Origin of the sequence: Oerskovia gallyi, from assembly GCF_014836745.1 — a bacterium.
GTDB lineage: Bacteria > Actinomycetota > Actinomycetes > Actinomycetales > Cellulomonadaceae > Oerskovia > Oerskovia paurometabola.
Genome location: NZ_JACSQE010000007.1, coordinates 95,714 through 209,224 on the forward strand (window position 1 = coordinate 95,714; position 113,511 = coordinate 209,224).

The 113,511-nt window shown below is 73.1% G+C and carries 98 protein-coding genes; 68 read left to right on the forward strand and 30 right to left on the reverse strand.

The window, feature by feature from the left end:
- Positions 1–81: 81 nt before the first annotated feature.
- Complete coding sequence (locus tag H9640_RS10175) at positions 82–1,080, reverse strand: DUF4439 domain-containing protein (protein ID WP_191790601.1); 999 nt, start codon at positions 1,078–1,080, stop codon at positions 82–84.
- Positions 1,081–1,302: 222 nt separating this feature from the next.
- On the opposite strand from H9640_RS10175, the gene H9640_RS10180 reads away from it, so the two are divergent.
- The 5 genes from H9640_RS10180 (at position 1,303) to rbfA (ending at position 7,115) form a co-directional block, all read left to right on the forward strand.
- Complete coding sequence (locus tag H9640_RS10180) at positions 1,303–1,851, forward strand: ribosome maturation factor RimP (RefSeq protein ID WP_191790602.1); 549 nt, start codon at positions 1,303–1,305, stop codon at positions 1,849–1,851.
- 3 nt (positions 1,852–1,854) lie between these two features.
- On the forward strand, positions 1,855–2,961 hold the full coding sequence (nusA, locus tag H9640_RS10185; RefSeq protein WP_191790603.1) for a transcription termination factor NusA: 1,107 nt from the start codon (positions 1,855–1,857) through the stop codon (positions 2,959–2,961).
- Positions 2,962–3,108: 147 nt separating this feature from the next.
- Complete coding sequence (locus tag H9640_RS19630) at positions 3,109–3,306, forward strand: YlxR family protein (RefSeq protein ID WP_307824288.1); 198 nt, start codon at positions 3,109–3,111, stop codon at positions 3,304–3,306.
- A 221-nt stretch (positions 3,307–3,527) separates the two neighbouring features.
- Positions 3,528–6,452: a translation initiation factor IF-2 gene (gene infB / locus H9640_RS10195; protein WP_191790605.1), complete on the forward strand. Its 2,925-nt coding sequence runs from the start codon at positions 3,528–3,530 to the stop codon at positions 6,450–6,452.
- A gap of 192 nt (positions 6,453–6,644) precedes the next feature.
- Positions 6,645–7,115, forward strand: coding sequence for a 30S ribosome-binding factor RbfA (gene rbfA, locus H9640_RS10200; protein WP_191790606.1), 471 nt, complete (start codon positions 6,645–6,647; stop codon positions 7,113–7,115).
- A 109-nt stretch (positions 7,116–7,224) separates the two neighbouring features.
- Here rbfA and H9640_RS10205 read toward each other — a convergent pair whose 3' ends face one another.
- Positions 7,225–8,679: an MFS transporter gene (locus H9640_RS10205; RefSeq protein ID WP_191790607.1), complete on the reverse strand. Its 1,455-nt coding sequence runs from the start codon at positions 8,677–8,679 to the stop codon at positions 7,225–7,227.
- Between the two features lie 78 nt (positions 8,680–8,757).
- On the opposite strand from H9640_RS10205, the gene H9640_RS10210 reads away from it, so the two are divergent.
- From H9640_RS10210 to H9640_RS10235, 6 genes are all read left to right on the forward strand, one after another.
- Positions 8,758–9,426 carry a TetR/AcrR family transcriptional regulator gene (locus tag H9640_RS10210; protein ID WP_225226998.1) on the forward strand — a complete coding sequence of 223 codons (669 nt, stop codon included), beginning with the start codon at positions 8,758–8,760 and terminating at the stop codon, positions 9,424–9,426.
- A gap of 56 nt (positions 9,427–9,482) precedes the next feature.
- The gene (gene truB, locus H9640_RS10215; RefSeq protein WP_191790608.1) at positions 9,483–10,445 is read left to right on the forward strand and encodes a tRNA pseudouridine(55) synthase TruB; all 963 of its coding nucleotides are present in this window, start codon (positions 9,483–9,485) and stop codon (positions 10,443–10,445) included.
- A gap of 149 nt (positions 10,446–10,594) precedes the next feature.
- Positions 10,595–11,635 (forward strand): bifunctional riboflavin kinase/FAD synthetase, encoded by a 1,041-nt coding sequence (locus H9640_RS10220; RefSeq protein WP_191790609.1) that lies wholly within the window; start codon positions 10,595–10,597, stop codon positions 11,633–11,635.
- Positions 11,636–11,637: 2 nt separating this feature from the next.
- Positions 11,638–12,333 carry an ABC transporter ATP-binding protein gene (locus tag H9640_RS10225; protein WP_191790610.1) on the forward strand — a complete coding sequence of 232 codons (696 nt, stop codon included), beginning with the start codon at positions 11,638–11,640 and terminating at the stop codon, positions 12,331–12,333.
- 10 nt (positions 12,334–12,343) lie between these two features.
- Positions 12,344–14,044: a DUF6297 family protein gene (locus tag H9640_RS10230; protein WP_191790611.1), complete on the forward strand. Its 1,701-nt coding sequence runs from the start codon at positions 12,344–12,346 to the stop codon at positions 14,042–14,044.
- 141 nt (positions 14,045–14,185) lie between these two features.
- Positions 14,186–14,716: a flavodoxin family protein gene (locus H9640_RS10235; protein ID WP_191790612.1), complete on the forward strand. Its 531-nt coding sequence runs from the start codon at positions 14,186–14,188 to the stop codon at positions 14,714–14,716.
- A gap of 42 nt (positions 14,717–14,758) precedes the next feature.
- Here the strand turns inward: H9640_RS10235 and H9640_RS10240 are convergent, their stop codons facing one another.
- Entirely contained in the window at positions 14,759–15,475 is a 717-nt protein-coding gene (locus H9640_RS10240; RefSeq protein ID WP_191790613.1) for an ABC transporter ATP-binding protein, read from the reverse strand.
- 49 nt (positions 15,476–15,524) lie between these two features.
- Complete coding sequence (locus tag H9640_RS10245) at positions 15,525–16,634, reverse strand: ABC transporter permease (protein ID WP_191790614.1); 1,110 nt, start codon at positions 16,632–16,634, stop codon at positions 15,525–15,527.
- Between the two features lie 174 nt (positions 16,635–16,808).
- Here H9640_RS10245 and H9640_RS10250 point away from each other — a divergent pair, with 174 nt between their 5' ends.
- The 7 genes from H9640_RS10250 (at position 16,809) to H9640_RS10280 (ending at position 24,424) form a co-directional block, all read left to right on the forward strand.
- Positions 16,809–18,170, forward strand: a complete 1,362-nt coding sequence (locus H9640_RS10250) for a sensor histidine kinase (protein ID WP_191790615.1) — start codon at positions 16,809–16,811, stop codon at positions 18,168–18,170.
- Positions 18,167–18,811 (forward strand): response regulator transcription factor, encoded by a 645-nt coding sequence (locus H9640_RS10255; RefSeq protein ID WP_318243727.1) that lies wholly within the window; start codon positions 18,167–18,169, stop codon positions 18,809–18,811. Before H9640_RS10250 ends, H9640_RS10255 begins: the two co-directional genes overlap by 4 nt.
- A gap of 197 nt (positions 18,812–19,008) precedes the next feature.
- Entirely contained in the window at positions 19,009–19,278 is a 270-nt protein-coding gene (gene rpsO / locus H9640_RS10260; protein ID WP_030150575.1) for a 30S ribosomal protein S15, read from the forward strand.
- 224 nt (positions 19,279–19,502) lie between these two features.
- Entirely contained in the window at positions 19,503–21,734 is a 2,232-nt protein-coding gene (locus H9640_RS10265; RefSeq protein ID WP_138824779.1) for a polyribonucleotide nucleotidyltransferase, read from the forward strand.
- 1 nt (position 21,735) lies between these two features.
- Positions 21,736–23,061, forward strand: coding sequence for a M16 family metallopeptidase (locus tag H9640_RS10270; RefSeq protein WP_191790616.1), 1,326 nt, complete (start codon positions 21,736–21,738; stop codon positions 23,059–23,061).
- A 149-nt stretch (positions 23,062–23,210) separates the two neighbouring features.
- The gene (gene dapB, locus H9640_RS10275; RefSeq protein ID WP_307824289.1) at positions 23,211–23,963 is read left to right on the forward strand and encodes a 4-hydroxy-tetrahydrodipicolinate reductase; all 753 of its coding nucleotides are present in this window, start codon (positions 23,211–23,213) and stop codon (positions 23,961–23,963) included.
- Positions 23,960–24,424, forward strand: a complete 465-nt coding sequence (locus H9640_RS10280; protein ID WP_191790617.1) for a hypothetical protein — start codon at positions 23,960–23,962, stop codon at positions 24,422–24,424. Before dapB ends, H9640_RS10280 begins: the two co-directional genes overlap by 4 nt.
- Positions 24,425–24,441: 17 nt before the next feature.
- Here the strand turns inward: H9640_RS10280 and H9640_RS10285 are convergent, their stop codons facing one another.
- Genes H9640_RS10285 through H9640_RS10300 form a run of 4 tightly spaced genes read right to left on the reverse strand, consistent with a single transcriptional unit; the run spans position 24,442 to position 27,717 of the window.
- Positions 24,442–24,951, reverse strand: a complete 510-nt coding sequence (locus H9640_RS10285; RefSeq protein WP_191790618.1) for a GNAT family N-acetyltransferase — start codon at positions 24,949–24,951, stop codon at positions 24,442–24,444.
- Between the two features lie 39 nt (positions 24,952–24,990).
- Positions 24,991–25,311 carry an AzlD domain-containing protein gene (locus tag H9640_RS10290; protein ID WP_138824775.1) on the reverse strand — a complete coding sequence of 107 codons (321 nt, stop codon included), beginning with the start codon at positions 25,309–25,311 and terminating at the stop codon, positions 24,991–24,993.
- A complete protein-coding gene (locus H9640_RS10295) occupies positions 25,311–26,201 on the reverse strand; it encodes an AzlC family ABC transporter permease (protein WP_191790726.1) in 891 nt (296 codons plus the stop codon). The genes H9640_RS10290 and H9640_RS10295 overlap by 1 nt, the downstream gene beginning before the upstream one ends.
- A gap of 37 nt (positions 26,202–26,238) precedes the next feature.
- Positions 26,239–27,717: an NAD-dependent succinate-semialdehyde dehydrogenase gene (locus tag H9640_RS10300; RefSeq protein WP_191790619.1), complete on the reverse strand. Its 1,479-nt coding sequence runs from the start codon at positions 27,715–27,717 to the stop codon at positions 26,239–26,241.
- A 221-nt stretch (positions 27,718–27,938) separates the two neighbouring features.
- Here H9640_RS10300 and H9640_RS10305 point away from each other — a divergent pair, with 221 nt between their 5' ends.
- Genes H9640_RS10305 through H9640_RS10315 form a run of 3 tightly spaced genes read left to right on the forward strand, consistent with a single transcriptional unit; the run spans position 27,939 to position 31,327 of the window.
- Positions 27,939–28,667: a hypothetical protein gene (locus tag H9640_RS10305; RefSeq protein ID WP_191790620.1), complete on the forward strand. Its 729-nt coding sequence runs from the start codon at positions 27,939–27,941 to the stop codon at positions 28,665–28,667.
- Between the two features lie 9 nt (positions 28,668–28,676).
- Positions 28,677–29,621 carry a 4-hydroxy-tetrahydrodipicolinate synthase gene (dapA, locus tag H9640_RS10310; protein WP_191790621.1) on the forward strand — a complete coding sequence of 315 codons (945 nt, stop codon included), beginning with the start codon at positions 28,677–28,679 and terminating at the stop codon, positions 29,619–29,621.
- A 20-nt stretch (positions 29,622–29,641) separates the two neighbouring features.
- The gene (locus H9640_RS10315) at positions 29,642–31,327 is read left to right on the forward strand and encodes a ribonuclease J (protein ID WP_191790622.1); all 1,686 of its coding nucleotides are present in this window, start codon (positions 29,642–29,644) and stop codon (positions 31,325–31,327) included.
- Between the two features lie 59 nt (positions 31,328–31,386).
- Here H9640_RS10315 and H9640_RS10320 read toward each other — a convergent pair whose 3' ends face one another.
- Positions 31,387–31,770, reverse strand: coding sequence for a TetR-like C-terminal domain-containing protein (locus H9640_RS10320; RefSeq protein ID WP_191790727.1), 384 nt, complete (start codon positions 31,768–31,770; stop codon positions 31,387–31,389).
- 47 nt (positions 31,771–31,817) lie between these two features.
- On the opposite strand from H9640_RS10320, the gene H9640_RS10325 reads away from it, so the two are divergent.
- Entirely contained in the window at positions 31,818–32,033 is a 216-nt protein-coding gene (locus H9640_RS10325; protein WP_191790623.1) for a hypothetical protein, read from the forward strand.
- Positions 32,034–32,041: 8 nt separating this feature from the next.
- Positions 32,042–32,581, forward strand: coding sequence for a hypothetical protein (locus tag H9640_RS10330; protein ID WP_191790624.1), 540 nt, complete (start codon positions 32,042–32,044; stop codon positions 32,579–32,581).
- Here the strand turns inward: H9640_RS10330 and H9640_RS10335 are convergent.
- Entirely contained in the window at positions 32,578–33,513 is a 936-nt protein-coding gene (locus tag H9640_RS10335; RefSeq protein ID WP_191790625.1) for an MBL fold metallo-hydrolase, read from the reverse strand. The two genes, H9640_RS10330 and H9640_RS10335, sit on opposite strands and share 4 nt — an antisense overlap.
- 153 nt (positions 33,514–33,666) lie before the next feature.
- Between H9640_RS10335 and H9640_RS10340 the strand changes: the two genes are divergently transcribed.
- Positions 33,667–36,462, forward strand: coding sequence for an FtsK/SpoIIIE family DNA translocase (locus H9640_RS10340; protein ID WP_191790626.1), 2,796 nt, complete (start codon positions 33,667–33,669; stop codon positions 36,460–36,462).
- A gap of 64 nt (positions 36,463–36,526) precedes the next feature.
- Here H9640_RS10340 and H9640_RS10345 read toward each other — a convergent pair whose 3' ends face one another.
- Positions 36,527–37,834 (reverse strand): CapA family protein, encoded by a 1,308-nt coding sequence (locus H9640_RS10345; RefSeq protein WP_318243728.1) that lies wholly within the window; start codon positions 37,832–37,834, stop codon positions 36,527–36,529.
- A 137-nt stretch (positions 37,835–37,971) separates the two neighbouring features.
- Here H9640_RS10345 and pgsA point away from each other — a divergent pair, with 137 nt between their 5' ends.
- From pgsA to H9640_RS10360, 3 genes are all read left to right on the forward strand, one after another.
- Positions 37,972–38,571, forward strand: a complete 600-nt coding sequence (pgsA, locus tag H9640_RS10350; protein WP_191790628.1) for a CDP-diacylglycerol--glycerol-3-phosphate 3-phosphatidyltransferase — start codon at positions 37,972–37,974, stop codon at positions 38,569–38,571.
- Positions 38,572–38,581: 10 nt separating this feature from the next.
- Positions 38,582–39,073, forward strand: coding sequence for a CinA family protein (locus H9640_RS10355; protein ID WP_400275090.1), 492 nt, complete (start codon positions 38,582–38,584; stop codon positions 39,071–39,073).
- Positions 39,074–39,398: 325 nt separating this feature from the next.
- On the forward strand, positions 39,399–39,746 hold the full coding sequence (locus tag H9640_RS10360) for a helix-turn-helix domain-containing protein (protein ID WP_191790629.1): 348 nt from the start codon (positions 39,399–39,401) through the stop codon (positions 39,744–39,746).
- Between the two features lie 10 nt (positions 39,747–39,756).
- Here H9640_RS10360 and H9640_RS10365 read toward each other — a convergent pair whose 3' ends face one another.
- Together H9640_RS10365 and H9640_RS10370 are read right to left on the reverse strand one after the other, a co-directional pair.
- Positions 39,757–40,608 carry a DNA-formamidopyrimidine glycosylase family protein gene (locus H9640_RS10365; protein WP_191790630.1) on the reverse strand — a complete coding sequence of 284 codons (852 nt, stop codon included), beginning with the start codon at positions 40,606–40,608 and terminating at the stop codon, positions 39,757–39,759.
- 42 nt (positions 40,609–40,650) lie between these two features.
- Entirely contained in the window at positions 40,651–45,699 is a 5,049-nt protein-coding gene (locus H9640_RS10370; RefSeq protein WP_318243729.1) for an Lhr family helicase, read from the reverse strand.
- A 174-nt stretch (positions 45,700–45,873) separates the two neighbouring features.
- Here H9640_RS10370 and H9640_RS10375 point away from each other — a divergent pair, with 174 nt between their 5' ends.
- The 5 genes from H9640_RS10375 (at position 45,874) to H9640_RS10395 (ending at position 51,642) form a co-directional block, all read left to right on the forward strand.
- Entirely contained in the window at positions 45,874–46,107 is a 234-nt protein-coding gene (locus H9640_RS10375; RefSeq protein ID WP_191790632.1) for a DUF3046 domain-containing protein, read from the forward strand.
- A gap of 152 nt (positions 46,108–46,259) precedes the next feature.
- Positions 46,260–48,413 carry a phage holin family protein gene (locus H9640_RS10380; RefSeq protein WP_191790633.1) on the forward strand — a complete coding sequence of 718 codons (2,154 nt, stop codon included), beginning with the start codon at positions 46,260–46,262 and terminating at the stop codon, positions 48,411–48,413.
- The gene (locus H9640_RS10385) at positions 48,410–49,279 is read left to right on the forward strand and encodes an MBL fold metallo-hydrolase (RefSeq protein ID WP_318243730.1); all 870 of its coding nucleotides are present in this window, start codon (positions 48,410–48,412) and stop codon (positions 49,277–49,279) included. Before H9640_RS10380 ends, H9640_RS10385 begins: the two co-directional genes overlap by 4 nt.
- Positions 49,280–49,573: 294 nt before the next feature.
- On the forward strand, positions 49,574–50,671 hold the full coding sequence (gene recA / locus H9640_RS10390) for a recombinase RecA (protein WP_191790634.1): 1,098 nt from the start codon (positions 49,574–49,576) through the stop codon (positions 50,669–50,671).
- 23 nt (positions 50,672–50,694) lie between these two features.
- A complete protein-coding gene (locus H9640_RS10395) occupies positions 50,695–51,642 on the forward strand; it encodes a regulatory protein RecX (protein WP_225226999.1) in 948 nt (315 codons plus the stop codon).
- A 126-nt stretch (positions 51,643–51,768) separates the two neighbouring features.
- Here the strand turns inward: H9640_RS10395 and H9640_RS10400 are convergent, their stop codons facing one another.
- The 4 genes from H9640_RS10400 to H9640_RS10415 all read right to left on the reverse strand — a co-directional run bounded on the left by H9640_RS10400 (position 51,769) and on the right by H9640_RS10415 (position 55,448).
- Positions 51,769–52,677 carry an amino acid ABC transporter permease gene (locus H9640_RS10400; RefSeq protein ID WP_191790635.1) on the reverse strand — a complete coding sequence of 303 codons (909 nt, stop codon included), beginning with the start codon at positions 52,675–52,677 and terminating at the stop codon, positions 51,769–51,771.
- A complete protein-coding gene (locus H9640_RS10405) occupies positions 52,674–53,363 on the reverse strand; it encodes an amino acid ABC transporter permease (protein WP_030150550.1) in 690 nt (229 codons plus the stop codon). Before H9640_RS10405 ends, H9640_RS10400 begins: the two co-directional genes overlap by 4 nt.
- Positions 53,364–53,527: 164 nt before the next feature.
- Positions 53,528–54,388 carry a glutamate ABC transporter substrate-binding protein gene (locus tag H9640_RS10410; RefSeq protein WP_191790636.1) on the reverse strand — a complete coding sequence of 287 codons (861 nt, stop codon included), beginning with the start codon at positions 54,386–54,388 and terminating at the stop codon, positions 53,528–53,530.
- 226 nt (positions 54,389–54,614) lie between these two features.
- Positions 54,615–55,448, reverse strand: a complete 834-nt coding sequence (locus H9640_RS10415) for an amino acid ABC transporter ATP-binding protein (protein ID WP_191790637.1) — start codon at positions 55,446–55,448, stop codon at positions 54,615–54,617.
- Between the two features lie 278 nt (positions 55,449–55,726).
- Between H9640_RS10415 and miaB the strand changes: the two genes are divergently transcribed.
- Positions 55,727–57,295, forward strand: a complete 1,569-nt coding sequence (gene miaB, locus H9640_RS10420; RefSeq protein ID WP_225227038.1) for a tRNA (N6-isopentenyl adenosine(37)-C2)-methylthiotransferase MiaB — start codon at positions 55,727–55,729, stop codon at positions 57,293–57,295.
- A gap of 46 nt (positions 57,296–57,341) precedes the next feature.
- On the opposite strand, the gene H9640_RS10425 is transcribed toward miaB, so the two are convergent.
- Together H9640_RS10425 and H9640_RS10430 are read right to left on the reverse strand one after the other, a co-directional pair.
- A complete protein-coding gene (locus H9640_RS10425; protein ID WP_191790639.1) occupies positions 57,342–57,845 on the reverse strand; it encodes a type III secretion system chaperone family protein in 504 nt (167 codons plus the stop codon).
- A complete protein-coding gene (locus H9640_RS10430) occupies positions 57,842–58,486 on the reverse strand; it encodes a type III secretion system chaperone family protein (protein WP_225227000.1) in 645 nt (214 codons plus the stop codon). The genes H9640_RS10425 and H9640_RS10430 overlap by 4 nt, the downstream gene beginning before the upstream one ends.
- 59 nt (positions 58,487–58,545) lie before the next feature.
- Between H9640_RS10430 and H9640_RS10435 the strand changes: the two genes are divergently transcribed.
- Positions 58,546–59,214: a hypothetical protein gene (locus H9640_RS10435; protein WP_191790640.1), complete on the forward strand. Its 669-nt coding sequence runs from the start codon at positions 58,546–58,548 to the stop codon at positions 59,212–59,214.
- A gap of 142 nt (positions 59,215–59,356) precedes the next feature.
- Here the strand turns inward: H9640_RS10435 and H9640_RS19135 are convergent, their stop codons facing one another.
- Positions 59,357–63,295, reverse strand: coding sequence for an HSP90 family protein (locus tag H9640_RS19135; protein WP_318243731.1), 3,939 nt, complete (start codon positions 63,293–63,295; stop codon positions 59,357–59,359).
- Positions 63,292–63,792 carry a type III secretion system chaperone family protein gene (locus H9640_RS10450; RefSeq protein ID WP_191790642.1) on the reverse strand — a complete coding sequence of 167 codons (501 nt, stop codon included), beginning with the start codon at positions 63,790–63,792 and terminating at the stop codon, positions 63,292–63,294. Before H9640_RS10450 ends, H9640_RS19135 begins: the two co-directional genes overlap by 4 nt.
- Positions 63,793–63,985: 193 nt before the next feature.
- On the opposite strand from H9640_RS10450, the gene miaA reads away from it, so the two are divergent.
- Positions 63,986–64,939, forward strand: coding sequence for a tRNA (adenosine(37)-N6)-dimethylallyltransferase MiaA (gene miaA, locus H9640_RS10455; protein ID WP_191790643.1), 954 nt, complete (start codon positions 63,986–63,988; stop codon positions 64,937–64,939).
- The gene (gene dapF / locus H9640_RS10460) at positions 64,936–65,919 is read left to right on the forward strand and encodes a diaminopimelate epimerase (RefSeq protein WP_191790644.1); all 984 of its coding nucleotides are present in this window, start codon (positions 64,936–64,938) and stop codon (positions 65,917–65,919) included. Before miaA ends, dapF begins: the two co-directional genes overlap by 4 nt.
- A gap of 113 nt (positions 65,920–66,032) precedes the next feature.
- Here the strand turns inward: dapF and H9640_RS10465 are convergent, their stop codons facing one another.
- Positions 66,033–66,716: a class I SAM-dependent methyltransferase gene (locus H9640_RS10465; RefSeq protein WP_318243732.1), complete on the reverse strand. Its 684-nt coding sequence runs from the start codon at positions 66,714–66,716 to the stop codon at positions 66,033–66,035.
- A gap of 235 nt (positions 66,717–66,951) precedes the next feature.
- On the opposite strand from H9640_RS10465, the gene hflX reads away from it, so the two are divergent.
- The 3 genes from hflX (at position 66,952) to H9640_RS10480 (ending at position 71,662) form a co-directional block, all read left to right on the forward strand.
- Complete coding sequence (hflX, locus tag H9640_RS10470; protein ID WP_191790646.1) at positions 66,952–68,481, forward strand: GTPase HflX; 1,530 nt, start codon at positions 66,952–66,954, stop codon at positions 68,479–68,481.
- Between the two features lie 91 nt (positions 68,482–68,572).
- A complete protein-coding gene (locus H9640_RS10475; protein ID WP_307824049.1) occupies positions 68,573–70,630 on the forward strand; it encodes an ATP-dependent DNA helicase in 2,058 nt (685 codons plus the stop codon).
- 78 nt (positions 70,631–70,708) lie between these two features.
- On the forward strand, positions 70,709–71,662 hold the full coding sequence (locus H9640_RS10480) for an L-lactate dehydrogenase (RefSeq protein ID WP_318243733.1): 954 nt from the start codon (positions 70,709–70,711) through the stop codon (positions 71,660–71,662).
- Positions 71,663–71,775: 113 nt separating this feature from the next.
- Here H9640_RS10480 and lexA read toward each other — a convergent pair whose 3' ends face one another.
- Entirely contained in the window at positions 71,776–72,525 is a 750-nt protein-coding gene (lexA, locus tag H9640_RS10485) for a transcriptional repressor LexA (RefSeq protein ID WP_191790647.1), read from the reverse strand.
- 312 nt (positions 72,526–72,837) lie between these two features.
- On the opposite strand from lexA, the gene H9640_RS10490 reads away from it, so the two are divergent.
- Both H9640_RS10490 and nrdR read left to right on the forward strand, forming a co-directional pair.
- Positions 72,838–73,215: a LysM peptidoglycan-binding domain-containing protein gene (locus tag H9640_RS10490; protein ID WP_191790648.1), complete on the forward strand. Its 378-nt coding sequence runs from the start codon at positions 72,838–72,840 to the stop codon at positions 73,213–73,215.
- 431 nt (positions 73,216–73,646) lie between these two features.
- Positions 73,647–74,183, forward strand: a complete 537-nt coding sequence (gene nrdR, locus H9640_RS10495) for a transcriptional regulator NrdR (RefSeq protein WP_191790649.1) — start codon at positions 73,647–73,649, stop codon at positions 74,181–74,183.
- Between the two features lie 39 nt (positions 74,184–74,222).
- Here the strand turns inward: nrdR and H9640_RS10500 are convergent, their stop codons facing one another.
- On the reverse strand, positions 74,223–75,299 hold the full coding sequence (locus H9640_RS10500; RefSeq protein ID WP_191790650.1) for an aldo/keto reductase: 1,077 nt from the start codon (positions 75,297–75,299) through the stop codon (positions 74,223–74,225).
- A 112-nt stretch (positions 75,300–75,411) separates the two neighbouring features.
- Between H9640_RS10500 and H9640_RS10505 the strand changes: the two genes are divergently transcribed.
- Positions 75,412–75,603: a DUF5302 domain-containing protein gene (locus tag H9640_RS10505; RefSeq protein ID WP_191790651.1), complete on the forward strand. Its 192-nt coding sequence runs from the start codon at positions 75,412–75,414 to the stop codon at positions 75,601–75,603.
- 102 nt (positions 75,604–75,705) lie between these two features.
- Here the strand turns inward: H9640_RS10505 and serA are convergent, their stop codons facing one another.
- Positions 75,706–76,905, reverse strand: coding sequence for a phosphoglycerate dehydrogenase (gene serA, locus H9640_RS10510; protein ID WP_191790652.1), 1,200 nt, complete (start codon positions 76,903–76,905; stop codon positions 75,706–75,708).
- A gap of 72 nt (positions 76,906–76,977) precedes the next feature.
- A complete protein-coding gene (locus tag H9640_RS10515; protein WP_191790734.1) occupies positions 76,978–79,212 on the reverse strand; it encodes a HelD family protein in 2,235 nt (744 codons plus the stop codon).
- Between the two features lie 318 nt (positions 79,213–79,530).
- On the opposite strand from H9640_RS10515, the gene H9640_RS10520 reads away from it, so the two are divergent.
- The 5 genes from H9640_RS10520 to H9640_RS10540 all read left to right on the forward strand — a co-directional run bounded on the left by H9640_RS10520 (position 79,531) and on the right by H9640_RS10540 (position 84,757).
- Entirely contained in the window at positions 79,531–80,856 is a 1,326-nt protein-coding gene (locus H9640_RS10520) for a PP2C family protein-serine/threonine phosphatase (protein ID WP_307824051.1), read from the forward strand.
- Positions 80,853–82,550, forward strand: coding sequence for a sensor histidine kinase (locus tag H9640_RS10525; protein ID WP_318243734.1), 1,698 nt, complete (start codon positions 80,853–80,855; stop codon positions 82,548–82,550). The genes H9640_RS10520 and H9640_RS10525 overlap by 4 nt, the downstream gene beginning before the upstream one ends.
- Positions 82,551–82,674: 124 nt before the next feature.
- Positions 82,675–83,115 carry a response regulator gene (locus H9640_RS10530; protein WP_030150524.1) on the forward strand — a complete coding sequence of 147 codons (441 nt, stop codon included), beginning with the start codon at positions 82,675–82,677 and terminating at the stop codon, positions 83,113–83,115.
- 177 nt (positions 83,116–83,292) lie between these two features.
- The gene (locus H9640_RS10535) at positions 83,293–84,240 is read left to right on the forward strand and encodes a proteasome assembly chaperone family protein (RefSeq protein ID WP_191790654.1); all 948 of its coding nucleotides are present in this window, start codon (positions 83,293–83,295) and stop codon (positions 84,238–84,240) included.
- 313 nt (positions 84,241–84,553) lie between these two features.
- Entirely contained in the window at positions 84,554–84,757 is a 204-nt protein-coding gene (locus tag H9640_RS10540) for a cold-shock protein (protein ID WP_030150522.1), read from the forward strand.
- Positions 84,758–84,837: 80 nt separating this feature from the next.
- Here H9640_RS10540 and H9640_RS10545 read toward each other — a convergent pair whose 3' ends face one another.
- Positions 84,838–85,947: a spermidine synthase gene (locus tag H9640_RS10545; RefSeq protein WP_191790655.1), complete on the reverse strand. Its 1,110-nt coding sequence runs from the start codon at positions 85,945–85,947 to the stop codon at positions 84,838–84,840.
- A 123-nt stretch (positions 85,948–86,070) separates the two neighbouring features.
- Between H9640_RS10545 and H9640_RS10550 the strand changes: the two genes are divergently transcribed.
- The 3 genes from H9640_RS10550 (at position 86,071) to H9640_RS10560 (ending at position 88,242) form a co-directional block, all read left to right on the forward strand.
- On the forward strand, positions 86,071–86,517 hold the full coding sequence (locus H9640_RS10550) for an SAV_6107 family HEPN domain-containing protein (RefSeq protein ID WP_191790656.1): 447 nt from the start codon (positions 86,071–86,073) through the stop codon (positions 86,515–86,517).
- Between the two features lie 22 nt (positions 86,518–86,539).
- On the forward strand, positions 86,540–87,799 hold the full coding sequence (dinB, locus tag H9640_RS10555) for a DNA polymerase IV (RefSeq protein ID WP_191790657.1): 1,260 nt from the start codon (positions 86,540–86,542) through the stop codon (positions 87,797–87,799).
- Positions 87,800–87,876: 77 nt separating this feature from the next.
- Complete coding sequence (locus H9640_RS10560) at positions 87,877–88,242, forward strand: DUF3040 domain-containing protein (RefSeq protein WP_372440708.1); 366 nt, start codon at positions 87,877–87,879, stop codon at positions 88,240–88,242.
- Here H9640_RS10560 and H9640_RS10565 read toward each other — a convergent pair.
- The 3 genes from H9640_RS10565 to H9640_RS10575 are packed head-to-tail and all read right to left on the reverse strand — an operon-like array spanning position 88,190 to position 92,863.
- Positions 88,190–90,532, reverse strand: a complete 2,343-nt coding sequence (locus tag H9640_RS10565; RefSeq protein WP_191790659.1) for a transglutaminase family protein — start codon at positions 90,530–90,532, stop codon at positions 88,190–88,192. The two genes, H9640_RS10560 and H9640_RS10565, sit on opposite strands and share 53 nt — an antisense overlap.
- Positions 90,529–91,857: a DUF58 domain-containing protein gene (locus H9640_RS19635; RefSeq protein WP_191790660.1), complete on the reverse strand. Its 1,329-nt coding sequence runs from the start codon at positions 91,855–91,857 to the stop codon at positions 90,529–90,531. Before H9640_RS19635 ends, H9640_RS10565 begins: the two co-directional genes overlap by 4 nt.
- A gap of 1 nt (position 91,858) precedes the next feature.
- Complete coding sequence (locus H9640_RS10575; RefSeq protein WP_307824053.1) at positions 91,859–92,863, reverse strand: AAA family ATPase; 1,005 nt, start codon at positions 92,861–92,863, stop codon at positions 91,859–91,861.
- 335 nt (positions 92,864–93,198) lie between these two features.
- On the opposite strand from H9640_RS10575, the gene mraZ reads away from it, so the two are divergent.
- The 18 genes from mraZ (at position 93,199) to H9640_RS10665 (ending at position 113,424) form a co-directional block, all read left to right on the forward strand.
- Positions 93,199–93,633 carry a division/cell wall cluster transcriptional repressor MraZ gene (gene mraZ, locus H9640_RS10580; protein ID WP_191790737.1) on the forward strand — a complete coding sequence of 145 codons (435 nt, stop codon included), beginning with the start codon at positions 93,199–93,201 and terminating at the stop codon, positions 93,631–93,633.
- A gap of 242 nt (positions 93,634–93,875) precedes the next feature.
- The gene (gene rsmH / locus H9640_RS10585) at positions 93,876–94,898 is read left to right on the forward strand and encodes a 16S rRNA (cytosine(1402)-N(4))-methyltransferase RsmH (protein WP_191790661.1); all 1,023 of its coding nucleotides are present in this window, start codon (positions 93,876–93,878) and stop codon (positions 94,896–94,898) included.
- Positions 94,895–95,338 (forward strand): hypothetical protein, encoded by a 444-nt coding sequence (locus tag H9640_RS10590; protein ID WP_191790662.1) that lies wholly within the window; start codon positions 94,895–94,897, stop codon positions 95,336–95,338. The genes rsmH and H9640_RS10590 overlap by 4 nt, the downstream gene beginning before the upstream one ends.
- Positions 95,339–95,502: 164 nt before the next feature.
- Positions 95,503–97,374, forward strand: a complete 1,872-nt coding sequence (locus H9640_RS10595; protein ID WP_318243735.1) for a peptidoglycan D,D-transpeptidase FtsI family protein — start codon at positions 95,503–95,505, stop codon at positions 97,372–97,374.
- 253 nt (positions 97,375–97,627) lie between these two features.
- Positions 97,628–99,310: a UDP-N-acetylmuramoyl-L-alanyl-D-glutamate--2,6-diaminopimelate ligase gene (locus H9640_RS10600; protein WP_191790664.1), complete on the forward strand. Its 1,683-nt coding sequence runs from the start codon at positions 97,628–97,630 to the stop codon at positions 99,308–99,310.
- The gene (locus tag H9640_RS10605; RefSeq protein ID WP_191790665.1) at positions 99,307–100,710 is read left to right on the forward strand and encodes a UDP-N-acetylmuramoyl-tripeptide--D-alanyl-D-alanine ligase; all 1,404 of its coding nucleotides are present in this window, start codon (positions 99,307–99,309) and stop codon (positions 100,708–100,710) included. The genes H9640_RS10600 and H9640_RS10605 overlap by 4 nt, the downstream gene beginning before the upstream one ends.
- Entirely contained in the window at positions 100,707–101,807 is a 1,101-nt protein-coding gene (gene mraY / locus H9640_RS10610) for a phospho-N-acetylmuramoyl-pentapeptide-transferase (protein WP_191790666.1), read from the forward strand. Before H9640_RS10605 ends, mraY begins: the two co-directional genes overlap by 4 nt.
- Positions 101,807–103,270, forward strand: coding sequence for a UDP-N-acetylmuramoyl-L-alanine--D-glutamate ligase (gene murD / locus H9640_RS10615; RefSeq protein WP_318243736.1), 1,464 nt, complete (start codon positions 101,807–101,809; stop codon positions 103,268–103,270). The genes mraY and murD overlap by 1 nt, the downstream gene beginning before the upstream one ends.
- 4 nt (positions 103,271–103,274) lie before the next feature.
- Positions 103,275–104,912: an FtsW/RodA/SpoVE family cell cycle protein gene (locus H9640_RS10620; protein WP_307824056.1), complete on the forward strand. Its 1,638-nt coding sequence runs from the start codon at positions 103,275–103,277 to the stop codon at positions 104,910–104,912.
- Between the two features lie 126 nt (positions 104,913–105,038).
- Complete coding sequence (gene murG, locus H9640_RS10625) at positions 105,039–106,163, forward strand: undecaprenyldiphospho-muramoylpentapeptide beta-N-acetylglucosaminyltransferase (protein WP_191790667.1); 1,125 nt, start codon at positions 105,039–105,041, stop codon at positions 106,161–106,163.
- Positions 106,164–106,261: 98 nt separating this feature from the next.
- Positions 106,262–107,707: a UDP-N-acetylmuramate--L-alanine ligase gene (gene murC, locus H9640_RS10630; protein WP_225227052.1), complete on the forward strand. Its 1,446-nt coding sequence runs from the start codon at positions 106,262–106,264 to the stop codon at positions 107,705–107,707.
- Positions 107,707–108,759 (forward strand): cell division protein FtsQ/DivIB, encoded by a 1,053-nt coding sequence (locus H9640_RS10635; RefSeq protein ID WP_191790669.1) that lies wholly within the window; start codon positions 107,707–107,709, stop codon positions 108,757–108,759. The genes murC and H9640_RS10635 overlap by 1 nt, the downstream gene beginning before the upstream one ends.
- A 173-nt stretch (positions 108,760–108,932) precedes the next feature.
- A complete protein-coding gene (gene ftsZ / locus H9640_RS10640) occupies positions 108,933–110,258 on the forward strand; it encodes a cell division protein FtsZ (protein WP_191790670.1) in 1,326 nt (441 codons plus the stop codon).
- A 3-nt stretch (positions 110,259–110,261) separates the two neighbouring features.
- Positions 110,262–111,047: a polyphenol oxidase family protein gene (locus H9640_RS10645; RefSeq protein ID WP_318243737.1), complete on the forward strand. Its 786-nt coding sequence runs from the start codon at positions 110,262–110,264 to the stop codon at positions 111,045–111,047.
- 145 nt (positions 111,048–111,192) lie between these two features.
- The gene (locus H9640_RS10650; RefSeq protein WP_030150500.1) at positions 111,193–111,678 is read left to right on the forward strand and encodes a cell division protein SepF; all 486 of its coding nucleotides are present in this window, start codon (positions 111,193–111,195) and stop codon (positions 111,676–111,678) included.
- Between the two features lie 26 nt (positions 111,679–111,704).
- The gene (locus H9640_RS10655; RefSeq protein ID WP_191790671.1) at positions 111,705–111,989 is read left to right on the forward strand and encodes a YggT family protein; all 285 of its coding nucleotides are present in this window, start codon (positions 111,705–111,707) and stop codon (positions 111,987–111,989) included.
- A gap of 154 nt (positions 111,990–112,143) precedes the next feature.
- Entirely contained in the window at positions 112,144–112,800 is a 657-nt protein-coding gene (locus H9640_RS10660) for a DivIVA domain-containing protein (RefSeq protein ID WP_191790672.1), read from the forward strand.
- Positions 112,801–112,962: 162 nt separating this feature from the next.
- On the forward strand, positions 112,963–113,424 hold the full coding sequence (locus H9640_RS10665; RefSeq protein ID WP_191790673.1) for a TraR/DksA family transcriptional regulator: 462 nt from the start codon (positions 112,963–112,965) through the stop codon (positions 113,422–113,424).
- The last annotated feature ends 87 nt before the right edge of the window (positions 113,425–113,511 follow it).

The following is a 113,511-nucleotide window of genomic DNA, read 5'->3' on the forward strand; positions in this document are numbered from 1 at the left end:
GGCCCGGGAGCGTTCGTCGCTCCCGGGCCCGGCCCGCCTCGTGCTGTGCCGCGCGTGCCCCGGCGCTGGTGGTGCCGACCGTCAGCCGGCCGCGGGCGTCCGGCTCTCCTGCTCGGGCAGGCCGGGGAACGCGCTCACGGGGGCGCCCCACCCGATCGCGGCGAGGTTCGCCTCGACCAGCAGGTCGACGAGCGGAAGACGCGTCCCGGTGCCCGCCTCGCCCGTGAGCGCGGCGTACGACTGCGCGAGCGAGGTCTCGAGCTGCGCGGCGAGCTCCGGCGTCGGGACGTCGGGCGGGACCGTGTAGGCGACACGGCGGGGGTCCTGCGGCCCGCCCGCCGTGCCCGCGGCCTGGGCCCATGCCTCGGCCCTGGCGCGGTGCAGCACCGCGCGCCCGAGCGCGGCGTCGCGCAGCTCGCCGTCGGCGAGGGCCGCCCGGAGCTCGAACGCGTACCCCGCCGCGTCCTCGGCCTCGATGATCGTGGACAGGTCGGTCGCGCTCAGGCCCGACGGTGCGGCCTCCGGGACGAGCAGGCCCGCCGGGGTGACGAGCGAGTCGGGCAGGGCGGTGCCCGTCGTCGCCGCCACCTGTCGCGCCGAGGCGTCCTGCGACGCCGCGACCGAGGCGACCAGACGCGCGAACGCACCGTCCTCGGACTGGTCGGCCGTCCCGCGCAGCGCGGTCGCCGAGGTCGCGAGGGCGTCGACGACCTCTGCGGGGGTCGCGGTCGTGGGGCCCGTCGGTGCGTCCGTCGCGCCCGACGTCGGCGCGTCGCCGTCCTGGTCGGGCTCGGGGAGCCCCGAGTCGTAGACGCCGCCCAGCTGGGTCACGTGCTCGTCGGCGGAGGTGCTCGTGCTCGTCAGGGCGTCGAGCGCCGCCTGGTCGAGGCCCGACGACGTCGCGGCCGCCGCGTCGGCGAGGTCGCCCACGAGCAGCGCGCCCTCGACGGCGACCCGGCGCAGTGTCTCCTGGGCGTCCGGGACCGGCTCGGTCGGGGGCGGGGTCTCGAGCCGCAGGCCGCATCCGGCGACCACGAGCAGCGCGAGCGACGTGACGATCGCCACCACACCGCGGCGCACGGACGGGCGCCCCGCGGCGCTCCGCCGCGGAAAACGTGACGAAGAGGACGCTGGGGCGGTGTCCGGGGGGCTCGAGCGGCGCGGGCGCGGAGCAGGTTCGGCAGTCATCGAGGGTGATGATGTCACGTTCCAGCCGGGTGAGTCGTTAGGCTGATCCCGTACAACAACACACCGGTCGAATCCTTGCCCGGTGGGCAGTGGGAGCCGACGGGAGACCGAGAGATGAACAAGGCGAAGCACGCCGGGGCGGACAGGGTCCGCCGGGTCGTGGAACCGGTCGTACAGGCCGCAGACCTGTACCTGGAGGACGTGACCGTCACCCTGGCCGGAAGCCGCTCGGTAGTCCGCATCACGCTGGACCTCCCCGAGGACGCCCTGGGCAACCTCGACCTGGACCGCGTCGCCGAGGTCTCGCGCGACATCAACACCGCGCTCGACGCGTCGAACGCCTTCCCGGGCGCCTACACGCTCGAGATCTCGACCCCCGGCACCTCCCGCCCGCTGACCGAGCTGCGCCACTTCAAGCGCGCCCGCGGGCGCGTCGTGCGCCTCGCGCTGCAGGACGGCGGGACCGTCGAAGGCCGTCTGCGGGACGTCGAGGACGGGAACCTGCTGCTCACCGACGCCACCGTGGAGTCCGTCGCGCTCGCCGACGTGGTCCGTGGGGCGATCCAGGTCGAGCTCAAGCGCGCCCTCGAGGTGGACCTCGGCCCGGAGATGGCTGTTGACGCGAACCCCGGGGCCGACGCCCCGAACGACGAGGAGGTCTGATCGATGGACATCGACATGAGCGCGCTGCGCCTGCTGGAGCGCGAGAAGGACATCAGCCTCGACATCCTGGTGGCGGCGATCGAGCAGGCGCTGCTCTCCGCCTACCACCGGACGCCCGACGCGTACGCGCGGGCACGGGTCGAGCTCGAGCGCCGCACGGGCCACGTCACGGTCTGGGCCCGCGAGGAGCTCCCGGCCGAGGAGGACGACGAGCCCGAGCTCGACGAGGACGGCCAGCCGGTCCGGCGCTACCGGGCTCCGGTGTTCGGGCCCGAGTTCGACCACACGCCCAAGGACTTCGGCCGCATCGCGACCGCGACCGCGCGCCAGGTGATCGTGCAGCGGCTGCGCGACGCCGAGGACGACCAGATCCTCGGCACGTTCCGCGGCAAGGAGGGTGAGGTCCTGGCGGGCGTCATCCAGCAGGGCAACGACCCGCGCATGGTCCTCGTGGACGTGGGCGGCACCGAGGCGCTCCTGCCGCCGCACGAGCAGGTGCCGACCGAGGACTACGTCCACGGCGAGCGCCTGCGCGCCTACGTCCTGGACGTGGCGCGCGGCATGAAGGGCCCCCAGATCACGCTGAGCCGGACCCACCCGAACCTCGTGCGCAAGCTGTTCGAGCTCGAGGTGCCCGAGGTCGCGGACGGTTCGGTCGAGATCATGGCGATCGCCCGCGAGGCCGGCCACCGGTCCAAGGTCGCGGTGCGCTCGCGCGTCGCGGGGCTCAACGCCAAGGGCGCCTGCATCGGCCCCATGGGCGCACGCGTCCGCGCCGTCATGGCCGAGCTCCACGGCGAGAAGATCGACATCGTCGACTTCAGCGACGACCCGGCCGCGTTCGTGGCCAGCGCCCTGTCCCCGGCCCGTGTGACGTCCGTCACCGTCGTGGACGCCGAGGCTCGTGCCGCCCGCGTGGTCGTGCCGGACTTCCAGCTCTCCCTCGCGATCGGCAAGGAAGGGCAGAATGCCCGGCTCGCCGCGAAGCTCACGGGGTGGCGCATCGACATCCGCTCGGACGAGGGAGACCACGCCGGAGCGACGAGCGCCCGCGCCGTCGAGACCTCCGACGAGGGGGAGGGGCCGGGCACCGGTGGCGGAAACGGGTAACACCAGGTGAGCGGGCGCGCTAGACTGTCCTTGACTGGGCCACGAGTCCGGACACCGTCACACGACCCTTCAGGCGCTCATGCGCCCGTTCGAACGTGCGTCGGTTGCCGGGAGCGTGACCTGCGGTCTGTTCTTCTCCGCCTCGTGGTGGACCAGGCCGACGTCCCGGAGCCTCGGCTCGTCGTCGACGTCGGCCGGTCGCTCCCGGGGCGCGGCGCCTGGCTCCACGATGCTCGGCGTTGCCTCGAGCTGGCCGAGCGTCGACGAGCCTTCCCCCGGGCCCTGCGTCTCGCAGGTCCCGTGGACCTCGCCGGAGCCCGAGCCCATCTCGACAGGGAAGACTGACCCGTCGTCAGTCATCGCCAGTCATCGTCAGTCGGCGGTCCCGGCCTGCGGCACACCACGCGCCGCGACGGCCGAACCGCGCCAGTACCGCACGAACACCGCACGAATCGTCGACAAGGAAGCGGGTTAGAAGCCGATGGGCACCCGATGAGTACCCAGCGATGAGCACCCAGCACTAAAGACGGTCCTCCCTGTTTCGGGTGGGCCGAGACAGGAGAGTTGTGGCAAAGGTCCGCGTCTACGAGCTCGCTAAGGAGCTCGGGGTGGAGAGCAAGACCATCATGACCAAGCTGACGGAACTCGGTGAGTTCGTCCGCTCGGCATCCTCGACCATCGAACCGCCGGTCGTCCGCAAGCTGCGAGACACCTTCCCGGCCGGTGGCACGGAGAGCGCAAGCGCTCCCGCCAAGCCCGCGCCGGCTCGCCCGGCAGCACCCAAGCCTGCGCCCGCAGCAGAGGCCGCCCCGGCGCCTGCTGCTCCGGCACCGGCTGCCCCCGCAGCCCCGGCGCCCGCCGCACCCAAGGCTCCCGCACCGGCCCCCGCCAAGGAGGCCCCCGCGAGCCCTGCGTTCGTCGAGCCCGCTGCCGAGGCCAAGAAGCCCGCAGCGCCGGCGCCCGCGCCTGCCGCGGAGCGCAAGCCGTCGGCGTCGCCCAAGCCGGCCGGTGGCGGCAACGCCCCCGCGCCCGGCCCTCGCCCCGCAGCAGCCCGCCCCGGCGGCTCCGGCGGTGGCGCGCGTCCTGGCGCCCCGCGCCCGGGCAACAACCCGTTCGCCTCGAGCCAGGGCATGCCGCGTTCCGGCTCCCCGCGCCCGGGCAACAACCCGTTCGCCTCGAGCCAGGGCATGCCCCGGCCCGGCGCGCGTCCGGAGCGTGCCGCGGACCCCGCGGCCAACGCGAACCCCGCAGCAGGCAGCGCCGAGCGTTCCGGTGGACCCCGTCCCGGTGGTCCCCGTCCCGCGCCGCGTCCTGGTGCACCTCGCCCCAACCCGGGCATGATGCCGGGTCGCACCTCGATCGGTCGCCCCGGTGACCGTCCTGCTCCCGGCGGTCGTCCGGGCGGTGGCGGCGGTGCAGGTGGCGGTCGCGGCGGCTTCGCCGGTCGTCCCGGCGGCGCCGGTGGCGGCCCCGGCGGCGGTGGCGCTCCCGGTGGTGGCGGCGGCTTCGCCGGTCGCCCCGGTGGTGGCGGTCGTGGTGGTGCCGGTCGCGGCAGCACGCAGGGTGCGTTCGGTCGTGCCGGAGGGCGCCCCGTCCGTGGGCGCAAGTCGAAGCGGGCGAAGCGCCAGGAGTTCGAGCAGATGCAGGCCCCCTCGCTGGGTGGCGTGCAGGTTCCCCGTGGGAACGGCTCGACCGTGGTGCGCCTGCGTCACGGCTCCTCGCTCAACGACTTCGCCGACAAGATCGACGCGAACCCCGCGAGCCTCGTGACGGTGCTGTTCCACCTCGGTGAGATGGCGACCGCCACGCAGTCCCTCGACGAGGACACGTTCGGCTCGCTCGCGGCAGAGCTCGGCTACGTCATCGAGATGGTCTCGGCGGAGGAAGAGGACCGCGAGCTCCTCGGTGCCTTCGACATCGACCTCGATGCCGAGCTCGAGGGCGAGGGCGACGACGAGCTCCAGGCTCGTCCGCCCGTCGTCACCGTCATGGGTCACGTCGACCACGGTAAGACGCGACTGCTCGACGCGATCCGTCAGACCGACGTCATCTCTGGCGAGGCCGGCGGCATCACGCAGCACATCGGTGCCTACCAGGTCCGTCACGAGCACGAGGGCGTCGAGCGTCCCATCACGTTCATCGACACCCCGGGTCACGAGGCGTTCACCGCCATGCGTGCTCGTGGTGCCCAGGTCACCGACATCGCGATCCTCGTGGTCGCGGCCGACGACGGCGTCATGCCGCAGACGGTCGAGGCGCTCAACCACGCGCAGTCGGCCGGCGTGCCGATCGTCGTCGCGGTGAACAAGGTGGACAAGGAGTCGGCGAACCCGGCCAAGATCCGCCAGCAGCTCACCGAGTACAACCTGGTGGCCGAGGAGTACGGCGGCGACACCATGTTCGTCGACGTGTCCGCGAAGCAGAACATGGGCATCGACGCGCTGCTCGAGGCCGTCCTCCTCACGGCGGACGCCTCGCTCGACCTGCGCGCCAACCCGGACAAGGACGCACGAGGCGTCGCCATCGAGGCGAACCTCGACAAGGGCCGCGGCGCCGTCGCGACCGTCCTGGTCCAGTCCGGCACGCTCCACGTCGGGGACGCGATCGTCGCGGGCACCGCCCACGGCCGTGTCCGTGCCATGTTCGACGAGCACGGCAACAACGTCACCGAGGCGGGCCCCGCCCGCCCCGTCATGGTGCTCGGGCTCGCGTCCGTGCCCAGCGCCGGTGACACGTTCCTCGTGGCACCCGACGAGCGCACCGCCCGTCAGATCGCCGAGAAGCGCGAGGCCGCCGAGCGTGCAGCCCTCCTGGCCAAGCGCCGCAAGCGCGTCAGCCTCGAGGACTTCGCCCAGGCGCTCGAGCAGGGCAAGGTCGAGACCCTCAACCTGGTCCTCAAGGGCGACGTCTCGGGTGCCGTCGAGGCACTCGAGGACGCGCTGCTGCAGATCGACGTCGGCGACGAGGTCCAGCTGCGCATCATCCACCGCGGCGTCGGTGCGATCACCCAGAACGACGTCAACCTGGCGACCGTGGACAACGCGATCATCATCGGGTTCAACGTCAAGTACGGCGAGCGCGTCGAGGCACTGGCGGAGCGCGAAGGCGTCGACGTCCGGTTCTACTCGATCATCTACCAGGCGATCGACGACGTCGAAGCAGCGCTCAAGGGCATGCTCAAGCCCGAGTACGAAGAGGCGCAGCTCGGCACCGCCGAGATCCGCGAGGTCTTCCGTTCCTCCAAGTTCGGGAACATCGCCGGTTCGATCGTCCGCTCGGGCGAGATCCGACGGAACTCCAAGGCCCGTGTCCTGCGTGGGGGTGCCGTCGTCGGCGACAACCTCACGGTCGAGTCGCTCAAGCGGTTCAAGGACGACGCCACGGAGGTCCGCGAGGGCTTCGAGTGCGGTATCGGCCTCGGGTCGTTCAACGACCTGCAGATCGGCGACACGATCGAGACGTTCGAGATGCGGGAGAAGCCGCGTAGCTGACGTACCTCTCCGCTGACGCCTACCCGTGAGGTGTGGCGGGTCTACCGCGGGCCTGGCGGCCCGTGCCAGACCCACCACGACCCGCCGCACCTCACGGCCGGCGTCGGCGGAGCTGTTCGTTCACGCACGTCGCCCGAAGGGGCCCACCGCGGGCTGAAACCCCGGGGGCTCACCTGATGAAAGGACTGGACCATGGTCGACAAGCCCAGGGCTCGGAAGCTCGCTGACCGCATCAAGGTCATCGTGGCGCAGATGCTCGACACCCGGATCAAGGACCCCCGTCTCGGGTTCGTGACCATCACCGACGTGCGCGTGACCGGTGACCTGCAGAACGCCTCGGTGTTCTACACGGTCTACGGCAACGACGAGGAGCGGGCAGGGACCGCCGCGGCGCTCGAGAGCGCCAAGGGGATCATCCGCTCCGAGGTCGGCAAGCAGACCGGTATCCGGCTCACGCCGACGCTCGAGTTCCACCTCGACTCGGTGCCGGACACCGCGGCCCACCTCGACGTCGCCCTCCACGAGGCGGCACGTCGTGACGCAGAGCTGGCCGCGCTGCGCGAGAAGGCCACGTACGCCGGCGACGCCGACCCGTACAAGAAGCCTGCCGACGACGCGGCCGAGGCCGACGGGTCCACCTCCGACGAGGTCGCCCCCGCCTGACGGCGAGCACTCGCACCCTGCCGAGCGATCGGGAGGGTGCGGCACCACGAGCACAGCGGAACGGCCGGTCCCCTTCGAGGGGCCGGCCGTTCCGCTGTCCGGGGCCGCGCTATGCCGTCGGGCGGGCGGAGCGGCGGGGGAGGAACGTCGCCGCGACCGCTCCCACGGCCACGCTCGCCGCGCCGACCCAGAGTGCCGTCGGCAGGCCCTGCGTGAACAGCTCCGGGGTGAGCGCCCCGCCGGCGGCCTGGAAGACCGCGACCAGGACCGCGACGCCGAGCGCCACGCCCACCTCGCGCAGGGTCGAGTTGGTCGAGCTGGCGGTCGCGTTGTCGGACTCGTCCATGTCGACCAGGACGGCCGTCGCGCTCGGCGCGAACGTCAGGCCCATGCCGACGCCCGCGAGCACGAAGGCCGGGACGAGCTCGGCGTACGTCGCGCCAGAGGACACGAGGGCGAGCCAGGCGAGCGCGAGGGTCTGGAGGGTCAGACCCGTCACGAGCAGCGTGCGGATGCCCAGGCGCGGCGCGAGCATGCCCGCGAGCGGTGCCACGAGCATGGGGGCCGCTGTCCACGGGAGCGTGCGGACTCCTGCCTCGAGCGGTGAGAGCCCCTCGGCGATCTGGAAGTACTGGATGAGCAGGAACACCGCGCCGAACATGCCGAGCGAGAACGCGAAGCCGGACACGTTCGCTACCGCGAAGCTGCGCGAGCGGAACAGGCGCATCGGGACGAGGGGGGAGCCGCCGACGCGTGCGACGCGCTGCTCCCACCCGACGAAGGCCGCGAGCAGCAGCACGGACCCGGCCAGCAGCGAGAGCACGACGGCGGAGGTCCACCCGTCCTCGTTGCCGCGGATGATGCCCCAGACCCCTGCGAAGACCCCGGTCCCGGCGAGAGCGAGGCCCACGAGGTCGATCGGTCCGCGGCGGCCGAACGACTCGCGCAGCGCGACGAACACGAGCGGGACCGCGACGAGCGCGACGGGCAAGTTGATCCAGAAGATCGCCTCCCAGCTCATGCCTTCGACGACCGCGCCGCCCACGAGCGGGCCCAGCGCGACGCCGAGCCCCGAGACGCCGCCCCAGATCCCGATCGCGAGCGCGCGCCGGGCGCGGGGCACGGCGTCGGCGATGAGGGCGAGGGACAGCGGCATGATCGCGGCGGCGCCGGCGCCCTGGACGGCTCGCGCCGCGATGAGTGCGGAGGGGGTGTCGGCGAGCGCGCACGCGACCGACGCGAGCGTGAACACGGCGATCCCGACGACGAAGATGCGGCGACGTCCGAACCGGTCGCCGAGCGAGGCGGCGACGAGCATGAGGGTCGCGAACGCGAGCGTGTAGGCGTTGACGAACCACTGGAGCTGCTCGACGCTCGGCCGCAGCGCGCGGGCGATGACGGGCAGGGCGCCGGTCACGACGAGGTTGTCGAGCGTGGCCATGAACATGGGCAACGAGGCGGCCACCAGGACGAGTGCGAGGGGCCGACGGCGGCGCGCACCGGGGGAGCGGACGTCGACGGTCTCGACGGTGGGCGGCCGGTCGGGTGGGGCGGTCGTGGGCATGGTCACTCCTCGAGTCAGGTAAGCATCGGATGATTACTACGATTCCGACGCTAGTTATCGACTGATAACCTTGTCAACATGGAGAGCGCACCGAGTTCCGAGCGGGCCCCGTCCGTCGAGGCGGGGGAGCCGACGCGCCGCATGTCCCGGGACGAGCGCCGCGAGCAGATCCTCGACGCGGCGACCGCGGTGTTCGCCGCGGGCGGCTACGCGGGGACCAGCACCGACCAGGTCGCCCGCGCCGCAGGAGTCTCCCAGCCCTACGTCGTGCGCATGTTCGGCACCAAGCACGAGCTCTTCGCCGAGGTGTTCGACCGCATCGGTCGGCGCATCGTCGGGGCCTTCTCCGCGGTGCCCCGAGGCCCTGAGGCCGCGGCCGAGCTCGGCTCGGCCTACGTCCGCCTCCTCGCCGACCGCAACCTGCTGCTCGTCCTGATGCACGGCTTCGCAGCCGGGGCGGACCCGGTCTTCGGGGCGCGCTCGCGCGAGATCTTCGTCCAGATCTTCGAGATCTACCAGGACCGCACGGGCGGCACGCTCGAGCAGGCGCGAGACTTCCTCGCCCAGGGCATGCTGCTGAACACTCTCCTCGCGATCGGCGCCCCCGAGCACTTCGGCGACGACCCGCGCCTGGCCGAGCTCATGCTCTGTGCCTTCGGCGACGCGCTGCCCGCGGTCGACCCGGCTGCCCAGGTCGCACCGGACATGGGTCGGGCCGCCCCGCGGCCCGAGTCCTCCCGGCGCTGACGCGACCGCTCCACCTGCACACGCTCTTCTCCCGCCCCCCGAGCACGAGGACCACGATGACGCACGACCAGAAGCCGGTGCGCGAGCGCCGCCCCACCGCCCCCGACGGCCTCGTGATCGTCGACAAGCCCCAAGGGCTCACGAGCCACGACGTGGTGGCTCGCCTGCGCCGGCTCGCGGGCACCCGCAAGGTGGGCCACGCGGGCACGCTCGACCCCATGGCGACGGGGGTACTCGTCCTGGGGATCGGGCGCGCGACCAAGCTCCTGACGTACGTCGTGGGCGCGGACAAGGAGTACACCGCGACGATCCGGCTGGGCGCCGCCACGACCACGGACGACGCCGAGGGCGAGACCACCTCGCGCGTGGATGCCTCGGCTGTGACGCGCGAGGCGATCGCCGCGGGCGTCGCGCTCCTGACCGGTCCCATCGAGCAGGTGCCGAGCTCGGTGTCCGCGATCAAGGTCGACGGGCAGCGCGCGTACGCGCTCGTGCGCTCGGGCGAGCAGGTCGAGCTCACCGCCCGCCCGGTGACGATCTCGCGCTTCGACGTCCACGAGGTGCGGCCGGTCCCGGCCGTGGAGCCGGGCGACCTCCCTGCGCTCGACGTCGACGTCACGGTCGTGTGCTCCTCGGGGACGTACATCCGCGCGCTCGCCCGTGACCTGGGCGCGGGCCTCGGCGTCGGCGGGCACCTCACGGCCCTGCGCCGCACGCGCGTGGGCGGCTACACGATCGAGGGTGCCTCGACGCTCGACGAGCTCGAGGCGCAGGTGGAGCGTGACGGCGTCCTCGTGACGCTCCCGCTCGCCGACGCGGCCCGCGCGACGTTCCCTGCCCGCGACCTCACGCCCGAGGAGCGCACTGCGCTGTCCTACGGCAAGTGGGTCGACCCGTCCGCGCAGGACGTCACGACGGCAGCGATCGGCGAGGACGGGTCGCTCGTCGCGCTGCTCGAGAACGTGGTGCGCGAGGGCAAGCACAAGGCCAAGCCCGTGATCGTCTTCGCCCCGGCGTGAGCACGGACGCGGACCGCGGGTGACCGCAGGCCGGTTCGATGGGGACCACGAGGCCGACTCGTGGCAATCTTGACCAGGCGCGCCGTGGGTGCGCGCCGTCGTCGGGCCTCCTGAGCGGGCCCGCCTCACACACTTCTCGAGGAGTACGCGTGCACCTGTGGACGGACCTGGACCAGGTTCCGCCGGGATTCGGACCGTCGGTCGTGACGATCGGCAACTTCGACGGCGTCCACCGCGGCCATGCCGAGGTGCTCGGCCGCATCGTGTCCCTCGCCCGCGAGTCCGGCTCCCAGGCCGTGGCCGTGACGTTCCACCCGCACCCCGCGACGGTCCACCGGCCCGAGCAGGCGCCCGAGCTGCTGACCGGGATCGCGGACCGCATGGAGCTGCTGGAGGCCACGGGCCTCGACGCGGTGCTGCTCGTCGAGTACACGCTCGACTTCGCGCGGCAGAGCCCCGAGGAGTTCGTCCGGACCTACCTCGTCGAAGGGCTGGGTGCACGGACCGTCGTCGTGGGGCACGACGTGCGCTTCGGGCGCGACAACGCGGGCAACCTGGCGACCATGATCGAGCTCGGCCGGACGTACGGCTTCGAGGTTCGCGCGATCGACGACGTCGGGACGGTCGCGTCGGTCGCCGTGGACGCCGGCGTGCCCAGCGGCCGTTGGTCCTCGACCGAGATCCGCGGCCTGCTCACGGACGGCAAGGTCCGCGAGGCCGCCGCGCTGCTCGGACGTCACCACCGCCTGCGCGGCGTCGTGATCCACGGCGACGCGCGCGGCCGCGAGCTCGGGTTCCCCACGGCGAACCTGGGCGCGATCAGCGGCATGGTCCCGGCCGACGGCGTGTACGCGGGCTGGCTGCGTCGTCCCCAGCTCCTCGCGGCAGACCCGGGGAACTGCGACGGCGTGCTGCCCGCGGCCATCTCGATCGGCACCAACCCGACGTTCGACGGCGTCGAGCGCCGCGTCGAGGCCTACGTCCTGGACCGCACGGACCTCGACCTGTACGACGAGGAGGTCGTCCTGGAGTTCGTCGAGCACCTGCGCCCCACGTTGCGCTTCGACGGCATCGACGCGCTCGTGGAGACCATGCACGACGACGTCGCGCGCGCCCGCGCGATCCTCGCCTCCGGTGCGGGCTCCGCCGGGCCCGACCCGGACGTGGCGCAGACCGAGGTGGGGGAGTAGCCGTGTCGGTCAAGCAGCAACCCGTCCTGGAGACCCGAGCCCTGCGCGTCGGGTACGCCGAAGCGCCCGTGTGCGCGCCCGTCGACCTGGCCGTCCGCCCCGGTGAGCTGTGGGCCATCATCGGTCCCAACGGCAGCGGCAAGTCGACGCTCCTGCGCGCGCTCCTGGGGGTGCTGGCTCCGCTCTCGGGCAAGGTGCTGGCGTTCGGCCGGGACGTCGACGAGCGCGAGCGCGACTTCCGCGCCAAGGTCGTCGGGATCCTCGACGACGACGCCTACTTCCCGGGGCTCACGGCCCGTGAACACCTCGTCCTGACCGCGCGCGGCCACGGCGTGGCCGGGGCCGGCGAGGTCGTCGACCAGCTCCTCGACCGCTTCGGCCTCGCCGACCAGTCGGGGGCCATGCCGACCGAGCTGTCCTCGGGGCAGCGACGGCGCCTCCTGCTCGCGGCCGGGTTCGCCCGACCCCGCGAGGTCCTCGTGCTCGACGAGCCCGAGCAGCGGCTCGACCCCGGGATGCGTGCCGACCTCGCGCGGATCCTCGTCGAGGAGGCCGGGCGCGGGGCCGCCGTGGTGTTCGCGACGCACGACCCCGAACTCGTCGAGCGCACCGGGGCTCGTGGTCTTCTCGTCGGCGACGACGAGTGCGTGCGCCTCGGGCACCAGGCCGCGCTCGCCGCGCTCGCCCAGGTCCGTTGAGGCCCGGGCGATGAACCAGGCGCACGGCAAGGGCAGGAAGCGTCCGCACGGCGCGAGGCAGGGAGCCCGTGGGCCGGCGGGTGACGCGGCGCAGGCAGCACAGGGCGGACCCGTGGCACCCGAGCCCGTGACGCCTGAGCCCGTGGTCGAGCGCGCCCCCTTGCCGCTGCTCGTCGCGGACCCGAACGAGGAGTTCTCCGGCCGGGAGATCCGGCGGCTCACGGCCCGGGTCACCGCGTCGCGAGCAGACGCAGGGCCCGGGCAGCTCTTCGGGGACGTCGCGTACGTCGTCGTCTCGGTCGCGATCTCCGTGCTCTTCGTCATCGGTGCCGCGAACGTGCTGCGCGAGACGATCTTCGTCGAGCCCGTCGACGGCCGGGCCCCGGTCCTGACACCCGCCACGATCCAGGCACTGGCCTCGGTCGCGCTCCTGGCCCTCCTGACGGGCATGGCCGTGCGGCTGGGGCCGCTCGGGACGGGCAGCGCGGGCGTGCGGTGGTGGGTCCCCATGCCCGTCGACCGGCGCGGCCTGCTCACGCCGTCGTACTGGCGCGGGGTCGCGGTAGCGGTCGTGGTCGGGGCAGGAGGGCTCGCGGCGATCGCGCTCGCCTCCGGTGCCGATCCCGGTGTGGCCGGGCGCAGCGCGGCCCTCGGCGCCGCGGCGGGCCTGCTGCTCGTGGGGATCGCCGGACTCATCCAGCCGCGGACCCGGGTGGCCGCGACGGTCGCGCGGGTGAGCGACGTGCTGATCGCCGCGGTCCCGGTCGCGGGGGTCGTGCTCGTGGTGGCGGGCTGGTCCGACCTGCGCGAGCTCTCGGTGCCTCCGTGGGCGATCGTGGCCGTCGGAGCCGGCGCGCTGGCCCTCGCGGTCGTGTGGTGGCGCCGGCTCGAGGCGCTCGGGGCCCAGGTCCTGCGCACGCAGAGCGCGGTCGCCGACCAGGCGGGCGGAGCGATCCTGTCGCTCGACACGCGCGAGCTCGGTCGTGCGCTGAGCCGAGCGGGCTCGACCCGTGGCGGCAGGGCCCGCAGGCCCTCGCGCTTCTCGGTCGTGCGTGGGCCGGTCTCGGCTCTCGTCGCGGCCGACCTCACCCTCCTGCGGCGCAGCCCGTCGGCCCTCGCCCAGCTCGTGGGGCTCACGGCGCTCGTGATCGTCGCCCAGCAGGTGCCCGCGTTCGAGGGCGGGTTCGGGTTGTTCGTCCTGCTCGTCGTCGCGGGGTTCCGCGGGGCCCAGCTCGGCGCAGAGGGGGCACGCACCGCGGAGATGGTGCCCGCCCTCGACGCGATGATGCCCCTGTCGGCGCGCAACGCGCGACTGGCCCGGACCGCCGTGCCGGCCCTGACCGCGCTCCTCGCGCTCGTCGTGGGGGTCGTGCCGCTCGTGCTGGGCACCGGGGAGTGGCTGTGGTTCGCCCTGGTGGTCGTCGTCGCGGTCGGCATGGGCGCCGCAGCGATCCGCGGCGCCTACCGCAAGCCGCCGAACTGGTCCGGCCCGCTCATGGCGACCCCCGCGGGCGCGCTCCCGACCGGCGCGACGTCGATGATCGCCCAGGGGCCCGACGTCGCCGTGCTGAGCGCGATCCCGCTCGGCATCTGCCTCCTCGTGGGCGCGCCCACCCTGACCCTCATCGTGTTCCAGGGGATCGCGGTGTGGATCGCACTGGCCGTGGCCTCGCACGTCCGCGCCACGGGGGCCAAGCCGCTGCTGGGCTGACCGCGTCGGGCCGCGTCGGCCCGTGACTGACCGCGCGTGACGCGTCGACCCGGGTCCAAGGACCCGTGTCGTCCGGACCAAAGGTCCTGGCGGTGGGGGTGCTCCGCGAGCAGCCTGGAACTGACGACGGGAGCGGGAGCCATGGAAGCAGTCGTGATCTACGAGTCGATGTTCGGCAACACCGCCGAGATCGCGCGGGCGGTCGCCGAGGGGCTCTCCGAGCAGGTGGACGTGCGCACGGTCGAAGTCTCGGCGACGGCACCGGCCGACGACGTCCTGGGGGCCGACCTCATCGTGGTCGGCGGGCCCACGCACGCGTTCGGCATGTCGCGACTCGCCTCACGCGAGGAGGCGGCCGGTCGGCGTCCGGGGAGCCCGACCGTCGAACGGGGCATCCGCGAGTGGCTCGACGCGCTCGCCGACGACGCTTCCGGGCGGTTCGGCGCGACGTTCGACACCCGCGTGAAGGCCGTCAAGCACCTCCCGGGCAGTGCCGCCCGCGCCGCCGACCGGGTGGCGCGTCGACGTGGCCTGTCGGCCGCCGACTCGCCGCACTCCTTCTACGTCGAGGGCATGGAAGGGCCGCTGTGCCCGGGCGAGGTCGAGCGGGCACGCGAGTGGGGGCGTGAGCTCGGCCGGACGGCGCTGCTCGCCCGGCCGAGCCCTTCCTGAGGAGCCTCGACGGCGCCGAGGCGCCGCGTCCGGGGGGCCAGGTCAGGAACGCGACGCCGCGACCTCTCCCGCCCCCACGAGCCGCCCGTCCGCCAGGTGCACGCGTGCGTCGACCGTGTCGAGCGTCGCCTCGTCGTGGGTCACGACGATGGTCGCGGCGCCGGTCTCGCGGGTCAGTCGGGTGACGAGCTCGATGATCTGGACGCCGCGCGTGTGGTCGAGCGCCGAGGTGGGCTCGTCGACCAGCAGGACCTCGGGGTGGTTCATGAGGGCCCGGGCGATCGCGACGCGCTGGCGCTGACCGCCGGAGAGCTGGCCGGGTCGCTTGGCAGCCACGTCCCGGAGCCCGACGGCGTCGAGCAGCTCGAGCGCCCGGTCGCGGTGCGCGGAAGGCCGCTCGCCACGCAGGTGGCTCATGAGCTCGAGGTTCTCGAGCGCCGTGAGCGACGCGATGAGCTGCGGCTGTTGGAACACGATCCCGATCCGGTCGCGCCGCAGCCGCGCTGCGTCTGCGGACACGGCCGAACCGGCCGACGACGCCGGCGCGTTGACGACGTCGTCACCGATGCGCACCTCGCCCGCGGTCGGGGTCGTGAGGGTCGCCGCCACCGCGAGGAGCGAGGACTTGCCCGAGCCCGACGGGCCGAGCACCGCGGTCGTGGTCCCGGCGGGGACGGTCAGGGAGACGTCGTCGACCGCGGTGACGGTCGACTCGCCGTCGGGGTAGACGAGGGTGACGTGGTCGAGGGAGAGGTCCATGGTGTGCCTTTCGGGAGCAGCTTTCAGGAGCGAGGAGCGGGCGGGCGCCTCAGCGGGCCGCGAGCGCCGCGTGCGGGTCGATGCGCGTGATCCGCAGGATCGCCGCGACGGCGCCGACCGTGCCGAGGACCACGAGGATGAGCGCGGGCAGGAGGGTCGTGGCGGGGGAGACGACGACGGGCATGACCTGGGCTGCAAGCGCCCCGGCCCCGGCTGCGAGCGCGGTCCCGATGCCGACGCCGAGCACGAGCAGGACGAGCGCCTGGCCGATCGCGTCGCGCAGCAGGTAGGAGGTCGAGGCGCCGAGGGCCTTGAGCACCGCGACGTCGCCGGCCCGGTTGATGGTCCACACGGTGAAGAACGCGCCCACGACGAGGGCGGAGATCGCGAGCAGGAATCCCTGCATCATGGTGAGCGACATGTTCTCGGCCGAGAACGAGCTGACCGCGGCGCGGGCACCCATCGGGGTCAGGGTCGCGGTCCCGGTGTCGTCCGCTGCCGCGGCGAGCGCGGAGTCGCTCGGGTCGCCGGTGATGGCGACGACGGTCGCGACCTCGTCACCGGACGCGCCGCCCCCACGGGCGCCGACGGTCTGCCAGTCGGTCAGGTCCATCCAGACGACGGGTGTGTGCGAGAAGTCGGCCTGGGTGTCGAGCACGCCCGCGACGGTCAGGGTCAGCGAACCCAGGGCGACCTCGTCGCCCTTCTGGGCGCCCAGGTCGTCGGCGGCGCCGCTCGACAGGAGCACGGTCCCGGGCGCTGCCTCGGCGCCGTCGGGCACGAGTCCTGAGCCTGCGCGCGAGCCGAACGCGGTGACGGCCGCGGTGGTGCCGGCCTCGCCGTCCGCGCCCGCGGTGACCGAGGCGCGCGTCGTCGCGATGCCCAGGGGTTCGGCGGAGTCGACGCCGTCCACGGCGGCGAACGCCTCCCACTGCGTGGCGTCGACCTGGGACTCGGTGAAGGAGGGCTTGGCGTCCCCGGTGACGGTGAACGCGAGCTGGTCGACCGGGAGGTCGGTGACACCTGACGTGCTCGCGCGGGCCAGGCCCGCGGTCAGCGAGGCCAGGAAGCCCACGAGGAACGTGATGAGGACGATGACGGTGGACATGAGGACGAAGCGTCCCCGGGCGAAGCGCAGGTCGCGCAGCGCGACGAACATCAAGAGCCTCCGGTGGTTGGCGTGGAATCGATCTGCGTCCAGCCTCCCGCCGAGGGGCCTCGCGCGGATCGGGCCCGTGGACGGTCTCCGGTGGCCGCAGGGTGGGTCCGAGGATCAACCTTTCGATGGATCGCGCGCGGCACGTCGCACCCGCCGCCTCGCTAGGGTGGCGATGTGAAGCCTCGCGCCGTGATCTCCGCCGCCCTCGGGCTCCAGATCGCGCTCGACGTGCTCCTGGTGGCCCTCGTGGGGCTCGCGGTCGGCTCCCGCTGGGCGGAGGCCCTGAGCGCCGGGGGACTGGACGCCGGGGCGTGGGGGGCGCTCGCGTGCGGCCTGGGGCTCCTGCTCGTCTACGGCGTGGGGCGCTCGCGGATCAACGTGCGAGACACCGCGGTCGACGCCCCGCGCGGCGCCTGGTGGCCCACGGGAGCGTGGGTCGCGGCGCTGATCGTGGGGTGGGCGCTGCTGCTGCTCCTGACCCCGGTCGCGCTGTGGATCGCGTTCCCCCTCATGTTCCTCGAGATGCACGTGCTCGGACCCCGCCGCGGGATCGTGGCCGTGGCGGCGACGACCGCGTGCGCGATCGGTGGCGCCATCCTGGGCGGCCAGCAGCTCGTGGGCTCGATCCTGGGCCCGACGTTCGGCGGCCTCGTCGCGATCGCCGTCGTGCTCGGCTTCGAGACGATCGTGCGCGAGTCGCAGGGACGTCAGGAGCTCATCGACGACCTGGTCCGCACGCGCGCGGACCTCGCGGTCTCCGAGCGCGAGGCGGCGGTCGCGACCGAGCGCGAGCGCCTCGCGCGCGAGATCCACGACACGCTCGCGCAGGGCTTCTCGTCGATCGAGCTGCTGCTGCGGGCGGCGGACGCGGCGCTCGAGGAGGTCGAGGCGCCGGGAGCGTTCGCCCCGGGAGCCCCGGGCCCGACGGCGGCACGCACCGCGCGCGGCTACGTCACCCGGTCGCGGCTCGCCGCGCAGCAGAACCTCGCCGAGGCCCGGCGCTTCGTGCGCGACCTCGCACCCGCGGACCTCGAGTCGGCGACCCTGGTCGGTGCGCTCCAACGCGTCGCCGAGCGCACGGCGCTGGCCTCGGGCGACGACCTGCGCGTGACCGTCGAGGTGTCGGGCCGCCCGCGCCGCCCCCTGCCCGTGCCCGTCGAGACCGCGCTGCTGCGGATCGCGCAGTCGGCGCTCGCCAACGTCGTCCAGCACGCGGGAGCCTCGCGGGCCGCGGTCACGCTCAGCTTCCTCGGGGACGCCGTCGCGCTCGACGTGGTCGACGACGGTCGCGGGTTCGACCCGCTCGCGCCCCCTGCGCCGCACCCGGGAGCGGACGGGGGCTCCGCCGTCGGGCACGAGGGCCGTGACGACGGCGTGACGGGAGGGGCGACGCCTCCACCCCGCTCAGGGTTCGGCCTGACGGCGATGCGCTCGCGCGTCGCCGAGCTCGGCGGCACGTTCTCGCTCGAGACCGAGCCGGGCGCCGGGACGGCGCTCGCGGTCCACCTTCCGCTCGACCCCCAGGAGACTCGGTGACACGAGGACCGGCGACCATCCGCGTCGTGCTGACCGACGACCACCCCGTGGTCCGCGCGGGCCTGCGCGCCGTCGTCGACGCCGAGGGCGACATGGAGGTCGTCGACGAGCTGGCCACGGCCGAGGAGCTCGTCCGACGGGTCGGGGCGGGTCTCGAGGCCGACGTCGTGCTGCTCGACCTGCGCTTCGGCGAAGGCCGCATGGGCGGAGCGCAGGCCGCGCGCGAGGTCACGCGCCTGGGCGGGCCGCCCGTCCTGATCCTCACGACCTACGACTCCGACCAGGAGATCCTCGCCGCGATCGAGGCCGGCGCCACGGGCTACCTGCTCAAGGACGCGCCGACCGACGAGCTGACCGCCGCGATCCGCGCGGCGGCGGGTGGGCAGGTCGCGCTCGGGCCGAGCGTGCAGCGGCGGCTCCTCGGTCGCATGCGGGCGCCGGGCGTCTCGCTGTCGCTGCGCGAGCTCGAGGTGCTCGGGCTCGTGGCGCAGGGGTGCTCGAACGACGAGGTCGCGCGCCGGCTGTTCCTCTCGAAGGCGACCGTGAAGTCCCACCTGGTCCACGTGTACGAGAAGCTCGGGGTCGACTCGCGCACGGCTGCGGTGGCCGAGGCACGCAGGCGGGGACTGCTGGGGGACTGAGCCCCGACGGCCCGGGCAGCATCCCGGTACGCTCGTCCAGGTACCGGGCTCGCCGTCCCGCGAGGCCAGGGCCGTGCCCCGGGCAACCCTGCTAGACTATGGGCGCCGTCAGAACGGCCGCGGAGGCTGGCAAGCCTGCCGAAGAGCCCAGGGATCAAGCCCTGGCGCGCCGCGCAACGAACACCACAAGGAGAGCCGTGCCCCTCGACACTGCCACCAAGCAGCGCATCATGACCGAGTACGCCACGAGCGAGGGCGACACCGGTTCGCCCGAGGTCCAGATCGCGATGCTGACGCAGCGCATCAAGGACCTGACCGAGCACCTCAAGGAGCACAAGCACGACCACCACAGCCGTCGTGGCCTGCTGCTCCTCGTCGGCCAGCGTCGCCGTCTCCTCGGCTACCTGCAGAAGGTCGACATCAACCGCTACCGCAGCCTCATCGAGCGCCTCGGCCTGCGTCGCTGACACCCCCTGACTCAGCCCGGCCCCGTACGGGGCCGGGCTGGTCCGGTGTGAAGCACCCGTAAGAAAACCCACGCCGCCAGCCTTTCGTTCGGTCCTCGGTAGTGGCTCCCGGAACCCGCCTCGAGCGGGAAGACCGTGGGCCTCGATCGAAGACCGCCGAGCGTCGAGTGGATGCACCCTCGACAGGCACCGAAGGCGGCACTTCGAGAGTGAGGAGGGCACCCGTGGAGGGTCCCGAGATCGAATTCACCGAAGCAACGATCGACAACGGTCGCTTCGGAACCCGTACCGTCCGGTTCGAGACCGGACGCCTCGCGCGCCAGGCCGGTGGCTCCGCCGCCGCCTACCTGGACGGCGAGACCATGCTGCTGTCGACCACGACGGCCGGCAAGCACCCCAAGGACCAGTTCGACTTCTTCCCCCTGACGGTGGACGTCGAGGAGCGGCAGTACGCCGCCGGCAAGATCCCCGGTTCGTTCTTCCGTCGTGAGGGTCGCCCCTCGACCGAGGCGATCCTGGCCTGCCGCCTGATCGACCGCCCGCTGCGCCCCCTGTTCGTCAAGGGCCTGCGCAACGAGGTCCAGGTCGTCATCACCGTGCTCGCGATCCACCCGGACGACGCGTACGACACCCTGGCCATCAACGCCGCGTCGATCTCGACGCAGCTCTCCGGCCTGCCGTTCTCCGGCCCGATCGGCGCCGTCCGCGTCGCCCTGATCGACGGCCAGTGGGTCGCGTTCCCCAAGTACTCCGACAAGGAGCGCGCCGTCTTCGACATGGTCGTGGCGGGGCGTGTCGTGGGTGACGACGTCGCGATCACCATGGTCGAGGCCGAGGCCACCGAGGGTTCCTGGAACCTCATCAAGAACGAGGGCGTCGGCGCCCCGACCGAAGAGGTCGTCGCAGGCGGCCTCGAGGCCGCCAAGCCCTTCATCCGCACGCTCGTCGAGGCGCAGCAGGAGCTCGCGGCCAAGGCCGCCAAGCCCGTGCAGGACTTCCCGACGTTCCCGGACTACCAGGACGACGTCTACGCCGCGGTCGAGGCCGCTGCGACGGCCCGCCTGGGCGAGGCCCTGAGCATCGCCGACAAGCAGGACCGCGAGAACCGTCTCGACGAGATCAAGGCCGAGATCCAGGCCGAGCTCGCCGGCGACTTCGCGGGCCGCGAGAAGGAGATCTCCGCCGCGTACCGCTCGGTGCAGAAGAAGCTCATCCGCGCGCGCATCCTCACGGACGGCTTCCGCATCGACGGTCGTGGGCTCGCGGACATCCGCACCCTGTCGGCCGAGGTCGAGGTCCTGCCCCGCGTGCACGGCTCGGCGATCTTCGAGCGCGGCGAGACCCAGATCCTGGGTGTCACCACGCTCAACATGCTCCGCATGGAGCAGCAGCTCGACACGCTCTCCCCGGAGACGCGCAAGCGCTACATGCACAACTACAACTTCCCGCCCTACTCGACCGGCGAGACCGGCCGCGTGGGCAGCCCGAAGCGTCGCGAGATCGGGCACGGCGCCCTCGCCGAGCGCGCGATCGTGCCGGTGCTGCCGAGCCGCGAGGAGTTCCCCTACGCGATCCGTCAGGTCTCCGAGGCCCTCGGGTCCAACGGCTCGACCTCGATGGGCTCCGTGTGCGCCTCGACCCTCTCGCTCCTCAACGCCGGTGTGCCGCTGCGCGCAGCGGTCGCGGGCATCGCGATGGGTCTCGTCTCCGACACCGTCGACGGCGAGACGCGCTACGCGGCGCTGACCGACATCCTCGGTGCCGAGGACGCCTTCGGCGACATGGACTTCAAGGTCGCCGGTACGCGCGAGTTCATCACGGCCATCCAGCTCGACACCAAGCTCGACGGCATCCCCGCCTCGGTCCTGGCCGGCGCGCTGACCCAGGCCCGCGACGCGCGCCTGACCATCCTGGACGTCCTCAACGAGGCCATCGACGTGCCGGACGAGATGAGCCCCAACGCTCCTCGCGTCATCGCGGTCAAGGTCCCCGTGGACAAGATCGGCGAGGTCATCGGCCCGAAGGGCAAGATGATCAACCAGATCCAGGAGGAGACGGGCGCGGACATCTCCATCGAGGACGACGGCACCGTGTACATCGGTGCCACCGACGGCCCCTCCGCAGAGGCCGCCCGCGCGGCGATCAACGCGATCGCCAACCCGCACGTCCCCGAGATCGGCGAGCGCTTCGTCGGCACGGTCGTCAAGACCACGTCGTTCGGCGCCTTCGTCTCGCTGTCCCCGGGCAAGGACGGTCTGCTGCACATCAGCCAGATCCGCAAGCTCGTCGGTGGCAAGCGCGTCGAGAACGTCGAGGACGTCCTGTCGATCGGCCAGAAGGTCCAGGTCGAGATCGGCGAGATCGACCCGCGCGGCAAGCTCTCGCTGCACGCGGTCGTCGAGGGCTCGGACGACGCTCCGGCCGACGCCGAGGCACCTGCCGGGGACGACGCCTGACGTGCCCTGGAACCTTCCGCTCGTCCCCTCGGGTTCGCCCGAGGGTGAGCTGACCGCCGGGCAGGACGGGGCGACGATTCGTCGCTCGGTCCTGCCCGGCGGGGTTCGGGTCCTCACCGAGTCGATGCCGGGCCTGCGCTCGGCGACCGTCGGAGCATGGGTCGGCGTCGGCTCGCGCGACGAGACCGACGGTCACTTCGGCTCCACGCACTTCCTGGAGCACCTGCTCTTCAAGGGAACTGCCCGCCGGTCCGCGATGGACATCGCCGAGGCGTTCGACGCCGTCGGCGGTGAGGCCAACGCCGCGACCGGCAAGGAGCACACCTGCTACTACGCTCGCGTGCTCGACTCCGACCTGCCCATGGCGGTCGACGTCATCACCGACATGGTCACCTCGGCCCGTCTCGACGAGGACGAGCTCGAGACCGAGCGCGGCGTGATCCTCGAAGAGCTCGCGATGAACGACGACGACCCGTCGGACGTCGTGCACGAGGAGTTCGCGCAGGCCGTCCTGGCCGGGCACCCGCTGGGGCGCCCGATCGGCGGTACGCCGGACACCATCAACGCCGTGCCGCGCAGCGCCGTCTGGGAGCACTACCAGTGGCACTACCGTCCGGAGACGCTCGTCGTCGCCGCGGCCGGTGGGGTCGATCACGACACGCTGTGCGAGCAGGTCGCGTCCGCGCTCACGACCGGTGGCTGGGAACTCGACCCTGCGGGCACGCCTCGCGCCCGCCGCGACAACGCGGACGTGCAGGGCGTGGGGATCGAGGGCGTCGAGCTCACGATCCGCCGTACCGTCGAGCAGGCCAACGTCATCATCGGTGGCACGGGCCTGTCCGCGACGGACGACCGCCGCTTCGTGCTCTCGGTGCTCAGCGCCGTCCTCGGTGGCGGCATGAGCTCGCGGCTCTTCCAGGAGATTCGCGAGAAGCGGGGCCTGGCGTACTCGACGTACTCGTTCGCGTCGGGCCACGGCGGCATCGGGACGTTCGGCCTGTACGCGGGCTGCGCGCCCTCGAAGGTCGACCAGGTCACCGAGCTCATGACGAGCGAGCTCGAGAAGCTCGCCGAGTCGGGCATCACGCAGGCCGAGCTGGACCGGAGCATCGGTCAGCTCTCGGGCGGGCTGGTGCTGGGCCTCGAGGACTCGGGCTCGCGCATGAGCCGCCTGGGCAAGTCGGAGCTCGTGTTCGGCGAGTTGCTGAGCGTCGCCGAGTCGCTCGAACGGATCCGTTCGGTGACGTCCGACGACGTGCGCAAGCTCGCGGAGGAGCTCGCCTCCCGCCCGCGCTCGACCGTGCGCGTCGGTCCTTTCGGGGACTGAGTCTCACAGCGTGAACGAGGAGGGCCGGTGCGCGTCACGCGCACCGGCCCTCCTCGCGTTGCGGCTAGGGTTGTCGGGTGACCTCGAACGACGTGAACCCCGGCCAGAGCGCCCCCCAGCCGTCCCGCGAGCCCGCCGCCCCGACGCCGATCAAGGTCGCCGTCCTCGGCGCGGCCGGGCGCATGGGCGCCACGGTGTGCGCGGCGGTCGAGGCCGCCGGTGACATGGAGCTGGTCGCCCGGATCGACGCGGGGGACGACCTCGCGCAGGTCGCCGCCGCGGGCGCCCAGGTCGCGGTCGACTTCACGGTCCCCGCAGTCACCGAGGACAACGTGCACGCGCTCATCGACCTGGGCGTGCACGCGGTCGTGGGCACCACGGGCTGGACGGACGTGAGCCGTGGGCGCCTCGTCGCGCACCTGGGGCGCAAGGCGGCCGAGGGCACGAGCGTCGGCGTGCTGATCGCCCCGAACTTCGGCCTGTCGGCCGTGCTCGCCATGACGTTCGCGGCCAAGGCGGCGCGCTACTTCGAGTCGGCCGAGGTCATCGAGCTGCACCACCCGAACAAGGTCGACGCCCCCAGCGGCACCGCGACGCACACGGCAGGGGCCATCGCCAAGGCCCGCGCGGAGGCGGGGCTGGGCGCGAGCCCCGACGCGACCGAGTCCGGCTGGGAGGCGCGCGGCGCCGACGTCGACGGGGTCCGGGTGCACGCGGTGCGCCTGCGCGGCCTGGTCGCGCACGAGGAGATCCTCTTCGGGAACGAGGGCGAGCAGCTGATCATCCGCCAGGACTCGTTCGACCGGGTGTCGTTCATGCCCGGCGTGCTGCTCGGCATCCGCGAGGTCGTCTCGCGCCCGGGCCTCACCGTCGGGCTCGAGAACGTCATGGACCTCTCGTGAGGTCACGCAAGGGCCTGGTCGGGGCCGTCGTCGTCACGGCCCTGCTCGCGATCTACGTGTGGGCGATCCTGGGCCGCGCGCAGGCGCTCGTGGGGACGGGCGAGCCCGTGGGGATCGCGATCGGGATCGGCGTCCTGCTCATCCCGCTCCTCGTGATCGGGCTCATCGCGTGGGAGTTCTGGCTCGCGGTCACGGTCCAGAAGATGGCCGACACCCTCGCCGCCGCGGGCGAGCTGCCCGTCGACGACCTGCCGCGCTCGCCGGGCGGACGCATCGACCGCGCCGCGGCCGACGCGGCGTTCGAGGAGCACCGGGCCCACGCCGAGGAACGGCCCGACGACTGGCGGTCCTGGTACCACGTGGCGTTCGCGTACGACGCGTCGGGGGACCGCAAGCGGGCGCGCGCCATGCTGCGCAAGGCCGCGGGCATGTACCGGGCAGAGCGCAAGGCGTCCCGCTAGGACGGGACGCGCGAGCCTCAGATCGAGGCGCTCCACCGGTGCTCGACGACGTCGCGCACCCCGGTCGCGAGCGTCCGGGTCCGCTGGTCGGGGCCCAGCCCGGCACCGCCCAGGAACTGCTCGCGCGCGGTGTCGCCGTCCAGGATCCAGGCCACGACCTCCTCGGAGCCGTCCTGGCGCAGCCGGTCGACGGCCGCGGACAGCAGCCGTGAACCGTGGCCCCCGCGCTGGTGGGCGGGCAGGACCTCGAGCGCGACGAGCTGCCCGGGCGCGACGGCCGCGAAGCCCACGACGCGGTCCGCGGCGAGCGCCACGAGCACCGCGAAGCCGGGCCCCGGCGGGGAGGACACGGCCCCGGCCCACTGCTCCTGCATCCGGGGGACGTCGAGCGCGTCGAGCACGGCCGCGCCCAGCACGTCGGCGTGCGCGGTGCGCCAGGACTCGATCTGGATCGCGGTCATCGCGACCTCGTCGCCGGGGACTGCCGGACGGACGGAGACGTCCGCCGACTCGCTGAAGAGGGCCATTCGCCAGACCCTACCCGAGGCCGTGGCCCCGGCGGCCCGTCATGCGAGACCGAGCGCGCGCAGGCCCGCGGCCGTCGCGGCCGCGAGGATCACGACGACGAGGAACGGCGCCCGCAGAGCCAGCGCGACCGCCGCGACGCCGAGCGCGGGCAGGCGCGCGTCGAGCGTGATCCCCTGACCGTCCCCGACCGTCTGGACGGCCACGAGCGCGGCCAGCAGCGAGGCCGTGACGAGGGCCGCGGTGCGCGCGACGCGGTCGGACGCGAGCCAGTGCTCGGGGATCAGGTGCCCCGCGAGCTTGAGCCCGAGGCACACGAGCGAGGCCGCGATCACGGTGGCCCACAGGGCGGCGTCGGACATCAGGGCTCCTCGGTGCGGTCGGTCGTGGTGGGAGGGTCGGACGGGGTGGCCGGATCAGCGCGGCCCGCCGGATCAGCAGGGCGGGTCGGGTCGGTGGGGCCGGCCGGGCGCGCCGTGGCGGGCGGAGCCTCGGGCGAGCGAGCGGGCGAAGGGGGCGCGGCGCCGTCGGGCACGTACTCCGTGACCGTGACGGGCTGCCGCGGCTGCCGGGCGACCTGCCCGACCACGATGGCCACGGCCGCCGCCGCGAGCACGGGGACCCCGGGCGGCACGAACGGGAGCAGCGCGACCGCCACGACGACCGCGAGCGCCGCGGTGAGCTGCATGACGCGGCTCGCGAGGCGGGGCCACAGGAGCGCGAGGAACGCCGCACCCGCGGCGGCGTCGAGGCCCCACGCCTTGGGGTCGCCCATGGCGTCCCCGGCGAGCGCGCCGACGAGCGTGAGCAGGTTCCACACGACGAAGATCCCGATCCCGGTCCACCAGAACCCGGCCCGGAAGGCTGCCTTGCTGCGCTGCGCGGTCGCGACAGCCGTCGACTCGTCGATCGTGACGTGGGCCGCGAGGACGCGCCGCCAGCCGTGGAGCGCGAGCAGCGGTGAGAGCTGTGCGCCGTAGAGGGTGTTGCGCAGGCCGAGCAGGCCAGCGGTCGTGACCGCGGCGGCGGACGTCCCGCCCGACGCCACCACGCCGAGGAGCGCGAACTGCGACCCGCCCGAGAACATGAGCAGGCTCAGGACCATGGTCTGCGGCAGGTCCAGCCCGGCGACCACGGACAGCGCCCCGAACGAGATGCCGTAGAGGCCCGTGGCGATCGAGACGGACACGGCCTGCCGCACGGCGGCGCGCACCTCGGTGCGCTCGTCGGGCGCTGCGGGTACCGACGGCACGTCGGCGTCGGCCCCGGAAGAGGTCGTCACGGTGGGGTCAGAGCGCGACGTACACGGTCTCGAGGTACTCCTCGAGCCCCGCCTCGCCGCCCTCGCGCCCGAGCCCGGACTGCTTCATGCCGCCGAAGGGTGCGCTCGCGTCCGAGACCAGGCCGCGGTTGATCCCGATCATCCCGGCGTCGACCTCTTCACCCACGCGCACCGCGCGCGCGAGGTCCCGCGTGTAGGCGTAGGCCGCGAGGCCGTACTCGGTGTCGTTGGCCAGGGCGATGCCCTCGTCGTCGTCGGCGAACGCGACGATGGGAGCGACCGGGCCGAAGATCTCCTCCGTCACCACGCGCGAGCCGGCGTCGACACCGGTCAGGACCGTGGGGGAGTAGAAGTACCCGGTCGAGCGCGGTCGGTCACCGCCCGTGAGGACCTGCGCGCCCTCGTCGGACGCGACCGAGACGAGCTCGTCGACCTTGTCGACGGCCTTGGCCTCGATGAGCGGGCCCACCTGCACGCCCTCCTCGCTGCCCGGCCCGACGCGCAGCTCCCCGAACGCCCGGGCGAGACGCTGGCCGAAGTCGCGGGCGACGGCGTCGTGCACCAGGAAGCGGTTGGCCGCGACGCAGCTCTGACCCGTGTTGCGGAGCTTGGCGACGACCGCGCCCTCGACCGCGGCGTCGAGGTCGGCGTCCGCGAAGACGAGGAACGGCGCGTTGCCTCCGAGCTCCATCGAGGTCCGCAGGACCTGGTCCGCAGCCCCTTTGAGGAGAGTGCGACCCACGCCCGTGGACCCCGTGAAGGAGAGCTTGCGCAGGCGCGGGTCCGCGAGCAGGGGAGTGGTCACGTCGGCCGCCGACGACGTCGGCACGACGTTGACCACGCCCGTCGGCAGGCCGCGGTCCTCCAGGTGTCCGCGGATGATCTCGGCGACCAGTGAGGTCGTGAGCGGCGTCAGGTGCGCGGGCTTGATCACGACCGTGCAGCCCGCCGCGAGCGCCGGGCCGATCTTGCGCGTGGCCATCGCGATCGGGAAGTTCCACGGCGTGATGAGCAGCGCAGGACCCACCGGGCGGCGCGAGACGAGCTGCCGGTTGGCCCCGCCCGGGGCCGTGCGGACCAGGCCGTCCGTGCGTACCGCCTGCTCGGCGTACCAGCGCAGGAACTCGGCGCCGTACACGACCTCGGCACGCGCCTCGGCGAGCGGCTTGCCGCACTCGGCCGTGATGAGCGCGGCGATGTCGTCGGCGCGGGCGGTCAGCGTCGCGAAGACCGCGCGCAGCAGCTCGGAGCGCTCGCGCGGGGCGACAGCACGCCAGGCCGGGGCCGCGTCGTGCGCGGCCGCCAGGGCGCGGAGCCCGTCTGCGGGGCTCGCGTCCGAGACGTCGAACAGGACCTCCTCGGAGGCCGGGTCGGCGACCTCGAACGTGCGGCCGCCCTCGGCGGGGCCCCACTGGCCACCGATCAGCAGCCCGGTCGGCAGGTGCGAGACCAGGGCGGGGGACAGGGCAGGGGTGGCGGGCGACATGCTTCGAGTATCACGCGCCGGGCAGCGGATTGCATCGAGATGACGCAGGAGGTGCCGCGCAAGCGGAGTGCAGTGGCCGGACCGACGTACGGGTTCCCGGAGCCGTATCGCGTGGGGGCATCGCCAGGACTTGTCCTCAGAGCTCGCCCGACCCTATCGTCCTGCTCACCTCGGCAGGTCGTGCGCCAGCCGGGGACGTGCGTTCTAGGGAGTGGAGCCCGGTGCTGACAACGGAACAGATCGACGTTCTCCGAGGCGCTGGTGAACGGCTTCCCCTGGGGAGGACGAACGCGCTCGCCCTGGCGGCCGCTCACCGGACCCTTCCGGTCTATCAGGCGTACTCAGAAGGCCCGTTCGCCGCCACGGGGCACGGGCTCGCTCACGATGCGATGGTCCAGGCATGGCGTGTGCTTCGCGCGAGGCCCGGCGCCTCGAGGGAAGGCCTCCTGCGCACGGTCGACGACGCGGTCGACCTGGCGCAGAGGGATCTCGAGTCGATCCACCGTGCCGATGACTTCGGCCTGGTGGAAGGGCTGGTCGTCGAGTCGGTCTCGGCGGCGGTGCTGGCGCTCGGCTCGGTCGTCTCCGGAGATCGTGAATCCGCCGTCGGTGCGATGCTGGCGGCGATCGAGGTCGACCTGGTCTGGGCGGAAGGGCGGTCCGATGCCGAGGGTGGGCCCGTGGCGTTCGACGACGTGCTCCTCCACCACGGACGGCAGGTGCGCGATGTCGAACTCCTCTCTCGTCCGAGCGAGGCCGACGAGAACATCCTGTTCCGGGACCTCGCGATGCGTGCTGAACGAGAAGGGATGCCGTACCTGGTGGGGATGAGACAGCTCCTCGTGGCGAGAAGCGATGTCGCCGAGGACCCGGTCGCCGATCCGGCACCTTCCGTCCGTGACCAGCACGACCGGTGGACCGACACGCCGTTTCGGTCGCGCGCGCGGTAGTTTGTGCACATGGCACTTCCCCCCACGCAGGCCCGACCGTTCGGCGCTGTCCTGACCGCGATGGTCACCCCGATGACCCTCGCCGGCGAGATCGACCTCGACGCGGCGGTCAAGGTCGCGAAGCACCTCGTGGACAACGGGAACGACGGGATCGTCCTGAGCGGGACCACGGGGGAGTCGCCCACGACGCACGCACCGGAGAAGGCGGAGCTGGTCCGCGCGGTGGTCGACGCCGTCGGGGACCGCGCGCACGTGATCGCGGGCGCCGGCTCGAACGACACCCAGCACGCCGTCCGCATGGCCGAGCAGGCCGCGGAGGCGGGCGCCCACGGGCTCCTCGTCGTGAGCCCCTACTACTCGCGTCCCTCCCAGGAGGGGCTGTACCGCCACATCACGGCGGTCGCCGACGCCACGCCGCTGCCCGTCATGGTCTACGACGTGCCCGGCCGTGCGGGCGTCCGCATCGCCCCCTCGACGATCGAGCGCCTCGCCGCGCACGAGCGGATCGTGGCGAACAAGGACGCCTCGGGCGACGTCTACACCGCTGCCAGGCTCATCGAGTCGACCGGGCTCGCCTGGTACAGCGGCGACGACAGCATGCTGCTGTCGTTCCTCGCGCACGGCGCGGTCGGCATCGTCTCCGTGTCCGCCCACGCGGTCGGCTCGCGCTTCGCCCAGGTCGTCGCGGCGTTCGACGCCGGTGACCACGCGGGCGCGCTCGCAGCCTTCCGCACCGCGATCCCCACGATCGACGCCATCAACGGAGCGGGCTTCCAGGCCGTCATGGCCAAGGCCGCGCTCCAGCTCCTCGGAGTCACCGAGAACCGATACCTCAGGCTGCCGTACGTCGCAGCCACGGACGACGAGGTCGCCGTCGTCCGCGCCGGTCTGGAGGCCTCCGGCCTGCTGGACCCGGCGACCCCCGCGGCCACGCTGAACATGCAGAACAGCTGAACTACAGGCCAGGAGGCCCCGTGAGCCACCCTCACCCCGAACTGTCCCTTCCCCCCGCGCTCCAGGCAGGTGCCCTGCGCATCGTCGCCCTCGGCGGGCTCGGCGAGGTCGGACGCAACATGGCCGTCCTCGAGTACGACGGGCGTCTGCTCGTCATCGACTGCGGCGTCCTCTTCCCCGAGGACAACCAGCCCGGCGTGGACCTGATCCTGCCGGACTTCGACTACATCAAGGACCGTCTCGACGACATCGAGGCGATCATCCTGACGCACGGGCACGAGGACCACATCGGTGCCGTGCCGTACCTGCTGCGCCTGCGCCGCGACATCCCCCTGGTGGGCTCGCAGCTCACGCTCGCGTTCATCTCGGCCAAGCTCAAGGAGCACCGCATCGCCCCCGTGACCCGCGTGGTCAAGGAGGACGAGACGGTCGCCTTCGGCCCCTTCAGCTGTGAGTTCGTCGCGGTCAACCACTCCATCCCCGACGCGCTCGCGGTCGCGGTCACCACGGGGGCCGGCACGGTCCTGCACACGGGCGACTTCAAGATGGACCAGCTGCCGCTCGACGGCCGCGTCACGGACCTGCGCGCCTTCGCGCGCCTGGGCGAGAAGGGCGTCGACCTGTTCATGGTCGACTCGACCAACGCCGAGGTCCCGGGCTTCGTGACCCCCGAGGTCGAGATCGGCCCCGTCCTGGACTCCGTCTTCGGAGCCTCGGACAGGCGGATCATCGTCGCGTCCTTCTCCTCGCACGTGCACCGCGTCCAGCAGGTCCTCAACGCCGCGCACAACCACGGGCGCCGCGTCGCGCTCGTCGGGCGCTCGATGGTCCGGAACATGGGCATCGCGGCCGAGCTCGGCTACCTCAAGGTGCCCGACGGCGTCCTCATCGACCTCAAGAAGGTCGACTCGCTGCGCGACGACGAGATCGTGCTCATGTGCACGGGCTCGCAGGGCGAGCCCATGGCCGCCCTGTCGCGCATGGCCAACGGCGACCACAAGGTCTCCGTCAGCCACGGCGACACCGTGATCCTCGCGTCGTCGCTCATCCCGGGCAACGAGAACGCGGTCTTCCGCATCATCAACGGCCTCACGCGCCTCGGCGCGCGCGTCGTGCACGGCGGCAACGCCAAGGTGCACGTATCGGGCCACGCGAGCGCGGGCGAGCTCATCTACTGCTACAACATCCTGCGGCCCAAGAACGTCATGCCGGTGCACGGCGAGGTCCGTCACCTCGTCGCGAACGGTGCGCTCGCGGTCAAGACGGGCGTGCCCGCGGACCGTGTCGTCCTCGCCGAGGACGGCGTGGTCGTGGACCTCGTCGACGGCAAGGCCTCGGTCGTGGGTGCGGTGCCGTGCGGCTACGTGTACGTGGACGGCTCGAGCGTCGGAGAGCTCACGGACGCCGAGCTCAAGGACCGTCAGATCCTCGGCGAGGAGGGCTTCATCTCGCTGTTCGCCGTGGTCGACTCCGCGACGGGCAAGGTCATCGCCGGCCCGCACATCCTCGCGCGCGGTTTCGCAGAGGACGACGCCGTGTTCGAGGACGTCCGCCCGCAGGTCGTCCAGGCTCTCGAGGACTCGATCGCGGGAGGTGCCACGGACGTGCACCAGCTCCAGCAGGTCATGCGCCGCGTGGTCGGGCGCTGGGTCTCCAACCGTCTGCGTCGCCGCCCGATGATCGTCCCGGTCGTCGTCGAGGCGTAGCCGACGGATCGTCCGAAGGGCCCTACCTCCCGCTCTGCGGGAGGATGGGCCCTTCGGCGTCAGGGACCGGCGAGAGAGGGAGCCGCCCGCAGCAGCGGGGGCCCGACGGCGAGGATCGCCTGCTCGTAGCGTCTCGCCGAAGTCTCGGGACCGCCGGGCAGCAGCCCACCGAGCTCGAGGCTCACGAGTCCGTGGACGAGGCCCCACAGGACCAACGAGGCCTCCTCGGCGGCAGCCTGCAGCGCACGCCGGGGCAGCGGGGTGCTGCTGCCCTCTCGTGAGGCGGCCTCGAGCACCCGCGCCACCGCCTGCCGCAGGACGTCGAACGTCGGCTCGGCGACGGCCGGGATCGCGCTGCCGGCGGTTGCGGGGCCCTCGAACATCACGCGGTAGAAGTGGGGGTCTGCCAGCGCGCTGGTCCGGTAGGCGATGCCCAGGTTCAGGAGGTCCTCGGTGGGCGAGCCGGTCGCGGGTCGCTAGCATCGCGGGCATGGCAACCTCAGCAGACTTCGCCGACCTCGCCCCGGTCCTGCTCGTGACCCACGACGCCGTCGGGTTCGACCCCGAGGGCGGGATGCTGAGCGTCTACGGCACGGATCTCGACGCGCTCCTGGTCGCGGCCCGGCACCTGTCGCGGATCATCGCCGACGACGCCGCCCTGGACGCCGCCCTCGCGCGGTCCGTCGCGCTCGGCCTCGACGACTGACGGTCCACGTGACCGACGCGCTCACGCTCACCGGGACGCCCGCCACCCGTGCCGTCGCGACGGATCTGCTGGACGGTTTCCGGTTCCCCGACGGGCAGGGCTTCCCGCCCTCGTACCGGCGGCTCGTCCTGCGGGCGGGGTTCTGCCGCCTGTTCGGTCTCTGGCTCGTGTACCCGCCGGCCCGCGTCGGGTTCGCCGACGGCTGGCAGCACCGCGCCGCGCACCTCACCGACCGCTTCCGTGCGGTCTACCAGGACGGCGAGGCCGAGGGGTTCGAGTGGATGGTCGAGCCCGACGGGGACTGGTCGATCGCCCGGCGGCTCGTCGTCTTCGCGTTCAGCGAGAACGGCGACGCGCTGCTCTGGGACACCGCGTCACGGACCGGTGACGGCGAGCTCGCGGTCTGGTCCAGCACGGGCCTCGATGCCCTGACGTACCTCGGTCGGTCGCTGACGCAGGCGCTGCCCGGGCTGCGCGGGTCGAGCGCACCGTTCGCGGAGCGCGCGGTCGCCGACCTCGAGTGCCTGACGCCCGCCCGTACCGCCTAGCGTGCACCGCGCAGGTGGTCGAGCTGCCTGCGGTGCTCGCCCACGACCCACTCACCCGTGACGCGGGGGTCGTCCGAGCCGTCAGGGCCGTCCGGGTCGCCGGCGGCAGCCGCCTCCAGGGCGTCCAGGTAGGCCCGGTCGGCGCCGAAGCGCTCCCAGATCGCGTCGCTGCCCGTGGCCACGTGCCCGTGGCCGGGGACGAGGGTGTGCACGCCGTGCTCGGAGACCGCGTGCTCGAGCGCGTCGAGGCCCGCACGGTACTCGCCCACGGGGTCGGGGGACTCGAGGTCCAGCAGGGGCACCTCGACGTCCGAGAGCATGTCTCCCACCACGATCACCCCGGCGCCCGGCAGGACGAGCGCACCGTGGCCGGGCGCGTGCGCCTGGTGCTCGACCACGAGCACGGCCGGTCCGTCGCCGGCCGCCGGCGTCGCGCCGGGTAGCGCCGCGGCGCCCGACGCCGACGCGCGGCCCCGCCCGTCCGGCCACGGCAGGTGCAGCGCGTCCCGCGGGCCGGCCTCCGGGGAGTCACCTGTCCCGCTCGGGGGAATCGGCGTGAGGCGACCGAACAGCGTGAGGTCGTGCCCCGGCGCCTCGCGCTCGACCTTCACGAGGTCCTCGGCGAGGCTCCGCTCCTGGGCACGCACCGCCGTCGGGCAGGCCCACCGCGGGACGTCGCCCAGCGAGCGGGACCACAGGACGTGGTCCCAGTGCGGGTGGGTCGAGAACCCCGCGGTGGCACGCCAGCCGCGGCGGACGATCGCGGCCGCGAGGGACTCGACCTCGGCGACCGTGATGCCCGGGTCCACGACCAAGGCTCGCCCGTCCGGGCTGACGACCACGGTCGTGAGGCTCGTCCAGATCTCGGCCGTCGCGACGTGGACGCCGGCGGCGATCTCGTGCAGCTCTCGTAGCGGGGGAGGGGTGCTCATGTCCCGATCCTGCCCCCGTTCCGCCGCCCGTCGCGACCGCTCCCGCGGGAACGCGCCCCGGGGGCGGGGCGGACGGATGCCGGATTCGTCACAGGACACGCACCCTCGAGGTGCGGGTCCGGCCTGGCGTGCACAGGTACGGTGGTGCGTACTATGGCGACCCGGACGTCCACCTCGACGAAACGGCCCGCGACCTCCCGCAAGACCACCTCGCGTGGTACGACGGGCAGATCGGGGGGATCTTCGAGCGCGTCCCGCGCTCCGCGGGGCTCGTCGGCACGCAGACCGGTCGCTCGGCCTGCACCGTGGCCCGTCCGCGCGGTGCGCGGTCTGTGGCTGGGGTGCGCGCACGCGATCGGCGCGGTCACCCGCAGCATCGGCAAGGGAGCAAGAGAGCTGGACCCCTCACATCGGCGCGACGGCGTCGCGTTCCTCCTCCTGGCACTCGCCGTCATCGTCGCGGCGCGCGAGTGGTGGGGGATCGCGGGCGCGTTCGGCACCGCCGTCCATGCGGTCTCGGCGGGCGTCTTCGGCGTCGCCGCGGTCGCCCTGCCCGTCCTGCTCATCTGGCTCGCGGTCCGGATCATGCGGCACCCCGAGCGCACCCAGGCGAACTCGCGCGTCACGATCGGGCTCTCGTTCATCGTCGTCTCGGTCTGCTCCCTGGTGCACATCGCCGAGGACCTGCCGGCCCCGCGGGACGGCTTCGAGGCCGTCCAGGACGCGGGCGGGGTGATCGGGTACCTGTTCGCGACCCCGGTCCACACGGGGCTCACCGAGTGGTTCGCCGTGCCCCTCTTCCTGCTGCTGGGCTTCTTCGGGATCCTCGTGGTCACCGCGACGCCCGTGCACGCGATCCCGAGCCGCCTGCGCGGCATCTACGACCGCCTCACGGGCAACCACCGCGAGGGCGAGGACGGCCGCGGTCCCCAGGACGACGACGGCCTGCAGCTCGCCGACGGCGTCTCGCGCCACGACGGCACCGACGAGGCGCCGCGCAAGCGCCGCGTCGGACGAGCCCGCAAGACCAAGGCCGAGCGCGAGGCCGAGGCGGCCGAGCGCGAGCGGCTCGACGGCGGCTACGTCGGCGACGAGGCCTTCGAGCGTGCCGCGATGCTCGAGGCCGAGGAGGAGGCTGCTCGCAAGAGCGCCCGCGGTCGCCGCGCGGGACCGGTCGGCCCCCCGCCGCCGCCCGACACGCACGAGGACGCGGCCGACCTGCCGACGCAGGTCATCCCGTCCGTCGGTCGGACGGCCCCCTCGCCCAGCGCGCCCCCGCCGCCGCCCAACAACCCGGTGCCCCGCGGCGTCCAGCCCATGCTCGAGGGCGACACCGTCTACGTGCTGCCCTCCGAGGACGACCTGGTCAAGGGCGCCCCGCACAAGGTGCGCTCCGCGGCGAACGACCGCGTGGTCGAGTCGCTCACGCGCGTCTTCGAGCAGTTCGAGATCGACGCCAAGGTCACGGGCTTCACGCGTGGACCGACCGTGACCCGCTACGAGGTCGAGGTCGGCCCGGCCGTCAAGGTCGAGCGCATCACGAACCTGTCCAAGAACATCGCCTATGCGGTGGCCTCGGCCGACGTGCGCATCCTCTCGCCCATCCCCGGCAAGTCCGCGATCGGCATCGAGATCCCCAACACGGACCGCGAGACCGTGGTCCTGGGTGACGTGCTGCGGTCCTCCGTGGCGCGGCGCACCGAGCACCCGATGGTCATGGGCGTCGGCAAGGACGTCGAGGGCGGCTACGTCGTCGCGAACCTCGCCAAGATGCCGCACATCCTCGTCGCGGGAGCCACGGGCGCCGGCAAGTCGAGCTTCATCAACTCGATGATCGTCTCGATCCTCATGCGGGCCACGCCCGAGGAGGTGCGCATGGTCCTCGTGGACCCCAAGCGTGTCGAGCTCACGATCTACGAGGGCATCCCGCACCTCATCACGCCCATCATCACGAGCCCCAAGAAGGCCGCAGAGGCCCTCGAGTGGGTCGTGCGCGAGATGGACGCACGCTACGACGACCTCGCGATGTTCGGGTACAAGCACATCGACGACTTCAACACCGCGGTCCGGGCGGGGAAGGTCAAGCCGCTGCCGGGTTCGGAGCGCAAGATCGCGACGTACCCGTACCTGCTCGTGGTCGTCGACGAGCTCGCGGACCTCATGATGGTCGCCCCGCGAGACGTCGAGGCCTCGATCCAGCGCATCACGCAGCTCGCGCGCGCCGCGGGTATCCACCTGGTGCTCGCGACCCAGCGCCCTTCGGTCGACGTCGTGACCGGACTCATCAAGGCCAACGTGCCGTCGCGACTCGCGTTCGCGACGTCGTCGCTCGCGGACTCGCGCGTCGTCCTCGACCAGCCGGGGGCCGAGAAGCTCATCGGTCAGGGAGACGCGCTCTTCCTGCCCATGGGCGCCGCCAAGCCCATGCGTGTGCAGGGGGCGTGGGTCGCCGAGAGCGAGGTCCATGCGGTCGTCGAGCACGTCAAGTCACAGCTCAAGCCGTCCTACCGGACCGACGTCGCGGCATCGGCCGCGACCAAGAAGCAGGTCGACGAGGACATCGGCGACGACCTCGACCTGCTCCTGCAGGCCGCCGAGCTCGTCATCACCACGCAGTTCGGCTCGACCTCGATGCTGCAGCGCAAGCTGCGCGTCGGCTTCGCCAAGGCCGGGCGTCTCATGGACCTGCTCGAGTCGCGCGAGATCGTCGGCCCCTCCGAGGGCTCCAAGGCTCGCGAGGTCATGCTCACGGCCGAGGACCTGCCCGCGACGCTCGCGATGCTGCGTGGCGAGCCCGGTGCCGAGGTGTTCGACGGCGAGGCCGGGGGCGGGGAGCAGTCGGCGGGGAACGGCCGGGACTACTCCGACGGCGCGGACGGGCACATGCCTCCCGTGGCCCAGGAGTACCACGACGACGCCGGCGACGAGGCGGACTGGCGCGAGCGCTGAGCCGTGAGCGCGGACCTCGCCCGCGCCCGTCCCGGGGCCAGCGGCTGCGTACCGCGACCCGAGGTCAGGTCCCTGCCACCGGCGTCCTGACGACGCCCCCCGCAGCCCGGGACGTGACGGTCGGTGGCGGCCCCGACGCGACCGGAGGAGCGACGCGCTCGGGGGCGGCGTCACCCACCGCAGCCCGGACCCGGTCGTAGCGAGCGGAGAGGTTGGCGGGGCTCAAGGTGCGCGTGCCGTCGCTCGCGACGTCGGCCAGCGCCAGCACCGCGTGCCTGCCGAGCCGGTCGACCGTGATCGCCGTCCACTCGAAGCCGGTCACGCGGGCCGCGGCTCCCGCGGGCTGGGTGATGGTCGCGGTGACGAGCAGGCCCGAGTCGGTCCGCGCGTCGCAGCAGTCGCCGTCCTGGTTCGACACGTAGTTGCCGAGCCCGTACGCGACCCACATGCCCTGACCGTCGGGGCCACCGGGCAGCAGCGCGGTCGGCTGCGGGACGTGGGCGTGGTGCCCGAGCACCAGGTCCACCTCTCCCGAGGCGGCCAGGAACGTCGCGAGCCCGACCTGCTGGTCGGTCGGCGGGGTCGAGTACTCGACGCCCGAGTGCATGCTCACGATCACCAGGTCGGCTCCCGCCTCGCGGGCGGCCCGAGCGCGAGCGACGAGGTCGTCCTCGTCGAGGAGCGTGACGGACCACGGGGCCGAGGCAGGGACAGGCATGCCGTTGGTCCCGTACGTGCCGGCGAGGTGCGCCACGACGATCGACCGGCCCGCCCTCTCGAGCGTGTACAGGGCTGGAGCGGCGGCCTCCGCGGCGCTGCGTGCGGTGCCGACGTGCCCGAGTCCCGCGGCGTCGAGGGCGTCCAGCGTCGTGACCACGCCGCTCTCGCCCTGGTCCACGGAGTGGTTCGAGGCCGTGGAGCACCCGTCCCAGCCCTGCTCGCGCAGGTCGGTCGCGAGGTGCGCGTCCGCCGCGAACAGGGGGTAGCCGGTCGGTCGGACGCCGGGGGGCGTCAGGGGGACCTCGAGGTGGCACAGTGCGAGGTCGGCGCCACCGACCCAGGCGTCGGTACCGGCGAGGACGGTGCTGAAGTCGTACCCCGCGGCCGCGCGCGCCGACGTGTGGACGGGCAGGTGCGGCAGGACGTCACCCCCGGCGACGACCGTGAAGACGGCGTCGGGCTCCACGAGCGGTGCCGGCGGGACCTGCTCGGCCGTGACGACGAAGGGCGAGGGGAGTGCCTCGACCGGGCCTGCGCCGCCGGCGCCGAGGGCCAGCCCGCCCGCGACCACGACGGCCGCCGTCGCGAGCCCCACGGCGAGGAGCGCGACGAGGGGGCGGCTCTTTCCGCGGGCGCGCGCGTGACGTTTCACGGCGCCGAGAGTAGCGCCCCGGCGAGCGCCGAGCGGCATCCTCGAACCTCCGGACGGGAGGTCTGTCCGGTTGCGCCCGATCAGTCGGAATCTGGTCCTGGTCGGACGGGTGGGTGCACAGCGCCTACGCTTGTCGTGTGGTCACAGCCGTCCCGTCTCCCTGGAACTCCGCGAACGCGGTCACTCTCGCCCGGATCGCCGTGGTCCCCTTCTTCGCGTGGGCGCTGCTCGCCGACGGCGGGCACACGGTCACCTGGCGCCTGGTCGCGACGGCGCTGTTCGTCCTCGCCGCTGCGACCGACCGGGTCGACGGTTACCTGGCCAGGAAGTACGACCTGGTCACGGACCTGGGCAAGCTCCTCGACCCGATCGCCGACAAGCTGCTGATCGGGGCAGCGCTGGTGCTGCTCTCGGCCCTCGGCGACCTGCCCTGGTGGGTCACGATCGTCATCCTCGCTCGCGAGCTGGGGATCACGCTCATGCGGTTCGCGGTCCTGAAGTACACCGTGATGCCGGCCTCGCGGGGCGGCAAGCTCAAGACCGTCCTGCAGTCCGTCGCGATCTCGATCTTCCTGCTCCCGCTCGACCAGATGCCCGGCTGGATCACGGTGGTCGGCTGGGTCGTGCTCAGCGCGGCGCTGGTCGTCACGGTGGTGACGGGCGTCGAGTACGCGTACCAGGGGTGGCGCCTGCGTCGCGACGCGCTGCGTGCGGCGAAGACGGCCGGCCAGGACTGAGCCGGTATCCGTGGCGAGCGTGGACCTGACGCCTGCGGCCGACGCTGCGGACCTCCTGGACTCGCTCGCGTCGCGGGGCTGGACGCTCGCGGTCGCCGAGTCGCTGACCGGCGGGCTCGTCACGGCCTGCCTGGTGGCCGTCCCGGGGGCTTCCGCCGTGCTGCGGGGCGGCGTCACGGCGTACGCGACCGACCTCAAGAGGAGCGTCCTGGGGGTGGACGCGGACCTGCTCGCCGAGCGGGGCGCCGTCGACCCGGAGGTCGCTCGGCAGATGGCGCAGGGGGCGCGGCATCTCCTGGGTGCGGACGTCGGGGTCGCGACGACCGGGGTGGCCGGACCGGACCCGCAGGACGGCAAGGCCCCCGGGCTCGTCTACGTGGCCGTGTCGTCGCCCGAGCGGACCGAGGCCAGAGAGCTGCACCTCGCGGGGGACAGGTCCGCGGTCCGCGAGGCCGCGGTCGCGCAGGTGATCGAGCTCGCGCGACGCGTCGTCGCCGGGTGATCTCTGCGAGGTGCTGCGGCCGTCCGGACTTGCCCCGGGCTGGTCCGGACGAGGGCAAGCGCTGGTGAGTACGTGGAGAGTTCGTGAACTCCCGGCAAGGCCGTGGACGTCTCGCCGGTGCGGGAACAACGCTGGGAGGAAGCGCGTTGAACAGCACGTGATCGCCAAGAGGCCATTCAACAGATCAGCGCATGAGACAACCCCGGGTGCGGGGTACGGTAGGACGATCCCCACGCGAGGGGCGCGGGGAACGACAGGTCAGCGAACCACCACCGGAGCCAGGCAGGCTCCGACGGTCGCACGGGACACGGAAGGGGGCCGCCAGATGATTGTTCTTCGACGAGAGATCGGGGACGTGCTGCGAGACGCTCGCCAGCGACAGGGCCGCACCCTGCGAGAGGTGTCCTCGGCTGCACGCGTCTCCCTGGGATACCTCAGCGAGGTCGAGCGCGGCCAGAAGGAAGCGTCGTCCGAGCTCCTGGGCTCGATCTGCGAGGCGCTCGACATCCCCATGTCGATCGTGCTCCGTGAGGTCAGCGACCGGGTCGCCGTGGCCGAGGGTCTCATGATCCCGGACACGATCCCCGCGGACTTCGCCACGAGCCTCATGGGCCGCGGTGCTGCGGCAGAGAGCGCGCGACGCATGCGGGAGGACCTCCAGCCGGTCGGCTGACCGGGGGGCCTCAGGGCTTCTGACAGGTCGGACACCAGAAGATCGGTCGCTCGAACGGCGCCTCGTTCGCCCGAGCGACAGCGACGGGCGTGCCACATCGGTGGCACGCCCGTCGTGCTCTGCCGTGGACGTGGCGCCGCACGGTGCCCACGCCCTCCGCGACGCTGCGGAGCATGAGCCCTCGGGTCGTGCGCAGCAGGGCCTCCAGGTCGTGGTCGGAGACGTCGTCCACCGGGGTCCAGGGCCACATCCCCTGCGCGAACAGCCCCTCGGCCGTGTAGATGGTGCCGAGGCCCGAGACCCCCCGCTGGTCGAGCAGGGCGTCGGCGATCGGCAGCGGCCGGGCAGCGGCGACCCGCGGCCTGCCGCCGCCCACCGTGACCTGCGCGGGGAACCCGCCCTCGGCCGCCGCCGCACGGAGGCGGTCCAGTGCGAGCTGCACGCCCGTCGAGGGGGCCGTGAGGAAGTCCTCCGCGAGGATGTCGGGGCCCAGGTGTCCCAGGAGCAGGTGCTCGTCGCGCGTGCGCACGACATCGAGCATCCCGAGGCGCTCGCCCACGCACGTCCAGATCTCGTTCCCGAGGACGGCCCGCACGTCGCTTCCCCGAGCGGCCGCAGCGGCCGACCCGGTGCGGGCGATGCGCCACTGCCCTTCCATCCGCAGGTGCGTGTGCAGGGTCGTGCCGTCGTCGAGGCGCGTGAGGAGGTGCTTGGCATAGGCCAGCACCTCGGTCACCGTCCTGCCCGTCAGGTCGGTCCCGCCCGCCTCGGCCCAGCGCAGCTCGGCGCGGTCCAGCACCCGCCCGCTCAGCGCCGCGTCGAGGCGCTGAGCCGTGACCCGGACGACGTCGCCCTCAGGCACGGAGACCTTCCGTCCCGCGCGGGCGCGCGCCAGCCACGGACCTCATGCGCGCAGCCCCCGCGGCGTGGGCCGGAACCCGGCCTCCAGGAGCGCGGCGGTGACCCCGAACGCTCGCGACGCGGTGCTGCCCGCTCCCGCCAGGGCGTCGATCCCGTCGATCCGCCCGATCACCATCTTCCCGAGCAACCCGGCCCGCGAGGCGCGGGCGAGCTCGGCGCACGCCAGCGTGAGCCGACGGGCCGAGGACTCCGAGTCGTCGCCGAACGAGATGAGCGACCGTCCGCCGCGCTCGACGTACAGCACCAGGTCCCCGCCCACGAGCACGACGACGGAGCCCACCTTGCGTCCCGGGCGGTGCGTCGCCCGCGGGGCGGCTCGGGCCGTGCCCGCGGCGGGGGCGGACAGGACGGTCGTCGCGGTCGTCGCGCTCGCCGGCGCGGCGGTGGTCAGCGCAGGCGCCCTGCTCGCGGCGCCGGGCGAGCCCGGCACCCCGACACCGATCGGGGGCCCGCCCCCGGGTTCGTGCGGTACGCGGGGCTCGGGCCACGGCAGGGCTGCGCCGTACGGGTTGGCGGGGTCGGTCGCAGCGAGCAGCAGCGCGGCGAGCTCGCGGCGCCCGGGCGACTCCTCGGCGTGCTCGCGGTCCTGTGCGTCGGTGCGGAGCTGGTCGACCGCACCCGGCAGCGCGAACTGCGACCCGCCGAGGTGCTCGACGAAGTACCCGCGCCGGACCGTGCCCGTGGCCTCGAGCTCCGAGAGCACGCGGTAGACGCCGCGGAAGTAGTTGGTGACGCCCTCCGAGGGGGCCGCGCCCCGGGTCAGGACGCCGTGGCGGTCGAGCAGCACCCGGGTCAGGGCGTGCGTGCGGCGCGTGGGGTCCGGCTCGCGGGCCGGCAGGGCGGACCAGCGCCCGGAGCCACCGCGCAGGTCGCTCTCGCCACGGGCCGCCCCGTTCGTCCCCGCCCCGAGCGAGGCGAACCGTCCCCTGGCCAACGGGCGGGCGCGGACGGGCGCACGGGGTGCGCGGTGCGCGCCACCCCCGGGGCCGAGGCGGCTGCGCAGGGCACCGAGACCGTCGTTGGTGACCCACCCCGCCCACACGAGGTCCCACAGGGCCTCGAGCGTCGCCGCCTGAGATGCCCCTGCCAGCTCGGCGATGCGCGGCAGGAAGAACCCTCCCGAGCCGGTCAGCAGGTCGACGACGGCCCGGTGCAGGTCGCTGTCGAGCGGGCCGTCCTCCTCGAGCGGTGACGCGTCGGGGAGGGTGAGGGGCGCGGCGTCCGCGAGGTGCAGGCTCACGAGCCCGTCCTTGCCGCCGGGCAGCGACGAGTGCCCGCACCACAGGACCTCGCCCGTGGTGGTCAGCTCGTCGAGCAGCGCGGGCGAGTAGTCCGTGACGCGCGAGGGCAGGACGAGCGTCTCGAGGGCCGAGGCGGGGACCGCCGCCCCGGAGAGCTGCTCGACGACACGCAGCAGCCCGTCGGTGCCCCGCAACGTGCCGATCCCGTGCCAGCGCGGCAGGAAGACGCCCAGCGCCTCGGGAGCGACGGGCTCGACCTCGGCCCGCAGCGCTGCGAGCGACCGACGCCGCAGGGTCCGCAGCACCTCGGCGTCGCACCACTCCTCTCCCGTGCCGCCCAGCGACTCGGGGCGCAGCCGACCGCACACGAGCACGCGCGCGGCCTCGAGGCGGCGCAGCACCCCGGTGGCCACGGCCACCCCGATCCCGAACCGGGCTGCGACCTCGTGCGCCGAGAACGGGCCGTGCGTGCGGGCGTGGCGTCGCACCAGGTCGCCCAGCGGGTCGGGGACGGGCTCGGTGAACACCTCGGGGATCCCCGTGGGCAGGGCGACGCCCAGCGCGTCCCGGAGCCGCCCGGCATCCTCGACCACGGCCCACTGCTGCGCGGCGTCGTCGGGCACGCCGGCCAGACGCACCCCGATCACCCTGCGCGCCCTTTCCAGGGCCGCGAGCCATCCGGGCACCTCCTCGCGCACCTCCTCGCGCGTGCGGCGGCCCACCTCTGCGGCGGGCAGCGGACCCAGGCGGCGCAGCAGGTCCCAGACGTCCTCCGCGTGCCGCGCCTGGCGGCTCGGCACCAGGGCGCCGAGCTCGGCCTCGGTCCGCTCGACCGACTCCGGGTCCAGCAGGTCCGCGAGCTGCGAAGCCCCGCCCTCGGTGCCGAGCAGCTCGGCGAGCAGGGTCGGGTCGAGGGACAGCGCGGCCGCGCGGCGCTCGGCGAGGGGAGCGTCGCCGTCGTACAGGAACTGGGCCGTGTACCCGAACAGCAGGGACTGCGCGAAGGGGGACGGGGTGGGGGTCGTGACGTCGACCAGCCGGACCCGGCCCGCGGCCAGGTCCCGCATGAGGTCGGTCAGCGCGGCGACGTCGAAGTCGTCCTGGAGGCACTCGCGCGCGGCTTCCAGGACGATCGGGAACTCGGGGTACTCGCTCGCGACCGAGAGCAGCTGCGCCGAGCGCTGCCGCTGCTGCCACAGCGGCTGACGCTTGTCGGGGCGACGCCGGGGGAGCAGCAGAGCTCGTGCCGCGGCCTCGCGGAAGCGCGCCGCGAACATGATCGACCCCCCGAGCTCCGCGCGGACCTCGTCGAGGACCTCCTCCGGGGCGAGCAGCAGGTCCTCCGCCGTGACGACGGGCGACCCGGCGCCACCCGGCCCGGCAGCGTCGCCGGGGTCGTCGCCCCAGCCGCCGTCGCCCACGTCCGGCAGCCGGAGCACGATCCCGTCGTCGGAGTGCATCGCAGCGGCGTCCAGGCCGTAGCGGTCGCGCAGCCGCGCGCCCAGGACCAGCGCCCACGGCGCATGGACCTTGGCGCCGTAGGGCGAGTGGATGACGACGCGCCAGTCGCCCAGCTCGTCGCGGAAGCGCTCGACGACGACCGTCCGGTCGTCGGGCACGCGCCCCGTGGCCTCGCGCTGGCCGGCGAGGTAGGCCATGAGGTTGTCGGTGGCCCAGGCGTCGAGTCCTGCGTCGCGCAGGCGCTCCGCGAGGGGCCCGTCGGTCGCGGCCAACGTCTCGAGCTCGCGCACCCAGGCACCGACCGCCCGGCCGAGCTCGGCCGGGCGGCCGGGTGAGTCGCCCTTCCAGAAGGGCAGGCGTCCGGGGGCGCCCGGGGCGGGGGTCACGAGCACACGGTCCGGGGTGATGTCCTCGATGCGCCACGTGCTCGACCCGAGCGTGAACGTGTCGCCCACGCGCGACTCGTAGACCATCTCCTCGTCGAGCTCGCCCACGCGCCGCCCACCCCGCGCCCGGGAGCCCGTCGCGGCGCCCCCGGGCGGGTCGCCGACCACGCCGGCCGCGTCCTCGGGCCCCGCGGTCGTGGACGGGTCCGTCGCGAGGAAGACCCCGTACAGGCCCCGGTCCGGGATCGTCCCGCCGCTCGTGACCGCCAGTCGCAAGGCCCCAGGCCGTCCGCTGAGGACGCCCGACGTCCGGTCCCACACGATCCGTGCGCGCAGCTCGCCGAAGTCCTCGCTCGGGTAGCGGCCCGCGAGCATGTCCAGCACGGCGTGCAGCGTCGCGTCGCCCAGCGCACCGTACGGTGCGCTGCGCCGCACGAGCGCCGCGAGGTCCGCGACGGTCCAGTCGTCGAGCGCGACCATCGCGACGACCTGCTGCGCGAGCACGTCGAGCGGGTTGGACAGCACGTGCAGGTGCTCGATCTGCCCGGTCCGCATGCGGTCCGCGATGACGGCCGAGGGCACCAGGTCGCCCCGGAAGGTCGGGAACACCACGCCGTGCGACACCGCGCCCACCTGGTGCCCCGCTCGCCCGATGCGCTGGAGCCCGCTCGCGACCGACGGCGGGGCGCCGACCTGGACCACGAGGTCCACCGCACCCATGTCGATGCCCAGCTCGAGGGACGACGTCGCGACCACCGCGGGCAGTCGCCCGTCCTTGAGCTCGGTCTCGGTGCGGGTGCGCTCGGCGCGGCTCATGGAGCCGTGGTGGGCCCGGGCGATCACGGGGTCCGTGCCCGCGCTCGCGCCCGACTGGGCCAGGACCTGCGCGGGCTGGAGCGTCCCGACGTCGGGCACGTCCTCGCCCTGGCGCTCGGCCCAGACCTCGTTCATGCGGGCCGTGAGGCGCTCGGCCCCGCGCCGGGAGTTGGTGAAGACGAGGGTCGAGCGATGCTCGGCCACGAGGTCGACCACGCGCTCCTCGACGTGCGGCCACACCGACGGGCGCGGCGGACGGGCCGTGGCCGGACCCGAGAGGTCGGGCTCGCCGTCGGGCAGGGGCGCGAGGTCCTCGGGGCCCGCTGCCCTGCCCGGAGCCGGGGCGCTGCGCAGGTCGGCCAGGTCCGGGACGGGCACGACGATGTCGACCTCGATCCTCTTCTCCGAGGGCGGCTGCACGACGACGACCTCCCGCCCCTGGTCCTCCGGGCGGCGGTGGCCCGCGAGGAACGTCGCGACGGCCTCGACCGGCCGGACCGTCGCGGACAGGCCCACGCGCTGCGCGGGCACGGGGAGCAGGGCGTCGAGGCGTTCGAGCGAGACCGCCAGGTGCGCCCCGCGCTTGGTCCCGGCCACGGCGTGGATCTCGTCGACGATGACGGTCTGCACGCCCGCCAGGCCCGCGCGCGCCTGGGACGTCAGGACCAGGAACAGCGACTCGGGCGTCGTGATGAGGATGTCCGGGGGAGCGACCCCGAAGCGGCGCCGCTCGCTCGCCGGCGTGTCGCCCGTGCGGGTGCCGACCACGACGTCCGGGACCGTGGTGCCGAGCCGCACGGCGGCCTGCCGGATGCCTGCGAGCGGCGAGCGCAGGTTGCGCTCGACGTCCGCGGCCAGCGCCTTGAGGGGCGAGACGTAGAGGATCTTGCAGCGGTGCACGGGGTCCGCAGGCGCCTCGTCCGCGGGAGGGGAGAGCAGCCTGTCGAGCGACCACAGGAAGGCCGCGAGGGTCTTGCCCGATCCCGTCGGGGCCACGACGAGCGCGTGCCGGTCGCTCCCGATCGCCTCCCACGCGCCGGCCTGCGCGGCTGTCGGACGCTCGAACGCGCCCTCGAACCAGGCGCGGGTCGGAGCGCTGAAACCGGCGAGAGGGTCGGGGGTCGTCACCCCGCCATTGTGGGCGCTGCCACCCACAACCGCTCCCTGCCCGGCACGCACGCGGCGCGGACCCCGGGTCGGCCGGGCACGGAGGCCTCGTCGACCGGTCGACCTCGGGGTCGACGGCGGCCGGCGAGGCTCCGTGATGACGGGCGAGGTCCCGGGACGTGGCAGGCTGTCCCCGTGCGGTATCGAGAGTTCTGGCAGCTGGTGGACGAGGTCTTCGGATCGGCCTACGGTCGCGCCCTGACCCGGGACCAGGTGCTCAACGCCCTGGACGACAGGACGGCGGTCCAGGCCCTCGAGGAGGGCGTCGAGCCGCGCTACGTGTGGCACGCGCTGTGCGACGCGTTGGAGGTGCCGGACTCGCAGCGGTGGGGTACCGACAAGAACCGGCAGGCACCGCCCGCGCGGTAGGTGCGTCGGGCCGTGGTCGGGAGGTGTGCTGCCAAGAACCGGCAGGCGCCGCCCGCGCGGTAGGTGCGTCGGGCCGTGGTCGGGAGGTGTGCTGCCAGGAACCGGCAGGCGCCGCCCGCGCGGTAGGTGCGTCCGCGCGGCATCATGGCCGCATGAGGCACCGTCTCCCGTTCTCCGTGCACGACCTGACGGGGGCTCTCTGGTCGCTCGTGTCGACGACGGCGGGCCTGGCGCTCGCGATCTGGATCGTCCCCGGGGTGCGGATCACCTCGTGGTGGTCGGTGTTCCTCGCGGCGTTCGTGGTCGGTGTCGGCGACGTGCTCCTGCGACCGCTGTGGCGTGTCGTCGCGGGTCGTGCCGGCGTCCTGGGGGCGCTGGTGTCGGGGCTGGCCGGTCAGGTGCTCGTGGCGTGGCTCGCCCTGACGTATCTTCCTGGCTTCGAGACCGACGACTGGGGCGCTGTGGTGGCGGTGCTGGTCCTGGCGGCGTTCTTCATGGCTGTCGGCCGGTGGGCGATCGGTGCGAGCGACAACGAGTACGTGATCGACCACCTGCTCCGGCGCGCGCGCCGTGCACAGCGTGCCGCGGCGCGTCGAGCACGTCCTGGTGCCGGCGCGACGACCGACGGGCGCGCGTCCGGGCCCACCGACGGCCTGGCGGGCGGGCCGGGTGCACCGCGCGCGGGACTCCTGGTCGTCCAGCTCGACGGCGTCGCGCGCGAGACGTTCGACCACGCGGTCCAGGCGGGGCTGGCGCCGAACCTCGCACGCTGGCTCGGTTCCGGCTCCCACGTGCTCGAGTCGTGGTGGGCGCGCGTCCCGTCGACGACGCCGGCGAGCCAGGCAGGCCTGCTGCACGGGACGAGCGAGCACGTGCCGGCGTTCCGCTGGTGGGACCGCGCGCAGGGGCGTCTGGTCGTGACGAACCGGCCGGCGGACGCGGCCCAGGTCGAGGCGCTCATGAGCGACGGGCGGGGGCTGCTCGCGGACGGCGGGGTCGCGGTCTCGACCATGTTCTCGGGCGACGCCTCGACGAACCTGCTCGTCATGAGCCGGGCGGGTGCGGGCCTGGGGCCGGGGCAGCTCTTCGTGCACTTCTTCTCGAGCCCGTTCGTCCTGGTCCGGGCCCTCGTGGCGACGGTGGGGGAGTTCTTCAAGGAGCTCTACCAGGGGTGGCAGCAGGCCGTGCGCGACGTCGTGCCGCGCGTCTCGCGCCTGGGGGCCTACCCGGTCCTGCGTGCGGTCTCGAACGTCGTCCTGCGTGACCTCAACACCTCGCTCGTCGCCGAGCAGCTCGTGCGCGGGGCGCCCGTGGTGTTCGTCGACCTCGTCGACTACGACGAGATCGCGCACCACGCGGGGCCGCTTCGCCCCGAGGCGATGCGGGCGCTCGAGGGGCTCGACCGGGTCGTGGGCCTGTGGGAGCAGGTCGCGCAGGTCGCTCCGCGCCGCTACGAGATCGTCGTGCTGTCCGACCACGGCCAGTCGCTCGGCGCGACGTTCGAGCAGGTCGTGGGGCGTTCGTTCCTCGACGAGGTGCGCCGCCTCATGGCGGTCGTCCCCGCTGCGGGCGGGCGGCGCCGTCGGGCGGCCGGGGTGCGGTCGCCCGCCTCGGCGGACTCCGAGGCCTGGGGAGCGGTCAACACCGCGCTCAACGCGCTCGGGCGGGGTGGCGCCGAGGACGCGAAGGGCGGTCGCGTCATGGTCGGCCCCGACCGCGAGCCCGAGCCCGTGGGGCAGGGCGACCTGCCCGAGGTCGCGGTCGTCGGCTCGGGGAACCTCGGCCTCGTGTGGTTCCCGCGTTCGCCGGCGCGGCTCGTGGGCGACGAGATCCGGGCGCGCTGGCCCGCGCTCGTGCCGGGTCTGGTCGCGAACCCGGCCGTGGGGGTCGTCGTCGTGCAGGAGAGCGGTCCCGTGCAGGGTGAGGTGCCCGACGTCGTCGCGTACGGCCCGGCGGGCAGCCACCACCTGGTCACGGGTGAGGTCCTCGGGCAGGACCCGCTCGCCCGGTACGGGCCGCGGGCCGCGCCCGACCTGCTGCGGGCGGCCTCGCTCGAGCACGCGGGGGACCTGCTGCTGGTCTCGAGCGTCGACGACGCGGGGCTGGTCCATGCGTTCGAGGGCCTCGTCGGGTCGCACGGCGGCCTGGGTGGTGCCCAGAACGAGGCCATGCTGCTGTACCCCGCGAGCCTGCGCGTCGCGGACGGTGCGCGGGAGGACGTGGGCGGGACCCGCATGCTCGTGGGTGCCGAGGCCGTGCACGGCGCGCTCGTCGGGTGGCTGCGGGAGCTGGGGGTCAGGACGTGACGGGGGTCGCGCCCGGGCTGCGGGTCACGTGGCTGGGGCACTCGAGCGTCGTGCTCGACGTCGCGACGCCCGACGGGGACGTGCGCATCGTGACCGACCCCCTGCTCCGGCGCCACGCCGGGCTGCTGCGCCGGCGCGGCGTACGACCCGCCGAGGTGTGGCGCGGCGCCGACGCGGTGCTCCTCTCGCACCTGCACCACGACCACGCGGAGCTCGGCTCGCTGCGCCTCCTGGGCGACGCCCCGATCCTGACGGCGCCCGCGAACGCGCGCTGGCTGCGTGCGAAGGGGCTCCCCGGCGTGGGCCTCGGCGCGGGTCCCGAGCACGACGAGCGGCCCCTCGTGGGTCCCGTGCCGGGCCGCCCGCGCGGCCCCCTGTCGGTCGCCGCGGGCGGGGAGCACGGCACGTGGCACGACGTCGGGGCGCACGTCCGCGTCCACCTCACGCCTGCGGTGCACGGGCACCGGCCCATGCCGCACCGGCCCAACGCCGCGGTGGGGCACCTGGTGCAGACGGACCGCTGGACCCTGTGGGCCGTGGGCGACACCGAGGCCTACCCGGGCATGGCGCACCTGCCGGCGCTCGCGGGCGGGCAGGTCGACGTCGCGCTCGTGCCCGTGGCGGGCTGGGGGCCGCGGCTGTCGGGCGGGCACCTGGGGCCGGCCGAGGCCGCGCGCGTGTGCGCGGCCGTCGGGGTACGTGTCGCGATCCCCGTGCACTGGGGCACCCTGCACACGCCGGGTGGGCAGAACCTGCCGCGCGGCTGGATGGACCACGCGGGGGCGGCGTTCGCCGCGGCGGTGCACCGGTGGGCTCCCGGGACGCGGGCGGTCGTGCTGCGGCCGGGGGAGTCGTGGGAGGGATAGGCGCGGGTCGCGGGGTGGGCGCCCGGGCCTGGTCGTCGGGACGGCGAGGAGGGCGAGGGCAGCGAGGGCAGCGAGAGCGCGGCACGGGCGTCGGCGACACGCCGCACCGCGAGGGTTCTCTCGAACAGGTGTTCGGGTAGAGTTGTGCACAGCACGAGCTGACCGTCCGTCGTCCACAGGGAGGACCAGGGGGACGGTGGGTGTCAGTGGCGGCACGTACCGTCGGGACACGACACAGGCTTCCTGAACACACTCTCGGCACGGTTCCGTGCCCCGCACGCAAAGGTGAGCGACATGCCCGCACCCGCAGACCGCGAGAAGGCGCTCGAAGCCGCCCTCGCCCAGATCGACCGCAACTTCGGCAAGGGCTCGGTGATGCGCCTCGGCGAGGAGGGGCGTGCGCCCGTCGAGGTGATCCCCACCGGGTCGATCGCCCTGGACATCGCGCTCGGCATCGGCGGACTCCCGCGCGGTCGCGTCGTGGAGATCTACGGCCCCGAGTCCAGCGGCAAGACGACCGTCGCCCTGCACGCCGTCGCGAGCGCGCAGCGAGCCGGCGGTATCGCGGCGTTCATCGACGCCGAGCACGCGCTGGACCCCGAGTACGCGAAGAAGCTGGGCGTCGACACCGACGCGCTGCTCGTCTCGCAGCCGGACACGGGTGAGCAGGCCCTCGAGATCACGGACATGCTGATCCGCTCGGGCGCCATCGACATCATCGTCATCGACTCGGTCGCGGCCCTCGTGCCCAAGGCCGAGATCGAGGGTGAGATGGGTGACAGCCACGTCGGGCTCCAGGCGCGCCTCATGTCGCAGGCGCTGCGCAAGCTCACCGGAGCCCTGAGCCAGTCCGGCACCACCGCGATCTTCATCAACCAGCTCCGCGAGAAGATCGGCGTGTTCTTCGGCACGCCCGAGACCACGACCGGTGGCAAGGCGCTCAAGTTCTACGCGTCGATCCGCCTCGACATCCGCCGCATCGAGACGCTCAAGGAAGGTACCGACGCCGTCGGTAACCGCACGCGCGTCAAGGTCGTCAAGAACAAGATGGCCCCGCCCTTCAAGCAGGCCGAGTTCGACATCCTGTACGGCGTCGGCATCTCCCGCGAGGGTGGTCTGATCGACATGGGCGTCGAGCACGGCTTCGTGCGCAAGTCCGGGTCCTGGTTCACCTACGGCGGCGACCAGCTCGGCCAGGGCAAGGAGAACGCGCGCTCGTTCCTGCGCGACAACCCGGACCTCGCCAACGAGCTCGAGAAGCGCATCAAGGAGAAGCTCGGCGTGGGGGCCAAGGTCGACGCGCCTGCGGACCCCGCAGCCGCCGACGCACCGGCAGCGCCCGCAGCCCCGGCGGCGGCTCCGGCCGGTAAGGGCAAGAAGGCCGTCCTCTGATCGTCGACGACCCGCTGGACCGCATGCCCGAGTGGGCGCGTCCCCTTCCCGGTGAGGAGGGGGACGCGCCCGTCGGTGCTTCCGGCGCAGGGGCTGGGGGACGTGGTGCGGAGGGGAGCCCGTCGCCTGCGCGCGGTGCACGATCGCGCCGAACGGACGGCGGCCGTCCCGTCGGCGACGGGGGCGCGTCGGCTGCGTCCGGGTCCGGGGCGAGCCGGCTCGGCGCGGGCGGCTCCTCGCGGTCGCGGGACGGGAGCGGCGGGTCGTCGGGGCGTGGTGGGTTCGGGCAGCGCAGCTCGTCCGGCTTCGGCAGCAGCGGGCTGAGCGGCGGGTTCGGCTCGACGTCCTCGCAACGGAGCACGGGCGGGGGGCGCCGCAAGGAGTACTCGGGGGAGCGCAAGGAGCGCAAGCCCCGGCCCACGGTCGCCGACCGCATCGAGTCGGGGGCGCTCGCCGGTGCCGAGCTCACCGAGCACGCGCGCGAGGCGATCCTGCGGACCTTGACCGCAGCCCCCAAGAGCAGGCGCCAGCTCATGGACGCCATGACCCGCAAGGGATACCCGCCCGAGGTCCTCGAACCGATCCTCGAACGCTTCGAGGAGGTCGGCCTCGTCGACGACGCCGAGTACGCCGGGATGATCGTCCGTACGCGGCACAACGAGCGTGGGCTCTCACGCCGCGCCATCGCCCAGGAGCTGCGGCGCAAGGGCATCGACGACGACACCGCGACCGGCGCCCTCGACCAGGTCGACGAGGACGACGAGGCCGACGCCGCCCGCGACCTGGTGCGCCGGCGTCTCGCTCGCACGACCGGGCTCGACCGCGACGTCCGCACCCGACGAATCGTCGGGATGCTCGCCCGGAAGGGGTACAGCCCCTCGCTCGCGCTCGGTCTGATCCGTGAGGAGCTGGCCCGCGAGGGAGAGTCGTCGGACGAGGACGAGCCCTTCGGCGGGTTCGACGACCTCTGAGGGTGAGCGCCGTCGTCGGGCCGCTTTCCTGAGCGCTGCGACCGAGCACACGCCCTGACGCGAGCCAGCCGTCCCGGCCCGTGGTGGGCCGCGACGGCTGGCTCGCGTTCGCGCCGGGGCGGGCGCCTACTTCGGTGCAGACGGGACGACGGGAGCCGTGCCCACCGGGGCCGCACCGCGCGCCCCGACCGCGAGGCCAGGGGTCGCCGCCCGGACGGGCCCTGCGGTACGCCCCTTGAGGCGACGCGCGAGGATCTCGGCGACCTTCGACAGGACGTAGTTGATCGTGATGAACAGGATCGCCGCGACGAGCAGCGACTGGAGGATGTTGCCGTAGGCCGATCCCAGCCGGCGCGACTCCTGGAGCAGCTCGGTGTACGTGATGATGTAGCCCAGCGCGGTGTCCTTGAGGACCACGACGAGCTGGGAGACGAGCGCCGGGAGCATCGCGATCAGCGCCTGCGGCACCTCGACCGACCGGAGCGACTGGCCTCGCGTGAGGCCGACCGCGAGAGCCGCCTCGCGCTGGCCAGTGGGCAGCCCGTACACGCCCGAGCGGACCAGCTCCGCGACCACCGAGCCGTTGTAGAGGATCAGGGCGATCACGACAGCCCAGAAGGGGGCGTCGGGCACCGTGAGCTGGGCCAGGAAGAGCCAGAAGAAGATCATCATGAGCAGCACCGGGACGGCGCGGAAGAACTCGACGACCAGCCCCGCGAGCCATCGGACGAGCCGGACCGACGAGAGCCGCCCGATGCCGAACAGCAGGCCGAAGACGATCGCCCCCACGATCGCCACGCCCGCGGCGCGCAAGGTGTCGACGAGGCCCGGGAGATAGAAGTTCTCCCACGCGTCGGCCGTGAAGATCGGCTGCCACTTCTCGGCGGTCAGCTGTCCCTCACGACCCAGCAGGACCAGGGCGTAGGCCGCGATCCCCGCGACCACGACCGCGCCGACCACGTTGCCGACCACGATGGTCCGGCGCCCCCGGGGGCCCGGGGCGTCGAACAGGACCGTCTGCTGCTGCGCGCTCATCGCTTCACCGCCAGGCGGCGGGACAGTGCCGTCGTCGCGAGGCCCACCGGGATCACGAGGATCACGTAGCCGATCGCGAACGTCAGGAAGATCGCGATGATGACGTCGGAGTCGAACTCGATCATGGTCTTCATGAGGCTGGAGGTCTCCGTCGCGACACCGGCCGCGGCGGCCACGGTCGAGTTCTTGATGAGGGCGATGAGCACGTTGCCGAGCGGGGCGACCGACCCGCGGAACGCCTGCGGCAGGATGACGATCCGCGCGGCGGGCAGGAACGACAGGCCGATCGCGCGCGCCGCCTCGGCCTGACCGATCGGCACGGTGTTCACGCCCGAGCGGATCGCCTCGCACACGAACGCCGCGTGGTAGACCGCCAGGCCGAGCACGGCGAAGCGGAAGAAGTTCGACGGGAAGTCGTCGGCGAGCTGGATCTTGAGCTGACCCCAGACCCCGAGGGTCAGGAAGACCATGATGATCGTCAGCGGGGTGTTGCGGAACAGCGTGACGTACGTGGCGCCTGCCCACTGCAGGCTCGGGATCGGGGAGATCCGCATGAGCGCGAGCACCGTGCCGATGACGAGCGCGAGGATCGCCGCCCAGAACGTGAGCTGGATGTTGACCCAGAACGCGCCCAGCACGTCGTAGGACTCGAAGAGTCGCAGGAACTGAGAGAGGTAGTCACCCACTACGGGTCACCCTTCGCGAGGTGCGGCGCGTGCGCCGCACGGGACCGGACAGGGACGGGTGCCGGGGCGGGGCGCCCCCCCGGGTTTTGCCGCCGGCGCCGCGGGCGGCGGGGGCGGGGCGGGGCCGGCGCCTGGGGCGCGGACCCGGCCCGGCAGCGGACCTGTCAGGCGCAGGCGTCCGGCGTCGGCGGGTTCTCCGAGGCGTTCGGGGTGTACCCGGTGCCCTCGGTGTTGGCCGTGATGGCCTCCTCCCACGAGCCGTCGTCGATCATCTCGGTGATCGCGGCGTTGATGTCCTCGCACTTGTCGCTGCTCTGCGGGATCCCGACGCCGTAGAGCTCGGTCGAGAACGGCGCCCCGACGACCTTGACCTTGCCCTTGTTCGCGGGCTGCGCCGCGAGACCGGCCAGGATGATGTCGTCCGTGGTGACCGCGTCGACCTGGCCCGAGAGCAGAGCCGTGACGCACTCGGCGTAGCCCGGCTGCTCGAGGAGCTGGACTCCCGCGGCGTACTCGTCCTTGATCCGCTGGGCCGACGTCGAGCCCGTGACCGAGCAGAGGTTCTTGCCCTCGAGGTCCTCGGGTCCCTTGATGTCGGTGTTGTCCTCGGCGACGAGCAGGTCCTGCCCGGCGACGAAGTACGGGCCGGCGAACGCAACCGTCTCCTTGCGCTTGTCGGTGATCGAGTAGGTCGCGAAGATCATGTCGACCTGGTCGGTGCTCAGCAGCGTCTCGCGCTGGGCAGACGGTGCTTCCTTCCACTCGATCTGGTCCTCGGAGTAGCCGAGCTTCTCGGCGACGTAGCGAGCGACGTCGGTGTCGAACCCCGTGTAGGTGTCGCCCTCCTTGAAGCCGAGGCCGGGCTGGTCGAACTTGATGCCGATCGTGATCTTCTCTCCGCCGGCGCTGGCGGACGAGCCCTCGGTCGAGCCGCCGCCGTCGTCGCTGCCCCCGCACGCGCTCAGGGCGAGTGCGGCGGTCGCGGCGAGTGCGACGAGTCCTCCGGTACGGGTGCGTGTGCGCATGGTGTCTTCCCCTTCGTCGGTGCCGGGCCGTCACGGGAGTCCTGGTGGTCACCCGCTGCGGCCGGCGGTCGGTGCCGGTCGAGCTGTTCGGTTGCTGCAGGTGGGCCGGGCTCGTCGGTGAGCCCGGGGACCGTGGGGCGTGCGTGCTGCTGGGGACTGCTGGTCGAGAGACCGGGTAGTGGGGCTGGTCGGGCGGACGCGTCGGTGCGTCCGCGGTGCGAGGGTGTCAGTGGGTCAGGATCTTGGACAGGAAGTCCTGGGCGCGGTGGCTCTTCGGGTTCGTGAAGAACTCCTCGGGCGGTGCCTCCTCGACGATCTGGCCGTCCGCCATGAACACCACGCGGTGGGCGGCCTTGCGGGCGAAGCCCATCTCGTGGGTCACGACGATCATGGTCATGCCCTCCTTGGCGAGGGCGACCATGACGTCCAGGACCTCGTTGATCATCTCGGGGTCCAGCGCCGAGGTCGGCTCGTCGAAGAGCATGACCTTGGGGTGCATGGCCAGGGCCCGCGCGATGGCCACGCGCTGCTGCTGCCCACCCGAGAGCTGGGCCGGCATCTTGTCGGCCTGGTTGCCGATCCCGACGCGGTCGAGCAGCGCCAGGGCCTCCTTCTTGGCCTCCGCGGGCTTGGTCCGACGGACCTTCACCGGCCCGAGCGTCACGTTGTCGAGGATGGTCTTGTGGGCGAAGAGGTTGAACGACTGGAACACCATGCCGACGTCGGCTCGGAGCCTGGCGAGGTCCTTGCCCTCCTCCGGCAGCGGCTGTCCGTCGATCGCGATCGTGCCGGTGTCGATGGTCTCGAGCCGGTTGATGGCGCGGCACAGCGTGGACTTTCCCGAGCCCGAGGGGCCGATCACGACGAGCACCTCGCCGCGCCGGACCGTGAGGTCGATGTCCTGCAGGACGTGGAGGTCCCCGAAGTGCTTGTTGACCCCGTGGAGCTCGACGAGCGGAGCTCCGAGCTCGTCGTCACGCGAGGGCGCGTCGGGTGGTGGCGAAGGTGCGGTGGGCGACGCGTCGGGAGCGTCGCTCGGGGTGGTCGGTTGCGCGTCCATTTCATGAACCTAGGGGGCTTTTGTTGCGCACGCCACTGTTTCCGGCAACAGTTCGGCAACGGACGGGCAACAGATGCCCGGCTGGCGGCGAAAGAGAGTTTCGGTCCGGTGCCTGGCGCGCCGTACCCTTGACGGTGATGTTCTCCACCGCCCTCCGCCCCGAAGACAGCCCCGCAGCGGGTCCCGCCGACGTGCTCGCGGTCGACCCGCCGGGGGCCGTCGAGCCCGCAGCCGCGGATCCCGGCGGAGAGGTGCCCGCTGCGGCGCAGCGGACCTACATGGTCCGCACGCTCGGCTGCCAGATGAACGTCCACGACTCCGAGCACATGGCGGGCATGCTCGAGCAGGCCGGGTACACGCGGGCCGAGGCTGCCGACGAGGCCGCGCACCGCGCCGACGTCGTCGTCATCAACACGTGCGCGGTCCGGGAGAACGCGGCCACGCGCCTGTACGGCAACCTGGGTCAGCTCGCGTCGATCAAGGCCAAGCGGCCGGGAATGCAGATCGCGGTCGGTGGCTGCCTCGCGCAGAAGGACCGGTCGGGGATCGTCGAGAAGGCGCCGTGGGTCGACGTCGTGTTCGGCACGCACAACCTCGACGCGCTGCCCGTGCTCCTGGAGCGCGCCCGGCACAACGAGGCCGCGCAGGTCGAGATCGCCGAGTCGCTCCAGATCTTCCCCTCGACCCTGCCGACCAAGCGCGAGTCCGTGTACGCGGGCTGGGTGTCGATCAGCGTCGGCTGCAACAACACGTGCACGTTCTGCATCGTGCCGCACCTGCGCGGCAAGGAGCGCGACCGGCGACCGGGCCAGGTCCTGGCCGAGGTCCAGGCGCTCGTCGACCAGGGCGCGATCGAGGTGACCCTGCTCGGGCAGAACGTCAACAGCTACGGCGTCGAGTTCGGCGACCGCGGCGCGTTCGCCAAGCTCCTGCGTGCGTGCGGCGAGATCGAGGGGCTCGAGCGCGTGCGCTTCACGTCCCCGCACCCGGCCGCCTTCACGGACGACGTCATCGCGGCCATGGCCGAGACCCCCAACGTCATGCCCCAGCTCCACATGCCGCTCCAGGCCGGGTCCGACCGCGTCCTGCGGGCCATGCGCCGCTCCTACCGGTCGGAGAAGTTCCTCGGGATCCTCGACCGGGTGCGGGCTGCCATGCCCGACGCGTCGATCACCACGGACCTCATCGTGGGCTTCCCCGGGGAGACCGAGGAGGACTTCGCCGAGACCCTGCGGGTCGTCGAGGCCTCACGCTTCTCCTCGGCCTTCACGTTCCAGTACTCGCAGCGCCCGGGGACCCCCGCGGCCACGCTCCCGGACCAGCTGCCCAAGGAGGTCGTGCAGGAGCGCTACGAGCGTCTCCAGGCGCTCCAGGACCGGGTCAGCGCCGAGGAGTCGGCCCGGCAGGTCGGTCGCACGGTCGAGGTCCTCGTGGCCGAGGGCTCGGGGCGCAAGGACGGTGCGACGCACCGTCTGACGGGTCGTGCCGCGGACAACCGTCTGGTCCATCTCGCCGTCCCGGACGAGGTCGTCGCGCTCATGGCCGGACGCTCCGACGCCGACGTCACGGCCGACGACCCGCGCCTCGCCGACGACCTGGACCCTCGGCTGCCCCGCCCCGGCGACATGGTCACGGTCGAGGTCACACGCTCCGCGCCGTACCACCTCGTCGCGGACTCGGTGCTCGACGGCGGCGTCTACGCGGTGCGCCGCACGCGCTCGGGCGACGCCTGGGTCGCGCGCGAGAAGACGCGCCTCGGTGGCGGCGACGACCACGGTCACTCGCACGGAGCGCCTGCGGCGGGCGGGCCCGTGAGCCTCGGCCTGCCGAGCCTGCGCCGCCCCTGAGCCGCCCCCCAGAGCTCGCGGGGACCCGGCAGCGGCGCACCCGGGCTCAGGTCGGCGGGAGCTGGCCGCCGATCGTCCCGAAGAGCTGTACCGCGGTGCCCAGCCCGCACGACACGATCTGGCCGAGCTGGTCGTCGGTCGCGCCCTGCTCGAGGTCGACCGACACCTCGGCGTAGACCGCGAGCCCCTGGCTCTCCTCACGGACGTAGACCTTGGGCCAGATGCGCTCGCGGTTCCAGTCGTTGACGGACTGCAGGAGAGCGAGCCGGGCCGTCACGGGCACCGTCGTCGACCAGCGTCCGCGGACCTGGAGGATCTCCTGGTGGTCGCCCAGGAGCAGGAACCAGAACCGGTTCCCGTCCCACGTGCCCGTGACGTCGCCGTCGTCGTCGATGCGGAAGTGGTAGCCGCGCCGCGACAGGTAGTCGCCGATGCGGCGGGTGGACAGCGGTGAGGGCACCTCGGCGTCGACGGGCACGTCCTCGACGGGCTTGGGCCGGTGGTTGCCGAACAGGCGCGCGAGCCAGCTCGTCCGGGGGGCGGGGCTCACGGTGCCGACCTCGCGGGGTCGGGGTAGAACTCGTCGAGGGCGTCGAAGAACATCGACCCCGTCGACAGGCCGCACTGCAGGAGCTGGTCGAGCTGGTCGTCGTTCACACCGTGCTCGAGGTCGACCGTGACCTCGGTGAACACGTGGACCATGCCGTTGTCGCGCACGCGCGTGTACGCCTTGGGCCAGATGCGGTCCGCGTTCCACTCGTTGCAGAACTCGAGGATCTCCTCGAGGCGCTCGATCGTGATGTCCCGGTTCCACTGGCCGCGGACCTGGAGGATCTCGTGGTGGGAGCCGAACAGCAGGAAGTAGAACAGCCGCCCGTGCCACAGCCCGCCCACGTCGCCCTCGGCGTCGATGAAGTAGCTGTACCCGGCGTCGGCGATCCACTCGAGGACGCGGGCGCGGTGCAGGGGGGTGGGGATCTTGTCGTGCTCGATGTCGGCGATCATGGTGCCGCCGAGCTCGCGGAGCAGGAGGCTCTCGACCGAGGCGTGCAGCGCGGCGTCGTCGAGCGGGGTGCCGGACGTCCCGCCGGCCTCGTCCCAGGCGTGCTCGTCGGGAGCGTCCTTCCTGCCCTGGTCGCCCGAGTCGTCTCGTCCTGCCTGGTGTCCCCGTCTGCCGCCGAAGAACCTCATGGGCCCACCCTACCCGCGCCCGCTGGGGATCGTCCTGCTCGCGGGGTAGCGTGGCGCGCGTGATCGTTCGCGCCGTCGCCCTGCCCGGTACCCCGTTGCTCGTCCCGGGCGTCGCGGGCGCCGCCGAGGTCCTCGCCGAGTCCCGCGCCCAGGCGCTCGACGCGCTCCGCGAGCTCGTGCAGGGCGCGCGGCGCGTCGTCGTCCTGGACTGCGGGGCTCGCCGGGCGGGGGACCGGCGAGGCGAGATGCGTCCAGGTCTGGAGGCGGCCGGGGTCGACCCGCGCTGGTGGGGCTGGGCCCCGCGAGCATCGGCCGCCGCGCTGCCCGTCGCGGGAGTCCCTGCCTCGGTCGCTCTCCTGGCCCTCGCCGCGGCGGGCTGGGAGGGCCCGGTCGAGGTCGTCGAGCTCGGCGCCGCGCCCGCCGCGGCCGCCGTCGGGCTCGTGCGCGACGTCCTGGCGGAGCCGGGCACCGGACTGGTCGTCGTCACCGGTGCGCGGTCCCCGCTGCCCGACGGCGCCGCGTACCCTGCGAGCGCGGGTGCGGCAGGCGGTTCCGCCGGGGGCGCGAGCGTGGCGGGCGGCACGGCAGAGGACGCGGTGCTCCGCGCGCTCGGCGAGGCCTGGGACCGCGAGGCCCGGCACGCGACGGGGGAGTACGAGGGACGCCTCTACGAGGTCGTGAGATTCCGGGTCCCCGCGGACGAGCAGGTCGCTACCGTGCCCCGGTGACCACTCCGCTGCGCGTCGTCCAGGGCGCAGCGGCACGCCGCGCAGGCGTCAGGCCGACGTGAACGCGTCCCCGGAGGCGCACCCGTGCGACGCACAGGTGTGCCGACCCGTCCGGGACGACCGGACCGGTCGGCACACCGGGTCAGCGGCGGCTGACCGCGTCCGCCACCTGGCCTGCCTCGTCGTCACGACCCAGGCGGCGCAGGGCACCGACCAGCTCGTTGCCCACGAGCGCGCGAGAGGCCTGGTCGTGCGCGAGCCGGAAGCCGTCGAGAGCCGACTCGAGCGCGAGGACCGCGCTCTCGACGTCGCCCGCGTCGACACGCGTGGTCCCGGCCAGCCAGAACGCGTGCGCCGCGCCGCCCAGGTCGCCCGCGCGGGCGTACTCCTCGGCGACGGCCTCGGCGGCCGAGGACGCACGGTCGTGCTCGCCGAGCGTGGCCAGGAGCCGGGCTCGCGTGTCGAGGAGCTCGCGGCGCTCGCGGGCGGCCCGCTCCTCCTCCGCCGCGGCGACCGCTCCGTCCGCAGGGCCGGTCCCGACGCCGGCGACCGCGGTGCCCGCAGTGCCCGCGACGCCTGCGACGCCTGCTGAGCCCCCCGAGGTCCCGTCGACGACCGCGTCACCGGCCTCCGCAAGAGCCCTGTCGACGGCCGCGAGGCCCGCGGCCGCGGCACCCGCCCGCGCGGTGAGCCGGGCGTAGGCCCGTACGACCGGCCCCCGGTACGTGGGCCCGACGCCACCCGCACGCAGGAGCGCCACGGCGCGAGGGAAGGCCGCGAGGGCGCCCTCGACGTCCTGCTCGTCCGCCGCGAGCTGCGCGGCCTCGGCCAGCGCGAAGCCCGCCTCGTCGAGCGCGCCCTCGGCCTCGAGCAGTGCGGCGGCCTCCTGGTACAGGCCGGCGGCCCCCGCTGGGTCCTCGGACCTGACGTCCTCGGCCTGGGCCACGAGCGCCTGCGCGTCACCGGCCCGCGCGTCGTCGTCCTCGGAGGTGATCGCGGTGCTCGCGGTGAAGGCCGAGATGTCGGCGGGTCCGCCCGTCGCGGGGGCGGGCTCGGTGCTCCTCACCGGGGCCGCGGAGGTCCGGCTCGTCGCCGGGACGGGCGCGTCGGCCTGCGTGGTGCCGAGCACGCTCAGGCTCACGGGCAGGAGCGTGGCGGCGCTCGCCCACACCTCCTCGGTGCGTCGCGTCGTCGCGTCGGTGCCGTTGCGGGCGTCGAACGCGGCGGCGATCTCGCGGGCCTCGGTGCGCACCCAGGCGTCGAGCCCGGCGACCGTGGTCACCGGGACCTCGCGCAGGGCCACCCGGCGCTCGCCGTGCTCCGCCACGAGGATCGACGTCGCGGTCCCGACGCTGAGGAGGAACGACCAGCGGCCCCGCGGGGAGTCCGCCGTCACGAGGTGCTCCTGCTGCTCCACGATCCGGGTCAGGGCGCGCTCGACGTTGCCCGTCCGTGCGAGGAACTCGATGTGACGGCCCTGCGGCCCCTCCATCGAGACCCCGTTGTCGAGGTGCCGCAGGCCCCTGCGGTGGGTCGCGGCCGCCTTGTCGGCGTCACCCGTCTCGAGGTAGGCGAGCTGGAGCCGGGAGAGCATGTCGCCCGGCTCGGTCGCGCACTCGGGCGAGCCCGCGAGGACGTGCTCCAGGAGACGGATGCCCTCGTCCAGGCGCCCGGCGTCGAACAGGTAGGCGGCGCGGTCGCCCGGTTCGCACGCCTCGCACTGCGAGAAGTCGTCCCGGGGGGTCGCGACCCACGCCTCGTACGCCGTCGCGGTGTCCTGCGTCCCGCGGGCACGAGCCCACTGGAAGCGAGACATCGTCACGGCGTTCATGCCGTTGCCCGCCACCGCGTACCGGCGCTCCATGTCGTCGAGCGTCCGCTCGATCTGCGCGGCCGGGACGGCGGGGAAGTCCATGAGGTTGCCGACCATCCACTTGAACGACCAGAACAGCGAGTGCGTGTCCTGCTCGTCGAAGTGCTCGGGGTGCTCGTCCCACCACCGCAGGAGCTGGGTGAAGGGCAGGTACGCCTTGGTGACCTCGTTGCCCCACACGTAGGACTCGACCAGCACGAACAGTGCGTACGCGCGGGCCTCGGCGGGGCCCTCGGCCGTGATCCGTTCGAGCTCTGCGGCGGCGGTGGTGCTCCGGGCGATGCCGTAGGGCATCTCGCGGACGTGGAACAGCGCTTCGTTGGCCTCGTGGACCGAGCGGGTCATCGGTTCTCCTCCAGGTGGGTCGTGCCGGGGCGCAGCGCACGGTCGAGCAGGACGCCGAGCGAGCCGTTCATGAGGGTGGCCTCGGAGGCCCGCAGGGGCCTGCCGGACAGCAGCAGGGCGGTGACGTACAGGGACTGGGCGCCGGCCTCGAGGACCTGCGGGTCCGTCGTCGCGAGCAGCGACCTGACGGTCTCGTTGGTGTCGTTGAGCACGAGCCGCCGGGAACGGGCCGGACCCGTGAGCCCGGCGAGGACCTGGCCCCAGACGTCGTCCGCCGCGTCCGCGGTGGCCTGCGCCTCGCGCTCGTGGTCGCCGTCCCGGTCGTGCAGGAGCATCGCGGGCAGGGCCGAGGGCTCGAACGCGCGCACGATCGCCTCGCAGTCGTGCGGTGCGAGCGCACCGTCGACGGCCCGGACGGCGTCGGCGACCTCCAGCTCGCGCAGCGGGTCGACCTCCAGGAGCGCCTGCGTACCCGCCGTTGACGAGCCCGAGCCCCTGGGCCGCCGCGACCGGCGCGACGCGCCGGAACTCCTCGACGCTCGGGGTCCACAGGAGGCGGGCCCCCTCGGGCAGGGTGGCGGCCAGGTCCGTGAGCGTGCCCGTCCCTTCGGTGGTCTCGAAGGGAAGGACCCGGGCCGCGAGGTCGAGCATGTCGTCGTCCTGGAGGGCGAGCGCCCGGACGGCGAGGTGGTGCACACGCAGGAACGCACGGCTCGTGGGGGAGTGCTCGGCCAGCGTGGCGAGCGCCCACGCCCGGACCTGGGCGCCGAGGGCCTCGCGCGTCGCGAGCAGCACCTCGTCCTCGTAGAGCCCCTCGCGCGACGCGGTGGGGCGCAGCGCGGAGGCGTCCAGGACACAGCGGACGAAGAAGGCCCACGGGGGCAGGAGGTCGTCGACCCGCGTCCCCAGGAGCATGCGCTTGAGGTACACGCGGTGGCTCGACGGGGTCGTGGGCGAGACCGCGGCGGGCAGGACGTACGCGACGCCGGTCAGGCCTGCGAGGGGCAGGTCGAGGTCGATGCGCGCGAGCGGCGTGAAGCCGAGCGTCTGCTCGGCGTACCGGGTCAGGGCCGCCTCGCGCTCGGCGGACGACGCGTGCTGTTCCTTCCACGGGAGGTCCTTGCCGCTGAGCCGGCGCCAGACCGTGGGGGAGTCGACACCCGTCGCAGGGGTGGCCTCCGCGGCGACCGGGTCGACCCCGGACCCGGGGGACCCGTCCGTACCGTCGGTCGGGTCCAGGTCGAGACGGACCTCGACCTGGAGGTCGACAGGGAGAAGCGACCCGAAGTCCTGCGCGAGCGCCGTGACGGTCTCCGGGGCGAGCCAGTGCTCCATGTCGCGGCGCGGACGCAGGCGGACGATGCTGCCCGGCCCTTCCGGGACCGCTGAGTCCTCGCCCAGCACCTCGGCCAGCTCGTAGCTGCCGTCGGCGAACCCGCGCCAGCGCACCGGAGCGGGGGCTGCGCCGTCGGGCAGGGGGCGCGCCGAGCGGGACGTGAGCTCGATCTCGTCGGCGACCATGAACGCGGACAGCAGTCCGATGCCGAACTGGCCCAGGAACTCCTCGCGGCCCGTGCCGAGCTCGACGTCGCGCTTGGAGCTGCGACCGATCGTGGCCAGCAGCTCGCCGGCCTCGGCGAGCGTCAGTCCCACCCCGGAGTCCGCGACCTCGAGCCCGCCGTCGGGCAGCGGCCGCAGCCGGATCGTCGCCGGGGCGTCCTCGCCAGCGAGCCCGCGTCGCGCGGTGATCGCGTCCACCCCGTTCTGCAGGAGCTCGCGCAGGTACACGCGCGGGCTCGAGTACAGGTGGCGTGCCAGCAGGTCGACGACCCCGTGCAGGTCGACCTGGAACGTGCTCGTCACAGCGGCAGGTCCTCGACGAAGACGTTCGCGTCGGCCGCGTCCGCGTCCGGGTCGGGGAAGCGCTCGTCGAGCTGCTCGAAGAACTGCAGCCCCGAGTACAGCCCGCACTCGACGAGCTGGCCGAGCTGGTCGTCCGCCGCGCCGTGCTCCAGGTCGGTCGACACCTCGGTGTAGACCGCCACGTGCTCGCCCTCGACGCGCGTGTACACCTTGGGCCAGATCCTGCTCTGGTTGAACTCGTTGGCGACCGAGGTCACCCGGGCCTCGTCGGCGACCGGGAGCGTGCGGTTCCACCGTCCGCGGACCTGCAGGATCTCGTCCTTGCTCCCCATCACGAAGAAGTAGAAGACGTTCCCGTCCCAGCCTCCGCCGAGGTCGCCGTCGTCGTCGACCCCGTAGTTCCAGCCCTTGCCCGCCAGGAAGGCCTCGACCCGGTCGCGCGACAGCGGAGCGTTGGGAGTCTGGGTCGTGTCGCCGGGCTTGGTGAAGTAGCTCATGTCTCGTTCCTCGTCGTCGGTTGCCGCTGCGGTGCGGCGGCGAAGGCCGTGCGGGCGGGCTGCATGCCCCTGTCCGCCCACCCTGAGGAGCCTACGCACGTCCACCCACACCGGGACAGGGTGGATTTGTCCGACCGGGCCGAGCACCCCGGCCGGTCGGGGGGCGGGCAGGATCGCCGGGTACGGTTCTCGGATGCTCATCGTCGCCGTCGTCGGCCCCACCGCGACCGGGAAGTCGGACCTCGCCCTCGACCTCGCGCAGGCCCTGGCCCCTGCCGAGATCGTCAACGCCGACGCCTACCAGCTCTACCGCGGCTTGGACGTCGGGACCGCGAAGGTGCCCGTCGACGAGCGGCGGGGGATCGTCCACCACCAGCTCGACGTGCTCGACCCCACGAAGGACGCGTCGGTCGCCGACTACCAGGCCGCGGCCCGCGCCGACCTCGACGCGATCGTCGCGCGCGACGCCCGCCCGGTCGTGGTGGGCGGGTCGGGGCTGTACGTGCGCGCGCTCCTCGACGAGATGAACTTCCCCGGCACGGACCCGGACGTCCGCGTCCGGCTCGAGGAGCGCGCCGAGCGGGAGGGGACCAGGGCCCTGCACGCCGAGCTCGCCCGGCTGGACCCCGCGGCCGCGACGTCGATCGGCCCGTCGAACACCCGGCGCATCGTGCGGGCGCTCGAGGTCATCACGATCACGGGCGAGCCCTTCACGGCGAACCTGCCGCGCCAGGAGTACGTCCGCCCGGCCGTGCAGATCGGGCTCGACTGCGACCGCGAGACGCTCGACGCACGCGTCGCGGGGCGCGTCGAGCGCATGTGGGCCGGCGGCCTGCTCGACGAGGTCCGCACGCTCGCGCCGCACCTGGGCCGCACCGCGGCCCGCGCGGTCGGTTACGCGGAGGTGCTCGCGCACCTGCGCGGGGAGATCTCGGCCGACGAGGCGCGCGAGCAGATCACCGCGAACACGCGCCGGCTGGCGCGCAAGCAGATGGGGTGGTTCGGCCGCGACCCGCGCGTGCACTGGCTCGACGCGCAGTCGCCCACGCTGCTCGCCGACGCGCTCGAGATCGTCCGGGCCGCCGACGACGGCACCCTGGACGCGCGCACGGACGAGCGGCCGACGCGCCGTAGTCTGGGCTCATGAGCCCCACGCCGCCCCGTGACAAGACCCGTTTCGCCAAGGGCCACGGGACCCGCAACGACTTCGTCCTGATCGCCGACCTCGAGGGCAGCCGCGACCTCGACGCCGACCAGGTCCGGGCGCTCGCGGACCGCCGGTCCGGGATCGGCGGCGACGGAGTGATCCGCCTCGTCCCCACGGCCTACGTGCCCGAGTCCGCGCAGGTCCTCGCGGAGGACCCCGACGCGATCTGGTTCATGGACTACCGCAACGCCGACGGCTCGATCGCCGAGATGTGCGGCAACGGGGTGCGGGTCTTCGCGGCCTTCGCCGAGCGGCTCGGGCTCGTGGACCTCGCCGCCGCCGAGGTCCGGCCCGGGGCCGACGACGCGCAGGAGGCGCTCGCCGCTTCCCGCGTCCTCGCGGTCGGCACCCGTGCGGGCGTCAAGTACGTGCGCAAGGAGGCGAACGGCTGGTACGCCGTGGACATGGGTCCGTGGTTCCTGCCGGGCGGACGCACGGCGCTCGACGAGGGCTTCGACGCCGCGGTCGCGATCTCGGGCTGGGAGGTCCCGCGCCCCGCGCTGAGCGTCGACCTGGGCAACCCGCACACGGTCCTCGCGCTGCCGCAGGAGGACGAGCTCGAGGCCGCCGACCTCACGCAGGCACCGACCGTCTCGCCCGAGCCTCCGCACGGCACCAACGTCGAGCTCGTCGTCCCGCTCGGCGAGGAGGTCTCGGTCGACGGGACGGTCGTCGGACGGCTGCGCATGCGCGTGCACGAGCGCGGCGTGGGCGAGACCGAGTCCTGCGGGACGGGTGCGTGCGCCGCGGCGCTCGCGGTCCGCGCGTGGGGTGGGCCGTCCTCGCCCGACGTGTGGCTCGTGGACGTGCCGGGCGGCACGGTGCGCGTGACCGCGCTCGAGGGTGGCCGCGTCGAGCTCGCGGGCCCGGCCGAGATCGTGTTCGGGGCGGAGATCGACCTGGCGGCCTTCTCCCGCTGACCGCGGCGCTGCGCTGGCCACGGCACGGCGCTGACCGCGGCGCTGCGCTGGCCACGGCACGGCCGAGCATCATGACGGGGCCCGACGGCGTCGCGCACCGGTGCGCTCGGCGCTCAGCCGGCGCGCGCGACCTCGAGGACGCGGAACCCCTTGGCGCTCGCGAGCTTGCTCACCGACAGCTCGTCCTCGAGGTGCTCGTCGAGCCAGGCCATGAGCGAGTCCGCGCCGAGGTTGCGCTGCACCACGAGGTAGGCCTCGGCGCCGGGCTCGAGGCGCGGCAGCCAGTGCAGCAGCATGTCGTGCAGCACGTCCTTGCCGACCCGGATGGGCGGGTTGGACCAGATCGCGGCAAACCGGACCTCCTCGGGGACGTTCTCGGGGCGGACCGCTCGGACGTTCTCCAGGCCGAGGCGGGCGGCGTTGCGTCGCACCAGGTCGAGCGCGCGCTCGTTGACGTCGACGGCCCAGACGGTCGCGCCGGGCGCCTCGAGCGCCATGGTCAGTGCGACCGGGCCCCAGCCGCAGCCGAGGTCCAGGAGGTGAGCGGCGCCGTCGGGCCCGGGCGTCACGGGCGGCAGGGCCGGGACCGAGCGCAGGAGGACCTGCGTGCCGAGGTCGAGCCGCCCGGGCGAGAAGATGCCGGACGCGACCTCGACCGTGACCTCGCGACCCGCGAGCCGGACCGTGAGCTCGCGGCGCTCCTCGGTGGACGCGGGCTGCGCCGTGAAGTAGTGGTCGGGGGAGGGCTCGGGCGTCGTGCCGGGCGTCGCGTCGGCAGGCAGATCGGGTGGCGTCACGAGGACAGATCCTATCGGCCGGTCCCCGGCCGCCGTGGTGGCCGGTCCTCCCGGGCGGCCGGTCGGCGCTGCGCCGTGAGACGAAACGCGGCCGCGCAGGGCGAATTGGTTCGCGTCGGGACGATCCGGCGTGCCACGCTTGTTGTACGACATGCCGACCGGAGCGACTCCGGCCGGACCGACCGGCCCAGGTCGCACGGACCCGGTGCCCGGACCCTCAGCTGAAAGGCGGCCCATGACCCAGACCCCCGCGAACCCCACCCCTGAGACCGAACCGGAGACCGCGCGCCCCGAGCGCGACATCGCCGGGGACGTCGTGGCACGGGTGCTCGCACGGGCGGGTACCGCGCGCGCCGAGGGAGGCACCCAGCACTCCGTCTACGACGGGGAGCAGCTCGAGCTCGCCGAGCGCACCGCGCTGCGACGGGTCGCCAACCTGTCGACCGAGCTCGAGGACGTCACCGAGGTCGAGTACCGGCAGCTGCGGCTCGAGAAGGTCGTGCTCGTGGGCCTGTACAGCGGCAGCGGCGAGGCCGCGGCGACCGAGGCCGAGGTCTCGCTGCGCGAGCTCGCGGCCCTCGCGGAGACGGCGGGCTCCCAGGTCCTCGACGGCGTGCTCCAGCGCCGGCAGAAGCCGGACCCCGGCACCTACCTCGGCTCGGGCAAGGCCGAGGAGCTCGCGTCCGTCGTGGCGGTGAGCGGCGCGGACACCGTCGTGATCGACGGCGAGCTCGCCCCCTCGCAGCGCCGCGCGCTCGAGGACATCGTCAAGGTCAAGGTCGTCGACCGGACCGCGCTGATCCTGGACATCTTCGCCCAGCACGCGAAGTCCCGGGAGGGCAAGGCGCAGGTCGAGCTCGCGCAGCTCGAGTACCTCCTCCCGCGTCTGCGTGGATGGGGTGAGTCGATGTCCCGGCAGGCCGGTGGCCAGGTGGGCGGGGCGGGCGCAGGCATGGGCTCGCGCGGCCCCGGTGAGACCAAGATCGAGCTCGACCGGCGCCGCATCCGCGACCGCATGACCAAGCTGCGCCGCGAGATCGCCGCGATGGCGCCGGGCCGCGAGACCAAGCGGTCCTCGCGCAAGCGCCACGCCATCCCGTCGGTCGCGATCGCGGGCTACACCAACGCCGGCAAGTCGAGCCTCCTCAACGCCCTCACGGGCGCGGGCGTGCTCGTCGAGAACGCCCTGTTCGCGACCCTCGACCCCACGGTCCGCCGCGCGCAGACCGAGGACGGGCGCGTGTACACGCTCGCCGACACGGTCGGGTTCGTGCGGTCCCTGCCGCACCAGCTCGTCGAGGCGTTCCGCTCGACGCTCGAGGAGGTCGGCCAGGCCGACCTGCTGCTCCACGTCGTCGACGCGTCGCACCCCGACCCCGAGGGGCAGATCGCGGCCGTCCGCCACGTGCTGGCCGACATCCCGGGCATCGACCAGGTGCTCGAGGTCGTCGTGCTGAACAAGGTCGACGTCGCGGACCCCGACGTCGTCGCACGCATCCGGGGGCGCGAGCGCCGCACGATCCTCGTCTCGGCGCACACCGGGCAGGGGATCGAGGACCTGCTCCAGCTCATCTCCGACGAGCTGCCGCGCCCCGACGTCTCGATCGACGTCGTGGTGCCCTACCACCGCGGCGACCTGGTCAACCGCGTGCACCTCACGGGCGAGATCGACCTCGAGGAGCACGTCGAGACCGGGACGCGCCTGCTGGGCCGGGTCGACGAAGGGCTCGCGCTCGAGCTCAACGCGGTCGCGGTCCGGGCCTGAGGTCGCGTCCGCCGGACCGGGCACGCGCCCGGCCCGGCGGAACCACGGGGGCGCGCCCGGCCGTGTCGGTGGCCCCACGTAGACTTCCGGGGTGCCCGAGGAGACCACCACCACCCTGACCACGGGCCCCGCGACCCCTGACGTCGAGGAGCTGCTCGACCTCGCCGTCGGCGCGCTGGGCGGCGGCCGCCGCGCAGGGCAGCACCAGATGGCCGTGAACGTCGCGCGGACGATCGACGGCTCGGGCGGCCCCGACCACCTGCTGGTCCAGGCCGGGACGGGCACCGGCAAGTCGCTCGGTTACCTCGTGCCCGCCGTCCGCCACGCAGTGTGCGAGGACGAGCGCGTCATCGTCTCGACCGCGACCCTCGCCCTCCAGCGTCAGATCATCACGCGCGACCTGCCGCTCGTGGCCCAGGCGGTCGCGGACCGGTTGCCGCGTCCACCACGCATCGCGCTCCTCAAGGGCTGGCACAACTACCTGTGCCAGCACAAGATCGAGGGCGGCTACCCGGCCGACGAGCCCACGTTGTTCGACCTGCCCACGGGCGGCGAGCGGGCGGGCGTCGCCGAGCACCCTGCACCTGGAGCGGCGTCGGGGGCCGCGGCACTGGGCGAGCAGGTCGTGCGGCTGCGCGAGTGGGCGCAGGAGACCACGACCGGGGACCGGGACGACCTCGTCCCGGGCGTCTCCGACAAAGCCTGGCGGCAGGTCTCGGTCACGGCGCTCGAGTGCCTGGGCGCCAAGTGCCCCCTCATCGACGACTGCTTCCCCGACCAGGCGCGCACGAGCGCGCGTGAGGCCGACGTCGTCGTGACCAACCACGCGATGCTGGGCATCGCCGCGTCGGGATCGCCCGGTGTGCTGCCCGAGCACGGCGTCGTCGTCGTCGACGAGGCCCACGAGCTCAGCGACCGCGTCACGGCCGCCGCGACCGCGGACCTGTCGGTGCCCATCATCGAGCACGCCGCTCGCCTCGCCCGCCGCCACGGAGGAGTCCAGACGACCGACCTCGACCTCGCGACCGGGGCGTTCGGGACCGTCGTGACCTCGCTCCCCGCGGAGCGCTTCCCCGACGGCCTGCCCGACGACGCGCGCTCGGCCGTCGCGGCCGTCCGTGACGCGGCCCGCACCGTGCTGAGCGCGCTCAAGCCCGACACCTCGGGTGGCCCGGGGGCCCAGCCGGACACCGGGATGAAGATGGCCCAGGCGACCATGCTCCAGGTCTTCGAGATCGCCGAGCGCATGGCCCAGGACCCCACGGGGCACGACGTCCTGTGGTGCTCGCGCGCGGGCGACGACGGACGGTGGAGCGGGGACGGCGTGAGCAAGCTGCACGCCGCGCCCCTCGCGGTCGCAGGCCTCATCCGCACGCACCTCCTGACCGAGCGCACGGGCGTCTTCACGTCGGCGACGCTCGCGCTCGGCGGCACGTTCGACCCCGTGGCCCGCTCGCTGGGCCTCGACGACGACGGCGCCACCTGGACCGGCGTGGACGTCGGCAGCCCGTTCGACTACCCCCAGCAGGGCATCCTCTACATCGCCAAGCACCTGCCGCAGCCCGGCCGGGAGGCCGCCACGGACGGACAGCTCGACGAGATCGCCGACCTCATCACCGCCGCAGGCGGCCGCACCCTCGGGCTCTTCTCGTCGCGGCGAGCGGCGCTCGCGGTCGCGGAGGCCATGCGCGAGCGCCTCGACGTCCCGATCCTGTGCCAGGGCGACGACCAGCTCCCGACGCTCGTCAAGGAGTTCGCCGCAGACCCCGCGACGTGCCTGTTCGGCACGCTCTCGTTGTGGCAGGGCGTGGACGTCCCCGGGCCGAGCTGCCAGCTCGTCCTGATCGACCGGATCCCCTTCCCGCGGCCCGACGACCCGGTGAAGTCGGCCCGTGCGAGAGCGGTCGAGGCCGCGGGCGGCAACGGCTTCATGCAGGTCTCGGCCAACCACGCCGCGCTGCTGCTCGCGCAGGGCGCCGGACGGCTCATCCGGTCGACGGCCGATCGAGGCGTCGTCGCGGTCCTCGACCCGCGTCTGGCGACCGCTCGCTACGGCTCCTACCTCACGAAGTCGATGCCGGACTTCTGGACCACGACGGACCGACGTGTCGTCCTCTCTGCGCTCGAGCGCCTGTCCGCCCTAGGCTGAGACCTGGTAGTCCACGCGACGGACGTCGTGACGCTCGTGCAGCGACCGACGTCCGGTGCTCAACGTCCAGGAGGCACAGTGCCCGCCCGTACCACCAAGCTCGCGATCGTCGGCGCAGGTTCCGTCGGATCGACCCTCGCCTACGCGGCGCTCATGCGTGGAGCCGCTCACACCGTGAGCCTGCTCGACATCAACCGGACCAAGGTCGAGGCCGAGGTCCTCGACCTCCAGCACGGCATCCAGTTCATGCCCATGGCCAAGGTCGAGGGCTCCGACGACGTGGCGGTGTGCGCCGACGCGGACGTCGTGGTCTTCACTGCCGGGGCCAAGCAGAAGCCCGGGCAGACACGGCTGGACCTCGCCGAGGCGACGATCTCCCTCGTGCGCAAGATCCTGCCCGGCCTCGTCGAGGTGGCGCCCAACGCCGTCTACATCATGGTGACCAACCCGGTCGACGTGGTCACGTACGCGGCCCTCAAGTACTCGGGACTGCCGCCGAACCAGCTCTTCGGGAGCGGCACGGTCCTGGACTCCTCGAGGCTGCGGTTCCTCGTCGCGCAGCACTGCGGCGTCGCGGTCCAGAACGTGCACGCGTACATCGCCGGAGAGCACGGGGACAGCGAGATCCCGCTCTGGAGCTCGGCGACGATCAGCGGGGTGCCGCTGCTCGAGTGGCAGGGGCTCAAGGGTCGGGGACCGCTCACGGCCGAGGTGCGCGAGGACATCGCGCACGAGGTCGTGCAGTCGGCCTACCGCATCATCGAGGGCAAGGGCGCCACGAACTACGCCGTCGCGCTCGCCGCGACCCGCATCATCGAGGCCGTCCTCGACGACGAGCACCGGGTCCTGCCGGTGTCCTCGCTCCTCGAGGACTTCCACGGGATCAGCGACGTCTGCCTCTCCGTCCCCTCGCTGCTCGAGCGGCGTGGCTGCGGCGAGCGGATCGAGGTCCCGCTGTCGGACCACGAGCTCGCGGGCCTCCGGGCGTCCGCGGACTCGGTGCGCGCCGTCGCCAAGAGCTTCGGACTGTAGTCGTCCCCTCGGTGCCCGTGACGGGCGCCGGGCACGACGAAGGGGACGGCCCACCGGGCCGTCCCCTTCGTCGTGCTGAGCGCCGGTCCCTGGGGGCCGGCGGGACGCTGTGCTCAGAGGCTCCGCAGGACCGAGACGACCCGGCCGAGGATCTGGGCGTCGTCCCCCGAGATGGGCCGGTACGCCGCGTTGTGCGGCATGAGCCACACGTGCTTGTCGATGCGCTTGAACGTCTTGACGGTCGCCTCGCCGTCGATCATCGCGGCGACGATCTCGCCGTTCTCGGCGACGGGCTGGCGACGGACCACGACCCAGTCGCCGTCGCAGATCGCGGCGTCGATCATCGAGTCACCGGCCACGCGCAGCAGGAAGAGCTCGCCGTCGCCGACGAGCTGGCGGGGGAGGGGGAACACGTCCTCGACGACCTGCTCGGCCAGGATGGGACCACCGGCGGCGATGCGTCCCACGACGGGGACGTACGACGGCGTGGGGCGCTCGGGTGAGTCCTCGGTCGTGTCGATGCCCTCGACGCGCGGGAACGCGCTGCCGGGAAGCGCTGCGATGGACCGCGCGTCGTCGTGCTGGACGACCTCGATCGCGCGGGGGCGGTTGGGGTCGCGACGCAGGTAGCCCTTGCGCTCGAGCGTCGTGAGCTGGTGCTTGACGCTCGACGGGCTCGTCAGGCCGACGGCCTCGCCGATCTCGCGCATGCTCGGCGGGTAGCCCCGCTGGTCGACCGACGCGCGGATCGTCTCGAGCACGAGCCGCTGGCGCGGTGTGAGACCGTCCCCGCCCGTCGTGCCGTCGGGCAGCTCGTGCACCTTCGCGAGCCTGCCCGTGGTGTCGGCCACCCGTCCCGCCATCGTCGTCTCCGCCCTGCTCGGCCGTCTCGGTCCCTGTCCTGCGGAGGGGCGCCGCGAGCGGCACCGGCTCCTGAGCGTGGCCGCGGCGATCTCGTCAGCCCGGGGGCGGGACGTCCCACCGCCGGGCGTCCGACATATCGGACGACCAGTACTCGAACAGCGTAGGTCACGCGGCGACACGAATCAAACACATGTTCGAGCATGTCTCGACATCGGCGCCCGACGGTGATAGAAATCGTACAGATGTTCGACGAACAGGTGTTCGAACCGACCGGGGAAGGCGGTTCGGGCGCCACGGACGAAGGAGTGGCTATGAGTGTGATCACCGCGATGGGCGCGACGGACGGGTGGCGTGTCGAGCGTCGTCCTCAGGGGCAGGCCGAGGCTCCGCTGCGGCTGACCACGCGAGGCCGTGTCGTCCTGGTACTGCTCGTCGCGACGGTCCTCGCCCTCGGGGCCCTGTGGGGCGCCCGTGCGGTGGCGTCCGGCCCCGGCGAGCCGGTCGAGGTCCGGATCCACGTCGTCGAGGCGGGGGAGACCTTGTGGCAGCACGCGTCCGCCCTGGCATCGGGCGGCCGGGACGTGCGAGACGTGATGGCGGAGCTCGCCGAGCTCAACAACCTCTCGTCGACCGGGCTCCAGGTCGGGCAGCAGCTCCTGCTGCCGGTCGACCCCGACTTCGCGCGCTGACCGGTCGAGGGTTCCGTGCCGCTCAGGCGTCGGCAGCCCTTCGGCCCGGGGTGATTCTGCCCTCGCTGTGAGGACCCGTGCCCGGAGGGCTTGCGCAATCGCATTAGGTTCCCCTAAGTTAGTGCTGCCTCACCAACCCGGCTGGGGGGTCGGTCGGTGAGGAGGAGGCGCGCCAGCGCGTCTCCGCAGTTGCGTCGACGTTCGCGAGGCGAGTCGCGAACGTGAGATGGGGACGGGGGCGTCCCGACGGAGGTGGCCGATCATCGGCCACCTCCGTTCTCATGTGTGCTGACCGGCGTGTGGAACGCGTCGCGCTGTCTCGTCGTGGCGGGGCGTCTTGCGCCTCGTCAGGGTCGAGACATAGGTTCGGGACGCACCGTCCGTGGCGACCGCCACGGAGCACTCGCGCAGACCCACAGGAGTACCGCCTCATGCACTGTCCGTTCTGTCGGCACGCGGACTCCCGGGTCGTCGACTCGCGGACCTCCGACGACGGTGCCTCGATCCGTCGTCGCAGACAGTGCCCTGCCTGCAACCGCCGCTTCACGACGATCGAGACGGCGAGCCTGTCGGTCGTCAAGCGCTCTGGAGTGACCGAGCCGTTCAGCCGGGAGAAGATCGTGACCGGCGTGCGCAAGGCCTGCCAAGGGCGCCCGGTCAACGAGGACGACCTGGCGGTCCTCGCGCAGAAGGTCGAGGAGTCGCTCCGGGCCGGTGGTAGCGCGGAGCTGGACGCGTACGAGATCGGGCTGGCCATCCTCGGTCCCCTGCGGGAGCTCGACGAGGTCGCCTACCTGCGGTTCGCGAGCGTCTACCAGGCGTTCGACTCGCTCGAGGACTTCGAGTCGGCGATCAACTCCCTCCGGGCCGAGCGTGAGGAGCGCGAGGCGGCGTTCGGCGGTGCCGGGTCCGAGGCCGGCGCGACGGACGACGAGCCTGCGGCCGACGTGGTCCCGGATCGCGCCTGATCCCTCGCTCGGGACCAGCAAGCGGTCGCGAGGGCCCTGCTAGAGGTCGCTCGAGCGCGCCGCCCAGATGTTGATGCCGGTGTCCAGAGGTCGACGGCTCCCGTCGGGCGTGAGCTCGGTCGTCACGGCGTCGATCGCCGTGAGCTCGTCGGTCGTGAAGGGCGGCGCGTCGAGGGCCGAGAGGTTGTCGTCGACCTGCGCCGTGGTCCGGGCCCCGACGAGGACCGACGTGACACGCGGGTCGCGCAGCGTCCAGGCGACCGCCGTCCGGGCGAGCGGCTCTCCGCGGCCGGCCGCGACGTCGCGCAGCGCGCGGATCCGGGCCAGGTTCTCCGGGGCGAGGTGCTCGGGCCGCAGCGACGCCGAGCGAGCCGCGCGCGAGTCGGACGGTACGCCGTCGAGGTACCGGTCCGAGAGCATGCCCTGGGCCAGCGGCGAGAAGACGATCAGTCCGGTGCCCGAGTCGCCGGCGACGTCGAGCAGGCTGCGTCCGCTCGAGTCGGGCACCTCGATCCACCGGTTCAGCATCGAGTACGACGGCTGGTGCAGCACCAGGGGCAGGCCGAGGTCGTCGGCGACCGCGAGGGCCTCGGTCGTACGCCTCGCCGAGTACGAGGAGACGGCCGCGTACGTGGCCCGGCCCGAGGACACCGCCGTGGCGAGTGCACCGATCGTCTCCTCGAGCGGCGTGGTGGGATCGAACCGGTGGGAGTAGAAGACGTCCACGTGGTCGGTGCCGAGTCGGCGCAGCGACGCGTCGAGCGACGACAGCAGGTACTTGCGCGAACCGCCCTCGCCGTAGGGCCCTGGGCCCATGCGGTAGCCCGCCTTGGTCGAGATCAGGAGCTCGTCGCGATGCCCTCGGAGATCCGAGGCCAGCAGGCGCCCGAAGGCAGCCTCTGCGGACCCGGGCGGCGGCCCGTAGTTGTTCGCGAGGTCGAAGTGCACGACCCCCCGCTCGTGGGCGTGCAGGACCAGCTCGCGCTGCGCGGAGAAGGGCGTCGGCTCCCCGAAGTTCTGCCAGAGGCCGAGGGAGAGGCGGGGCAGGACGAGGCCGGAGCGTCCGGCACGGGCGAAGGGCATCCCGGAGCCCGGCTCCGGCGCTTTGTGCGACATGTCTCGACCGTACCCGGTGGTATTCGCTGGCGTTACCTCGCCGGGTGCGACAGGCTGGGGCACGGGAGCGCCCGACGGCGCGCCTGATCCACCGAGAGAAGGAGGCCCGCCGATGACGACGTCCAAGGACGAGACACCCGCGACCACGCCCAGCGAGGACGCCAAGGCGAAGTTCCGCGAGGCGCTCGACCGTAAGAACGCCGCGAGCCACCGCACTGCGGACGGCGGCTCGAACACGGGCTCCGTCCACGGGTCGGAGACCGTCGGACCTGTGCAGCGCACGTTCCGCCGCAAGTCCGGCTGAGTGGCGGCCGGGAACCTGCGAGGTTCCCCCGCACCTGCACGACATGAGGAAGGGGACCAGCCCGGCGGGCTGGTCCCCTTCCTCATGCCCTGTGGGCTGCGGTCAGGACAGCACGCGCAGCTTGACGGTCGCGTCCATGGCCTGCAGCTCGTCGATGGCCGCGGGCAGGAGCTCTGCGCCGACGTCGGTCACCACGTAGCCGAGCTCGCCACGCGTCGCGAGCATCTGGCCCTCGATGTTCGTGCCGTGCTCGGCGAGGACCGCGTTCACGGCCGCGAGCACGCCCGGGGTGTTGCGGTGCAGGTGGGCGATCCGGCTGACGCCCGTGCTCTGCTCGAGCGCGAGGTTCGGCATGTTGACGCTGAGGGTCGTCGACCCGGTCGCGAGGTAGTCGCGGAGCTTCCCGGCGACGAACTGGCCGATGGACTCCTGCGCCTCCTCGGTCGAGCCGCCGATGTGCGGGGTGAGGATGACGTTCGGCAGGCCGCGCAGCTCCGAGTCGAAGTGGTCGCCGCGCTTCTTGGGCTCCTCGGGGAACACGTCGATGGCTGCGCCCGACAGGTGCCCGGAGAGGATCGCCTCGCGCAGCGCGACGGTGTCGACGACGAAGCCGCGCGAGAGATTGAGCAGGATCGAGCCCTGGCGCATGCGCGAGAGCTGCTTCTCGCCGAACAGGCCGGCGTTGCCACCGCGCCCGTCGACGTGGAGCGTGACGACGTCGGCCGTCTCGAGGAGCTCGTCGAGGCTGTCCATGCGGCGCGCGTTGCCCAGGGCGAGCTTCTCGGCCGTGTCGTAGAAGACGACCGACATGCCCAGCGCCTCGGCGACCACCGAGAGCTGCGTGCCGATGTTGCCGTACCCGATGATGCCCAGGGTGCGGCCGCGGACCTCGTGGGCGCCCTCGGCGGACTTGTCCCAGATGCCCTCGTGCAGCGCGCGGTCGCGCTCGGTCAGGCGGCGGGTCAGCGCGATGATCTCGGCGAGCGCGATCTCGACGACCGAGCGCGTGTTCGAGAACGGCGCGTTGAAGGTCGCGACGCCGTGCGACGCCGCGGCCTTGAGGTCGATCTGGTTGGTCCCGATGCAGAACGCGCCGATCGCGATCAGGTCCGGGGAGGACTCGATCACCCGGGCCGTGACGTTGGTCTTGGACCGGATACCGAGGATGTTCACACCCTCGAGGGCCTCGATCAGCTCGGACTCGTCCATGGCCCCGGTGCGCACGGTCACGTCGATACCGGCGGACTCGAGGATCGAGGTGGCGAGGGGGTGCAGGTTTTCAAGGAGGAGGGCGCGTAGCACGTGTCTATGGTGCGCCGAGTTGGTGCGAGCACCAAACGAGTCTTGTCCCTCGGACGACGCGATCTCCTCCGGTCAGTCGGCGAAGCCCTGGGGGAGGGGGCGTGAGTGCACCACCACGAGCCGCTGCGTCGGGCGGGTCATCGCGACGTAGAGCTCGGACGCCCCGGAGGTCGCCGCGAGGACGTCGGCGGGCTCCAGCAGGACGACCGCATCGAACTCGAGCCCCTTGGCCTGGGTCGGGCTCAGGACCGTGAGCGCGGCTCCCAGGGCGCCCTCGACCTCGGCCGCGGAGCCGGTGAGCAACGGGTCGGTCAGGTGGACGCGGGTCAGGTGCTCGCGCACGTCCGTCAGCCGGTGCGCCGGCGCGACGACCGCGACCCGGCCTGCGCCGTCGGGCCCGACGAACTCCGCCAGGGCCGACCGGACCCGGGCGGCCACCTCGGCCAGCGGGTCCTCCCCGCCCGCTACGGGGGACAGGACGAGCGCCCCCGGGACGTCGCGTGCCGAGGTGAGCGAGGACGTCGGGAGACGGTGGGCCGCGGCGAACCGCTGTGCGGTGTCGGCGATCTGCGTGGGTGTGCGGTAGTTGACCGTGAGGGTCGCGAGGCGCCACGAGCTGCGCAGCAACGGGTCGAGCATGCTCGCCCACGACCGTGCTCCCGCGAGCGAGGACGTCTGGGCGACGTCGCCGACGATGGTCATCGACCGGGTGGGGCAGCGCCGCACCAGGGCCCGCCACGCCATCGCGGACAGCTCCTGCGCCTCGTCGACCACGACGTGCGCGTAGGTCCACGTGCGGTCCTGGGCCGCGCGCTCGGCCGTGGTCAGGCGAGAACCGCCCCCGGCGAACCGGTCGGCGAGGATCTCCGCACCGACGATCCCGCCGCCGGCACCGGACGACTCGAGGACCTGCCGTGCGTAGTCGAGGCTGGCCGCCCGTTCGGCCGCCTCGGCCTTGGCCTGGGCGCGCGCGGCCTGGTCGTCCTCGCCCAGGAGCTCCGCGGCCTCGTCGAGGAGCGGCACGTCCGCCGGGGTCCACGGGGAGCCCTTGGGGCGCACCAGCGCCGCACGGTCCGCGCGCGACATGTCGGGCGCGGCCTCGGCGAGGCGGTGCGGCTTGACGAACAGGTCCTCGATCAGGCGTTCGGGCGTCAGCGGCATCCAGGCGAGGTTGAGCGCGATCCGGATCTCTCGCTGGCGCCGCAGGTCGTCGATCACCTCGGCCCGCTCCTCGGGCGCGACCGGCCCGCCGAGCTCCGCGAGGTACTGGTCCGCGAGCCGACCCAGCATCTCGCGCACGAACGGGACGCGCGCGAGGTTGTGCGGCTTGTGCGTGCGGTGAGCCTTCGCGATCGCGTCGCGCACGTCGGAGCGGCGGATCACGAGATCGTGGCCGTCGATACGCAGGTGCTGGTCCGCGGCGGGCACGCGCTGGCGTGCGCGGACCGCGCGCTGCACGACCTTGGCCCACGACGCGCGCCCCTTGATCCGGGCGACCTCGGGCGACTCCTCCCCGTCCGCGACGAGCCCCGGCAGGAGCTCGGAGATGGTCGTGCTCACGACGCCCGTCTCACCGAGCGAGGGCAGGACCTGGTCGATGTAGTGCAGGAAGGACAGGCTCGGCCCGACGAGGAGCACGCCCGAGCGTTCGAGCAGGCGGCGGTGGGCGTACAGCAGGTAGGCCGCCCGGTGCAGCGCCACGGCCGTCTTGCCCGTCCCGGGGCCGCCCTGGACCACGAGCGCCCCGGCGAGCTCCGAGCGGATGATCGCGTCCTGCTCGGCCTGGATCGTGGCGACGATGTCGCCCATGCGGCTCGTGCGCCCGGCCGCCATGGCCGCGAGCAGCGCGCCCTCGCCCGAGAGGTTCGAGTCGGCCGCGGCGCCCGAGGAGAGGTCGAGGACCTCGTCCTCGACGCCCGTGACCGAGCGCCCCTTGGTCACGAGGTGGCGACGGCGACGAACGCCGTCCGGGTGGGCCGCCGTCGCGCGGTAGAACGACTGCGCGGCAGGTGCGCGCCAGTCCGTGAGGATCGACGCGTGGTCCTCGTCGGACAGGCCGATGCGCCCGACGTACCGGGTCGCGCCGTCGTCCAGGTCGAGACGACCGAACGCGAGCCGGTCCTCGACCGCCTCGAGCTGGGCGAGCCGGTCCTCGTAGAGGGTCGCGAAGGCGTCGCGCTCGCTGCGGTTCTGCGGAGAACCCGAGGGGCCCGACCGGCGCACGCCGGCGAGCCGTGAGCGGGTCGAGGCACGCAGCTCGTCGAGACGGGCGTAGAGCGTGTCGACGACGACCTGCTCCCTGCTGATCTCGTGCCGACGGTCCGGCGTCGGGGCGTCCCGCTCCGGCCGGACCTGCTCGTCGGTGGTCGGCGCCCCGCTCGTCCGGTCGCTCGTCTCGCGCACGCTGTTCCGTCCTGTCGTCTCGTCCCTCGCGGTCCGCTCGCGCACCCCGCGACGCAGCCGTCCATTATTGCCGATCCAGGGCGCCCCGGTCGCCATCGACGTCGTGCGTGGACACGCTCTCCCGCGACGCCCGGGACCGTGCGGCGGGGACCCCGCCTCCCAGCACGAGACGCCCGCGTCCTCTACGATCGGGAACCATGGCGACTGTCGGAGGCGCGCGTCGTGGTGACTGAGCCCTTGTCGCCCCGTCCGGAGGGAGGGGCTCCGGGTGTCCTGTCCCCGGAGGACCTCCTGCGCGTCCTGCTGGTCGAGGACGACGACGGGGACGCGATCCTCGTCGAAGAGCTCCTCGACGACGCCCGGGTCAAGGTCGAGCTGCACCGCGCACGGAGCCTCGACGTGGCCCTCGAGATGCTGCGCCTGCACGACGTGCACTGCGTCCTGCTCGACCTCGGTCTCCCCGACGCCGTCGGGCTCTCCGCCGTCGAGCGACTCCAGTCCCGTCAGGACCCGCCCGCGCTGGTCGTGCTCACCGGGCACACCGGGATCGACCTCGGGGTCCAGGCCGTCGCGGCGGGCGCGGACGACTACCTGGTCAAGGGAGAGGTGGACGGCGACCTCCTGGGGCGCTCGGTCCGCTACGCCGTCCAGCGCCGTCGCTCCAAGGAGCAGCAGCGCGCGCTCTACCGCAGCGAGGTGCGCGCGGCCGAGACCGCCCGGCTCGAGCACGCCCTGCTGCCCAAGCCGCTCGTGACCGACGAGTCGATCGCCGTGATGGTGGGCTACATCCCCGGCGGCAACGGCCTGCTGGGCGGAGACTTCTACGACGCCGTGGAGCGCCCCGACGGACGGGTCCTGTGCCTGATCGGGGACGTCGCGGGGCACGGCCCGGACGAGGCGGCGCTCGGCGCGACCCTGCGCACCGCGTGGCGCACCCTCGTCCTGTCGGACGTCGACCCTGCCGAGATCCTTCCCCTCGTCGAACGGGTCCTGATCCCCGAGCGAGCCAGGCCCGAGGTCTTCGTGACCCTCTGCCAGGTCGTCATCTCGCCGGACCGCACCGGCGTGGACCTCTTCCTCGCGGGACACATGTCCCCGCTGCTCCTGCAGGACTCCTGCACGGAGCTTCCAACGACCTCGCGCGGCCGGGCGCTCGGCATCCCCGTCACGGGCGGGTGGCGCGCCGAGCGCGTCCCGCTCGAGGCTCCCTGGGCGCTCATGCTCTACACCGACGGCCTGATCGAGGCGACCCTCGCCGAGGACGCACAGGCCACCACGGGCGCGGGGACCGACGCGCCCCCCGTCGGGGGCACGCCCGGGCGTCGGGAACGCCTCGGCGTCCACGGTCTCGTCGCGGCCGTCGACACCGAGCTCGCGCACGGTGGGGAGGGACTCGTCGAGAGGCTCTTCCGACGGGTGCGAACCCTGCACGGCGGGCCCCTCGCGGACGATGCCGCGGTGCTCGTGATCGGATGGGGCGGCCCGGACCAGGACACGCGGGGCGAGCGGACCGCGACGCTCGCCGACTCCGACGAGTGGTCGCAGTGAGCGGACCGACCTCGACCGGACCGGTCGACGCGCCCGGGACCGCGCCCCTCGACGCTCCGGCACCGGAGAGGCCCGCGCCCGAGGCGCTGGACGAGGCGACCACCACCGAACCTCCCACGGGTCCGTCGCTGCGGCGCCGGCTCGGCCGGCTCCTCGCGCTCGCCGCCGCGATCCTCCTCGCGGTGGTCTGCCTCTCGGTCGTCGCCCTGGTCAACGTCGTGCGCTACCAGGACGAGGTCACGAACCCGTACTTCACCGCCGTCACGCAGGCCGACAGCGCGTACGTGACCCTGATCGACGCCGAGTCCTCGGTCCGGGGCTACCTGGCCACGGGTACCGCCCTGAGCCTCGAGGCCTTCGAACGCTCGCTCGAGAACGAAGGGGCCGGCGCGATCCACGACGACCTCACGGCCGAGCGCGTCACGAGGTCGCCGCAGGTCGCGACGGCGCTCGACCACGCGACCCGAGCCGTCCAGGACTGGTCGTCCGGGTACGCGGTACCGATGGTCGAGAAGGTGCGGCAGGACGGCCCGGACGCGGTCACGACCGACGAACGGCTCGAGGGTGCCCGACTCTTCGAGCAGGCCCGCACCGCGACGCGGGAGTACATCTCGGTGCTGCGCGAGGTCCGGGAGGAGAAGGTCCGATCCCTCGAGATCTGGACGCAGGTGCTGTTCGGCTCGGTCGTCGTGCTCGTCGTCGCCGCGATCCTCGTCGGGGGGTTCCTCTGGAGCGTGCTCAAGCGCTGGATCACCGACCCCGTCACGACGCTCGCCCACCAGGTCCGCGTCGTGAGCGACGGGAACCTGCGCCAACCCGTCGCCGTCCAGGCACCGGGAGAGATCGGGGCGCTCGCGGTCGACGTCGAGCACATGCGCCGAGAGCTCGTGAGCCAGGTCGCGGAGATCCGCTCGTCGCACGAGGAGGTCGAGCACTCGCACGAGATGCTCGCGGCGCAGGCGCAGGAGCTGGCGCGCTCCAACCGCGACCTGGAGCAGTTCGCGTACGTGGCCTCGCACGACCTGCAGGAGCCGTTGCGCAAGGTCGCGTCGTTCACCCAGCTCCTGCAGAAGCGGTACGGGGGGCAGCTCGACGACCGCGCCGACCAGTACATCGAGTTCGCGGTCGACGGCGCGAAGCGCATGCAGCGCCTCATCCAGGACCTGCTGGGTTTCTCGCGCGTCGGGCGCACGGGGACCGAGAGGGGGCCCGTGGACCTCGAGAAGTCCTTCGCCGTGGTGCTCTCCGACCTCGAGGAGAAGATCGCGACGACCGGCACGAGCGTGACCCACGACCCCCTGCCCACGGTGCGGGGGGAGCGGGCGCTGCTCGAACAGCTCTTCGTCAACCTCGTCGGCAACGCGATCAAGTTCCGGGACCCCGAGCGTCCCCCCGTGGTGCACGTCGCGGTCCGCTCGCTCGACACCGCCTGGGAGTTCGCGGTGTCCGACAACGGCATCGGCATCGACGCGCAGTACGCGGAACGGGTCTTCGTGATCTTCCAGCGCCTGCACCCCAAGGACGTCTACGAGGGGACCGGGATCGGTCTGGCACTGTGCAAGCGGATCGTCGAGTACCACGGGGGCAGGATCTGGATCGAGCAGACCCCGGGAGGCGGCACGACGGTCCGGTTCACGATCGCGCACCAGTACGACCCGGTCGGGGCCGCCCCGTCCGCGTCGTCGGCGGGGTGAGGACCGACCGCGTCGCTCGCCCGTCGGCGCGCGCAGCCGCGCCCGGACGTCTCGCGTCGACTAGGCTCACGGCGTGGCTCCGGAGGACCGGGGCCCGACGACGAGGAACGGCGCGGTGGACGACATGAGCAACGGGCACAAGGTGATCGACGTCCTGCTGGTCGAGGACGACCCCGGTGACGTGCTCATGACGCGTGAGGCCTTCGAGGACCACAAGGTCACCAACCGTCTCTCGGTCGTCAGCGACGGCGTGAGCGCGATGGCGTTCCTGCGCAAGGAGGGGGAGTACGCCGACGCCCCGACGCCCGACCTGATCCTGCTCGACCTGAACCTGCCGCGCATGGACGGTCGCGAGGTGCTCGGCGAGCTCAAGTCCGACCCTGCGCTGCGGCAGATCCCGGTGGTCGTGCTGACGACGTCGGAGGCCGAGGAGGACGTCGTGCGGTCGTACTCGCTGCACGCCAACGCCTACGTGACCAAGCCGGTCGACTTCGACCGGTTCATCGACGTCGTGCGTCAGATCGACGACTTCTTCGTCACGGTCGTCCGGCTGCCCGCTCGCTGAGCGCGCCCCGCGGTCGCGCGCCGGGGTGCCCGGCCCGTACGAGAGAGCGCCCAGGCCAGCGTGCCGGGAAGCATCGGGCGGCCCCCGGTGTTGTCGTGATCGAACCGCCCGAGAACCGTGCCGGCACCGCCCGGCCGACGACCTGGGCGGGCGAGGACGACGACGGAGGAGCATCTGGTGTTGGACCCACGAGAGATCTACGAGGTGGACGAGGGCGCTGTGGCGCGCGTCCTGCCTGCGGCGACGGGGGCGCAGGGAGAGGCTGCCGTCCGTGCGACGGGCCCGGTCATGCTGCACTCGGTCCGCGGGTTCGTGGACGCGGGGACGGCCGGCGAGCTCGCGGTCGAGCACCTGCTCGAGGAGTTCGAGGTCACGCGGTTGGTCACGTTCGACGTGGACCAGCTCCTGGACTACCGCTCGAAGCGCGTGACGATGGTGTTCGACGCTGACCGGTGGGCGTCGTACGACGAGCCGTTCCTCGCGATCGACCACCTGCGGGACGCCGAGGGCACGGGCTTCCTGCTCCTGCACGGCATGGAGCCGGACCTGCAGTGGGAGCGCGTGGTCGCCGCGCTGCGCGAGCTGGTGAACCGCTTCGACGTGTCGCTCGTCGTGGGCTTCCACGGCATCCCCATGGGCATCCCGCACACGCGTCCGCTGTCGGTGACGGCGCACGCGACGCGCCGCGAGCTCATCGAGGACCACACGTCGTGGTTCGGTACGGTCAAGGTCCCGGGCTCGCTGGCTTCGCTGCTCGAGCTGCGCCTGGGCGAGTCGGGGCACGACGCGATGGGTTTCACGGTGCACGTGCCGCACTATCTCGCCCAGTCGCCGTTCCCGCCCGCGGCCGTGGTGGCGCTCGAGAACGTCCAGCGGTCGACCGGCCTGGACCTGCGGGTCGCGGCTCTCACGGCGGGCGCCCAGGAGGCGGTGGCCGAGGTCGAGCGGCAGATGGCCGAGTCGGAGGAGGTCACGGCGGTCGTGCGCGCGCTCGAGGAGCAGTACGACGCGTTCGCGCGCTCGGTGGGCCGCACGAGCCTGCTCGCCGAGTCGGCTCCCATTCCGACTGCTGACGAGCTCGGGGCCGAGTTCGAACGTTTCCTTGCCCAGCAGACGGGGGAGTGACGTCCGCTCGCGGAGGTTCTGCGGAGGTTGTGCGGACGAATCACGGTATTTCGTCGGCGCTTGACGTGGCGAACTTCACCTTCACCGTGCAAAACTAAGTCTCGTTGCAGTGACGTGCTCGAGACATGCCTTCGCGTGAACCGGTATCGGCGCAGCACGATCCCGGTCCGCCGAGGTCGTGCCAGTCCAACCGGCGGTCGCCACGACCGGACCTCGCGGAGCGCGTCGCGGGTCCGCGTGGCTGCGGCTCGATGAACGGACGAAGGGTTCGTTCGCGGATGTCCCCGCATGGACAGAAGGTACGAGGAACAGCATGGCGCAGGGTTCTGTGAAGTGGTTCAACGCTGAGAAGGGCTACGGGTTCATCGCCCAGGACGGCGGCGGCGCCGACGTCTTCGTCCACTACTCCGCGATCGAGGCCCAGGGCTACCGGTCGCTCGAAGAGGCTCAGCGGGTCGAGTTCGAGATCACCCAGGGTCCCAAGGGCCCGCAGGCGGAGAACGTCCGCCCGCTCTGATCTCCCTGATCGTGTGCCGACTCTCGCGGGTCGGTGTCGGAGGCCGTACCCCCGCCAGGGGGTGCGGCCTCCGTGCTGCGTCAGCCCTTCCCGTGCCCGACGACGTCGCGTCCGTCCGCGTTCGCCGCACCCGCGGGCGTGGCGTCGGCGGGCGGGAGCGACGGCTCCGGGTCCGTGGGCGGGCCGGGCACCGGTGGGTCCTCGAGCGGTGCCGCCGTGCCGGCGAACCGGCGTGCTTCCTCGCCCGTGAGCAGCGTGGCCGGGACGGGCAGGCTGCGCAGCGTGCGTGCGAGCCCAGCGTCGCGCAGGTCGAGCCCTGCCGGGGCCGAGGTGTCGGACGAGCCGGCCACGGTGGGGGCCGCGCCGCGGACGGCGACCAGGACGAGGTTCCCGTAGCGGCGCCCCTTGAGCTGTCCCGGTTCGGCGATCAGACCCACCTCGTCCCAGACGTCCCGGTCGGTCGAGCCGCTCGCGGCGAGGGCGGAGACGGCCGTGGCGAGCTCGGCCCGCGCGAGGGCGAGCGGCGGGCGGTCGGCGCAGTTCGCGAGGTAGAGGCCGCCGGGGCGCAGCACGCGCAGGACGTCGCGCACGAAGGCCGTCGTCGTGACGTGCTCGGGGGTGGTGTCCCCCGCGAAGACGTCGCGCACGACGACGTCCGCGCTCGCGTCCGCCAGCGTCGCGAGCTCCGCGCGAGCGTCGCCGGCGCGCAACCGCAGGCGGGGGGCACGGGGGAGCGCGAACCACTCGCGCACGCGCGTGACGAGGTCGGCGTCCAGGTCGACCGCGACCTGGCGGGAGTCGGGGCGCTCGTGCTCGACGTACCGGGCGAACGTGCACCCGGCGGCGCCCAGGTGGACGACCCGCAGGGGGCCGGGCGGGAGCGCGGCGAGGACCGCCGCCATCTGCTGCATGTACTCGAACGTGAGAAGGCCCGGGTCGGCGAGGTCCAGGTGCGAGCTCGGCACCCCGTTGACGAGGAGGGTGACGCCCGTGCTGCCGTCCGGGTCCGGCACCAGCCGGGCGGTGCCCGTCGAGGTGCGAAGCTCCTCGGTGGGCAGGTCGCGAGTGGTCTCGGCGCCCTGCGGCCGCGCGCCTGCGCGGCCGCGGCGCGACGGCGGGACGGTCTCTGTGGGTGGGGAGGTGGATGCTGAGGAACGACGGGACGAGCGCCCGGTGGTCTTGCGGCCCATGAGGTCAACCGTAGGGGGTGCTGGACCGCGGGTGCGTCCTCGTCGCCGGACCGCCGGGTCGACCTGACCGAGCGGATTGACAGATTCGAACAGGTGTTCGATAGTTGGCATGGAGGTGTTCCGATGACCACACAGCACAGGGCGCTCCCGGGAGCGGGGGCCGTCGCTCCCGAGGTCGCGCGCCTCCTGGCCCGTGCCGACGCCGAGCTGGTCGCTGCCGGGCTCACGGCCGACCCTGCGGAGCGCTTCGTCCACTCGCACCTCGGGGCGCTGCGGTCCGCGGCCGCCGTGGTCGCGCTCCGTGGCAGGCCCTCCTCGCGGTCTCGCGCGCGGTCCGTCTGGGACATGCTCGCGCTCGTCGAGCCGGGCCTGTCAGGCTGGTCGGTCTACTTCGCGGGCGGGGCGCGGATCAGGGCCGCAGTCGACGCGGGGCGCTTCGACGCGGTCGAGGCGCGCCAGGCCGACGAGATCATGGCCTGCGCCGAGGACTTCCGCGACGAGGTCGCCATGCTCGTCGACCCCGACGTCGGGTTCGTCCGCCATCCCTCCCTGCGGGTCGTGGCCTCGTGAGGCCCCTCGTGGCGGGCGTGCGATGAGCCGCGGCCCACGAGCCACGCAGGCTCGACGCGACTGGGGGGACGACGAGACGGGCTGCTCCATCCTGCACGTCGACATGGACGCCTTCTTCGCCTCGGTCGAGCTGACGCGCCGCCCGGAGCTGGTGGGGAGGCCCGTGATCGTCGGCGGGGCCGAGCGCAGCGTCGTCCTGGCGGCCACGTACGAGGCGCGCGAGTTCGGCGTCCACTCGGCCATGCCCATGGCGCTCGCCCGTCGGCTGTGCCCGCAAGCCGTCATCGTGCCTCCTGACCACCGGGCGTACCAGGACGCTTCGCGCGCGGTCATGGAGATCGTCCACGAGATCACGGCGCTCGTCGAGCAGATCAGCATCGACGAGGCGTTCCTCGACGTGAGCGGCGCCCGTCGCAGGCTGGGCGCGCCGACGTCCATCGCCCAGGGTCTGCGGGAGCGGGTCCGGCAGGAGGTCGGCATCACCTGCTCCGTCGGGATAGCCACGACCAAGTTCGTCGCCAAGCTCGCGTCCACGCACGCCAAGCCGGACGGCCTGATGCTGGTCCCGGCAGCCTCGACCGTGCCCTTCCTGCGCACGCTGCCCGCAGGGGCTCTGTGGGGGGTCGGGGAGCGGACCGAGAAGACGCTCGCGGGATGGGGCATCACGACCGTCGCGGAGCTCGCCGACACCGACGTCGCGACGTTGCAGGCCGCGGTCGGGAAGGCGGCCGGTGCCCACCTGCACGACCTCGCCTGGGGTCGGGACCCCCGTCCCGTCGAACCCGGGCGTGCCGAGCAGAGCATCGGTGCCGAGACGACGTTCGCGCAGGACCTCTACGACTTCGCGGTCATCGGATCGGCCTTGCTGGGCCTCGCGGACCGGTGTGCGTCCCGCCTGCGCAGCCAGGGGTTCGTGGCGCGGACGGTGTCGGTGAAGGTCCGGACGGCGGACTTCCGCACGCTCACGCGTTCCCGAACGCTCGCTTCGCCCACCGACGTGGCGCAGGAGATCCACGCCGTGGCGCTCGAGCTCGCACGGGGCGTGGACCGACGTGGCCTGCCCGTGCGCCTCGTGGGTGTGCGTGCGGAGAACCTGGAACGTCGGGGCGCCTCGGTCGAACAGCCGACGCTCGAGGAGTCGGTGCAGGAGGCGTCCGGCGCGCAACGCGAGGCCGAGCGGGCGCTCGACCTGATCCGCGACCGTTTTGGGGTGAATTCGATCGGCCCGGCGTCCACGCGACGGCGCTCGACTACCACCCGGGCAGATGTAGAACTATCCTGAGGGGGACACATATCAACCGCTGAGAACCGGGGGTGCCCATGCCTCTGTCAGAGTACGAGCAGCGCGTACTGGAACAGATGGAAAGAGCGCTGACCTCGGATGATCCGCGGTTGGCGACGACGCTTCAGTCGAGCCCCCGGAAGTCGGGTCTGCGCTACGTCGCCGCAGGCGTCGGCGTCGTCGGAGGACTGCTTCTCCTCGTGTTCGGTGCGGCGTCGGCCTCGCCGGTGCTGGGAGTCGCCGGGTTCGTCGTGATGTTCGCGGGCGTCGCGTTCGCGTTCTCCGCGCCCCGCAAGTCGACGACCGGTCCGGTCGGGGTCGTGGACGAGCACGGCAAGGTCACGCCCCCGAAGGCCTCGGCCAAGGGAGGCGCGTCCCGTCAGGGCTTCCTCACCCGACTGGAAGAGCGTTGGGACCGTCGACGCGAGCAGGGCGGTCGTTGAGCTCTTCACGAACCCCCGCCACCACCTGGTCACGCAACGCGGCCAGGTCGTTCGGCGGCGGAGGAGACCAGGTGCGCGCGTAGCGCTCCGACTCCACCTCTGCGGCCAGTGCGACGAGGGCGTCGACCGTCGTGTCCGGGAGGTGGCGGCCCGTCCTCTGCGCGACCTGGCTCGCCACGACGGCCGGGACCTGGCGGAGCGTGACGGACGTCTGCCAGCGAACGCCCAGGTCGTCGAGCTGCCGGACGAGGTCCGCCCACGTCGACTCGACGTCGAGCTCGGGGGTCGAGCCCCCTCGGCGTCGCACCGCCACCCACCCCACGACCGACAGGACGAGGACGACCACCAGGGTGATGATGCCCGCGCCCCAGCCGCCCCCTGAGGTCGCCTGGCCGTCTTCCTGCCCGGCACCTGCCCCTGGCGCCGGAGCCGTGGTCTGACCGGTTCCGGCCGTGGCGTCCGGGCCGACCTGGCTCGTCGGCACGTCGTCGGGCACGGACGTCGAGTCGTCACCCGACGGGCCGAGCAACGGGTCGGCCCAGGAGGGGACAGGGCCGGCCTGCACCGCGGGGGTCGGCTCGAACCTGACCCATCCCTGACCCGGGAAGTACAGCTCCGGCCAGGCGTGCGAGTCCTTGCCGGTGACCTGGTAGACGTTGTCGCTCGTGCGCTCGCCCGGCAGGAAGCCCACGGCCAGGCGCGCCGGGATCCCGACCGAGCGGGCCATCATCGTCATCGAGGTCGCGAACTGGACGCAGTATCCTTCGCGGTCCTGGAGGAAGTTCCACACCGTGTCGTCGGTCGCGCCGTCGGGGACCTGCGTGGAGTAGGTGAAGTTGGCTCCGTCGCGGAAGTAGGACTGCAGGGCGACCGCGGCGTCGTAGCGCGTCGTGGTGCCCGCGACGATCTCTTCGGCAAGGGTGCGGATCTCGTCCTGGTGCGCGCTGTCGGGGACCTCGACCACGTTGGGGTCGTCCACGTCGTCGCCCGAGCTGGTCCGCAGCGCGTCGGCGGTCAGCTGGCGCGCGAAGACCTCGAACGAGTAGGTCATGCCTGGCGTCGTCGCAGAGCTCCCCGACACCTCGTCCCGGGAGTCGTCGTAGAACCACTCGCCCTCGACGTCGATCGACCTGGGCTCGGTCGGCAGGACCAGCTTCTCGTCGCGCAGCGTCCGGAGCGTGACGTCGACCGTCCGGGGGTCGCCCGACCCGATCTCGGCGCCGGTGGGCCACAGCACCTGCCCGGCGTCGACCGGGGGGCCTTGCCTCGAGTCGCCGCGGCGCCAGCTCTTCCCGTCGAAGCCGGTCAGCGTGAACATGCGCAGGGGGCCGATGCTGGTGCTGGTTCCTCCCTGCGCCGCCTCCTGCGGAAACTCGTAGGTCAGCGCGACCTCCTGGGAGCGGGCGCCGAGGTCGTCCTCCATGTCCAGGTCGCTGGCCAGGCGTTCGGTCGGGCCGGCGGTCGTGAAGAACGCCGACCACGGCGAGCTCAGGATCTGGGGGATCGCGCCGGCGGCGCTGCCCGCGACGAGCGCCACCACGGCGATCGCCGCAGTGGCTCCCAGGATTCCTCCGGCACGCAGGACCCGTGCGGCGGGGCTGACGGGGGCGGCCGCTGCGCCCCGGCGACGGCTCGCGAGGTGCGGGTTGTCGACCGCCACGAGAAGAAGGAGCGCGACGACCGTGACGACGAACACTGGCGGCGGGATGGCGCCTTCGATGACCAGGGGCGGGATCCACAGGGCGAGGAGCGGGAGCGCGGCTGCCGCGGGGAACCGCAGGCCGCCCACGACGAGGTCGGTGGCGAGGAAGACGAGGGCGGCACCGGCCACCGCGATGAGGGCGAGGGGGAACGAGGGGTCGATCGGGGCGACCTCGGCGGCGATCAGTGCCCGCCCCGCCGCGAGGCGGGCCAGGAGGCGATCGATGCTCGCGCCGCTGATCGCGAGGTCGATGCCGCGTGAGGTCGGCCCGCCGAACAGGGCCAGGAGTCCCCAGGCCCCGACCACCAGTCCCGCCAGCGTGGGGACGATCCCCCTGAGCCCGACGTCGTGGCGTCGCGAGCGAGCATCAGGACCGCGCTCGAGCAGGAGTCGGGTGCCCCCGGTCACGAGTGCGAGCACCAGGACGAGCGCCGTCCCGGTGCTGGTCCACTGCCCTGGTCCGATGAGCACCGTGAGGGCTCGGAACGACGCGAGGGTCGCGACGACGACGAGGGCGGTGGTGGCGACGACCCGCAGGACGGTCGCGCGCGAGGCGCGGCGGGTTGGCTGGGGGGACGTGCTCGTCACCGGTGCTCCTCCATGAGTCGGTTCCATGCGTCGGTGATCGTGGTGGAGCGCGGGTCGACGGCGACGGCGTGCCACCCGATCGTGCGGAGCCTGGTCAAGGTGTCCTGGACGGCGGCGTCCCGGTCGTCGTGCGCGGGGGCGACGACGAAGGCCCAGTGGTTGCCGTCTCCCGCCAGCGGGACGAGCGACGGCCCGGAGAGGGGGCCGAGAGGGCCGATCACCGCGAACGTCAGCTCGCCGGGACGTCGAGAGGCTCGCAGCGCGTCCGCGGTCGCCGCGAGAGCGCGCTCCGCGTCACGCGGGCTGGCGTGGCCCTCGAGGTCGATCGTGTCGTCGAGGATCTGAGCGGCACCGTCGCTCCCGCGCCCGGTCGAGTAGGGGTACGCCTCGAGGGCAGGCGCCGCGGTCGACGCGACGAGCCGGGCCGGGTGTCCGGCACCCAGGAGCGTGACGGCGACCGAGGCCGCCGCCTCGACCGCCCATTCCCCGTCCTGCGCCGCCCGCGACGACCTGTCGGTGTCCGGAGGGGGGAGGACTCCTCGGTCGAGGAGCACGGTGACGGGCGGCACGCCGGCGTTCTCGTCGGTGCGCACCATGAGCTGTCCTCGGCGGGCGGCCGTGGCCCAGTGCACGCGGCGGGGGTCGTCGCCCGAGACGTACTCCCTCAGGATGCTGTCGTCGCTCGACGAGGTGCGCGCACCGTTGGCTGACCGGGCGAGGTCGCCGAAGGCGCGCGACCCGCGTGTCGCCAGCTCGGTCGTGCGCGGGCGGACGGAGACCATGCTCCGTTCCCCGAGCGGCTGCGCGGCCCGGACGAGGCCGAAGACGTCCACCCTGCTGGTGAGGACGGGGCCGAGCGGCCAGCGACCGCGGTGCTCGGGGCGCAGCCGGTAGCGGACGGCGATCCGGTCGGGGTGCGAGACGACCTGCGCGCGCAGCGCGTCGTGCTCGCACAGCTCGGCCGCTGCCTGCTCGCTGATCTGCAGCCGAGCGAGTCGTGCGAGCGCCGTCGCGGTCGGGGAGACGGGGGAGACGAGGAGCCGGGTGGTGACCTGATGACCGCGGACCGCGGGATCCGGCTCGACACGGCGCGAGACGCGCAGGGCGCCCCGGCCCCGGTCGATCCTGCGCAGCGCCATCCAGGCCCAGGCACCGCCGACGACGAGCAGCCCTGCTGCGCCGAGCGCGACGAGGTCCGCGAGGCCGAGGGCGGTGCCGGCGGCGACGAGGGCGACGCTCGCTGCGAGGACTGCGGTACCCCGGGTGGTGGGACGGACTCGCGCGAGCCTGCTCGGGCTCCGCGGTGCGCGACGCGGACCAGGCACCTCAGTGACGTTCCGTCGCCGTGTGGGCCGGGATCGGGGTCGCCTCGACGAGGGAGCGCACGACCTGCTCGGTCGTGCGGCCCGCGAGCCGGGACTCGGTCGAGAGGATCAGCCGGTGCGCCAGGACGGGCTGCGCCAGGAGCTGGACGTCGTCCGGCAGGACGTGGTCACGACCCGCCATCGCGGCGACCGCCTTGGCGGCGCGCAGCAGCTGGAGCGAGGTACGGGGGGAGGCGCCGAGCTTCAGGCCGGGGTGCTCCCTGGTCTGGGTGACGAGCGCGAGCACGTAGCGCTTGACGGCGGGCGAGGCGTAGACGGACCGGGCGACCTGGGCGAACCTCAGGATCGTCGGGCCGTCGACGACCGGTTCGATGTGCTCGAGCGGGGTGTCCGACTCCTGGCGCTCGAGCATCTCGAGCTCGGCGTCGAGGTCCGGGTAGCCGACCGTGAGCCGGGCCATGAAGCGGTCCCGCTGCGCCTCGGGGAGGGGGTACGTGCCCTCCATCTCGACGGGGTTCTGGGTCGCGACGACGAGGAACGGGCGAGGGAGCCGGTGCGTGGTCCCGTCGACCGTCGTCTGCCCTTCCTCCATGCACTCGAGCAGGGCGGACTGGGTCTTGGGCGACGCTCGGTTGATCTCGTCGCCGATGACGATGTTGGAGAACACGGGTCCCGGACGGAACTCGAAGTCGTGGGTCTCCGTGCGGAAGATGTTGACCCCGGTGAGGTCGCTGGGCAGCAGGTCCGGTGTGAACTGGATGCGCCCGACGTGGCAGTCGATCGTCCGGGCGAGCGCCTTGGCGAGCGTCGTCTTGCCGACGCCGGGGACGTCCTCGAGGAGGAGGTGTCCCTCTGCGAGGAGGACGGCGACCGTCAGGTGGACGAGCTCCGGCCGTCCGGAGATCACCGACTCGATCCGGGTCCGGATCCGTCCGGTCGCCTCGACGAGCTCGCCGAGAGGATCGATCCCGTCGCGCCGTGGCGCGGTGGAGTAGTCGGTGAGCACGAGAACCTCCGTTGGTCACGCCTTGCATCTGGAAGGTCGAGCCTAGTTGACCATCCTCCCCACTTCCCTCCACGTCCGGATCACGGGATCGTCCGCCGGGCGCGCGGACCGGGGACGAGTCGGGCGTACTCCGCGAAGGCCCCGCAGCGGCGACGCAACGCGCGCGGCGCGCTCCACTGCTGCCCATGCCTTCTGACCTGCGGAGATTCTGCGAAGAGGGGTGAAATGAATCCGATATCCCAGGCCCGGTGGAGGCATGTGGAGTACTGTGGAGGACGAGGGAGCGGGAGGGGAGGTGCAGGCTGATGAACGAGTCGTTCAGCGGTTCTCCGAGCCTGCTCCTCGGGACGTACACCCCTCGGCTCGACGACAAGGGACGGCTCATCCTGCCTGCGAAGTTCCGTGGACAGCTCGCCTCGGGGCTGGTCATGACCAGGGGGCAGGAGAGGTGCTTGTTCCTCCTGCCGATGGACGAGTTCCGCCGGATGTACGACCAGATCCGCCAGGCCCCCGTCACGAGCAAGCAGGCGAGGGACTACCTCCGCGTCTTCCTCTCGGGAGCCAGCGACGAGATCCCGGACAAGCAGGGCAGGATCTCGATCCCGGCCCCGCTGCGGACGTACGCGGGGCTCGACCGGGACGTCGCCGTGATCGGTGCCGGCACCCGTGTCGAGATCTGGGACGCCGCCGCGTGGGAGACGTACCTCGCCGACCAGGAGGCCGAGTACGCCGTCACGGCCGAGGAGGTGCTCCCGGCGTTGCGCTTCTGACCGCACGGACCTCCGGGTCCGACCCGCACGAGAGACCAGCACGAGCAGCACGAGAAGCAGGTGGCAGGCTCCGCACGATGAGGCCTCCTCCCGCCCGGTCTGGCGCACTTCCCCGGCGCCAGAAAGGACGCGGAGGGAGACCTGATCGGGCGGGGCGGCCCGCAGGACGAACGACGAACAGCCCCGCACAGAATGCACCACCCCTCTTCAGCCCGACGAGGACCGACCAGGAAGGAGGCGTCATGACCACACCTCGCAGCACGTCAGGATCAGGAGCGGAGGACCGTCACGTGCCGGTCCTCCTGCAACGGTGCGTGGACCTCCTCGCCCCTGCCCTCGCCGAACCCGGTTCCGTGCTGGTCGACTGCACGCTCGGGATGGGTGGCCACACGGAGGCGGTGCTCGAGCAGGTCCCCACCGCACGTGTCGTGGGGATCGACCGCGACCCGCAGGCCATCGCGCTCGCCTCGGAGCGGCTCGCCCGCTTCGGTGAGCGGTTCCAGGCCGTGCACGCGGTCTACGACGAGATCGGCGAGGTCGTCGCGGACCTGGGGCTGTCCGCCGTCCAGGGCGTCCTCATGGACCTCGGCGTCTCGTCGCTGCAGATCGACGAGTCGGAGCGCGGCTTCTCGTACGCCCAGGACGCACCGCTCGACATGCGCATGGACACGACGGCGGGCCTGACGGCGGCCGACGTCCTCAACACCTACGACGAGCGAGAGCTGACGAGGATCCTGCGGGAGTACGGCGAGGAGCGCTTCGCGCAGCGGATCGCGCGAGCGGTCGTCCGTCGCCGTGAGGTCGAGCCCTGGACCCGCAGCGCCGCTCTGGTGGACCTCGTGCGGTCGAACATCCCGGCTGCCACGCGCAAGACCGGCGGCAACCCGGCCAAGCGCACCTTCCAGGCGTTGCGGATCGAGGTCAACGGCGAGCTCGAGGTGCTCGAGCGCGCTGTACCGGCCGCTGTCGACGTCCTTGCCGTGGGAGGCCGGATCGTCGTCGAGTCCTACCAGTCGCTCGAGGACCGCATCGTCAAGCGCGAGCTCGCCCGCGGCGCGACGTCGAGCGCGCCGGCCGGGCTGCCCGTCGAGCCCGAGACCCACAAGCCCTATCTCAAGCTGCTCGTCCGCGGGGCCGAGGAGGCTCCTGCCGACGAGCTCGAGCGCAACCCGCGCTCGGCCTCGGTCCGGCTGCGGGCCGCCGAGAGGCTGCGACCCACACCTGACCACCTACGCCACCGCCCACGAGGGGAGAACAAGCCATGAGCGCACGACAGGCCGCTGCCCGGCCTCTGACGTCGACCAGCCCGGCGCCCGCCCGCAGGCCGTCGCTCACCGCCCTGCCGGGAGGCGCAGCGGGGAGGTCGCAGCGCCCGCGGCTCGAGGCGGTGCGAGCCCCGCTGCAGGTGCGGTCCCGCGTGCCCTTCCTGGTCCTGTGCATGTCGATCCTCGGGGCCGCGCTGCTGGGTGCGCTCCTGCTGAACACGACCATGGCCAAGGGGTCGTACCAGATCTCGGACCTGCGGACCAAGGCGGGGGTGCTCGAGCAGGACACGCAGTCCCTGCACTCGCAGCTGCAGGCCGCGGCGACGTCGCTCCACAGCCGCGCGACAGCGCTGGGCATGGTCGAGTCCGACGCGCCGACGATGCTGCGCCTGTCGGACGGTGCGATCGTGGGAGCGCCGGAGGCCGGGAGCGTCCCGTGACCCGTGGGGCGGACCGGCAGGGTCGTGGCGCTCAGCCACGCCGTGCCGGGGCGTCCCGTGGGAGCGCCTCGGCGCCCCGCAAGGCCGGCGACCGCTCTGCGAGCGAGGCGTCGGCCGCGCGCGGCGCGAGCAGCGCTCAGCGGTCGCCCGCGCAGGGTTCGACCGTGGCCCGCAGTGGTGGAGCAGGGCGGGGCACGGGGCTCGGCCGACCCGCCGCGGCCGCCCTGCCCGCCCCCGGGCGTCCGGAACGTCGTCAGCGCTGGATCATGGGGATCGCCCTGGCGGTCCTGCTGGTCTTCGCGGTCCGGCTCGTCTACGTCCAGGTCGTGATCGGCCCGAGCCTCGCTCAGGCGGCCGAGAACCAGCGCACGCAGTCGCACGTGACGATGGCGCACCGGGGGGACATCACGGACGCCGACGGCGTGGTGCTGGCCACGTCGATCGACCGCTACACGGTCTCGGCGGACCAGAAGACGATCCCGGACTTCGTGCCGTCGGCCCGGCACACGGTCGACGGGAAGAAGGTCGAGGGCACGGGGGCGGTCGCGCTCGCACGCCTGCTCGCCCCCATCCTCGACCGCTCGGCGCCCGAGCTCGCGGCCCAGCTCAGCGGGACGAACGGGCGGGTCAACCGCAACGTGATCCTCAAGAAGGACGTCGTCCCGGAGGTGCAGCGCCAGATCGTCGAGCTCGGTGTCTCGGCGTACATCAGCACGAAGCTGACCACCGAGCGCACGTACCCGGCGGGCACCACGGCCGGGAACATCGTCGGCTACGTCGGCGCTCAGCCGTCCGAGGACGGCACGACCGAGCAGGTCGTGGGTCTCGGAGGGATCGAGGCGACCTACGACGACCTCCTCACCGGGACCCCGGGGAGCGAGAGCTTCCAGCGTGCCGGAGGTGCGGGCGGGGTGCGGATCCCCGGGAGCACGCGCGAGAACGTCGAGGCCGTGCCCGGCAGCTCGGTGGCGCTGAGCCTCGTGCGCGACATCGGCTGGAAGGCCCAGGACTCGATCGACAAGGCGGTGGCGGAGACGGGGGCGGACTACGGGATCGCGGTGGTCCAGGACGTCAGGACCCAGGAGGTCCTGGCGCTCGCCGACTCGGGCGCGATCGACCCGAACGACCGCAGCGACGCGCGGGTCGCGGACGGCAGCCGAGCCGTCAAGGACGTCTTCGCGCCGGGCTCGACGGGCAAGGTCGTGACGATGGCCGCCGTGATCGAGGAGGGGCTCGCGACGCCCGCGAGCCAGTACGAGGTCGACTACACGTACACGACCGCGAACGGTGAGACCTTCAGGGACTCGCACGTCCACGGGCTGGAGAAGCTGACCCTCGCGGGCATCCTCGCGGAGTCCTCCAACACCGGCACGGTCATGGTCGGCCAGGACCTGCCCAAGCAGACCCGTGAGGACTACCTGCGGGCCTTCGGGTTCGGGGCGAAGACCGGGCTCGGGCTGCCCGGCGAGTCCGCGGGCCTCCTCGCCCCGGCCGACAAGTGGGACGGGCGGACCGAGTACGCGGTCCTGTTCGGCCAGGGGCTGGCGGTCAACGCGGTCCAGGCCACGAGCGTCTTCTCGACGATCGCCAACGGTGGCAAGCGCGTCGCCCCGACGCTCCTCAAGGGCACGACGGGCCCCGACGGCGTCTTCACCCCCGCCCCGGCGCGCGAGACGACCCAGGTGGTGTCGGAGTCGACGGCCGACCAGGTCCTGCACATGATGGAGGCCGTGGTCGAGGAGGGGTCCGGCGCAGCGGCGGCGATCGACGGCTACCGTGTGGCCGGCAAGACGGGCACGGCGGAGGAGGTCGGTGCGGACGGGCGGCTGACGGACATCATGGCCTCGTTCATCGGGGTGGCCCCCGCCGACGACCCGCGGTACACCGTGTCGGTGTTCCTCAAGAACCCTCGGACGAACATCTTCGGCGGGCTCGTCGCAGCACCTGTGTTCAAGGACGTGATGGGCTTCACGCTGCAGCACATGAACGTGCCGCCGAGCTCGAAGGTCGAGGAGCCCTACGCGACCGAGTGGTGACCGCGTCGGCGCGTAGCCGGGGGTGCGCCCGTCGGGCAGCCTCCCAGGCGGGCGCGGGGCGCGGGGCGCGTGCCGAGGTGCCGCTCCGGGTGCCCGTGGCGACGGCGCCCTGCGGACGGCCCTGTGGGGGTTCCCACACGGGCCGACGCGGCGTGCGCCGAGCACGACGGACGTGCGTGAAGGTCCCGTGAAGTACCCGGTCGGGGCGTCCTCGCCGACGGGGCGAGACCCTGACGCACGGTAGGTTCTACTCGTGACATCCCCGATCGACCGCCTTCGTCCCGCCACGTCCGTGCACCGCACAGCCCGGGAGCTCGCGACCGCCTTCGACCTCGTCACCGACGCCGGGGGGACGGCGTCGGGCCAGGGGGACGACGCCCTCGGAGCGACCGAGATCTGGTCCGTGGCCTCGGACAACCGCGTCGTCGCCGACGGCGACCTCTTCGTCGCCCTGCCCGGCGCGGGCACGCATGGAGCACGGTTCGCGAGCGACGCGATCTCGCGCGGCGCGCGTGCCGTGCTGACGGACCCGCAGGGCGCGCGGCTGCTCGCCGACGCCCAGGAGACCCGCGTGCCGGTGCTCGTGACGCAGGACCCGCGCACCGTCCTGGGGCACGTCGCGGCCTGGGTCTACGGACAGCCCGCAGCGCAGCTGACCACGTTCGCCGTGACGGGCACCAACGGCAAGACGACCACGACGTACCTGCTGGACCACGTGCTGCGCACCCTCGGGTGGAAGGGCGGCCTGATCGGCACGGTCGAGATGCGCTCGGGCGACCGGGTCCTGCCGAGCCGTCTGACGACTCCCGAGGCCGCGGACCTGCAGGCCCTGCTGGCCACGATGCGCGAGGACGGAGTCGGGACGCTCGCGATGGAGGTGTCCTCGCACGCGCTGTCGCTGCACCGCGTGGACGGCATCGTGTTCGACGTGGCGGGGTTCACCAACCTGAGCCAGGACCACCTCGACTTCCACGGGGACCTCCAGGAGTACTTCGAGGCCAAGGCTGCGCTCTTCACGCCGCAGCACGCGCGCCGGGGTGTGGTCGTGGTGGACGACCCCTGGGGCCGACGGCTGGCCGAGGTCGCCACGATCCCGGTGGCGACGCTCGCCGTCGCCGGCGGCGACAGGACCGACGCCACGGACGCGGACTGGACCGTGACCGACGTGCGCGCCGTCGACCCGGCCACCGGCACGGGAAGCTCGTTCGTCCTGCGTCACCGCGACGGCCGCGAGCTGCGGACCTCGACCGCTCTCCCCGGTGGGTTCAACGTGGCCAACGCGGCGCTCGCGCTGGCGATGGTCCTGGAGGCGGGCGCCGACCCGCGCGACGTCGCCACGGCGCTCGAGGCGGCCGGCGGCGTGAGCGCCCAGGTTCCCGGGCGCATGGAGGTCGTGGGCACCGCTCCACGCGTCGTGGTCGACTTCGCGCACAACACGGACGCGCTCTCGCTCGCCCTGGCCGCCCTGCGCCCGACGACGACGGGGCGCCTCGTGGTGGTGTTCGGCGCGACCGGGGACCGGGACAAGGGCAAGCGACCCAGCATGGGGGCGGTCGCGGTCGAGGGCGCCGACGTGGTCGTCGTCACGGACGACGACCCGCACGGGGAGGACCCGGCCGCGATCCGCGCGGAGGTGCTCGCCGGGGCGAGGGCGGCACAGCAGGTCGCAGAGGCGGGTGAGGGCGAAGACGTGCGCGACGACGTCGGGCACGGGGGAGCGGCGCACGCGCGAACCGTGGTCGAGGTCGCACCGCGAGCCACCGCGATCCATGACACGATCCGGGAGGCCGACGCGCAGGACACCGTCCTGATCGCGGGCCGTGGCCACGAGGTCTGGCAGGAGATCGCCGGGGTGGACCATGCCCTGGACGACAGGGTGGAGGCGCGCGCCGCACTGGCCGCGCGCCACGAGACGACGAAGGAGCACGGAGAATGATCGAGCTGACTGCGGCGGAGGTCGCCGCAGCGACCGGTGGGCGGCTGGCCGCCGACCCGGACGTGAGGGTGACCGGCTCGGTCGTCATCGACTCCCGACGGGTGCAGGAGGGCTCGCTCTTCGTGGCGCTCCCCGGGGAGCACGTCGACGGGCACGACTTCGTGCCGGTCGCGGTCGGCAACGGCGCGACGCTCGTCCTGGCGGCGCGCGACGTCGACGCGCCGGCGGTCGTCGTGGCGGACGTTCAGGCCGCGCTCGGCGACCTGGCCCGCGAGGTCCTGCGTCGCCTGCGCGCGACGGGCGACCTCCAGGTCGTCGGGATCACCGGGTCGGTCGGCAAGACCACCACGAAGGACCTCCTGGGGCAGCTGCTCGCTCCCCACGGCCGGACCGTCGTGCCGCGGGGCTCGTTCAACAACGAGATCGGCCTGCCCCTGACCGTGCTCGAGGCCGACGCCTCGACCCGCTTCCTCGTCCTCGAGATGGGGGCCAGCGGGATCGGCCACCTGACCTACCTGACGCAGATCGCGCCCCCCGACGTCTCCGTCGTCCTGGCCGTGGGCAGCGCCCACCTGGGGGAGTTCGGCGGGATCGAGGCAGTGGCCACGGCCAAGTCCGAGATCGTCACGGGCCTCGCGCCGGGGGGCACGGCCGTCCTCAACGCGGACGACCTGCGGGTGGTCGCGATGGCCGCCGTCGCGCCGGGACCCGTGCGGACGTTCGGCACCATCCCGGCTGCCGACGTGCGCGCCGAGAACATCGGGATGGACCGCAGCGGGTGCGCGTCGTTCGACCTGCGCGTGCGCGGGTCCGAGGTCGAGAACCTCCCGGTCCAGCTCCGGCTCGTGGGCGAGCACCACGTCACCAACGCGCTCGCGGCGGCGGCGGCGGCGATCCGGCTGGGGCTAGACCCGCGCTCCGTCGCGGCCGGTCTGAACGAGGCGACCGCGATCAGCCCGCACCGCATGGCGGTCACGGAGCGTCCCGACGGCATCACGGTGATCGACGACTCCTACAACGCGAACCCCGACTCGATGCGCGCCGCGCTCAAGGCCCTCGCGGTCATGGCAGGGCGTGAGCGCAGGTCGGTCGCGGTCCTGGGCGAGATGCGAGAACTCGGGCCCGATTCGCGCGCCGCTCACGACGAGATCGGCCGTCTCGTGGTGCGATTGAACATCAAGCTGCTCGTGGTGGTCGGTGACGGTGCCGGCGGCATCCACGACGGCGCCACCCAAGAGGGGTCCTGGGGCGATGAGACTCGTTTCGTGCCTGACGTCGAGGCGGCCTCCGCGCTGCTGCGCGACGAGCTCCTGCCGGGCGACGTGGTCCTGGTGAAGTCGTCGAACGGCTCGGGCCTGTGGCGCCTGGGCGACGAGCTCGCGGGTGAGGTGCGCCCGTGATCGCGATCCTCGTCTCCGCGTGCGTCGCGCTGCTCGTGGCCCTGCTGGGGACCCCGCTGTTCATCAAGTTCCTGGTCCACCGCAACTACGGCCAGTTCGTCCGCCAGGACGGCCCGACGGCGCACTTCACCAAGCGCGGCACCCCCACCATGGGTGGGGTCGTCATCATCGGGGCGACCCTGATCGGCTGGGCGATGTCCTACGTCGTGGCGTCGATCGTCTCGGACACGCCGAGGACGCCGAGCGTGTCCTCGCTCCTCGTGCTGTTCCTCATGACGGGCCTCGGCCTGGTCGGCTTCTTCGACGACTTCACGAAGATCCGCAAGCAGCGCAGCCTGGGCCTGTCCCCGCGGGCCAAGATCGTCGGCCAGGGGGTCGTGGGCGTCACGTTCGCGGTCCTCGCGCTCCAGTTCCCCAACGAGAACTTCCGCACCCCGGCCTCGACGCACATCTCGTTCCTGCGGGACACGAACCTCGATCTCGCGTTCGCGGGGGCGACGGTCGGCCTGATCCTCTTCGTCCTGTGGGCGAACTTCCTCATCACGGCGTGGTCGAACGCGGTGAACCTGACGGACGGCCTCGACGGGCTGGCCACGGGCGTGTCCGTGATCGTCTTCGGCAGCTACATCCTCGTGAGCATCTGGCAGCTGAACCAGAGCTGCCAGATCCTCGACGCCGCCGGGCCGCGCTGCTACGAGGTCCGCGACCCGCAGGACCTGGCGATCGTCGCCGCGGCCATCATGGGCGCGTGCGTCGGCTTCCTGTGGTGGAACGCGAGCCCCGCGAAGATCTTCATGGGTGACACGGGTTCGCTCGCCCTGGGCGGCGCGCTGGCCGGCCTCACGATCCTGTCGCGCACCGAGGTCCTCGCGGTGATCATCGGCGGCCTGTTCGTCATCATCGTGCTCTCGGACGTCATCCAGATCGGGTACTTCAAGATGACGGGCAAGCGGGTCTTCAAGATGGCGCCCTTGCACCACCACTTCGAGCTGTCCGGGTGGGGAGAGGTGACGATCGTCATCCGGTTCTGGTTGATCGCCGGCCTGTTCGCGGGTCTCGGGCTGGGGATCTTCTACGCGGAGTGGGTGGTCAGCTAGTGTCCGACGCGACCGACCATGCGCTGCGCGTCCCGTGGGACCGGGCACGCGTCCTGGTCGCCGGGCTCGGGGTCTCCGGTCGCGCCGCGGTCTCCGCGCTGACGACCCGGGTGGCCTCGGTCGTCACGGTGGACCGTGCGGCCCCCGACGCCGACACGGCGGACGCCGCGCAGGTCGACCTGTCCACGGTCGACCTCGTGGTCGCCTCGCCCGGGTGGGCGCCGTCGTCGGACCTGCTGGTGGCCGCCCGGGAGGCGGGCGTCCCCGTCTGGAGCGAGGTCGAGCTCGCCTGGCAGCTGCGCACGGCGCGTGCCGACGGGTCCTACGCCCCGTGGCTCGCGGTCACGGGGACGAACGGCAAGACGACCACGGTCGAGATGCTCACCTCGATCCTGACCGCCGCCGGGCTGCGCACCGCGGCCGTGGGCAACGTGGGCACGCCCGTCGTGACCGCTGCGCTCGACCCGTCCCTCGACGTGCTCGCGGTCGAGCTCTCGAGCTTTCAGCTCCACTTCACGCACAGCATGTCGGCCCAGGCCGCGGCGGTGCTCAACGTCGCGCCCGACCACCTCGACTGGCACGGCTCGCTCGACGCCTACGCGGGCGACAAGGGACGCGTCTACGAGCGTGCCCAGGTGGCCTGCGTGTACAACGTGGCGGACGCCCGGACGGAGCACCTCGTCCGGGAGGCCGACGTCGAGGAGGGGGCTCGGGCGATCGGCTTCACCGTCGGGGCACCCGCGCGGGCGCAGCTCGGCGTGATCGAGGACGTCCTGGTGGACCGTGCGTTCCACACGGCCCCCGACGACCCCGCGCGGCACCGCAGCGCCCAGGAGCTCGCGACGTTCGCGGACCTCGCGCACCTCGCGGGTCCCGACGGCGTGGTGCCCGTCCACGTGGTCGCCAACGCCCTCGCGGCCGCGGCGCTCGCCCGGGCGCACGGGGTGGACGCGCGCGCCGTCCGGGAGGGGCTGCGTTCCTTCAGCCCCGGCGCTCACCGGATCGCGCACGTGGCGACGGTCGACGGCGTCGCGTACGTCGACGACTCGAAGGCGACGAACGCGCACGCCGCGGCCGCGTCGCTCGGCGCCTTCGCGCCCAGGTCGGTCGTGTGGGTCGCGGGCGGACTGGCCAAGGGAGCGACGTTCGACGACCTGGTGCGCTCCCGCGTGTCGAGGCTGCGCGCCGTGGTGCTGATCGGGGCGGACCCCGAGCCTCTCGAGGGCGCACTGGCCCGACACGCACCCGATGTCCCCGTGGTCCGAGTCGATCCCGGCGACACTGGGACGGTGATGCAGCGCGCGGTCTCGAGCGCCCGTGGACTGGCGGTCCCCGGGGACACTGTGCTGCTCGCCCCCGCGTGCGCGTCGATGGACCAGTTCGCGTCCTACGCGACCCGCGGCGACGCGTTCGTGCGCGCGGTCCACGACCTGCCGGGTTCCGAGACCGAGCTGGAGGGGTAGCCCAGTGGCCCAGACGACGAGTGGGCGCGGGCCTGCGTCCCGCTCGGCCGCGGGCCGCACCACGCCGAAGCCTCCGGCCCCGGGCGACGCCCGGCCCACGACCGCTCGCCAGGCCGGGAGGGCGGCGCCGTCGAACCCCGTCCGGACGAAGGGGAGCGAGGCCGGGGGAGCCGCTCGACCCCGCACGCAGGCGGGCGCCGACGGCCCCCGTGCTCCTCGGGCCACCGGCACCGGGAAGCAGACGGGCGCCACCAAGGCCCCCGGCAGGGCAAGGCCTGCGGCGCGCGCGACCAGCACGGCCGCCTCGGGACTGCTCGGTCGGCGCAAGGACGGCGCGACGGCGAAGGCGGGCACCCCCCGCAGGCGACCGCGCGCGACCAGGCGCCCGGCCGTCGACGAGCGCGCCTGGCTGGGTCAGTGGGACAGCGCGGTGACGAGCTACTACCTGCTGGTCGGTGCGACGACCCTGCTCGCGATCATCGGTCTGGTCATGGTGCTGTCGAGCTCGGCGGTCACGGAGATCGCCGCAGGCCGCTCGCCGTACGAGGCGTTCTTCACCCAGGCCCGGTTCGCCCTCATGGGCCTGCCCGTGCTGCTCGTCGCGACGCGGCTTCCCACGAGCTTCTACCGGCACGCGGCGTGGCCGCTCCTGGGCGTCAGCCTGCTGCTCCAGCTCCTGATCTTCAGCCCGCTCGGCAAGGAGGTCAACGGCAACCTCAACTGGCTGAACTTCGGCTCGTTCTACGTCCAGCCCTCGGAGCCGGCCAAGCTCGCGCTCGCGGTCTGGCTCGGGGTGGTCCTCGGCCGCAAGCAGCGGCTGCTGGGGTCGTGGAAGCACGCGATCGTCCCGGCGGTCCCCGGCGCGCTCCTGGTCATGGGGCTCGTCCTGGCGGGCCACGACCTGGGCACCATGCTCGTGATCCTCCTGCTCGTGGCGGGGGCCTTCTTCGTCGCCGGTGTCGACTGGAAGCTCCTCGCGACGGCGGGCGGCATCTCCGCGGTCGTGGTCGGCGTCGGGTTCGTGGCCATGCAGGAGAGCTCGAACCGCATGAGCCGGTTCCTCGCGACCTACGCCGGCGTCTGCGACACGACGGACGCGAACGTGGGCACGGGGTGCTACCAGTCCGTCCACGGCCTGTGGGCCCTCGGGACGGGCGGGCTCGGCGGCGTGGGCCTGGGGGCGAGCCGTGAGAAGTGGAGCTACCTGCCCGAGGCGCACAACGACTTCATCTTCGGCGTGATCGGCGAGGAGCTGGGCCTGCTCGGCACGCTCCTCGTCCTCGCGCTCTTCGCGGTGCTCGGCCTGGCGATGAGCCGCGTGATCCGTCGGCACCCTGACCCGTTCGTCAAGATCACGACCGCGGGCATCGCCTGCTGGATCGTCGGGCAGGCGTTCATCAACATCGGGGTGGTGATCGGCATCGTCCCCGTGATCGGCGTGCCCCTGCCCCTCGTCTCCTCGGGCGGGTCGGCGCTCATCACGACCATGGCCGCGCTCGGCGTCGTCATCTCGTTCGCGCGCGACGAGCCGGGGGCGCGCGAAGCGCTCAGCGCCCGGGGGAGCGTGGTGCGCAGGTCGCTCGCCGTCGTCGGGCACGCCGGGCGGCGGGCCGTCCCGCGCAGACGTCCCCAGAAGCGATGACGCCGGACGGGTGCACGGGGCGGCGGTGCCGACCCGGGCCTCCCGGACGACGCGCACGGCTACTCTCAGGGTCCCGGACCGTTCCGGGACGGACAACCAGCGACAGCAAGGACAGGTGACAGGTACGTGGTGAGCTCTTCAGTCGGCTCGGTGGTGCTCGCAGGCGGCGGGACGGCGGGGCACGTCAACCCGCTGCTCGCGGTCGCGGACGAGCTGCGTGCGCGCAACCCCGAGGCGGTCGTCACGGTGCTCGGGACGGAGAGCGGTCTGGAGGCGGACCTGGTGCCCGCGCGGGGCTACCCGTTGCGTCTCGTGCCCAAGGTGCCGATGCCTCGCCGCCCGAGCGGCGAGTGGGTAGCGCTGCCGGGCCGGCTCAAGGCCGCGGTCGAGGCTGCCGGGGCCGTGATCGACGAGACGCGGGCCGAGGTCGTGGTGGGCTTCGGCGGCTACGTCTCGACCCCGGCCTACATCGCGGCGCACCGTCGCGGGGTGCCGATCGTGATCCACGAGCAGAACGCGCGACCGGGCCTCGCGAACCGGGCAGGGGCCCGGTGGGCGACGTCGGTCGCGCTCACGTTCGAGGGGACGCCGCTCAAGGGCGGCGTGGTCACGGGGCTGCCCCTGCGCTGGGAGATCGCGGACCTGATCCGCGACCGCGGGGTCGACGCCCCGACGGTCCGGGCCAACGCGGCGGCGTCGCTGGGCCTGGACCCGGCGCGCCCCACGGTGGTCGTCACGGGCGGGTCGCTCGGCGCGCAGAGCCTCAACGAGGCCGTGTCGGGTGCGGCGCGCGAGGTCCTCGCGACCGGGGCGCAGGTCCTGCACCTGACCGGCCGGGGCAAGGCCGACGCGGTGCGCGCCGTCGTGGCGGGCCTGCCGGGCTACGACGTGCGGGAATACCTGTCGGAGATGCACCTCGCGTACGCGGTCGCCGACCTCGTGGTGTGCCGGTCGGGCGCGGGCACGGTGAGCGAGCTCGCGGCGCTGGGCATCCCGGCGGTCTACGTGCCGCTGCCCATCGGGAACGGCGAGCAGCGGCTCAACGCCGCGCCGGTCGTGCGGGCCGGCGGCGGCATCCTCGTCGACGACGACGCGTTCACGGCCGCGTGGGTCGCGCAGAACGTGCCGGCGCTCGTGGCCGACGGCGACCGGTTGCGCACGATGGCCTCGCTCGCCTCGCGCGCGGGCATCCAGGACGCGGCGGCTCGGGTCGCCGACCTGGTCGCGCAGGCGGCCGGGGGCTCGCGGTGACGGGGACGACGGGCCGGGACGACGGCGGGGCGGCGGCGACGGCCCCGGCGCTCGCGGACCTCGGCACGGTCCACCTCGTCGGCATCGGCGGCGCGGGCATGTCCGTCGTGGCGCGTCTGCTCGCCGCGCGCGGGGTGCGCGTCCAGGGCTCGGACGCGAAGGACGGCGCCGTGGTCGGGGCCCTGCGTGCGGACGGGATCCGGGTGCTCGTGGGTCATGCGGCGAGCAACGTCGAGGGGGCCGACACGCTCGTGCTCTCGAGCGCGGTGCGCCCCGACAACCCGGAGCTGGTCGCCGCGCGGGCGGCAGGCCTGCGCGTGCTGCACCGCTCGGAGGCGCTCGCCGTCCTCATGGCCCAGGGGCGGTCGGTCGCCGTCGCGGGGGCGCACGGCAAGACGACGACGTCCGCCATGGTCGCGACGACCCTGCGCGCCGCGGGCCTCGACCCGTCGTTCGCGATCGGGGGCTCGGTCATCACGAGCGACGGCGCGATCCCGGGGGGCCACCTGGGTTCCGGTGACGTCGTGGTCGCCGAGGCCGACGAGTCGGACGGCTCGTTCCTCAACTACGCACCGACGATCGCGGTCGTGCTGAACGTCGAGCCCGACCACCTGGACCACTACGGGTCGCGCGAGGCGTTCGAGCAGGCGTTCGTCGACTTCGCGCAGCGGGTCGTGCCCGGCGGGTTCCTCGTCGCGTGCGCCGACGACCCTGGGGCGCGCGCCCTGGCGGACGCGCACCGCGCGGCGGGCGGCCGGGTCGTCACGTACGGCACGACGCCGGGCAGCGACGTGCTGCTGGCGGACGTCCGGCCCGACGGCGCCGCGGGGGTGGCCGCTCGGCTCACCGTCGTCGGTGGTGCGGAGGGTGGAGAGGCCCGACCTCTCGCCGGTGCGCTCGGTGCGCTCGGTGCGGGCGAGAGCCTGGGCCTCGACGTGGGCCTCGACCTGCGCCTGCAGGTGCCCGGCGCGCACAACGCTCTCAACGCAGCGGCAGCGGTCGCGACCGCCGTCCTGCTGGGCGTGAGCGCCGAGCGGGCCGTGGCGGGGGTCGGCGAGTTCCTGGGCACGGGCCGACGCTTCGAGGCGCGGGGCGAGGCGGGCGGGGTCCGGGTGGTCGACGACTACGCGCACCACCCGACCGAGGTCGCGGCGCTCCTGACCGCGGCTCGCCCCGTGGCCGCGGGTGGGCGGGTGCTCGTGCTCTTCCAGCCGCACCTGTTCTCCCGTACGCGCACGTTCGCGCGCGAGTTCGCCGACGCCCTGTCCCTCGCCGACGAGGTCGTCGTCACGGGCGTCTACGCGGCGCGCGAGGACCCCGACCCGGCCACGGGCTCGTGGACCATCACCGACCTGATGCCGGGCGGTTCGGCACGAGGCGTCGAGGACCGCGTCGAGGCGGCTCGTGCGCTGGCCGCGTCGGCGCGGCCCGGAGACCTCCTGCTCACGGTGGGGGCCGGGGACGTCACGGAGCTCGGTGCCGTCGTCCTCGACGCGCTCTCCGGGTCCGAGCCCGCCGCCCCTGCGGGGGAGGTCGAGGACTGATGCGTCCGCCGTCCCGTCCGCGTCCCGCTGCTCCTCGCCCGACCCCGGCGCCGCCTCGCGAGGAGCAGCCGGCCCGCTCTCGTCCGGCGACGCCCGGGCGGGCCCGTCCCGCGGGGACGCGGGACGACGTCGGGACCCCGGGGCACCCGGACGACGACATCGCGACGCAGCCGCTCGTGCTGCGGGGGAGCGAGCTCGCTCGGACCGGCTCGGCGCCCGCGGCGGGGACCTCGACGCGCGAGCGTCCCGCGACCGGACCGGTCCCCTTCGTCCGGGGGCCGGTGGGTGGTGGGGGTCGCCCCGTCGACCGCGTGGTCTCGACCGGGATGGCGGACCGGCTCGCCGAGAAGGCCGCGATGCGTCGGCACCGTCTCCGGAACCGGGTCCTCGGCTGGGCCGGTGGGGTGCTCGTGCTCGCGACCGCGGTCTGGGTCGCGCTCTTCTCGCCGCTGCTCGGGGCCGATCCCGCCAAGGTCGAGATCTCGGGGGAGGGGACCGTGATCGACATCGCCGAGGTCCAGCAGGTGATCGGGGGCGTGGCGGGGGTCCCGTTGCCCCGGGTCGACACCATCGGCCTGCGCGACGAGATCCTCGAGCTCAACGGTGTGCGCGACGTGCGGATCCTGCGGGAGTGGCCCGACGGGCTGAGCGTGACCCTGGAGTCGAGGGAGCCGGTGGCCGCGGTGCCGCACGAAGGGGCCTTTGCGCTGCTGGATCGTGACGGGGTCCAGGTCGCGACGGTCGAGGCGGTGCCGGAGGGGCTGCCGGCCATCGGCGTGACGCTCGACGAGGGGGGTGCGCGCTCGCTGCGGGCCGCGCGCATCGTGCTCAACGCGCTGCCGCCCGAGCTGCAGGCCGAGGTCGCCGAGGTCACGGCACCGACGCAGGACGCGGTCACCATGACGCTGCGTGACGGCGCGGTCGTCGAGTGGGGGAACGACGAGGACGCGGCGCTCAAGGTCAGGGTGCTCCAGGCACTCCGCGGGCTGCCGGAGAACCAGGGGGCCAAGCTCTACGACGTCTCGGCCCCGACGATGCCGATCACCCGGTGAGGGCCGGGGAGAGGTGTGACGTGAACCATCGCAGAGGTTTTCGCCGACACGCGCGGGCGGGTCGTTGATACGGCAGGGGCGGGCACCTACCGTCGACACAGCACAACCTGACATAACTATAACCCTCTAGTTGAGGGTGAAGGTTGAGGGCTACAGGATCGAGAGGCATTGACGTGGCAACTCCGCAGAACTACCTAGCAGTGATCAAGGTGGTCGGCATCGGCGGTGGTGGCGTGAACGCCGTCAACCGGATGATCGAGGTCGGTCTCAAGGGCGTCGAGTTCATCGCCATCAACACCGACGCGCAGGCGTTGCTGATGTCCGACGCGGACGTCAAGCTCGACGTCGGGCGCGAGCTCACGCGTGGCCTCGGAGCGGGTGCCGACCCCGAGGTGGGCAAGAAGGCGGCCGAGGACCACGCCGAGGAGATCGAGGACGTCCTGCGGGGCGCCGACATGGTCTTCGTCACGGCGGGCGAGGGCGGTGGCACCGGGACCGGTGGCGCCCCGGTGGTCGCGCGCATCGCGCGTTCGCTGGGCGCCCTGACCGTCGGTGTCGTCACGCGACCCTTCACGTTCGAGGGGCGCCGTCGTTCGGTCCAGGCCGACCAGGGGATCGAGGCCCTGCGCAACGAGGTCGATACCCTCATCGTCATCCCCAACGACCGGCTCCTGTCGATGTCGGACCGCAACGTCTCGGCGCTCGACGCGTTCCACTCGGCCGACCAGGTCCTGCTCTCGGGCGTCCAGGGGATCACGGACCTCATCACGACCCCGGGCCTGATCAACCTCGACTTCGCCGACGTGAAGTCGGTCATGCAGGGTGCGGGCAGCGCCCTCATGGGGATCGGCTCGGCACGAGGCGAGGACCGCGCGGTCCAGGCGGCCGAGCTCGCCATCTCCTCGCCCCTGCTCGAGGCGAGCATCGACGGTGCGCACGGCGTGCTGCTCTCGATCCAGGGCGGCTCGGACCTCGGTCTCTTCGAGATCAACGAGGCCGCGCGACTGGTCCACGAGGCCGCGCACACCGAGGCGAACATCATCTTCGGTGCCGTGATCGACGACGCCCTGGGTGACGAGGTCCGCGTGACGGTCATCGCGGCCGGGTTCGACGGTGGCACGCCCCAGATCCGCAAGGACGCCCGTGCGCTGGGTCAGGTCGCCGGCACGCCCGCGACGCCACCCGCTCCGGCGCCGGTCCCGGCGCCGGTCCCGGCGGCGGTGCCCACGGCCACGGGCAGCCACACGCTGCCGCGCCCGGTGGTCCCGATCACCTCGGAGCCCGACGACGTCCCCGTGACCTTCGGGGGAGGGGCGGCCACGGTCTCGGCCGGCTACGCGCCGATCCCGACGTTCAGCGTCGTCCCCACCGACGAGAACGTGAACGCCGAGCAGGCGGCGGCCGACCGTTCCGCCCAGGTCGAGGTGCCCCGCCTGTACGACGAGGAGCCCGTCCGGCGCAAGGTCGAGGACCTCGACGTCCCCGACTTCCTGAAGTAGCCCGTGCTCGATCCTGCACTCCCCGCACCCCCGGTTCTCGAGGTCGACCTCGGGCCGGGGGTGCGTGCTGCGTTCACCGGTCGTGCGGGAGGCACGTCGCCCGCGCCCTGGTCGGGGCTCAACCTCGGGCTGGGCGTCGGGGACGACGCCCAGCGCGTCCTCGGCCACCGGGCCGCGGTCGGCCGACTCCTCGGTGCGCCCCTCGTCTTCGGCACCCAGGTGCACGGTGCCGGGGTCCGTGTGCTCACGGCGGACGACCGGGCAGCGCGGGTCGAGCGTGACGCGGGGGCTGCGACGTGCGGCGAGCACGACGCCCTCGTCACGGCCCAGCCCGGCCTCGGGCTCGGTGTCCTCGTCGCCGACTGCGTCCCGGTCCTGCTCGCCGACCCCGAGGCCCGGGTCGTCGGCGTGGCCCACGCGGGTCGGCAGGGCCTGCTCGCAGGGGTCGTCGGTACGGCCCTCGACGCGCTGCTCGCGCAGGGGGCGCGAGCGGGCCGGGTGCGTGCCGTCGTCGGGCCCGCCGCGTGCGGGCGGTGCTATGAGGTCCCCGAGGAGATGCGCGACGAGGTGGCCGCCCTCCGTCCGGGCACCGAGTCGACCACGAGCTGGGGCACGCCCGCGCTCGACCTGCCGGCGGGAGTCGTCGCCGAGCTGCGTGCCGCCGGGGTGGCGGAGATCGTCGAGACCGGGATCTGCACCCTCGAGGACGAGCGCTTCTACTCGCACCGTCTCGCGACGCGCCGCGGCGCCACCACGGGGCGGTTCGCGGGAGTCGTCGCCCTGGGATGAGCCGGTGCCCGTCTCGTGCCGTGCGTGATTCTCACCCCACGGCCCGTTGTCGCTTCCTGGGCGTGTCGCATCACGCGCGTGTCCGGGGCTGGGTTAGCGTGCAAAGCACGGAACCAGCAGTCGACATGAGGACGGAGAGAGGGCGATGGCCGGAGCACTTCGCAAGACCATGCTTTACCTGGGCCTCGCTGATGATCGAGGCGAGGGCGACCAGGAAGAGTTCATCGACGAGTACGACGACTTGGGGGCCGACGTGCCGACCGACTACCAGGCTCAGGTGACCCCCCTGCACAGGACGGTCGCCCCACGAGAGGTACCCCAGACGAGCATGTCAGCAGCAGAGCTCCGCCGGATCACCACCGTGCACCCGCGTTCCTACAACGACGCCCGCGTCATCGGGGAGGCGTTCCGTGGTGGCACACCGGTCATCATGAACCTCTCCGACATGGACGACGCGGACGCCAAGCGTCTCGTCGACTTCTCCGCGGGGCTCATCTTCGGTCTGCACGGGGCCATCGAGCGCGTGACCAACAAGGTCTTCCTGCTCTCGCCCGAGCACGTCGAGATCACGGGCGAGGAGCAGGCGCCCGAGCCTCCGGTGAGCCGCGCCGGCTTCTTCAACCAGAGCTGACCGCGGACTCTGGCACAGTTGACCCTGTGAATTTCGTCTTCGATCTGCTGGCATTCGTCCTCGGCCTCTACCTCGTGGTGCTCATCGGACGTGTGGTGTTCGACTGGGTGCAGGTCTTCGCGCGCGACTGGCGCCCCCGCGGTGTCATGCTCGTCCTGGCGGAGGCCATCTACTCCCTGACCGACCCGCCGCTGCGCGCACTGCGCAAGGTCATCCCGCCCCTGACCCTCGGTCAGGTGCGGATCGACCTCGGGTTCATCGTGCTCTTTCTCGCAGTGTCGTTCGCTGCACAGATCCTGAGGTCTCTGTAAACACGTAGAAATCTGACATCACGGCGTTCTTGCGACCGGTGGCCCCGACGGGGCCTCGGTCGGAGTCCGCCTCCGCTGACAATCTCCGCTACTTTGGACTGTGGCGATCTCGAGATCGCCCGGACTGACGGCGCAAACGCATTGAGGTGAGACGATGGCACTGCTGACAGCAGAGGACATCCTGAACAAGAAGTTCTCCGCGACGAAGTTCCGCGAGGGCTACGACGTCGAAGAGGTCGATGACTTCCTGGACGAGGTGGTGAGGACGCTCAACTCCGTGCAGGAGGAGAACGACGACCTCAAGACCAAGTTGGCCGCAGCGGAGCGACGCGTCGCCGAGCTCAGCCGCGCCGACGCCTCGGCGCCGTCCAAGCCGGCCGTGGTCGAGACCCCGTCCGCTCCGGAGCCCGCACCCGTCGTCGCGAGCTCGGCTCCCGTCCTGGGCAAGCCGGCCGCGGAGCCCGAGTCGGCCACGGGCATGCTCCAGCTCGCCCAGAAGCTGCACGACGACTACGTGCGCTCGGGCCAGCAGGAGGGGGACCGCCTCATCGCAGAAGCGAAGGAGGAGGGCACCCGGATCGTGCAGGAGGCCGAGGAGACCTCGCACCGCACGCTCTCGCAGCTCGAGCAGGAGCGCTCGCTCCTGGAGCGCAAGATCGACGAGCTCCGCCTCTTCGAGCGGGACTACCGCACGCGTCTCAAGAGCTACCTGCAGAACCTCATGGGGGACCTCGACAACCGCGGCAGCGCTCTCCCGCCCCGCAGCGGTTCCGGCGCGGGTCGCTCGAGCGACCTCAGCGCGGGCATCTAGTCCACCTGCCACCTGGCAGACGATCACACCAGGCGTGCGGACCACAGGGTTCGCCGTCGGTCGGTCCGTGACGACGCACCACACCGGTCCATCCGGCGTGGTGCGTTGTGCGTACCGGCAGGCGGCGTCTACTCTCACCGCAACTCGAACCGGAGGGGCGACATGACCAAGCTCAGCACCGCGACGCGCGCGGTCGTACGACAGCAGTTCCCGAACCTAGCTCGCGACGTCAAGTCCTTCCCCGTGCGTGACGGTGAGGAGCCGTGGACGGTGAAGGAGGCGGAGGAGCAGGCAGCGACCCTGCTGGAGGAGCGCGAGCGCCTCGAGCGAGAGCTCACCGAGGCCGACCAGGAGCTCTCGGAGCTCCTGCGCAACTCGGGGGACGGTGCGGGTGACGACCAGGCGGACTCCGGGTCCAGCGCGCTCGAACGTGAGCAGGAGCTCACCCTCGTCAACAACATGAGGGATCTGCTCGAGCAGACCAAGCACGCGCTCGACCGCATCGCGGCCGGGACCTACGCGACGTGCGAGGCGACCGGGCTCCCGATCGGCAAGGCGCGTCTGCAGGCCTACCCGCGGGCGAACCTGTCCGTCGAGGCGAAGCAGCGCGAGGAACGTCGCTGACGCGACCGCCCTGCGTACGCGAGAAGGCCGCCGGCCCCCCCGGGGCGGCGGCCGTCGCCGTCCCGGCTCGTGGCCCAGCGGCCGGCC

Coding starts and splice junctions, on each gene's coding strand:
- H9640_RS10400 (WP_191790635.1), bottom strand. CDS start 52,677: ATGAGCGCGCAGCAGCAGACGGTCCTGTTCGACGCCCCGGGCCCCCGG.
- nrdR (WP_191790649.1), top strand. CDS start 73,647: ATGCACTGTCCGTTCTGTCGGCACGCGGACTCCCGGGTCGTCGACTCG.
- H9640_RS10415 (WP_191790637.1), bottom strand. CDS start 55,448: ATGGACGCGCAACCGACCACCCCGAGCGACGCTCCCGACGCGTCGCCC.
- H9640_RS10245 (WP_191790614.1), bottom strand. CDS start 16,634: ATGTTCGTCGCGCTGCGCGACCTGCGCTTCGCCCGGGGACGCTTCGTC.
- H9640_RS10300 (WP_191790619.1), bottom strand. CDS start 27,717: ATGTCGCCCGCCACCCCTGCCCTGTCCCCCGCCCTGGTCTCGCACCTG.
- H9640_RS10500 (WP_191790650.1), bottom strand. CDS start 75,299: ATGTCGCACAAAGCGCCGGAGCCGGGCTCCGGGATGCCCTTCGCCCGT.
- H9640_RS10205 (WP_191790607.1), bottom strand. CDS start 8,679: ATGCCCACGACCGCCCCACCCGACCGGCCGCCCACCGTCGAGACCGTC.
- hflX (WP_191790646.1), top strand. CDS start 66,952: ATGACCCAGACCCCCGCGAACCCCACCCCTGAGACCGAACCGGAGACC.
- lexA (WP_191790647.1), bottom strand. CDS start 72,525: ATGGCGGGACGGGTGGCCGACACCACGGGCAGGCTCGCGAAGGTGCAC.
- H9640_RS10360 (WP_191790629.1), top strand. CDS start 39,399: ATGATTGTTCTTCGACGAGAGATCGGGGACGTGCTGCGAGACGCTCGC.
- H9640_RS10235 (WP_191790612.1), top strand. CDS start 14,186: ATGGAAGCAGTCGTGATCTACGAGTCGATGTTCGGCAACACCGCCGAG.
- H9640_RS10490 (WP_191790648.1), top strand. CDS start 72,838: ATGAGTGTGATCACCGCGATGGGCGCGACGGACGGGTGGCGTGTCGAG.
- H9640_RS10605 (WP_191790665.1), top strand. CDS start 99,307: ATGATCGAGCTGACTGCGGCGGAGGTCGCCGCAGCGACCGGTGGGCGG.
- H9640_RS10335 (WP_191790625.1), bottom strand. CDS start 33,513: ATGAGCACCCCTCCCCCGCTACGAGAGCTGCACGAGATCGCCGCCGGC.
- H9640_RS10230 (WP_191790611.1), top strand. CDS start 12,344: ATGAACCAGGCGCACGGCAAGGGCAGGAAGCGTCCGCACGGCGCGAGG.
- H9640_RS10210 (WP_225226998.1), top strand. CDS start 8,758: ATGGAGAGCGCACCGAGTTCCGAGCGGGCCCCGTCCGTCGAGGCGGGG.
- miaB (WP_225227038.1), top strand. CDS start 55,727: ATGGTCCGCACGCTCGGCTGCCAGATGAACGTCCACGACTCCGAGCAC.
- nusA (WP_191790603.1), top strand. CDS start 1,855: ATGGACATCGACATGAGCGCGCTGCGCCTGCTGGAGCGCGAGAAGGAC.
- H9640_RS10285 (WP_191790618.1), bottom strand. CDS start 24,951: ATGGCCCTCTTCAGCGAGTCGGCGGACGTCTCCGTCCGTCCGGCAGTC.
- dapA (WP_191790621.1), top strand. CDS start 28,677: ATGGCACTTCCCCCCACGCAGGCCCGACCGTTCGGCGCTGTCCTGACC.
- dapF (WP_191790644.1), top strand. CDS start 64,936: ATGAGCCCCACGCCGCCCCGTGACAAGACCCGTTTCGCCAAGGGCCAC.
- recA (WP_191790634.1), top strand. CDS start 49,574: ATGCCCGCACCCGCAGACCGCGAGAAGGCGCTCGAAGCCGCCCTCGCC.
- H9640_RS10340 (WP_191790626.1), top strand. CDS start 33,667: ATGGCGACCCGGACGTCCACCTCGACGAAACGGCCCGCGACCTCCCGC.
- H9640_RS10540 (WP_030150522.1), top strand. CDS start 84,554: ATGGCGCAGGGTTCTGTGAAGTGGTTCAACGCTGAGAAGGGCTACGGG.
- H9640_RS10530 (WP_030150524.1), top strand. CDS start 82,675: ATGAGCAACGGGCACAAGGTGATCGACGTCCTGCTGGTCGAGGACGAC.
- H9640_RS10505 (WP_191790651.1), top strand. CDS start 75,412: ATGACGACGTCCAAGGACGAGACACCCGCGACCACGCCCAGCGAGGAC.
- H9640_RS10430 (WP_225227000.1), bottom strand. CDS start 58,486: ATGAGGTTCTTCGGCGGCAGACGGGGACACCAGGCAGGACGAGACGAC.
- H9640_RS10410 (WP_191790636.1), bottom strand. CDS start 54,388: ATGCGCACACGCACCCGTACCGGAGGACTCGTCGCACTCGCCGCGACC.
- rbfA (WP_191790606.1), top strand. CDS start 6,645: ATGGTCGACAAGCCCAGGGCTCGGAAGCTCGCTGACCGCATCAAGGTC.
- H9640_RS10180 (WP_191790602.1), top strand. CDS start 1,303: ATGAACAAGGCGAAGCACGCCGGGGCGGACAGGGTCCGCCGGGTCGTG.
- H9640_RS10550 (WP_191790656.1), top strand. CDS start 86,071: ATGACCACACAGCACAGGGCGCTCCCGGGAGCGGGGGCCGTCGCTCCC.
- H9640_RS10665 (WP_191790673.1), top strand. CDS start 112,963: ATGACCAAGCTCAGCACCGCGACGCGCGCGGTCGTACGACAGCAGTTC.
- truB (WP_191790608.1), top strand. CDS start 9,483: ATGACGCACGACCAGAAGCCGGTGCGCGAGCGCCGCCCCACCGCCCCC.
- H9640_RS10450 (WP_191790642.1), bottom strand. CDS start 63,792: ATGAGCTACTTCACCAAGCCCGGCGACACGACCCAGACTCCCAACGCT.
- H9640_RS10660 (WP_191790672.1), top strand. CDS start 112,144: ATGGCACTGCTGACAGCAGAGGACATCCTGAACAAGAAGTTCTCCGCG.
- H9640_RS10240 (WP_191790613.1), bottom strand. CDS start 15,475: ATGGACCTCTCCCTCGACCACGTCACCCTCGTCTACCCCGACGGCGAG.
- H9640_RS10650 (WP_030150500.1), top strand. CDS start 111,193: ATGGCCGGAGCACTTCGCAAGACCATGCTTTACCTGGGCCTCGCTGAT.
- H9640_RS10395 (WP_225226999.1), top strand. CDS start 50,695: ATGCCCGAGTGGGCGCGTCCCCTTCCCGGTGAGGAGGGGGACGCGCCC.
- H9640_RS10325 (WP_191790623.1), top strand. CDS start 31,818: ATGGCAACCTCAGCAGACTTCGCCGACCTCGCCCCGGTCCTGCTCGTG.
- rsmH (WP_191790661.1), top strand. CDS start 93,876: ATGACCACACCTCGCAGCACGTCAGGATCAGGAGCGGAGGACCGTCAC.
- H9640_RS10545 (WP_191790655.1), bottom strand. CDS start 85,947: ATGGGCCGCAAGACCACCGGGCGCTCGTCCCGTCGTTCCTCAGCATCC.
- miaA (WP_191790643.1), top strand. CDS start 63,986: ATGCTCATCGTCGCCGTCGTCGGCCCCACCGCGACCGGGAAGTCGGAC.
- H9640_RS10290 (WP_138824775.1), bottom strand. CDS start 25,311: ATGTCCGACGCCGCCCTGTGGGCCACCGTGATCGCGGCCTCGCTCGTG.
- dinB (WP_191790657.1), top strand. CDS start 86,540: ATGAGCCGCGGCCCACGAGCCACGCAGGCTCGACGCGACTGGGGGGAC.
- H9640_RS10590 (WP_191790662.1), top strand. CDS start 94,895: ATGAGCGCACGACAGGCCGCTGCCCGGCCTCTGACGTCGACCAGCCCG.
- murC (WP_225227052.1), top strand. CDS start 106,262: ATGTCCGTCGTGGCGCGTCTGCTCGCCGCGCGCGGGGTGCGCGTCCAG.
- H9640_RS10380 (WP_191790633.1), top strand. CDS start 46,260: ATGAGGCACCGTCTCCCGTTCTCCGTGCACGACCTGACGGGGGCTCTC.
- H9640_RS10560 (WP_372440708.1), top strand. CDS start 87,877: ATGGAAAGAGCGCTGACCTCGGATGATCCGCGGTTGGCGACGACGCTT.
- H9640_RS10635 (WP_191790669.1), top strand. CDS start 107,707: ATGCGTCCGCCGTCCCGTCCGCGTCCCGCTGCTCCTCGCCCGACCCCG.